The 109,109-nt window shown below is 67.6% G+C and carries 92 protein-coding genes, 1 tRNA gene and 1 pseudogene; 68 read left to right on the forward strand and 26 right to left on the reverse strand.

Annotated features, from left to right (window positions below; all coding sequences use genetic code 11):
• The 4 genes from A6B37_RS24980 to A6B37_RS24995 all read right to left on the reverse strand — a co-directional run.
• Positions 1-2,441: TRAP transporter fused permease subunit (locus tag A6B37_RS24980; RefSeq protein WP_111827282.1), on the reverse strand; the 2,441-nt coding region annotated here is incomplete at its 3' end.
• 131 nt (positions 2,442-2,572) lie between these two features.
• Positions 2,573-3,577, reverse strand: a complete 1,005-nt coding sequence (locus A6B37_RS24985; RefSeq protein WP_111827226.1) for a TAXI family TRAP transporter solute-binding subunit — start codon at positions 3,575-3,577, stop codon at positions 2,573-2,575.
• Positions 3,578-3,705: 128 nt separating this feature from the next.
• Complete coding sequence (locus A6B37_RS24990; protein WP_102771759.1) at positions 3,706-5,043, reverse strand: aspartate aminotransferase family protein; 1,338 nt, start codon at positions 5,041-5,043, stop codon at positions 3,706-3,708.
• A 46-nt stretch (positions 5,044-5,089) separates the two neighbouring features.
• Entirely contained in the window at positions 5,090-6,022 is a 933-nt protein-coding gene (locus A6B37_RS24995) for a MurR/RpiR family transcriptional regulator (protein WP_111827227.1), read from the reverse strand.
• Positions 6,023-6,282: 260 nt separating this feature from the next.
• Here A6B37_RS24995 and A6B37_RS25000 point away from each other — a divergent pair, with 260 nt between their 5' ends.
• The 6 genes from A6B37_RS25000 to A6B37_RS25025 all read left to right on the forward strand — a co-directional run bounded on the left by A6B37_RS25000 (position 6,283) and on the right by A6B37_RS25025 (position 11,136).
• On the forward strand, positions 6,283-6,831 hold the full coding sequence (locus A6B37_RS25000) for a MarR family transcriptional regulator (protein WP_102771757.1): 549 nt from the start codon (positions 6,283-6,285) through the stop codon (positions 6,829-6,831).
• Complete coding sequence (gene ectA, locus A6B37_RS25005) at positions 6,828-7,388, forward strand: diaminobutyrate acetyltransferase (RefSeq protein ID WP_102771756.1); 561 nt, start codon at positions 6,828-6,830, stop codon at positions 7,386-7,388. Before A6B37_RS25000 ends, ectA begins: the two co-directional genes overlap by 4 nt.
• 122 nt (positions 7,389-7,510) lie before the next feature.
• A complete protein-coding gene (gene ectB / locus A6B37_RS25010) occupies positions 7,511-8,818 on the forward strand; it encodes a diaminobutyrate--2-oxoglutarate transaminase (RefSeq protein WP_102771755.1) in 1,308 nt (435 codons plus the stop codon).
• Complete coding sequence (locus tag A6B37_RS25015; RefSeq protein WP_102771754.1) at positions 8,815-9,222, forward strand: ectoine synthase; 408 nt, start codon at positions 8,815-8,817, stop codon at positions 9,220-9,222. Before ectB ends, A6B37_RS25015 begins: the two co-directional genes overlap by 4 nt.
• 15 nt (positions 9,223-9,237) lie before the next feature.
• Positions 9,238-10,164 carry an ectoine hydroxylase gene (gene thpD / locus A6B37_RS25020; RefSeq protein ID WP_102771753.1) on the forward strand — a complete coding sequence of 309 codons (927 nt, stop codon included), beginning with the start codon at positions 9,238-9,240 and terminating at the stop codon, positions 10,162-10,164.
• Positions 10,165-10,266: 102 nt separating this feature from the next.
• A complete protein-coding gene (locus A6B37_RS25025; protein WP_111827228.1) occupies positions 10,267-11,136 on the forward strand; it encodes an MOSC N-terminal beta barrel domain-containing protein in 870 nt (289 codons plus the stop codon).
• 16 nt (positions 11,137-11,152) lie between these two features.
• Here A6B37_RS25025 and sugE read toward each other — a convergent pair whose 3' ends face one another.
• Complete coding sequence (gene sugE / locus A6B37_RS25030; protein ID WP_102771751.1) at positions 11,153-11,470, reverse strand: quaternary ammonium compound efflux SMR transporter SugE; 318 nt, start codon at positions 11,468-11,470, stop codon at positions 11,153-11,155.
• 188 nt (positions 11,471-11,658) lie between these two features.
• Here sugE and panD point away from each other — a divergent pair, with 188 nt between their 5' ends.
• The 14 genes from panD (at position 11,659) to A6B37_RS25100 (ending at position 27,708) form a co-directional block, all read left to right on the forward strand.
• Entirely contained in the window at positions 11,659-12,027 is a 369-nt protein-coding gene (panD, locus tag A6B37_RS25035; RefSeq protein WP_043541431.1) for an aspartate 1-decarboxylase, read from the forward strand.
• Positions 12,028-12,091: 64 nt separating this feature from the next.
• Positions 12,092-13,138: a CDP-6-deoxy-delta-3,4-glucoseen reductase gene (locus A6B37_RS25040; RefSeq protein ID WP_111827229.1), complete on the forward strand. Its 1,047-nt coding sequence runs from the start codon at positions 12,092-12,094 to the stop codon at positions 13,136-13,138.
• 181 nt (positions 13,139-13,319) lie between these two features.
• Positions 13,320-14,576, forward strand: coding sequence for a D-amino acid dehydrogenase (locus A6B37_RS25045; RefSeq protein WP_102771749.1), 1,257 nt, complete (start codon positions 13,320-13,322; stop codon positions 14,574-14,576).
• Between the two features lie 4 nt (positions 14,577-14,580).
• Positions 14,581-15,921, forward strand: a complete 1,341-nt coding sequence (locus tag A6B37_RS25050) for an extracellular solute-binding protein (RefSeq protein ID WP_111827230.1) — start codon at positions 14,581-14,583, stop codon at positions 15,919-15,921.
• A gap of 195 nt (positions 15,922-16,116) precedes the next feature.
• Positions 16,117-16,917 carry a TcpQ domain-containing protein gene (locus A6B37_RS25055; protein ID WP_111827231.1) on the forward strand — a complete coding sequence of 267 codons (801 nt, stop codon included), beginning with the start codon at positions 16,117-16,119 and terminating at the stop codon, positions 16,915-16,917.
• Positions 16,914-18,491: a hypothetical protein gene (locus A6B37_RS25060; RefSeq protein ID WP_111827283.1), complete on the forward strand. Its 1,578-nt coding sequence runs from the start codon at positions 16,914-16,916 to the stop codon at positions 18,489-18,491. The genes A6B37_RS25055 and A6B37_RS25060 overlap by 4 nt, the downstream gene beginning before the upstream one ends.
• Before the next feature lie 2 nt (positions 18,492-18,493).
• Positions 18,494-19,783, forward strand: a complete 1,290-nt coding sequence (locus tag A6B37_RS25065) for a type 4b pilus protein PilO2 (RefSeq protein WP_111827232.1) — start codon at positions 18,494-18,496, stop codon at positions 19,781-19,783.
• Positions 19,770-20,273 carry a hypothetical protein gene (locus tag A6B37_RS26000; protein ID WP_102771745.1) on the forward strand — a complete coding sequence of 168 codons (504 nt, stop codon included), beginning with the start codon at positions 19,770-19,772 and terminating at the stop codon, positions 20,271-20,273. Before A6B37_RS25065 ends, A6B37_RS26000 begins: the two co-directional genes overlap by 14 nt.
• Entirely contained in the window at positions 20,270-21,931 is a 1,662-nt protein-coding gene (locus tag A6B37_RS25075; RefSeq protein ID WP_111827234.1) for an ATPase, T2SS/T4P/T4SS family, read from the forward strand. Before A6B37_RS26000 ends, A6B37_RS25075 begins: the two co-directional genes overlap by 4 nt.
• On the forward strand, positions 21,928-23,049 hold the full coding sequence (locus tag A6B37_RS25080; protein ID WP_111827235.1) for a general secretion pathway protein: 1,122 nt from the start codon (positions 21,928-21,930) through the stop codon (positions 23,047-23,049). The genes A6B37_RS25075 and A6B37_RS25080 overlap by 4 nt, the downstream gene beginning before the upstream one ends.
• 35 nt (positions 23,050-23,084) lie before the next feature.
• A complete protein-coding gene (locus A6B37_RS25085; protein ID WP_102771742.1) occupies positions 23,085-23,702 on the forward strand; it encodes a type 4 pilus major pilin in 618 nt (205 codons plus the stop codon).
• The gene (locus A6B37_RS25090; RefSeq protein ID WP_111827236.1) at positions 23,699-24,745 is read left to right on the forward strand and encodes a prepilin; all 1,047 of its coding nucleotides are present in this window, start codon (positions 23,699-23,701) and stop codon (positions 24,743-24,745) included. Before A6B37_RS25085 ends, A6B37_RS25090 begins: the two co-directional genes overlap by 4 nt.
• 81 nt (positions 24,746-24,826) lie before the next feature.
• Positions 24,827-27,451 carry an alanine--tRNA ligase gene (gene alaS, locus A6B37_RS25095; protein WP_111827237.1) on the forward strand — a complete coding sequence of 875 codons (2,625 nt, stop codon included), beginning with the start codon at positions 24,827-24,829 and terminating at the stop codon, positions 27,449-27,451.
• Entirely contained in the window at positions 27,451-27,708 is a 258-nt protein-coding gene (locus A6B37_RS25100; protein ID WP_102771739.1) for a sulfurtransferase TusA family protein, read from the forward strand. Before alaS ends, A6B37_RS25100 begins: the two co-directional genes overlap by 1 nt.
• A gap of 65 nt (positions 27,709-27,773) precedes the next feature.
• Here A6B37_RS25100 and A6B37_RS25105 read toward each other — a convergent pair whose 3' ends face one another.
• A complete protein-coding gene (locus A6B37_RS25105) occupies positions 27,774-28,355 on the reverse strand; it encodes a hypothetical protein (protein WP_102771738.1) in 582 nt (193 codons plus the stop codon).
• A gap of 427 nt (positions 28,356-28,782) precedes the next feature.
• On the opposite strand from A6B37_RS25105, the gene rpsP reads away from it, so the two are divergent.
• The 3 genes from rpsP (at position 28,783) to trmD (ending at position 30,541) form a co-directional block, all read left to right on the forward strand.
• Positions 28,783-29,043 (forward strand): 30S ribosomal protein S16, encoded by a 261-nt coding sequence (gene rpsP / locus A6B37_RS25110; protein WP_043541446.1) that lies wholly within the window; start codon positions 28,783-28,785, stop codon positions 29,041-29,043.
• Positions 29,044-29,120: 77 nt separating this feature from the next.
• Positions 29,121-29,738, forward strand: coding sequence for a ribosome maturation factor RimM (gene rimM, locus A6B37_RS25115; RefSeq protein WP_111827238.1), 618 nt, complete (start codon positions 29,121-29,123; stop codon positions 29,736-29,738).
• Positions 29,738-30,541: a tRNA (guanosine(37)-N1)-methyltransferase TrmD gene (trmD, locus tag A6B37_RS25120; protein WP_111827239.1), complete on the forward strand. Its 804-nt coding sequence runs from the start codon at positions 29,738-29,740 to the stop codon at positions 30,539-30,541. The genes rimM and trmD overlap by 1 nt, the downstream gene beginning before the upstream one ends.
• Before the next feature lie 66 nt (positions 30,542-30,607).
• Here trmD and A6B37_RS25125 read toward each other — a convergent pair whose 3' ends face one another.
• Positions 30,608-33,514: a valine--tRNA ligase gene (locus tag A6B37_RS25125; RefSeq protein WP_111827240.1), complete on the reverse strand. Its 2,907-nt coding sequence runs from the start codon at positions 33,512-33,514 to the stop codon at positions 30,608-30,610.
• A gap of 321 nt (positions 33,515-33,835) precedes the next feature.
• On the opposite strand from A6B37_RS25125, the gene ndk reads away from it, so the two are divergent.
• The 20 genes from ndk (at position 33,836) to A6B37_RS25225 (ending at position 55,572) form a co-directional block, all read left to right on the forward strand.
• Complete coding sequence (gene ndk, locus A6B37_RS25130) at positions 33,836-34,261, forward strand: nucleoside-diphosphate kinase (RefSeq protein WP_102771734.1); 426 nt, start codon at positions 33,836-33,838, stop codon at positions 34,259-34,261.
• Between the two features lie 41 nt (positions 34,262-34,302).
• Positions 34,303-35,457, forward strand: a complete 1,155-nt coding sequence (gene rlmN / locus A6B37_RS25135; protein WP_102771733.1) for a 23S rRNA (adenine(2503)-C(2))-methyltransferase RlmN — start codon at positions 34,303-34,305, stop codon at positions 35,455-35,457.
• Positions 35,454-35,948, forward strand: a complete 495-nt coding sequence (locus tag A6B37_RS25140; protein ID WP_102771732.1) for a helix-turn-helix domain-containing protein — start codon at positions 35,454-35,456, stop codon at positions 35,946-35,948. Before rlmN ends, A6B37_RS25140 begins: the two co-directional genes overlap by 4 nt.
• A gap of 13 nt (positions 35,949-35,961) precedes the next feature.
• On the forward strand, positions 35,962-37,248 hold the full coding sequence (ispG, locus tag A6B37_RS25145; RefSeq protein WP_111827241.1) for a flavodoxin-dependent (E)-4-hydroxy-3-methylbut-2-enyl-diphosphate synthase: 1,287 nt from the start codon (positions 35,962-35,964) through the stop codon (positions 37,246-37,248).
• Positions 37,249-37,302: 54 nt separating this feature from the next.
• Complete coding sequence (hisS, locus tag A6B37_RS25150) at positions 37,303-38,589, forward strand: histidine--tRNA ligase (protein ID WP_102771882.1); 1,287 nt, start codon at positions 37,303-37,305, stop codon at positions 38,587-38,589.
• 3 nt (positions 38,590-38,592) lie between these two features.
• On the forward strand, positions 38,593-39,231 hold the full coding sequence (locus tag A6B37_RS25155) for a tetratricopeptide repeat protein (RefSeq protein WP_102771730.1): 639 nt from the start codon (positions 38,593-38,595) through the stop codon (positions 39,229-39,231).
• A 5-nt stretch (positions 39,232-39,236) separates the two neighbouring features.
• Positions 39,237-40,394: an outer membrane protein assembly factor BamB gene (bamB, locus tag A6B37_RS25160; protein ID WP_111827242.1), complete on the forward strand. Its 1,158-nt coding sequence runs from the start codon at positions 39,237-39,239 to the stop codon at positions 40,392-40,394.
• Between the two features lie 22 nt (positions 40,395-40,416).
• Positions 40,417-41,769, forward strand: a complete 1,353-nt coding sequence (gene der / locus A6B37_RS25165) for a ribosome biogenesis GTPase Der (protein WP_102771728.1) — start codon at positions 40,417-40,419, stop codon at positions 41,767-41,769.
• Positions 41,770-41,772: 3 nt separating this feature from the next.
• Positions 41,773-42,846 carry a histidinol-phosphate transaminase gene (hisC, locus tag A6B37_RS25170; RefSeq protein WP_111827243.1) on the forward strand — a complete coding sequence of 358 codons (1,074 nt, stop codon included), beginning with the start codon at positions 41,773-41,775 and terminating at the stop codon, positions 42,844-42,846.
• A gap of 164 nt (positions 42,847-43,010) precedes the next feature.
• A complete protein-coding gene (gene hfq, locus A6B37_RS25175; protein WP_006218585.1) occupies positions 43,011-43,247 on the forward strand; it encodes an RNA chaperone Hfq in 237 nt (78 codons plus the stop codon).
• An 84-nt stretch (positions 43,248-43,331) separates the two neighbouring features.
• Positions 43,332-44,438, forward strand: a complete 1,107-nt coding sequence (gene hflX, locus A6B37_RS25180) for a GTPase HflX (RefSeq protein ID WP_102771726.1) — start codon at positions 43,332-43,334, stop codon at positions 44,436-44,438.
• Entirely contained in the window at positions 44,404-45,705 is a 1,302-nt protein-coding gene (hflK, locus tag A6B37_RS25185) for an FtsH protease activity modulator HflK (protein ID WP_111827244.1), read from the forward strand. The genes hflX and hflK overlap by 35 nt, the downstream gene beginning before the upstream one ends.
• Before the next feature lie 18 nt (positions 45,706-45,723).
• Positions 45,724-46,626, forward strand: a complete 903-nt coding sequence (hflC, locus tag A6B37_RS25190) for a protease modulator HflC (RefSeq protein ID WP_102771724.1) — start codon at positions 45,724-45,726, stop codon at positions 46,624-46,626.
• A 260-nt stretch (positions 46,627-46,886) separates the two neighbouring features.
• Positions 46,887-48,044, forward strand: coding sequence for an ATP phosphoribosyltransferase regulatory subunit (locus tag A6B37_RS25195; RefSeq protein ID WP_102771721.1), 1,158 nt, complete (start codon positions 46,887-46,889; stop codon positions 48,042-48,044).
• A gap of 76 nt (positions 48,045-48,120) precedes the next feature.
• The gene (locus tag A6B37_RS25200; protein WP_168202332.1) at positions 48,121-49,416 is read left to right on the forward strand and encodes an adenylosuccinate synthase; all 1,296 of its coding nucleotides are present in this window, start codon (positions 48,121-48,123) and stop codon (positions 49,414-49,416) included.
• A 94-nt stretch (positions 49,417-49,510) separates the two neighbouring features.
• Positions 49,511-50,053, forward strand: a complete 543-nt coding sequence (locus A6B37_RS25205; protein WP_111827245.1) for a phosphoribosyltransferase family protein — start codon at positions 49,511-49,513, stop codon at positions 50,051-50,053.
• A gap of 273 nt (positions 50,054-50,326) precedes the next feature.
• Positions 50,327-50,539 carry a 30S ribosomal protein S21 gene (gene rpsU, locus A6B37_RS25210; protein ID WP_006218592.1) on the forward strand — a complete coding sequence of 71 codons (213 nt, stop codon included), beginning with the start codon at positions 50,327-50,329 and terminating at the stop codon, positions 50,537-50,539.
• A 19-nt stretch (positions 50,540-50,558) separates the two neighbouring features.
• On the forward strand, positions 50,559-52,616 hold the full coding sequence (dnaG, locus tag A6B37_RS25215; protein ID WP_111827246.1) for a DNA primase: 2,058 nt from the start codon (positions 50,559-50,561) through the stop codon (positions 52,614-52,616).
• A gap of 599 nt (positions 52,617-53,215) precedes the next feature.
• Positions 53,216-55,483, forward strand: coding sequence for an RNA polymerase sigma factor RpoD (gene rpoD / locus A6B37_RS25220; RefSeq protein WP_111827247.1), 2,268 nt, complete (start codon positions 53,216-53,218; stop codon positions 55,481-55,483).
• A 10-nt stretch (positions 55,484-55,493) separates the two neighbouring features.
• Positions 55,494-55,572: transfer RNA gene (locus A6B37_RS25225), tRNA-Ile, on the forward strand.
• Positions 55,573-55,635: 63 nt separating this feature from the next.
• Here the strand turns inward: A6B37_RS25225 and A6B37_RS25230 are convergent.
• Positions 55,636-55,962, reverse strand: coding sequence for a helix-turn-helix transcriptional regulator (locus tag A6B37_RS25230; RefSeq protein WP_111827248.1), 327 nt, complete (start codon positions 55,960-55,962; stop codon positions 55,636-55,638).
• Entirely contained in the window at positions 55,946-56,200 is a 255-nt protein-coding gene (locus A6B37_RS25235) for a type II toxin-antitoxin system RelE/ParE family toxin (RefSeq protein WP_111827249.1), read from the reverse strand. Before A6B37_RS25235 ends, A6B37_RS25230 begins: the two co-directional genes overlap by 17 nt.
• A 448-nt stretch (positions 56,201-56,648) precedes the next feature.
• On the opposite strand from A6B37_RS25235, the gene A6B37_RS25240 reads away from it, so the two are divergent.
• Positions 56,649-58,970, forward strand: a complete 2,322-nt coding sequence (locus A6B37_RS25240) for a molybdopterin-dependent oxidoreductase (RefSeq protein ID WP_111827250.1) — start codon at positions 56,649-56,651, stop codon at positions 58,968-58,970.
• Positions 58,971-59,029: 59 nt separating this feature from the next.
• On the opposite strand, the gene A6B37_RS25245 is transcribed toward A6B37_RS25240, so the two are convergent.
• The 4 genes from A6B37_RS25245 to A6B37_RS25260 form a co-directional block, all read right to left on the reverse strand.
• The gene (locus tag A6B37_RS25245) at positions 59,030-60,025 is read right to left on the reverse strand and encodes a tripartite tricarboxylate transporter substrate binding protein (protein WP_111827251.1); all 996 of its coding nucleotides are present in this window, start codon (positions 60,023-60,025) and stop codon (positions 59,030-59,032) included.
• 89 nt (positions 60,026-60,114) lie between these two features.
• Positions 60,115-60,894, reverse strand: coding sequence for an SDR family oxidoreductase (locus A6B37_RS25250; RefSeq protein ID WP_111827252.1), 780 nt, complete (start codon positions 60,892-60,894; stop codon positions 60,115-60,117).
• A gap of 25 nt (positions 60,895-60,919) precedes the next feature.
• Positions 60,920-61,855 (reverse strand): 4-hydroxy-tetrahydrodipicolinate synthase, encoded by a 936-nt coding sequence (locus A6B37_RS25255; RefSeq protein ID WP_111827253.1) that lies wholly within the window; start codon positions 61,853-61,855, stop codon positions 60,920-60,922.
• A gap of 211 nt (positions 61,856-62,066) precedes the next feature.
• Positions 62,067-63,026: a LysR family transcriptional regulator gene (locus tag A6B37_RS25260; protein ID WP_102771710.1), complete on the reverse strand. Its 960-nt coding sequence runs from the start codon at positions 63,024-63,026 to the stop codon at positions 62,067-62,069.
• Positions 63,027-63,158: 132 nt separating this feature from the next.
• Here A6B37_RS25260 and A6B37_RS25265 point away from each other — a divergent pair, with 132 nt between their 5' ends.
• On the forward strand, positions 63,159-63,617 hold the full coding sequence (locus tag A6B37_RS25265) for an Lrp/AsnC family transcriptional regulator (protein ID WP_102771709.1): 459 nt from the start codon (positions 63,159-63,161) through the stop codon (positions 63,615-63,617).
• Between the two features lie 12 nt (positions 63,618-63,629).
• Here the strand turns inward: A6B37_RS25265 and A6B37_RS25270 are convergent, their stop codons facing one another.
• Complete coding sequence (locus A6B37_RS25270; protein WP_111827254.1) at positions 63,630-66,317, reverse strand: LuxR C-terminal-related transcriptional regulator; 2,688 nt, start codon at positions 66,315-66,317, stop codon at positions 63,630-63,632.
• 285 nt (positions 66,318-66,602) lie between these two features.
• Between A6B37_RS25270 and A6B37_RS25275 the strand changes: the two genes are divergently transcribed.
• On the forward strand, positions 66,603-67,712 hold the full coding sequence (locus A6B37_RS25275) for a hypothetical protein (RefSeq protein WP_102771707.1): 1,110 nt from the start codon (positions 66,603-66,605) through the stop codon (positions 67,710-67,712).
• 62 nt (positions 67,713-67,774) lie between these two features.
• Here the strand turns inward: A6B37_RS25275 and A6B37_RS25280 are convergent, their stop codons facing one another.
• A complete protein-coding gene (locus A6B37_RS25280) occupies positions 67,775-69,241 on the reverse strand; it encodes an aldehyde dehydrogenase family protein (protein ID WP_210405821.1) in 1,467 nt (488 codons plus the stop codon).
• A gap of 219 nt (positions 69,242-69,460) precedes the next feature.
• On the opposite strand from A6B37_RS25280, the gene A6B37_RS25285 reads away from it, so the two are divergent.
• Positions 69,461-71,083: a carboxylesterase family protein gene (locus tag A6B37_RS25285; RefSeq protein ID WP_168202333.1), complete on the forward strand. Its 1,623-nt coding sequence runs from the start codon at positions 69,461-69,463 to the stop codon at positions 71,081-71,083.
• An 11-nt stretch (positions 71,084-71,094) separates the two neighbouring features.
• The gene (locus tag A6B37_RS25290) at positions 71,095-71,829 is read left to right on the forward strand and encodes an alpha/beta fold hydrolase (protein WP_102771705.1); all 735 of its coding nucleotides are present in this window, start codon (positions 71,095-71,097) and stop codon (positions 71,827-71,829) included.
• A gap of 9 nt (positions 71,830-71,838) precedes the next feature.
• On the opposite strand, the gene A6B37_RS25295 is transcribed toward A6B37_RS25290, so the two are convergent.
• Positions 71,839-72,525 carry an alpha/beta hydrolase gene (locus tag A6B37_RS25295; RefSeq protein WP_111827257.1) on the reverse strand — a complete coding sequence of 229 codons (687 nt, stop codon included), beginning with the start codon at positions 72,523-72,525 and terminating at the stop codon, positions 71,839-71,841.
• Positions 72,526-72,635: 110 nt separating this feature from the next.
• Positions 72,636-73,502 carry a helix-turn-helix domain-containing protein gene (locus A6B37_RS25300; protein ID WP_168202334.1) on the reverse strand — a complete coding sequence of 289 codons (867 nt, stop codon included), beginning with the start codon at positions 73,500-73,502 and terminating at the stop codon, positions 72,636-72,638.
• 225 nt (positions 73,503-73,727) lie between these two features.
• Here A6B37_RS25300 and A6B37_RS25305 point away from each other — a divergent pair, with 225 nt between their 5' ends.
• The 12 genes and pseudogenes from A6B37_RS25305 to A6B37_RS26260 form a co-directional block, all read left to right on the forward strand.
• On the forward strand, positions 73,728-74,003 hold the full coding sequence (locus A6B37_RS25305; protein WP_146748022.1) for a hypothetical protein: 276 nt from the start codon (positions 73,728-73,730) through the stop codon (positions 74,001-74,003).
• Positions 74,004-74,329: 326 nt separating this feature from the next.
• Positions 74,330-74,632, forward strand: coding sequence for a hypothetical protein (locus A6B37_RS25310; protein WP_146748023.1), 303 nt, complete (start codon positions 74,330-74,332; stop codon positions 74,630-74,632).
• 348 nt (positions 74,633-74,980) lie between these two features.
• Positions 74,981-75,247, forward strand: coding sequence for a hypothetical protein (locus A6B37_RS25315; protein ID WP_111827260.1), 267 nt, complete (start codon positions 74,981-74,983; stop codon positions 75,245-75,247).
• On the forward strand, positions 75,244-76,647 hold the full coding sequence (locus tag A6B37_RS25320; protein WP_111827261.1) for a hypothetical protein: 1,404 nt from the start codon (positions 75,244-75,246) through the stop codon (positions 76,645-76,647). Before A6B37_RS25315 ends, A6B37_RS25320 begins: the two co-directional genes overlap by 4 nt.
• Positions 76,644-77,246 carry a pilus assembly protein gene (locus A6B37_RS25325; protein ID WP_111827262.1) on the forward strand — a complete coding sequence of 201 codons (603 nt, stop codon included), beginning with the start codon at positions 76,644-76,646 and terminating at the stop codon, positions 77,244-77,246. Before A6B37_RS25320 ends, A6B37_RS25325 begins: the two co-directional genes overlap by 4 nt.
• Positions 77,243-77,920, forward strand: coding sequence for a hypothetical protein (locus tag A6B37_RS25330; protein WP_111827263.1), 678 nt, complete (start codon positions 77,243-77,245; stop codon positions 77,918-77,920). The genes A6B37_RS25325 and A6B37_RS25330 overlap by 4 nt, the downstream gene beginning before the upstream one ends.
• Positions 77,917-78,780, forward strand: a complete 864-nt coding sequence (gene cpaB / locus A6B37_RS25335) for a Flp pilus assembly protein CpaB (RefSeq protein WP_111827284.1) — start codon at positions 77,917-77,919, stop codon at positions 78,778-78,780. Before A6B37_RS25330 ends, cpaB begins: the two co-directional genes overlap by 4 nt.
• Entirely contained in the window at positions 78,777-80,120 is a 1,344-nt protein-coding gene (locus tag A6B37_RS25340) for a pilus assembly protein N-terminal domain-containing protein (RefSeq protein ID WP_111827264.1), read from the forward strand. The genes cpaB and A6B37_RS25340 overlap by 4 nt, the downstream gene beginning before the upstream one ends.
• 4 nt (positions 80,121-80,124) lie before the next feature.
• Entirely contained in the window at positions 80,125-81,774 is a 1,650-nt protein-coding gene (locus A6B37_RS25345; protein WP_111827265.1) for an ATPase, T2SS/T4P/T4SS family, read from the forward strand.
• Positions 81,771-82,616, forward strand: coding sequence for a type II secretion system F family protein (locus A6B37_RS25350; RefSeq protein WP_111827266.1), 846 nt, complete (start codon positions 81,771-81,773; stop codon positions 82,614-82,616). Before A6B37_RS25345 ends, A6B37_RS25350 begins: the two co-directional genes overlap by 4 nt.
• A gap of 72 nt (positions 82,617-82,688) precedes the next feature.
• A complete protein-coding gene (locus A6B37_RS25355) occupies positions 82,689-83,501 on the forward strand; it encodes a type II secretion system F family protein (protein WP_348639094.1) in 813 nt (270 codons plus the stop codon).
• Positions 83,498-83,728: pseudogene (locus tag A6B37_RS26260) on the forward strand (DUF192 domain-containing protein); the annotation flags it as partial. The gene A6B37_RS25355 and the pseudogene A6B37_RS26260, both read left to right, overlap by 4 nt.
• Positions 83,729-83,737: 9 nt before the next feature.
• On the opposite strand, the gene A6B37_RS26265 reads toward A6B37_RS26260, so the two are convergent.
• The gene (locus tag A6B37_RS26265) at positions 83,738-84,541 is read right to left on the reverse strand and encodes a BPSS1780 family membrane protein (protein WP_246842574.1); all 804 of its coding nucleotides are present in this window, start codon (positions 84,539-84,541) and stop codon (positions 83,738-83,740) included.
• Between the two features lie 63 nt (positions 84,542-84,604).
• Positions 84,605-85,573: a homoserine kinase gene (locus tag A6B37_RS25375; protein WP_111827270.1), complete on the reverse strand. Its 969-nt coding sequence runs from the start codon at positions 85,571-85,573 to the stop codon at positions 84,605-84,607.
• Between the two features lie 214 nt (positions 85,574-85,787).
• Here A6B37_RS25375 and dusA point away from each other — a divergent pair, with 214 nt between their 5' ends.
• A complete protein-coding gene (dusA, locus tag A6B37_RS25380; RefSeq protein ID WP_246842576.1) occupies positions 85,788-86,768 on the forward strand; it encodes a tRNA dihydrouridine(20/20a) synthase DusA in 981 nt (326 codons plus the stop codon).
• Positions 86,769-86,793: 25 nt separating this feature from the next.
• Here dusA and A6B37_RS25385 read toward each other — a convergent pair whose 3' ends face one another.
• Both A6B37_RS25385 and A6B37_RS25390 read right to left on the reverse strand, forming a co-directional pair.
• Positions 86,794-87,255 (reverse strand): CBS domain-containing protein, encoded by a 462-nt coding sequence (locus tag A6B37_RS25385; protein ID WP_102771690.1) that lies wholly within the window; start codon positions 87,253-87,255, stop codon positions 86,794-86,796.
• Between the two features lie 38 nt (positions 87,256-87,293).
• Positions 87,294-88,607 carry a YihY family inner membrane protein gene (locus A6B37_RS25390; RefSeq protein WP_102771689.1) on the reverse strand — a complete coding sequence of 438 codons (1,314 nt, stop codon included), beginning with the start codon at positions 88,605-88,607 and terminating at the stop codon, positions 87,294-87,296.
• 17 nt (positions 88,608-88,624) lie between these two features.
• On the opposite strand from A6B37_RS25390, the gene A6B37_RS25395 reads away from it, so the two are divergent.
• The 3 genes from A6B37_RS25395 (at position 88,625) to A6B37_RS25405 (ending at position 91,397) form a co-directional block, all read left to right on the forward strand.
• A complete protein-coding gene (locus A6B37_RS25395) occupies positions 88,625-88,996 on the forward strand; it encodes a DUF2069 domain-containing protein (RefSeq protein WP_102771688.1) in 372 nt (123 codons plus the stop codon).
• Positions 88,993-90,480: a protein adenylyltransferase SelO gene (locus A6B37_RS25400; RefSeq protein WP_111827272.1), complete on the forward strand. Its 1,488-nt coding sequence runs from the start codon at positions 88,993-88,995 to the stop codon at positions 90,478-90,480. Before A6B37_RS25395 ends, A6B37_RS25400 begins: the two co-directional genes overlap by 4 nt.
• Positions 90,481-90,677: 197 nt before the next feature.
• On the forward strand, positions 90,678-91,397 hold the full coding sequence (locus A6B37_RS25405; RefSeq protein WP_111827273.1) for a response regulator transcription factor: 720 nt from the start codon (positions 90,678-90,680) through the stop codon (positions 91,395-91,397).
• Here A6B37_RS25405 and A6B37_RS25410 read toward each other — a convergent pair.
• Together A6B37_RS25410 and A6B37_RS25415 are read right to left on the reverse strand one after the other, a co-directional pair.
• Entirely contained in the window at positions 91,379-92,902 is a 1,524-nt protein-coding gene (locus A6B37_RS25410) for a HAMP domain-containing sensor histidine kinase (RefSeq protein WP_246842575.1), read from the reverse strand. The genes A6B37_RS25405 and A6B37_RS25410 overlap by 19 nt on opposite strands.
• Positions 92,899-94,827: an EAL domain-containing protein gene (locus A6B37_RS25415; protein ID WP_111827274.1), complete on the reverse strand. Its 1,929-nt coding sequence runs from the start codon at positions 94,825-94,827 to the stop codon at positions 92,899-92,901. The genes A6B37_RS25410 and A6B37_RS25415 overlap by 4 nt, the downstream gene beginning before the upstream one ends.
• 459 nt (positions 94,828-95,286) lie before the next feature.
• On the opposite strand from A6B37_RS25415, the gene A6B37_RS25420 reads away from it, so the two are divergent.
• Genes A6B37_RS25420 through A6B37_RS25430 form a run of 3 tightly spaced genes read left to right on the forward strand, consistent with a single transcriptional unit; the run spans position 95,287 to position 98,658 of the window.
• Positions 95,287-96,663: a bifunctional diguanylate cyclase/phosphodiesterase gene (locus tag A6B37_RS25420; RefSeq protein ID WP_111827275.1), complete on the forward strand. Its 1,377-nt coding sequence runs from the start codon at positions 95,287-95,289 to the stop codon at positions 96,661-96,663.
• A gap of 36 nt (positions 96,664-96,699) precedes the next feature.
• Positions 96,700-97,767 (forward strand): chorismate synthase, encoded by a 1,068-nt coding sequence (aroC, locus tag A6B37_RS25425; RefSeq protein ID WP_102771683.1) that lies wholly within the window; start codon positions 96,700-96,702, stop codon positions 97,765-97,767.
• 48 nt (positions 97,768-97,815) lie between these two features.
• The gene (locus A6B37_RS25430; protein ID WP_102771682.1) at positions 97,816-98,658 is read left to right on the forward strand and encodes a M48 family metallopeptidase; all 843 of its coding nucleotides are present in this window, start codon (positions 97,816-97,818) and stop codon (positions 98,656-98,658) included.
• Positions 98,659-98,682: 24 nt separating this feature from the next.
• On the opposite strand, the gene A6B37_RS25435 is transcribed toward A6B37_RS25430, so the two are convergent.
• The 3 genes from A6B37_RS25435 to A6B37_RS25445 all read right to left on the reverse strand — a co-directional run bounded on the left by A6B37_RS25435 (position 98,683) and on the right by A6B37_RS25445 (position 108,963).
• Positions 98,683-100,647 (reverse strand): LapD/MoxY N-terminal periplasmic domain-containing protein, encoded by a 1,965-nt coding sequence (locus tag A6B37_RS25435; protein ID WP_111827276.1) that lies wholly within the window; start codon positions 100,645-100,647, stop codon positions 98,683-98,685.
• Between the two features lie 18 nt (positions 100,648-100,665).
• Complete coding sequence (locus A6B37_RS25440; RefSeq protein ID WP_168202335.1) at positions 100,666-101,349, reverse strand: transglutaminase-like cysteine peptidase; 684 nt, start codon at positions 101,347-101,349, stop codon at positions 100,666-100,668.
• A 99-nt stretch (positions 101,350-101,448) separates the two neighbouring features.
• Positions 101,449-108,963: a tandem-95 repeat protein gene (locus A6B37_RS25445; RefSeq protein ID WP_348639095.1), complete on the reverse strand. Its 7,515-nt coding sequence runs from the start codon at positions 108,961-108,963 to the stop codon at positions 101,449-101,451.
• Between A6B37_RS25445 and A6B37_RS26270 the strand changes: the two genes are divergently transcribed.
• The coding region (locus A6B37_RS26270) for a hypothetical protein (protein WP_246842578.1) at positions 108,904-109,109 on the forward strand (206 nt) is incomplete at its 3' end. The two genes, A6B37_RS25445 and A6B37_RS26270, sit on opposite strands and share 60 nt — an antisense overlap.

Raw genomic sequence — 109,109 nt, forward strand, 5'->3', positions numbered from 1 at the left:
CGTTCGGCGCGGCTGCCGAAGCGCAGGCCGCCGATCTGCGTCTGGCCGCCCAGGCTCATCAGCGTCACCCCGGCCTCGGCCAGGCGCTTGCGGCCCGCGTCCTGTGCGCCCGCGTCTTCCAGCGCGGGCAGGGCGACCGCCACGGTCTTGGTCAGCTCGTCGCCCTCCAGGTTGATGCCGCGCAGCACCACGGTCAGGCGGCCGTTGTCCGGCAGCGCCGCGGCGATGGCCTGCATTTCGGCGGCCGGACGGCTTTCGTGGCGCGCGGCGAAATGGTCCATGAACCAATCCGGCCGGAACAGCATGAAGGTCACCAGCAGCAGCAGGCAGACCTCCAGCCGGGTACAGCGCGTGCGGAACCACCCCATGGTGGCCGCGGCGAAGGTCAGCGAGGCCAGGGTGGCGCCGGCCACCACCAGCGCCAGTTCCCAGCCGTAGCTGACGTCGATCAGCAGCAGCATGGGGTTGAACACGAACATGAACGGCAGGATGGCCGTGCGGGCCGCGTAGGTGACGCCCTGTATGCCGGTCTTGATCGGGTCTTCGCCGGAGATCGCGGCGGCCGCGAAAGTGGCCAGGCCCACCGGCGGCGTGATGTCGGCCATGATGCCGTAATAGAACACGAACATGTGCACGGCGATCAGCGGAATCACCAGCCCGTTCTGCGCGCCCAGCTCCACCACCACGGGGGCCATCAGCGTGGCCATCAGGATGTAGTTGGCGGTCGTGGGCATGCCCAGGCCCAGAATCAGGCACACCACCGCCGTGAAGATCAGCATCAGCAGCACGTTGCCCATCGACACCAGTTCGACGAAGGCGGTCATGCGCAGGCCCAGGCCGGTCAGCGTGATCGCGCCGACGATCAGCCCCGCGGTGCCGCAGGCGATGGCGATGCCTATCATGTTGCGCGCGCCTTCCTCCAGGCCGCCTATGGCCTCGCGCCAGCCCAGGCGCCAGGCCGGTCCGGTCGGCTGCTTGCGGAACCAGGCGATCAGCGGACGCTGCGTGACCATCTGGAACAGCATCCCCACGGCCGCCCAGAACGCGGACAGGCCGGCCGAGAATTCCTCCACGCTTAGGCACCACACCAGGATGCCGATGGGGATCAGGAAATACAGCCCGGCGCGCACCGTGGGCCAGGGCTGGGGGCGCACCGGATGGTTGATGTCTATGTCCTGCGGCAGGTCGGGGTGGCGCGCCGCGATGCGCAGCAGCCACAGGTACAGCGCCGCCAGGATGGCCAGCAGCACCCAGGTGGCGGCCGCGCCGGCCACCGCCTGGATGCCGGTGCCGATCCAGTAGACCGCGCCCATCACCACCAGCGTGCCGCTGATGCCCATGCCCCAGCCGGCCAGCTTCTGCAGCGGCGTGCGGGTCGGGCCCGAGGCCATCATGGGCTGGATGCCCAGCTTCAGCGCTTCCAGGTGCACGATGTAGAACAGCGCGATGTACGAGATCGAGGCCGGCAGGATCGCGTGGCGGATGATGTCGGTATAGGGGATGCCCACGTATTCGATCATCAGGAAGGCGGCCGCGCCCATCACCGGCGGCATGATCTGGCCGTTGACCGAAGAGGCGGTCTCGATCGCGCCGGCGCGCACGCCGCCGTAGCCGGCTTTTTTCATCAGCGGAATGGTGAAGATGCCGCCGGTCACCACGTTGGCCACCGAGGACGCCGACACCAGTCCGTTGACCGCGGACGACACCACGGCCACCTTGGCCGGGCCGCCGCGCAGATGGCCCAGCAGCGCGAACGACACCTGCATCATGTAGTTGCCGGCGCCGCACTTGTCCAGCAGCGAGCCCAGCAGCACGAAGATGAAGATGTACGACACCGACACGCCCAGCGCCACGCCGTACACGCCTTCGGTGGTGAGCCACATGTGCGACATCAGGCGTTCCAGCGAGGCGCCGCGGTGCGCCAGCACGTCGGGCAGCCAGGGGCCGGCCAGCGCGTAGGCCACGAACACCAGGCCCAGCACCGTCATGGGCAGGCCCAGCGCGCGCCGCGTCACTTCCAGCAGCAGCGCCAGGCCGATGGCGGCCGTGGCCACGTCCATGGTGGTGGGCTGGCCGGGGCGGCCGGCGAGCTCGTTATAGAAGATGTACAGATAGGCGCCGCAGAAGCCGGCCATCAGCGCCAGCGCCCAGTCGTACCAGGGCATGCGGTCGCGCGCCGAGCGTTTGCTGGCGGGATAGGCGAGGTAGCCCAGGAACATGGCCACGCCCAGATGCAGGGCGCGCGCCTCGGTGTCGTTGAAAATGCCCCAGTTCAGCGCGAACGGCAGCGGCGAGGCATACCAGAGCTGGAAGACGGACCAGATCAGCGCGCCGGCAGCCAGCGTGGCGCCCGCGACGCCGCCGGCATTGCGGCCTCCGCGGTCGGCGTCGGCGACCAGTTGATCCAGGTCCGGGGCCGGCGTGTGCGGCTCTTTTGTCATGTAATTCCCCTACGTTTCAGGACGCGCGCCGGCAAGCAGCGCGCGCGTGGCCCCTGCGCCCGTCGGGGCGTGAGGGCGCCAGCCGGCGGGCCGCGCATGGCGGCTCCGGCTGGCCGGTCGGTCCCGCGGCCTTAGAGCAGGCCCTTTTCCTTGAAGTACTTCTCGGCGCCCGGATGCAGCGGCGCCGACAGCCCGTTCTTCACCATGTCGGCGGCCTTCAGGTTGGCGAAGGCCGGGTGCAGCTTCTTGAAGTCGTCGAAGTTGTCGAACACGGCCTTGACCACGGTGTACACGGTGGCCTCGGGCACGTCGGCCGAGGTGACGAACGTGGCCGTGACGCCGTAGGTTTTGGTCTCTTCGGGGTTGTTGGGATAGAGCCCGGCCGGAATCGTGGCGTGGGCGTAGTAGGGATACTTTTCGACCAGCTTGTCCACCGCGGGGCCGGTCAGCGAAACCAGCTTGGCGCCGCAGCTGGTGGTGGGGTCCTGGATATTGGCCGAGGGGTGGCCGACGCCGTAGAAAAAGCCGTCGATCTTGCCGTCGCACAGCGCCGAGCCGTGTTCGTCGGGGCGCAGTTCGGAGGCCAGCGAGAAGTCCTTCAGCGTCCAGCCCATGGTGGCCAGCAGCTCTTCCATCGAGGCCCGCGTGCCCGACCCGGGATTGCCGACGTTGAAGCGCTTGCCCTTCAGGTCCTCGAAGCGCTTGATGTTGGCTTCCTTGCGCGTGACCACGGTGAACGGCTCGGGATGGATGGAGAACACCGAGCGCAGCTTGGTGTAGGGACCGGCCTGCTTGAATTGGCCCTCGCCCTTGTAGGCGTTGAAGCCGACGTCGGACTGCACCACGCCCAGGTCCAGCTCGCCGGCCTTGATGGTGTTGGCGTTGAAGACCGAGCCGCCGGTCGATTCGACCGAACAGCGGATGCCGTGGGTGGCGCGGTCCTTGTTGACCAGGCGGCAGATGGCGCCGCCGGCGGCGTAATAGACGCCGGTGACGCCGCCGGTGCCGATGCTGACGAACTTCTGCTGGGCGGCGGCGGGCGCCGGCGCCGCCGACAGCAAAGCCGTGGCCAGGCCCGACGCGGCGAGCGTCCAGGCGGTGCGTTGGCCCAAGGTGTGTTTGACGGACGTGGTCATGCAAACTCCTTTTGGGGTTTTTCCCCGTGAGATTGCCGGTCTTTGCCGGCGGTCGGCGTTGCCCGTGAGCCGCGCAACGCCCTGTGCTTATCTACACGTGCCCCTTGCGGGGGCGGACGCAGGCGCGTTCAGCGCGCCTGCGCGATGGCGGCGTCGATGGCGCCGGCCAGGCGTTCGGTCAGCTGGTCGAGTTCGTCGTCGGTGATGATGAAGGGCGGGGCCAGCAGCACGTGGTCGCCGTGGCGGCCGTCGATGGTGCCGCCCATCGGGTAGACCATCAGCCCGCGCGCCATGGCTTCGCGCTTGATGCGCGCATGCAGCGCCAGCGCCGGATCGAAGGTCTGCTTGCTGGCGCGGTCCTGCACCAGTTCGACGCCCATGAAAAGGCCGCGGCCCCGGATGTCGCCGACGTGCGGGTGCGCGCCCAGCGCCTGTTCGAGGCGGGCGCGCAGGCCGGCGCCCTGCGCCTGCACGCGCGCCAGCAGGCCGTCGCGCCGGATGGTTTCCTGCACCGCCAGCGAGGCGGCGCAGGCCACCGCGTGGCCCAGATAGGTGTGGCCGTGCTGGAAAAAGCCGCTGCCCTGCTGCATGGCGTCGACGATGCGCTGCTGCGCCATGACCGCGCCGATGGGCTGGTAGCCGCCGCCCAGGCCCTTGGCGATGGTGATCAGGTCGGGCGTCACGCCTTCCTGCTCCACCGCGTACAGCGTGCCGGTGCGGCCCATGCCGCACATCACCTCGTCGGCGATCAGCAGCACGCCGTGGCGGTCGCATACCTCGCGCACGCGGCGGAAGTAGCCGGGCACGGCCGTCACCGCGCCGGCGGTGGCGCCGACCACGGGCTCGGCCACGAACGCCATCACGCTGCCCGGGCCCAGCCGCTCGAAAGCCTGTTCCAGCTCGGCGGCCAGGCGTTCGCCGTACTGTTCGGCGCTTTCGCCTTCGCGCTGGTCGCGGTAGGCGTAGCAGGGCGAGACGTGCTCCACCTCGATCAGCAGCGGCGCGAATTGCGCGCGGCGCCAGGCGTTGCCGCCCACGGCCAGCGCGCCCAGCGTGTTGCCGTGGTAGCTCTGGCGCCGCGCCACGATGTGGCGGCGCTCGGGCTGGCCGATTTCCACGAAATACTGGCGCGCCATCTTCAGCGCGGCCTCGACCGCCTCCGAGCCGCCCGACACGAAATAGGCGTGCGAGATGCCGGCCGGCGCGTCGGCCACCAGCCGGTCGGCCAGGCGCTCGGCCACTTCGGTGGTGAAGAAGCTGGTGTGCGCATAGGCCAGCGCGTCGATCTGCGCGTGCATGGCGGCCTGGATGTCGGGGTGGTTGTGGCCCAGGCAGGAAACGGCGGCGCCGCCCGATCCGTCGAGATAGGCGTGGCCGGCGCTGTCATAGACCCAGACGCCCTGGCCGCGTACGGCGACCGGCGGCGTCTGGCGCAGGGAACGATGCAGGACATGGGTTTGGTTCATGGGGCGATTCCGCAATACAGGGGTTGAAGGCGCATCCAGCGGGAGGTCAGGCCGGACGGCGGGGCTGGCCGCCGTTCCAGTAGATGTTGTCGTTGAGCAGGCGTTGTTCCACTTCGGTCAGGCGGCTCAGCACCGCGTCGCCGCCGCGCGCGGTCAGGCGCGCGATCAGGTGCTCGGCCAGGCCCAGCAGGCCGGAGGTGGTGTGGAAGAAAGAACCGGGGCCCTGGCGCGCGGGGCGGGCCTGCACGCCGGCGCGGTCGGGCGGGGCGAAGCGCAGCGTATGGCGCGCCTCCACGGCCAGCGGCGACAGCGGGTCGTCGGTCAGCGCGATCAGCGCCACGCCGCGCTGCGCCGTCTGGCGCGCCAGCTGCACGGTGGCGGTGGGATAGGGCGCCTGGGAAATCACGATCAGCGCGTCGCCGGGGCCGAGATTGTCGGCCTGTTCGGCGGGCGCGCCGCCCAGCCCGTCGATCAGCACGCTGTTGCGGCGCACGAGCTGATACGCATAACGCATCTGGAAGGCGATGCCGAAGGCCGAGCGCGTGCCCAGGAAGCCGACCTGGCCGGCTTCCAGCAGCGTCTGCACCGCGGCGTCGAAGGCGGCCGGTGGATTCAGCGCGCACACCGAGCCCACGGCCTGGATCTGGTATTCGGTCAGTACGTCGTGCCCGCCCGGCGCGGGCTCGCCGGCGGCGGCCTGCAAGGCGGCGGCGCGCTCGCGCAGCCCGGGCTGGTTGGCCGCGGCCAGCGCCCGCTGGAAGGGCTGGCGGAACACCTCATAGCTGTCGAACCCCAGCGCGCGCGCCAGCCGCAGCATGGTGGCGGGGGCCACGCCCAGGGCCTGGGCCTGGCGCCGCATCGACCACATGCCCACTTCGGCCGGATGCGCCGCGACCCAGCGCGCCGCCCGTTGCAGCTCGGGCGGCAGGTGCTCCAGTTTTTCCTGGAGGGTGGAGAGCAGATCCGAGGGCAGCGACATGACAGGTAACGAATGGGAAAAAACACATGATAAATCTCTGTTCAATAAAAAAACATATGTTTCTCTAGGGGTTTCCGCCTAGCCCGCCGAGGGACAGCCGGGCTTGCCCCGCCCGGTGCGCAAGTCCCGCAATCCTGCTGCGATCCGCCGCAAATTCGTATTCATTTAATTACATCGTGCCGGGGTATTTTTGTTTGACTCGAATAGATCGTGCGCATATCATTCGTATAGAAATGAATTTTCACCCAACCCCTCTTTCCATGACTGACGCAGCGAAATCCGATCCCTCACAGCAGTACGACCTGCGCATTTTGCGGGCCTTGCGCCGCATCACGCGTTCGATTGCGCTGCATTCGCGCCAGCTTTCCGCCGTCAGTCACATCACTGCGCCGCAGCTCATGTGTCTGCGCACCGTGATCGGCAACGGCCCGATGACGGCCACCGCCATCAGTCGCGAGATGCACGTCAGCCCCAGCACGGTGGTGGGCATTCTCGACCGCCTGGAAGACAAGGGCCTGATCCGCCGCGAACGCGGCCGCGAAGATCGCCGCATCGTGTTCGTCACGGCCACCCAGGCCGGCCGCGAACTGGCGCAGGGCGCGCCTTCGCCGCTGCAGAAACACCTGGCCGACGCGCTCAACGCGTTGCCGGAACTGGAACAGGCCACCATCACGCTGTCCCTGGAGCGCATCGTGGCGCTCATGGAGCAGGATGGCCAGGCCGCCGTCGACACGCATGGCGATGTGTCGTCGCCCATCCTTGAAGTGCCTACGGGCGGGGCACCCCCAGAATCGGGAATCGTCGCATGAAGAAAAACGAACTGGATCACACTACCCTCTCAAGTGCCGTGGCGCCGGCGGTCAGCGAGCAGACTCACACCATGCGTCTGCCCGACCGCAAAGACGGCGCCGCCATCCACCGCCTCATTGCCGAGTGCCCGCCACTCGATCTGAATTCCCTCTATGCGTATCTGCTCCTGGCCGAGCATTTCCGCGACACCTGCGTCCTGGCCGAAAGCTCCGGCGGACGTATCGACGGTTTTATCTCCGCTTACGTGATCCCGACCCGGCCCGACGTCCTGTTCGTCTGGCAGGTCGCGGTGCACACCCGCGCACGCGGCCATCGGTTGGGCCGCGCCATGCTACGCGAGCTCTTGCGGCGCAAGGGTCTCGAGCATGTCCGCTATCTCGAAACCACGGTGGGGCCTGACAACCAGGCATCGCGCCGCAGTTTCGCCGGCCTGGCCGGCGAACTCGGCGCCCACGTCTCCGAACAGCCGTTCTTCGACCGGCAACTGTTCGGCGGCGCGGACCACGACGACGAGATGTTGTTGAGGATAGGTCCGTTCGCCTTGCCGGCGCCCTAGCGGGCGGCGCAAGCCCAGCGGGCTTATCGACTACCGGGATGGTTGGCCGATCCGGGCGCGAATACGCCCCCGGAGGGCGCTGGCCGTCTGTCAACTTATGAGATGAAGGGAGGATTAATCATATGGACTTGAAAATCTTTGACCGGATGGAGTCGGAGGTGCGGGGCTACATCCGGTCGTTCCCCGTGATCTTCAATCAGGCCAGGGGTTCGACGCTGATCGATGAGGAAGGCACCGAGTACATCGACTTCTTCAGTGGCGCCGGCACCCTGAACTACGGCCACAACAATCCTGTTCTCAAGGAAAAGCTGCTGGAGTATGTGCAGTCGGACGGTGTCGTCCACGGCCTGGACATGGCCACCAGCGCGAAGAAGCGTTTCCTGGAGACGGTGGATCGCGTGCTGCTCAAGCCGCGCAACTGGCGCTACACCTTGCAGTTCACCGGTCCCACCGGCACCAACGCGGTCGAGGCCGCGCTGAAGATCGCGCGCCAGGTCAAGGGCCGCTCCAACGTCATCTCGTTCACGCACGGCTTTCACGGCGTGAGCGGCGGCTCGCTGGCGGTCACCGCCAACATGAAGTTCCGTGAAGCCTCCGGCTACGCGCTGGGCAATACCTCGTTCATGCCCTACGACGGATACTTCGGTCCGGACGTGGACACCATGGCCTACCTGGAGCGCATGCTCGAGGACCCCAGCAGCGGCATGGACAAGCCGGCCGCCGTCATCGTGGAAACGGTGCAGGGCGAAGGCGGCGTCAACGTCGCCACGCTGCGCTGGCTGAAGGAACTGGAAAAGCTGTGCCAGCGCCACGACATGCTGCTCATCGTGGACGACATCCAGGTCGGCTGCGGCCGTACCGGCACGTTCTTCAGCTTCGAGGCCGCGGGCATCCGCCCCGACATCATCACCCTGTCGAAGTCGCTGTCCGGCTTCGGCCTGCCGATGTCGCTGGTGCTGATGAAGCCCGAGCTGGACGTCTGGAAACCGGGCGCCCACAGCGGCACCTTCCGCGGCAACAACCTGGCCTTCGTCACCGCGACGCAGGCGCTGGAGACCTACTGGACCAACAGCGCCTTCGCCGCCGAGATCCAGCGCAAGGAACGCCAGGTCCGCGACTGGCTGGAGAACCTGGTGCACAGCTATCCCAACGCCGGCCTGTCGGTGCGCGGCCGCGGCCTGATCCAGGGGCTGGTGTGCAACGCCACGCCCGCGCTGGCCAACCGCATCGCGCAGAACGCCTTCAAGAAGGGCGTCGTGATCGAGACCTCGGGGGCGCAGGACGAAGTGCTCAAGCTGCTGCCCGCGCTCACGATCGAGGAAGAGCTGCTCGGCAAGGGCCTGGAAGTCATCGAGGCCAGCGTCGCCGAAGCGCTCGCCGAAGAAGGGCAGTCCGCCCGCATTCTGAAATTTGGAGGAAAACGTCAATGATCGTACGCAATGTCAAAGATGTGATCGGCACCGCCGACGAAGTCCGCACCGACACCTGGGTCAGCCGCCGCGTGCTGCTGAAGAAGGACGGGATGGGGTTTTCCTTCCATGAAACCACCATCTTCCCGGGCGGGCGCACCCACATTCACTACAAGAACCATCTTGAAGCGGTGTGGTGCATCGAGGGTGACGGCTCCATCGAAACCATTGCCGACGGCAAGAAGTACGACCTTGGCCCCGGCGTGGTCTACGCCCTGAACGAACACGACGAGCACTGGCTGTGCGGCGGCAAGGAGCCGCTGCGCGTCATCTGCGTCTTCAATCCGCCGCTGACCGGCCAGGAAGTGCATGACAAGGAAGGCGTCTACGCACTGCCCGAGGCCGAGGCCCAGGCCGCGGCCTGATACAAGGAGGTTTGCATGATCTCACCTGCACAGGATCCGTACGCCTCGCGTACGGATCGAAGTTCCGCCATCATCGCCCGCCAGGACCCGGTGGTCTACGAGAACGGCCAGTACGCCAACGCCCTCGACGCCGAGCAGATCGGCGCTTACGAGCGCGACGGCTTCCTGCTGCTGGAAAACCTGTTCTCGGACGACGAGGTCCGGGCGCTGTCGTCCGAGGTCGAGCGCATGACGCGCGATCCCTCGATCATCCGCCGCGAAGAGTCCATCACCGAGCCGGGCAGCAACGCGGTGCGCTCCATCTTCATGGTGCACGTGCTCAACCCCGTGCTGGCGCGCCTGATGCGCGATCCGCGGCTGGTCAACGTGGCGCGCCAGATCCTCGGCTCCGAGGTCTACATCCACCAGTCCCGCGCCAACATGAAGCCGGGCTTCAAGGGCAAGGAGTTCTACTGGCACTCCGACTTTGAAACCTGGCACGTCGAAGACGGCATGCCGGCCATGCGCGCGCTGAGCTGCTCGGTGCTGCTGACCGACAACAACGAGTGCAACGGCCCGCTGATGCTGGTGCCCGGCTCGCACCGCCAGTTCATCTCGTGCGTGGGCGAGACGCCCAACGAGCACTACAAGCAGTCGCTGAAGAAACAGGAATACGGCGTGCCGGACCCGGTCAGCCTGCAGCTGCTGGTGGAGCAGGGCGGCATCCGCACCATGACGGCCAAGGCCGGCTCGGTGGTGTTCTTCGACTGCAACACGATGCACGGCTCGAACAGCAACATCTCGCCGTGGCCGCGCGCCAACGTGTTCACCGTCTACAACAGCATGGAGAACACCTTGAATCCGCCCAAGTACGGGCTCACGCCGCGTCCCGAGCACATCGCGACGCGCAAGGCGTTCAAGGCGGTCACTCCGCTGGACACCCTGAAACTGGTCGGCGGCTGAGCCGCCGCCACGCAATAGCCCGGGCCCGTCCCGGGCTATTGTTTTTGGCGCGCCGCTTTTTGCTATTCTGGCGCATTCCGCCACCCAGGAATCCGGTACGCCATGTCCGCCCGCATCCTCAGCCTGCACATCTACCCGCTCAAATCCTGCGCGGGCATCGATCTGAACGAATCCCCCATCGACCGCGCCGGCCTGGCGTGGGACCGCCGCTGGATGCTGATCGGCGCGGACGGCTTCATGACCCAGCGCCAGTGGCCGGCCATGGCCCTGATCCGCCCGGCGCTCACGGCCGGCGCGTTGCGCCTGTCCGCGCCCGGTATGCCGGACCTGGACGTGCCGCTGGACGGTTCGGGCCTGGCGTTCGAGGTGGAACAGGTCGGCGTCTGGAAGGACACGATCGCGGCCCGCCGCGAAAGCGAGGAGGCCGCGCGCTGGTTCTCCGAATTCCTCGATACGCCTTGCCGCCTGTACAAGGTCGACACGGCCGCCAGCCGGCCGGCCAAGCTGGATTGGGTGGGGCGCTGGCTCGAGGCCCATCCCGAACTGGCCGACAGCTTCGCAGGCGATCACTATTTCGGCTTTGCCGACGGCTTTCCGCTGCTGGTGGCCAACCAGGCCTCGCTGGACGACCTCAACGCCCGCCTGCAGGCCAAGGGCGCGGCCGCGGTGCCGATGGACCGCTTCCGGCCCAATATCGTCGTGCAGGGGGAATGGGAGGCCTACGAGGAAGACCATACCGCCATGATCGAGACGGCCGGCGTGAAGATGGCGTTCGTCAAGCCCTGCACGCGCTGCTCCATTCCCGACATCGACCAGCGCACCGCCCAGCGCAACGAAGAGCCGGGCCGCACGCTGTCGGCCTACCGCAATCTGGATCTGGGCGTGGTGTTCGGTCAGAACGCCATCGTCGACGCGCCCGCGGGGGCGCGCCTGAAAGTGGGCGACGGCGTGGAGATCGAACTGGATTTCTGAGCCGCCGCGCCGGGCCTCAGGCCGAGGACAGCTTCAGCCCCACCAGGCCGAGCACGATGAAGATCACGCTGGCGATGCGCATCCAGCTGGTGGATTCGCCGAACAGCACGATGCCGGCCACGAAGGCGCCTATCGTGCCGATGCCCACCCAGACCGCGTAGGCGGTGCCCAGCGGCAGCGTCTTCATGGCCACGGCCAGCAGCCAGAAGCTGATGATCATGCCGCCTACGGTAAGCAGCGACGGCCACAGACGGGTGAACCCGTGGGTGTACTTCAGGCCCACGGCCCAGACGATTTCAAAAAGGCCTGCAAGCACCAGGATGATCCAGGTCATGTACGACTCCGATTGCAGGGGCCGTCCCCGGAAGAAGGGCGCGCCGGCCCTGTGCGGCCGCACGCGGCAGCGGGCCGTCCCGCTGCGGCAAAAATTATAGAATACCGGCTTGCAGCGGCAAAACCGGATGCCGGGCATCACTCTTGCAACACCTCGCGTTCCGGGCGCGAAACCAGGATATTTCCATCATGCAACGCATCATGCTGCGGGCAAAGCTGCACCGCGTCACCGTCACTGAAGCCGACCTTCACTACGAAGGCTCGTGCGGCATCGACGAAGACCTGCTGGACGCTGCCGGCATGCGCGAGTTCGAACGCATCGAACTCTATAACGTCACCAACGGCGAACGCTTCGACACCTACATCATCAAGGCGGCCCGCGGCAGCGGCGCCATCTCGCTGAACGGCGCGGCCGCGCGCCGCGCCCAGGTCGGCGACCTGCTGATCATCTGCACCTACGGCCCGATGTCCGAGGCCGATTCGGCCGTGCACAAGCCGCAGGTCGTGCTGGTGGACGACGCCAACCGCGTCAAGGAAATCCGCAAGTTCCCGGCCTGACGCCGGGCCGCCCGCGGCGCCCGCCCCGAGGGGCGGCGCCGCGCCAACCCTGAACCGTTTCATCATGAGCTTCCAGGTCATCATCCAACCCAGCCAGCATCAATTTCCGGTCGAGCCCGGCCAGACCGTGCTCGACGCCGCCCTGGCCGCGGGCATCGTCCTGCCCTACAGCTGCCGCAACGGCGCCTGCTCCACCTGCAAGGGCCGCGTGGTTTCCGGGGAGTTCGATGCCGGTCAGTATCCGGCGCAGATCCTCTCGCCCGAGGAACTGGCCAACGGCTACACGCTGTTCTGCCAGGCCCGGCCCGCCTCCGATATGGTGGTCGAGTCCACCGAAGTCCGGCTGGCCAGCGACATCCAGATCCGCAAGCTGCCCTCGCGCGTGCAGGCGCTGGAGCGCGTGGCGCCGGACGTCACGGTGATCAGGCTGCAGCTGCCGGCCTCGGAACAGTTCCGCTATTACGCCGGGCAGTACATCGAGGTCATCCTCAAGGACGGCCGCCGCCGCAGCTATTCCATGGCCGGCGCGCCGCACACCGGCAGCCCGCTGGAGCTGCACATCCGCCACATGCCCGGCGGCGTCTTCACCGACCACGTGTTCGGCGCGGGCGAAACCCAGATGAAAGAGCGCGAGATCCTGCGCCTGGAGGGGCCGTTCGGCTCCTTCTTCCTGCGCGAAGACAGCGACAAGCCTGTCGTGCTGCTGGCCAGCGGCACCGGGTTCGCTCCGGTCAAGGCCATCGTCGAGCACATGATCCACGAGAACATCCGCCGCCCGGTGGCGCTGTACTGGGGCGGACGCCGTCCGCGCGACCTGTACATGCACGAGCTGGCGCAATCGTGGGCGGGGCAGCTGCCCGACTTCCGTTACGTGCCGGTGGTCTCCAACGCGCTGCAGGAAGACGAGTGGGGCGGGCGCACCGGCTTTGTCCACGAAGCCGTCATGCACGACATCCCCGACCTGTCGGGCCACCAGGTGTACGCCTGCGGCACGCCGCTGATGGTGGACGCGGCCCGGCGCGAGTTCAGCGCCCAGAACGGACTGCCGCCGGAGGAGTTCTACGCCGACGCCTTCACGTCCGAAGCCGACCTGGCGAAAGCCGCTTCCTGAGTAACAGGGCATTAATGGAAAGGGGCGGAACGCACAGGCCTGGAATGGTTTGTGACTTCCGCCCCTTTTTATTCCGTAGGCGAGGGCAAAACAGCAAGGTAAACTGCCGTGGCAGCAGCTTGCCAGGGATTGCGGACATCGGGTCCGCGGGCCGAGCTGGCACGCAAGGAGCAATGCGGGCATGAAAGTAGCGGTATTGGGTGGCGGCATCATCGGAATCTCCAGCGCCTGGTGGCTGAACCAGGCCGGCCATGATGTCGTGGTCATCGACCGCTGCACCGGGCCCGCCCAGGAAACCAGCCTGGCCAACGGCGCGCAGATCTCGGTCTCGTACGCCGAACCCTGGGCCAATCCGCAGGCGCCGCTCAAGCTGCTCAAATGGATGTTCCAGGACAACGCGCCGCTGCTGTTCCGCCCGCAGCTCGACTGGCGGCAATGGATGTGGGGCCTGGCGTTCCTGCGCGAATGCCTGCCCGGGCGCCTGGCGCCCAATATCCGCGCCATGGTCCGCATGGCCGAATACAGCCGCGCCACGCTGCGCGCCATGCGCGCCGAACTCGGCATCCAGTACGACCACCTCGAACGCGGCATCCTGAATTTCTACCGCGACCAGCACGAATTCGAAAGCTCCCAGCGCGCCGCCGGCCTGATGCGCGACTTCGGCGTGGAGCGCCGCGTCATCTCGGCCGACGAGGTCATCGCCATCGAGCCGGCCCTGGCGCCGCACCGCCAGACCATCGTCGGCGGCGACTACACGCCCGAGGACGAAAGCGGCGACGTGCACCTGTTCACCGTGGCCCTGGCCGAACGCTGCGCGCGCGCCGGCGTCGAGTTCCGCTACAGCACCCGCGCGACGCGCCTGCTGACCACCGGCGGCACCGCCCAGGGCGTCGAGATCATCGGCCCCGACGGCCGCTACGGCACCCTGGCGGCCGACGCCTACGTCGTGGCCATGGGCAGCTTCAGCCCCTCTTTGCTGCGCCCGCTGGGCATCCCCTGCAACGTCTACCCGGCCAAGGGCTATTCGGCCACCTTCCCGGTGATCAAGCCCGAAGCCGCGCCCATGGTCAGCCTGACCGACAGCAGCCACAAAGTCGTTTTCTCGCGCCTGGGCGACCGCCTGCGCATGGCGGGCACCGCCGAACTGTCGGGCTATTCGCGCGGCCTGAACACCGGCCGCTGCGAAGCCATGACGCGGCTGGCGCGCGAACTGTTTCCCGACGCGCTCGATTTCGAGCGCGTCAGCTACTGGTCGGGCCTGCGCCCGTCCACTCCCTCGAACGTGCCCATCATAGGCCGCAGCCGTATCCCCAACCTGTATATCAATACGGGGCACGGTACGCTCGGCTGGACGATGGGCGTTGGCTCGGGCCGGGCTCTGGCCGACCTGCTCAGCGGGCGGCGGCCGGAACCGGAATTCCCTTTTCTTGGTCTGTGAACCTATGAAGAATCTGCAACTGGCGGGCATTGCCCGCGCGATGTTCGCCAACCGGCGCGCATGGGTGTTCGGCGCCGCCATGGCGATGGCCGGAGCGGCAAACGCCGCGGCGGTGGAAATACAGGTCTGGCACACCCTGACCGACGCAAACAAGGCCGAGTTCGAAAAACTCGCCAAGCAATACAACAAAGAGCAGGATGAGGTCCGCGTCACGCTGCGCGGCTTCGCCTCGCCCGCCGCGCTGCAGCAGGAAGCCGTGGCCGCGGTAAAGGCCAAGAAGGGCCCGAACCTGCTGCAGCTGACCGACAACCACTCGCCCGAAGTCGTGGCCGAGCACAAGGCCGTGCTGCCGCTGTACGAACTGCTGGCCAAGTATCCGATCAAGGACCTCAACTGGTTCGTGCCGGCCACCAGCAGCTTCACCCGCGACAGCAAGGGCCGCCTGCTGGCCTTCCCCTGGATGGCCGAAGTGCCGGTGATGTTCTACAACACCGCCGCCTACAAGAAGGCCGGGCTGGACCCCAACAAGCCGGCCCGCACCTGGACCACGCTGCAGGGCGAACTGCTCAAGCTGCGCGACGTGGCCAATTTCGACTGTCCCTATGCCACCAGCGAACAGGTCACGGTCCACCTGGAGAACCTGGCCCCGGTCAACAACCAGCCGTTCACCAGCAACAACAACGGCCTGGGCGCCGTTAGCAAGAAGGCCGCCGCGCCGGCCATGCAGTTCGACACGCTCTACATGCGCCACATCTCGCTGATGGTGAGCTGGAAGCGTTCGCTGCTGTTCGTGGCGCACTCCGGCGACAATGCCAGCGACAAGCTGTTCGCCAAGGGCGAATGCGCGGTGCTGACCTCCAACAGCGGCGCCTTCGGCCAGTTCGTCAACACCAAGTCGCTGTCCTTCGGCGTGGCGCCGCTGCCTTACTACGATCAGGTCACCAAGGACGGCGGCAAGCCGTTCGTGAGCGGCTCGGCGCTGTGGGCGCTCGACGGCCATCCCAAGGCCGAGGAAAAAGCCACCGCCCAGTTCCTGGCCTGGCTGTCCAAGCCCGTGATCGCGGCGCAGTGGCACCAGCGCACCGGCTATCTGCCGCTGACCGAAGCCGCCTTCCGCGCATCCGACGTCTCGTTCTACGAGCGCATCCCCGGCGTGCAGGCGCTGATCGCCTCCATGAGCAGCCAGCCCACCACCAACAGCCGCGGTTTCCGCATGGCCAACTACGAACGCATCGAGCCGGTTTTCAACACCCAGCTCAATGAAGCCTTTGAAGGCAAGGTGCCGCCGGTCGCGGCCCTGAACAACGCCGCCAACCAGGCGCGCAGCATCGCCGCGCAACGCTGACCGCGTTTGCGCGCAGCCAGCCCGGCCAGTCGTACTGGCCGGGTTTTTTTATGCGCCCGCGCGCCGCTTGATCCTTCCGGGACCGGCGCGACCATTCCATCCCTGCGTACATGCCAGTCTGGCGGCGCATGGACCGCTCATCCACCATGCCGTCATGCGCACGCTTCCGATGCGCGCTAACGCTGGCGGACTGGCATGGTTCGATTCTTCCGACTCTTTCTCATCGCGGCGGGCCTGTCCTGCCTGGCGGCCTGCACAAGGCCCGCGCGGGACGCGGCTGTCTCGTCCTGGTTGGCGGCGCGGCCGGCCGAACAAGGCTTTCGCTTTGATTGGCAATTGTCCGGCGACCCGGCGGTGGCGCCCATGCAGGTGTTCGACGACGGCCGCGAAACCTGGCTGCACTTCGCGCCCGGCCAGCCGCTGCCGGCGATCTTCGGCGTCGGTCCCGACGGCGAACGCGCGCTGCCATATTCCCGGCGCGACCCCTATGTAGTGCTGAACGGCGCCTGGACCAGCCTGTCGTTCCGTGGCGGGCGGCTGGCGGCGCGGGCGCAGCGCGCCCAGGCCATGCCCGCGCCGCTCGCGCAGCCCGTCGAAACCGCGCCCGTGAGCGCCGCGCCTGAAGCTGCGCTCGCCAGCGCACAACCCATGGACAAGGCCGGGGCCGGGGCCAAGCCGCAACAGCCGCAGGAGCCGGCCGCACGCTACCGCGCCGGCCCGCCCGACGCCACGCTGCGCGCCGTGCTGGCGCGCTGGGCCGGCAGCGCCGGATGGACCTTCCAGCCGCAGCACTGGGCGGTGGACGTGGACATTCCGCTGTCGGCCACGGCCGAATTCTCGGGCGACTTCAAATCCGCCGTGCGCCAGCTGCTGGGCGCCACCGAACTCGCCGAGAAACCGCTGCAGCCCTGCTTCTACGGCAACAAGGTGCTGCGCGTCGTGCCGCTGGCGCAGTCTTGCACGCGCACGGCGGCGCCGGGCGGGGCCGCGGCATGAGGCGCGCCTGGCCAACGGTTCTGCTGCTGGCGGCGCTGGGCGGCTGCGCGATATCGCAGCGCGCCCTGGACCAGGGGCAGGCGGCCGGCGCGCGCCAGGCCGGCGTCGCCGCCCGCCAGCAGGCATTCGCCCACGGCCTGTCGGACCCGGCGGCGCGCCTGGCCGCGCAGGAGGTCGCCGCGCCGTGGCTGGCCGGCAAGCCCCAGCCCCTGGCGCGCGAAGTATCGCTGCCGCCGGCCCTGCGCGAAAACGTGCGCACCACGCTGATGCTGGCCGACGACGCCGACCTGCCCGCCGTGGCGCAACGCCTGACCGCCGCGACCGGCATCGCGGTGCGGGTGCAGCCCGACGCCTTGCTGCCGCTCGCGCTGTTCCTGCCGCGCCTGGCCGTCAACGGCGCGCTGGCGGTGGCCGCGCCCGCCCGCCTCGAAGTGCGCGCGGGCGGGCAGGCGCTGGCCGACCTGCTCGATGCGCTGGCCGCGCGCTATTCCGTGCACTGGCGCTACGCGCGCAACGCGCTGGAGTTCTATCGCACCGAGAGCCGCGTCTTCGACGTGCGCGCGCTGTCGCTGGCCAGCAAGGTCGACATCCGCCTGGGACGCGCCGGCCGCGCCGAAGGCGAGGGCTTCGCCAGCGCATCCAACACCACGTTGTCGGCCGGCGAGCACGACGCGCTGGCCATCCTGCGCGCCAACATCCTGCCGCTGCTGACCCGCTCGGGCGTGGTGGCCGAGGCCGTGGAGGGCGCCACCACCATCGTCGTCACCGACACGCCCGAAGCGCTGGAGCGCGTCGCCCGCTACCTGGAGCGCGAGAACAAGGCCTTGACGCGCCGGGTCCGCCTGCTGTTCGAGGAAATCACCGTCACCGCCAACGATACGGCGGCCGGCGGCATCGACTGGAATGCCGTCTATGCCGCGGCCGGCGCCAGCTTGCGCCTGGCGCTGCCGGGCGGCGGCGACGGCGCGCTGACGGCAAGCTCGGGCAGGGGGCCGTTCCAGGGATCGCAGGCCATCGTCTCCGCGCTCAGCGCCGTCGGCGCCGTCGTGCGGCACACCAAGGTCCCGGTGCTGACCCTGAACCGCCGGCCCGTCACCCATGCGGTCAGGACCACTTTCTCCTACATAGACCGGGTGCAGAGCACCGCGGTTTCCGGCCCCGCGTCGGGCGGCGGCGCCAGCACGCTGCCGGCCGTCTCCATCAGCCAGAAGGAAGAAACGGTAGGCTCGTTCCTGACGCTGCTGCCCGACATCCAGGAGGACGGCCAGATCCTGCTGTCGCTGGCCTACGACAACGCGGTCGCGCAGCCCCTGAAGACCGTCAGCTTCGGCGAGCGCGGCAACCAGGTCCAGGTGCAGCAGATCACCGTGGACGGCAACGGCACCGTGCAGCAGATCGAACTGCGCCCGGGCCAGCCCATCATCGTGTCCGGCTTCGACCGCAGCCAGGACGAACACGAGCGCCGCCGGCTCGCGCCCGGCGCGCCGCTGCTGGCCGGCGGCCAGGACAGCGCCGCGTCGGCGCGCACCACCACGCTGGTGCTGGTGACGGCCCAGGTCGAAGAGGGCTACTAGGCATGGACGGCAACACGCCCACGCTGCTGCTTGCCTGCCCCGGGTCCGGGCGGACGCTGGCGTTCGGCCTGCGCTGGTTCGCGCTGATTGGCTCCAACACGCCGGCGCTGGCGCGCTCACGCGGACGGCGGCTGCGGGCCAGCCACTACGTCGTGGGCGGCGCGCCCGCCGCCATGGCCGGGTACGGCCGCTTGAAGCCGCCGCGGCAAGGCGGCTGGCGCGCCAGCCGTGCGCCGGTGCACGCCGCCGCGCAGCTTTTCGCCTTGCTGTATCCCGACGGCGGGCACTGCGTGGTGCCGCTGCCCAACGGCGCCCATTGGTTGGTGGCGGCCCAGCGCGGCACCGTGCTGTCGCAGACCGACCGGGTGTACGCGTCGCGGGACGAGGCCTTGCGCGAGCAGCAACAACTGCTGGCGCAGCGTCCCGCCTTGCCTGCGCGCCAGGCCGACGCCGTCTGGGCGGCCCTGCAGCAGGCGGCGGACCCCGCTTCCCGGCTGAACGCGCTGTCCAGCCGCTGGGCCGAACTGCCGCTGGCGCTGCGGCTGTTCCTGGCCTGCGCCGGGCTGGCGGGCGCGGCGCCGCCGCTGTGGAACGCCTTGCAGGCGCAAGGGTCCGCGCTGTTCGCCACCGCGGACGACGCGGCCGAAGACGCAGCGGCTCTGCAAGATCCCGTCCTCGCGCTGCTGCAGACCACGGCGGCCCATCGTCCTTCCGAACTCGCCCGCCTGCTGGCCAGTGTGGGCAGGCTGCCCATCCAGGTCCGGGGCTGGGCGTTGACGCGCGCGCAGTGCCTGGCGCAGCCGCGGCGCTGGGCATGTTCGGCGTCCTACGTCCGCACCCATGCCTACGCCACGAACCAGGCGCTGCATGCGTCGCGGCCGGCCGGCTGGGACCTGTCGTTCCAGCCCATGGAGGCGGCCACGCTGTCCTGGCGGCTGGCGTCCAGGCCGGTATGGCTGGCCGACTTGCCGCTGCCCACCGGCGAGCAGGTCGATACCCAACTGGTCACGGCCTTGCAGCGCCTGCTGCCGGCATTTTCGGCCGTCGTCCTGGCCGCGCCTGCGGCGCTGCCGCTGTCCGCGCCGGCCGCCGCCGCGCCGCCAGGGCGGGCCGTCCGCCATCGGACGCTGGTCTTGCGCGGGCCGTTGCGTTCGCTGGCGCTGCTGCCCGACACGATTTCGACGGCGCGCTGGTCGCGCCTGGCGCTGGAAATCCAGCCGCAGCCGCGTCCCGCGCTGGCCGCCAGCACGCTCGTCGCCGAATTGCACGGAGAACTCTATGAACAGGATTAGGGCGGACCGCAAGCCCGCGCCGCGGCTGCTTTACGGCGTCACGGCGGCAACCGCGCTGGCAATCTCGCTGGCGCCATGCGCGCGCGCCGAGCCGCCGCCGGCCGCCGAACCGCAGGCCTGGCCGGAAGCGGAAACCGTGCGCATGTTGCTGCGCGCGGAAGCCGCGGCCGCGCTGGCGGATTGCAGCGTGCCGGGCCGCTGCCCGGCGGGCGCGGACCAGACGCCGGCGGCCCCTGCGGCCGCGCCCGCCGTCCGGGCCGACGACGACATCCGGGTGCTGGCCATCTACGGCACCGCGCGCCGCCTGCGCGTGGATCTCGACGTCAACGGCGCGGTGCTGCGCTACCAGGCCGGCCGCGGCGCGCCCGTCGCGGGCGCGGCCGTGGCCGGCGCCTATCGCCTGCTGGCCATCGAGGACGCCTGCGTGCGGCTGCGCCGCGACGGCCTCGAACGCACCGCCTGCCTGGACCTGGGCCGGAGCCTGCCATGAAGCCCGTTCCCTTGTTCCCCGCGGGGCCGGCCGATCGCGCGCCGGCGCTGCAGACGCCGGAAGACATCGCCCGCATGACGCCGGCGTTCGTCCGCGCGCTGGGGCGCGAATTCGACCTGGCCGCGCTGTCCGGCCGCTTGTGCCCGGTGCTGCTGGCCAACGGCGAGGTCGCCGTGTTCGCGGTGAAAGACTACCTGCTGGGCGACCAGATCGACGAGATCGAACGCATGGTCCGGGCGCGGGGATACCGGCAGGCGCAGGTGCCGCGCTATCGGCTGCCGGCCCCGCTGCTCCTGATGGTGGCCCGCGGGCAGCTTACGGTGCCCGGCCTGGCCCGGGACGGGGCACAGCAGCAGGCGCGCGTCTCCGCGCTGGCGGCGCTGTTCCTGGACATCGTGCGCTGGGGCGTGGCGCAGGGGGCGAGCGACGTGCACATCAACGTCGACCGGCGCCGCGAGGCCTGCGAGATCCGCTACACCATAGGCGGCGAGTACGTCGCCGCCGGGCGCTATGCCGGCCTGTCGAACGCGACCCTGCTGGAGGTGCTGGCCGTGGCGTGGATGGACGTCAGGGGCGGCAACGGCGCGGTGTTCGACCCCGCGCTGGAACAGCAGGGCCGTATCGCGCTGGACGTGGACGGCACGCCCATCATGCTGCGCTGGGCCTCGCTGGCCACCGACGCCGGGCCGTCGGTCTGCCTGCGCATCCTGCGTCCGGACGCGACCGCCGCCGGCGACCTGCAGGCGCTGGGCTACCTGCAGGACCAGGTGCGGACCCTGGAGCGCGCCCGCGAACGCGAGGGCGGCGCCATCGTGCTGGCCGGCGTGGTCGGCTCCGGCAAGTCCACCACCATCGCCGCGCTGATGCGCGGCATCGCGCCGGCCCGCAAGGTCATCACGCTCGAAGATCCGGTGGAATACCTCATCGGCAACGCGCTGCAGAACACGCTGGGCGGGGCGCTGGACCAGTCCGCGTGGCCGGCGTTCGAGGCCAAGCTCAAGACCGTCAAGCGCTGCGCGATGAACGATCTGCTCATCGGCGAAATCCGCGACCTCGACACCGGCCGGGCCTTCATGGACCTGGCCGGCTCCGGCGCCAGCCTCTACACCACGACCCATGCGGGTAGCGCCGCCATGATTCCCGAACGCCTGGCCTCGGCGGCGATCGGCGTGTCGCGCGATTTCCTGGCCACGCCCGGCATCCTCAAGCTGCTGGTCTACCAGACCCTGCTGCCGCGCCTGTGCGACCGTTGCGCGTTGCCGGCCGACAGCCTGCGGACGGCAGGCGACGCGGCCGGCGCAGACAGCCGGGCCTGGATGGCGCGGATCGCCGCCGCGTTTCAGCTCGACCCCGGCGCGCTGCGCGTGCGCAACGCCGCCGGCTGCGCCGATTGCCGGCGTGCCGATCTGCCCGAACTGAACGGCATCGCGGGCCGCTGCGTCGCCGCCGAAATGATCGAACCGGAGCGCATGGAGGGATTCCTCGAATGCGTGCGCACGCGCGACAACCTCGGCCTGAAACAGGCCACGCGGGGCGCGCAGGCGCTGCACAGCGCCCTGTACCGGGTCAACCTGGGGGAAATCGATCCGCGCGCGCTGCCGCGCCGCTTCGACCTGGACGCGGCCATGCGGCAGGCGGATGCCGGGGAGGGCGCATGAACGCCCAGGCCTGGGGCTGGCCGGCTGTCCGCGCGTGGCTGCTGCGCCTGGACGCCGCGCGCTTTCGCCCGCACCGCGCAGACTACTACGAGTACCTGGCCGACCTGGTCGAGGGCACGCAGGGCCGCAAGAGCCTGCGCGACATCTTCGAAGACGACGCGCGCCGGCATGGCCAGGATTCGGTGCGCGGCCGCTTGTCGGCGTATTGGGCGAGCGCCTACCAGGAGGCCGGCGGCGACCTGGGCGCGGCCTGGTCGGACACGCTGCCGGCCAGCGAATGCCTGCTGCTCGCCTGCGTGCAGGACGAGGGCGGCGATCTGCCGGCCGCATTGCGCGACCTGGCGCGCGCCCTGCGGCTGGCCGCGGACGCGTGGCTGGCGCTGGCGTCCACCGCCGCGGCCGGCGTGGCGGCGGCCGGCGTGGCTTTCGCCATGCTGTGCGCGATTCCGTTTTTCAGCGTGCCGCAGCTGCAGCACGTGTTCCAGACCGTGCCGGCCGAGGACTACCCCGGCCTGACCCGCGCCCTGTTCGCGTTCGCCCAAGGCCTGCGGACCTGGCTGGCGCTGTGGCTGGTGCTGGTGTTCGGGCTGGCGGCGCTGAGCCTGTGGTCGCTGCCGAACCTGACCGGGCCGCTGCGGGCGCGGCTGGACCGCTGGCTGATCTGGCGGCTCTACCGCGATTTCCAGGCCATCCGCTTTCTGTCGCTGCTGGCCGTGCTGATCCGGCAGCACGGCGCCGCCGACACGCGCCTGCGGCGCGCCCTGGCCGTCCAGACGCGCGACGCGCCGCCGTGGCTGCACGCGCATCTGCTGGACATGCTGGGCCGGATAGACGCCGGCCTGGCCGGCGCGGAGATATTCGGCACCGGCCTGCTGGAGGCGGACGTCTGGTGGTATCTGGCCGACATGATCGACGCCCTGGGCATGGAGGCGGGGCTGGCGCGCGCGCGCCGGCGCGTGGAGCAGCGCCTGCTCGCGCGCGTGCGCCGCCAGGCGCAGGCGCTGCGCTGGATGCTGCTGATCTCGTCGGTGGCGGCCGTGCTGGGCATCACGCTGTGGCACTACGGCGCGATCGACGAACTGCGGCAGGCGCTGACCAATTTCTATGCCGGCCGGTAGGGGCGCCGGCGCTTCATCTCATCCAGGAGACCAGCATGCGGCTTTTCCGTGAATTCCCTTCCAGCCCGGTGCGGCAGCGCGGCTTTTCGCTGATGGAGGTGTCCATCGCCACCGCCATCGTGCTGTTGATCGCCATCGTCGGCATTCCGGCCATCGGCGCCTACGTCATCGAGAACAAGGTGCCCAAGGTGGGCCAGGAACTGCAGCGCTTCATCGCCAGCGTGAAGATCAACGGGCTGGGAAGCGGCGTGGCGCCGTATGCGGGCCTGGACACCGGCGCCATGGCCAACGCGTTGCGCGATTCCAGCGTCCTGTCGGTGGAGGGCTCGGGCAGCGGGGCGCGCATCGTGCATGGCCTGGGCGGCAGCGGCCAGGGCGCGAACGGCGTGGTCCGGGTGGCGGCGGTCGCGGCCGGCAGTCCGCAGCCGGGGTCGGCGTTTTCCATCACGCTGACCAACGTCAGCCACGCGGCATGCCCGGCGCTGGCTTCGGTGCTGCAGCGCATGTCCGAAATCATCTCCATCGGCGGCAAGGGCGGCATGCGGGTGGTCAAGGACTCGCTGGCCACGCCCGCCATCCCCTACCGGGCGGCGCAGGCCCAGGCGCAGTGCAGCCCGGGCGACGTCAACACCTTCGTGTTCACCGCCAGATGACGCGGAGCGCGCATTCCGGCGGCAGGCAGCGCGGATTCTCGCTGCCGGGCCTGGCGCTGGCCCTGGCCCTGGGCGCGATGGCGGCGATCTGGGCCTCCAACCGGCAGGTCCAGCGGATCGAGGACGCGGCGGCGCGCGCCACCGGGGTCTGGCTCACCCAGGTCAGGCTGGCGCTGGCGCAGGCGCTGTCGCGCCACTTCGACGCCCTGGTCCAGGGCAAGCCGCCGCGCAGCCCGCAGGGCGCGCCGCTGTTCGCCAGGCCCCTGGCTCCCACGCTGGGCGAACTGCAGGCGGCCGGATTCCTGCCCGCTGGTTTTCCGGCGCGCTCGGCCCTGGGATTCGGCGTGCGCCTGCGCATCGTGCGCAGCCCGGGCTGCCCGAAAGCGCCATGCCGGCTGGACGGGCTGGTCTACAGCGCACGGCCTTTGTTCAAGAAAGGCGCGCAAGCGCCCGATCCGGTCGGCATGGCGGCCGTCATCGAGGCCGCCGGCGGCTATGGCGGCGCGGTATGGCCCGACACCCCGGGACGGCTGCGCGGGGCGGCCTTCAATTTCGCCAACCCGCCGGCTCCCGGCGCGCCGGCCCACGCGCCCGGCACCCTGGCGCTGTGGGCGGGGGAGGGGCCGCAGGCCGCCCAGCCCGACCTGGACCGCTACGTGCGCATCGGCGACACTCGCGACCCCATGCTGCAAGGGCATCTGAGCGTGGCCAATTCGGCCGTGGTCAACGGCTACCTGACCCTGCGGTCGCGGGCCGAAGAAGGGCAGTATTGCGACGTCGCCGTCGGCGCCATGGCCAATTCGGGGCGGGGCGATCTGCTGACCTGCCAATCCAATGTCTGGCGGCCGGCCAGCGGCGGCTTCGGCGGGGCCTACAGCACGAACTACCCGCTGGGCTGCCGCCATTACACGGGCGTGTCCACGGCCAATCCGCGCACCGGCGCCTGCTCCTGCCCGGCGGGCTACCATGGGGTCATCGTGTCCGCGGGCGGCAAATGGACCGAAACGGAGGGCTGGACCACCGGCTACGTCTGCGTGCGCTGACGCCGGGGCCGTCGCCTGGCGCTCATCCTGGCCGCCAACCCTCTATAATCAAAAATTCGCCTAAATCCTGCTTCATCCACGATGAAATCCTCCGAGATTCGCCAGCAGTTCCTGCAATTCTTCAAGTCCAAGGGACACACCATCGTCCCTTCGTCGTCGCTCGTCCCTGGCAACGACCCGACTTTGCTCTTCACCAACTCGGGCATGGTCCAGTTCAAGGACGTCTTCACGGGCAAGGAATCGCGGTCCTATACGCGCGCCACCTCGTCGCAGCGCAGCGTGCGCGCCGGCGGCAAGCACAATGACCTGGAGAACGTGGGCTACACCGCCCGCCACCATACGTTCTTCGAAATGCTGGGCAATTTCAGCTTTGGCGACTACTTCAAGCGCGACGCCATCCAGTACGCCTGGGAACTGCTGACCCAGGTCTACAAGCTGCCGGCCGAGAAGCTCTGGGTCACCGTGTACCAGGAAGACGACGAGGCCTATGACATCTGGGCCAAGGAAGTCGGCGTGCCGGCCGAGCGCATCATCCGCATCGGCGACAACAAGGGCGCGCGCTACGCGTCGGACAACTTCTGGCAGATGGCCGACACCGGCCCCTGCGGCCCGTGCTCGGAAATCTTCTACGACCACGGCCCCGAGATCTGGGGCGGCCCCCCGGGATCGCCCGAGGAAGACGGCGACCGCTACATCGAGATCTGGAACCTGGTGTTCATGCAGTTCGAGCGCGACGCCGCCGGCAACATGCCGCGCCTGCCGCGCCCCTGTGTCGATACCGGCATGGGCCTGGAGCGCATCGCCGCCGTGCTGCAAGGCGTGCATTCCAACTACGAAATCGACCTGTTCCAGCACCTGATCGCCGCCGCCGCGCGCGAAACCGGCGTCAAGAACCTGGAAGACAACTCGCTGAAGGTCATCGCCGACCATATCCGCGCCTGCTCGTTCCTGATCGTCGACGGCGTGATTCCCAGCAACGAAGGCCGCGGCTACGTGCTGCGCCGCATCGTCCGGCGCGCGCTGCGCCACGGTTACAAGCTGGGCCAGACCAAGCCGTTCTTCCACCGCCTGGTGCCGGACCTGGTCGCCGAGATGGGCGAGGCCTATCCCGAACTGGCCGCCACCGCCGAGCGCGTGGCGCAGGTGCTCAAGCAGGAAGAAGAGCGTTTCGGCGAGACCCTGGAACACGGCATGCGCATCCTGGACGCCGCCCTGGCCAACGTGCCCAAGGGCGGCCAGCTGGACGGCACCACGCTGTTCACCCTGTACGACACCTACGGCTTCCCGGTGGACCTGACCGCCGACATCTGCCGCGAGCGCGAAGTCGACGTGGACATGGCCGGCTTCGAAGTCGCCATGGAGCGCCAGCGCGACCAGGCGCGCGCCGCCGGCAAGTTCAAGATGGCCGAAGGCCTGAGCTACGAAGGCGCCGATACGCGCTTCGAAGGCTATGAAAAGCTCGAACTCGACAACGTCAAGGTTACGGCCCTGTACGTCGACGGCACCCAGGTGCAGCAGGTCCAGGCCGGCCAGAACGCGGTCGTGGTGCTGGACGCCACGCCGTTCTACGCCGAGTCCGGCGGCCAGGTGGGCGACACCGGCCTGCTGGAGGCCGACGGCGTGCGTTTCGCCGTCGCCGACACCCTGAAGATCCAGTCCGGCGTGTTCGGCCATCACGGCACGCTGGAGTCGGGCAGCCTGTCGGTAGGCGACACGCTGCTGGCGCGCGTGGACGCGGTGCGCCGCGCCCGCACGGTGCGCAACCACTCCGCCACCCACCTGATGCACAAGGCCCTGCGCCAGGTGCTGGGCGCCCACGTGCAGCAGCGCGGCTCGCTGGTCGACCCGGACAAGACCCGTTTCGACTTCGCCCAGGACGCGCCGCTGACGGCCGAGCAGATCGCCCGCGTCGAAGCCATCGTCAACGCCGAAATCCTCGCCAACCAGCCCACGGTGGCGCAGGTCATGGGCTATGACGAGGCCGTCAAGGGCGGCGCCATGGCGCTGTTCGGCGAAAAATACGGCGACACCGTCCGCGTGCTCGACATCGGCTTCTCGCGCGAACTGTGCGGCGGCACCCATGTCAGCCGCACCGGCGACATCGGCCTGTTCAAGATCATTTCCGAAGGCGGCGTGGCCGCGGGCGTGCGCCGCGTCGAGGCCATCACCGGCGACAACGCGCTGGCCTGGGTCCAGAACCAGAACGCGCTGCTGACGCAGATCTCCGGCATGCTGCGCGCCACCCCGGCCGACCTGCCGGCGCGCATCGCGCAGGTGCAGGACCAGGTCAAGGCGCTGGAAAAGGATCTGGAGCAATCGCGCAGCAAGCTCGCCGCCAGCGCGGGCAACGACCTGGCCTCCAGCGCCGCGGTCGAGGTCAAGGGCGTCAAGGTCCTGGCGGCCAGCATCGCCGACGTGGACCCCAAGGCCCTGCGCGGCATGGTCGACAACCTGAAGGATCGCCTCAAGCCGGCCGTGGTGCTGCTGGCCACGGGCGCGGCCGACGGCAAGATCAGCGTGGTGGGCGGCGTCACCGCCGACCTGACCGGCCGCGTCAAGGCCGGCGACCTGGTCGGCTTCGTGGCGGCGCAGGTCGGCGGCAAGGGCGGCGGCCGCCCCGACATGGCCATGGGCGGCGGCTCCGACATCAACGCCTTGCCCGCGGCCATCGCCAGCGTGCAGAAGTGGGTCGAAGAGCGTCTGTAATGAGCGAGCCCGATACCGGCGCGCAAACGCCATCCTTCGAGCACGAGGTCGACGCCAGCGGCCTGAACTGCCCCTTGCCCATCCTGCGCGCCAAGAAGGCCCTGGCGCAGATGGCCAGCGGCGAGGTGCTGCGCGTCATCACCACGGACCGCAACGCGATCCGCGACTTCCAGGCCTTCGCCCGCCAGACCGGCAATACGCTGGTCGCGCAGCAGGAGGTCGACGGCCGCGGCGTGCATTTCCTGCGCCGCCGCTGAACCGGCCGCCCAAAAAAAACCGGGCCCGCCTTCGCAGCGGTCCCGGTTTTTTTAATGCGCCGACGCTACCTGCGCACGGCGGCGGCGACCGCCTGGGTGATCGTGAAGTCCACCAGATCGCCTTCCTTGAGCTGCTGCAGCCGCTGCTGCAGGGCGGGGTCGCGCACCTGGATCGTGCGCATGCCGCCTTGCGGGCCTTTCAGCGTCACCAGGTTGGCGCTCTTGTTGATGTGCCAGATCTCGGCCGTGATGGTGGTCTGGCGGCCGGCAGCGCCGGCGGGCATGGCGCCCTTGGCGCTGCGGTTGGACGCCGTTTCCGTCACGACTTCGGGCGCACCCGAGCCCGCCGGGCGCACCGCCACCGCCACCGATTCGTAGTAGTCGAGCGTCAGCGTGTCGCCGGGCTTGATCTGCTTGAAGTTGCGGATGTTGGGGCCGGCCTGGATGTTCACCGTATTGCCGTTCTCGCCTTGCAGCGTGATGGTCCGGGTGGCGGGATCGACGGCCGTGACCTTGCCCGTGGCGGTGGTCAGGGCGGCGCCGATCATCTGGGCCGAGGCCGCAAGCGGCATGGCCAGCGCACCGGCCAGCAGGCCAGTCAGGGCCAGGCGCGCGACGGGAGTGAACACGGATTTCTGGTTCTTCATGATGTTGCACCCTTCGAATGGAGGAAGTTGGGGGGAAACGCAGGGACGAGCAAAGGCGAGGGGGCGGGAAGCCCGCCCTCAGGAGAACGGCTGGTCTGGCATGCGGGAATGGCGCCGAATGGCGGCCGGGAGGGGCAAAGCGCGGGATCTTGCGTACGAACACATAAAACCGATCTCCACCGGGTTTTTTGCAAACGCACTGACGTTGAAACGCACTAAGATGGGCGCTGGCCACAGACACAAGCGCGGCCGGGCGGCTACACTTGGGACGGCGGCAGGTTCCGGCCCGTTTTTGTAGAATACATGGATGTGGTGTTTTAGGATACAAATCCCGCCGCTATGCAAGATTCCCGCACTTCCATTTGCCACCTGGCTCGGTTAAGTGCTAGAATTTCCCGTTTTTCACAACTAATTCAAGGGATTACCTATGGTGGTGATTCGCCTGGCCCGCGGTGGGTCCAAGAAGCGTCCGTTTTACAACCTGGTGGCCACCGATTCGCGTAACCGTCGCGATGGCCGTTTCATCGAGCGCGTGGGTTTTTACAACCCCGTGGCCAGCGAAGGCACGGAAAACCTGCGCATCGCGCTGGATCGCGTGCAGCACTGGACCAGCAACGGCGCCCAACTGTCGCCCGCTGTCGAGCGTCTGGTCAAAGACTACTCGGCCAAGGTTTCCGCCGCGGCTTGATTGCCCGCGTCGCCAAACCTTTGCCCGGCGCTCCATTAGCGCTACTGCCATCCAACTACCATTCATAACTGCGATACATGTCTGATGCCGCTAACTCCAACGCGGCGCCGACGGATTTGATCGAGCTGGGCCGCATCAGTGCAGCCTACGGTGTGAAAGGCTGGGTTAAGGTGCAGCCGCATTCGGCCAACGCCGAAGTGCTGCGCTCGGCATCTCAATGGTGGTTGACTCGCCCTGTGCCTGAATTGGCGCGGGGCGCTGTCGCGTCTGCGCCCGTCGCATACAAGGTCGTGCAAGCCCGTTCGCAGGGAGCCACCGTGGTGGCCCAGCTGGCTGGCGTCACCGACCGCGACCAGGCCGAAGCCCTGCGCGGCTGCGCCGTGCGGGCGCCGCGGGGCGCTTTTCCCGCGCCCGAGGAAGACGAATACTACTGGGTCGACCTGATCGGCTGCGCGCTGTATTCCAGCGCCGGCGGCGAGCCCGCGTTGCTGGGCACGGTCGACGAGGTGCTGGACAACGGCGCCCATGCCGTCCTGAAGGTCCTGCGCCAGACGGCCGGGGCCGGCGGGCCCGAACCCGTGCTGGACGCCAAGGGGCGTCCCGCCGAAATGCTCGTTCCGTTCGTGCGCGCGCACATCCAGGCGGTCGATCTGGCGGCACGCCGCATCGACAGCGACTGGCCCGCGGATTTCTGATGCGATTCGACGTCGTTACGCTCTTTCCCGAGATGTTCGGGGTGGTGCGCGACCTCGGCGTCACCGGCCGGGCGCATGCCCAGGGCCGGTGGTCCCTGCACGCCTGGAATCCGCGCGACTTCACGCAGGACGTGCACCGCACCGTGGACGACCGCCCCTATGGCGGCGGCCCGGGCATGGTGATGATGGCCGGCCCGCTGGAGGCCGCCGTCAATGCCGCCCAGCAGGCGCGCGCCGAACAGGGTCTGGGCCCCGCGCCGGTGGCCCTGCTGGCCCCGGTCGGCCGGCGCTACGACCAGGCCGGCGCCGAGGCGCTGGCCGCGGGCGACGGCATCATCCTCATCTGCGGCCGCTACGAGGGCGTCGACCAGCGCTTCATCGACCGCTGCGTCACGCAGGAAATCTCGCTCGGCGACTTCGTGCTGTCCGGCGGCGAAATCGCCGCGCTGGCGGTGATAGACGCCGCCGTGCGGCTGCTGCCCGGCGTGCTCAACGACGGCGATTCGGCGCTGCAGGACTCCTTCAACGACACGCTGTCCGGCCTGCTGGACAGTCCGCATTACACGCGTCCCGAGGTGTACGAAGGGACATCGGTGCCCGCCGAACTGCTCAGCGGCCACCATGCCAATATCGCCCGCTGGCGGCGCGAGCGCTCGCTCGCCCTGACCGCGGCGCGCCGGCCCGAACTTATCGAATCCGCCCGCGCCAAGGGTTGGCTCGACAAGAACGACGAACGTTACCTGGCCCAGCTGGCCGGTACCTGGGACCCCTCGACGGAAAAGCCCGGGCGCCGGCGCAAGTAGGCCCGGTTCCAGGAGTCCAAAAAAATGCCGGCTTTCGCCGGCAATTTTTTTATCGCGGAATTACTGTCAGTCGCCCAGCTTGGCGCGCTGTTCGCGCACCTTCTGCAGGGTTTCGCCGAACTGCGCCAGGCGCGACTTTTCCTGTTCGACCACGGCCGCCGGGGCGCGTTCGACGAAGCTGGCGTTCGACAGCTTGCCGTTGGCCTTGGCCATTTCGCCTTCCAGGCGCGCGATCTCCTTGTCCAGGCGCACGCGCTCGGCGGCCACATCGATCTCGACGTGCAGCATCAGGCGGCTGGTGCCCACGACCTGCACCGGCGCGCCGGCGTCGGGCAGGGCGTCCAGGACCTCGACTTCGCTCAGCTTGGCCAGCGCCGCCAGGTAGGGGGCGTTGCGCTTGAGCGTCGGGGCGTCGCCCTGGGCGCACAGCGGCACCTTCTGGGCCGGCGACAGGTTCATCTCGCCGCGCAGCGCGCGCACCGCCTCGACCTGGGCCTTCAGCTCGGCCACGTCGGCCTCGGCCGCGGTATCGACGGCGTCGGGATTGGCCTGCGGGTAGGGCTGCACGCTGACGCTGGCGGCTTCGCCGGGCTTACGCTTGCCGGCCGCCACCGACACCTTCTGCCACAGCTCTTCGGTGATGAAGGGAATGATGGGGTGGGCCAGGCGCAGCACGCCTTCCAGCACGCGGATCAGGGTGCGGCGCGTGCCCAGCTGCTGGGCCGGGGTGCCGGTCTGGATCTGCACCTTGGCCAGTTCCAGGTACCAGTCGCAGTATTCGTCCCACACGTAGCGGTAGAGCGCGTTGGCGACGTTGTCGAAGCGGTAGTCGGCGAAGCCGCGCGCCACGTCGGCTTCCAGCGTCTGCAGCTGGCTGACGATCCAGCGGTCCACGAAGGACAGTTCGCCGGCGTCGGCGCCCGTCAGGTCGTGGCCTTCGGTGTTCATGAGCACGAAGCGCGTGGCGTTCCAGAGCTTGTTGCAGAAGTTGCGGTAGCCCTCGCAGCGCTTCAGGTCGAAGTTGATGTTGCGGCCCAGCGTGGCGTAGGCGGCCATGGTGAAGCGCAGCGCGTCGGTGCCGAAGGCGGGGATGCCGTCCGGGTACTGGCGGCGCGTGGCTTTCTCGATGGCGCCGGCCTGCTTGGGATTCATCAGCCCGAAGGTGCGCTTGGCCACCAGGCCGTCGAGGTCGATGCCGTCGATCAGGTCGACCGGGTCCAGGGTGTTGCCCTTGGACTTGCTCATCTTCTGGCCGTCGGCGTCGCGGATCAGGCCGTGCACGTAGACGTGCTTGAACGGGATCTGGCCGGTCAGGTGCGTGGTCAGCATGACCATGCGCGCGACCCAGAAGAAGATGATGTCGAAGCCCGTGACCAGCACGCTGGAGGGCAGGTAGCGCTGCAGGTCCGGGGTGTTTTCCGGCCAGCCCAGGGTGGTGAAGGGCACCAGGCCGGACGAGAACCAGGTGTCGAGCACGTCCGGGTCGCGCGTGAGCTCGCCGGTCACGCCGGCGGCGCGGGCCTGCGCGGTGGCTTCGGCCTCGTCGTGCGCCACGAACACCTGGCCGTCTTCCGAGTACCAGGCCGGGATCTGGTGGCCCCACCAGAGCTGGCGCGAGATGCACCAGTCCTGGATGTTGTTGAGCCACTGGTTGTAGATGGTGGTCCAGTTGTCCGGGTAGAACTGGATGCGGCCGTCGGCCACGACTTCCAGCGCGACCTCGGTAATGCTCTTGCCGGGGTTCAGCGTGCCTTCGGGCGCCGGCTTGCTCATGGCCACGAACCACTGGTCGGTCAGCATGGGCTCCAGCACCACGCCGGTGCGGTCGCCCTTGGGCTGCATCATCTTGTGCGGCTCGACCTTGACCAGATAGTTTTCGGCCTCCAGCTGCGCCACCACGGCCTTGCGCGCCTCGTAGCGCTCCAGGCCCTGGAACTGCTTGGGTCCGTTTTCGTTGATGTGGGCGTCCAGCGTGAAGATCACGATCAGCGGCAGGTTGTGCCGCATCGCGCAGGCGTAGTCGTTGAAGTCGTGCGCGCCGGTGATCTTGACGCAGCCCGTGCCGAATTCAGGGTCGACGAAGTCGTCGGCGATGATGGGGATGTTGCGGTCGCACAGCGGCAGTTCGACTTCCTTGCCCACCAGGTGCTTGTAGCGCGGGTCGTCGGGGTGCACGCACAGCGCGCCGTCGGCCAGCATGGTTTCCGGGCGCGTGGTGGCGATGGTCAGGCCGCGCAGCGTGACGCTCTGGCCGTCCTTGTCGACGATGGTCTGCGGGCCGTCGACGAAGGGGTAGAGGATGTGCCACATGTGGCCGTCGGTCTCTTCGGACTGGACTTCCAGGTCGGACACGGCGGTCAGCAGCTTGGGGTCCCAGTTGACCAGGCGCTTGCCGCGGTAGATCAGTCCCTGTTTGTGCAGGCGCACGAAGGTCTCGACCACGCCGCGCGACATGCGCTCGTCCATGGTGAAGTACTCGCGCGGCCAGTCGGCCGAGGCGCCCAGGCGGCGGACCTGCCCGGTGATGGCGTTGCCGGACTGTTCCTTCCATTCCCAGACCTTTTCCACGAATTTCTCGCGACCCAGGTCGTGGCGCGAAACCTTTTGGGCGTCGAGCTGTCTTTCAACCACGATCTGCGTGGCGATGCCGGCGTGGTCGGTGCCGGGGATGAAAACGGTGTCGTTGCCCAGCATGCGGTGGTAGCGGATCAGGCCATCCATGATGGTCTGGTTGAACGCATGGCCCATGTGCAGCGTGCCCGTCACGTTCGGCGGCGGGAACTGGATGACGTAGGGCTGGCTTTCCGTCCCGGTTTTTACGTGCTGGCCCGCCTGGAAATAGCCGCGGCGTTCCCACTCGGCGTACCAGCGGGATTCCAGTTCGGCGGGTTCGAAGCTCTTGGCGAGTTCCTGGGTTTGTTCCGGGACGGCGTTCGCGGGCGTCGCGGCGTTCGGGGGAGCAGCTTGAGTCATTACAGGGTTCCGGCAGACAGGGTCGCCCGGCCTGAGGGGCGGGCAGCAAACCGCTCATTTTAAGATGTAATGCGGTCTTATCAGCGTGTTAGAATACCGGGTTACTGTAAACCTTTTAGAAGTCCCTGAATTCATTGAGGATTCCTTCGGAAACGCGCGATTGAAAACCGCCTATCCGGAGCCCCCGATGCCAATCCGGGGCCGGTCCGACAGGTCGGCAGTGTCGAATCCCTGCCTGTGCGCCAGCAGCGCGATGTGCTTCGCAGCGCCGCGCAGGCAATTGATTAGAAACCAGTCAGAAATCAGCATTCGGAGTTCTTTATGTCCATTCAACGCACTCTCTCGATCATCAAGCCCGACGCCGTCGCCAAGAACGTCATCGGCCAGATCGTCAGCCGCTTCGAGCAAGCCGGCCTGAAGGTCATCGCCGCCCGCCTGGCCCAGCTGTCGCGCGCCGACGCCGAGCGTTTCTACGCCGTGCACAAAGAGCGCCCCTTCTTCAAGGACCTGGTCGACTTCATGGTCTCGGGCCCGGTCTTCGTGCAAGTGCTCGAAGGCGAAGACGCCATCCAGAAGAACCGCGACCTGATGGGCGCCACGGACCCCAAGAAGGCTGCTCCCGGCACCATCCGCGCCGACTTCGCCGACAGCATCGACGCCAACGCCGTGCACGGCTCGGACGCGCCGGAAACGGCCGCTGTCGAAGTCGCCTTCTTCTTCCCCGAAATGAACATCCACAGCCGTTGATTTCGGCTGCGCCGTTCTAGCTTTTGAGTTTTACCCAGGTCATGGAATCCGCCGAACGAATCAATCTGCTGGGGCTGGACGGCTCCGCCCTGTCCGAACTCGTCGGGCAGTGGGGCGGCAAGCCGTTTCGCGCCCGCCAGCTGCAGCGCTGGATGCACCAGCGCGGCGCCGATTCGTTCGACGCCATGACCGACCTGGCCCGCGAGTTCCGGGGCCAGCTCGCCACGCACTGCCGCATCGAGGCCTTGCCCGTCAATACCGAGCAGCGCTCGTCCGACGGCACCCGCAAGTGGCTGTTCGACGTGGGGCAGGGCAACGCCATCGAAACCGTCTTCATCCCCGAGGACGACCGCGGCACGCTGTGCATTTCCAGCCAGGCCGGATGCGTGGTGAATTGCCGTTTCTGCTCGACCGGCCACCAGGGCTTCAACCGCAACCTCAAGACCAGCGAGATCATCGGCCAGCTGTGGTGGGCCAAGCGCGTGCTGGAAGCCGACATCGGCACCGCCCGCCTGGAAAGCGCCCGCGCCACCGAAGACACGCGCGTCATCAGCAACGTGGTCATGATGGGCATGGGCGAACCCCTGCTCAACTACGATCAGGTCGTGCCGGCCCTGCGCCTGATGCTCGACGACAACGCCTACGGGCTGTCGCGCCGCCGCGTCACGGTCTCGACCTCCGGCGTGGTCCCCATGATGGACCGGCTGTCGCAGGACTGCCCCGTGGCCCTGGCGGTGTCGCTGCACGCGCCCAACGACGCGCTGCGCGACGAACTGGTGCCGCTGAACAAGAAGTACCCCCTGAAGGAGCTGCTGGCCGCTTGCGAACGCTACCTGGCGTACGCCCCGCGCGACTTCATCACGTTTGAATACTGCATGCTGGACGGCATCAACGATACCGACCAGCACGCCAGGGAACTGATCCAGATTGCGCGCCAGCTGCGCTGCAAGCTCAATCTGATTCCCTTCAATCCTTTCCCAGAGTCCGGCCTGAAGCGCTCGAACTCGGCGCGCGTGAAGGTGTTCGCCCAGCGCCTGATGGACGCAGGCATCATCACCACCGTGCGCAAGACCCGCGGCGACGACATCGACGCGGCTTGCGGCCAGCTGGCCGGAGAAGTGCGCGACCGCACCCGGATCACCGAGCGCAACGCCGCACAGCGCCAGACCATACCAATAAAACAGGTGCATGCATGACGCAGGATATCGCTTCTGCAGTTCCAGCGACGGCCGCCGACGCCGCCGGCGGCGTGGGCTCGGCTTTGCGCGCGTTGCGCCAGTCCAAGGGCTGGTCGCTCGATGAAGTGTCCAGCCGCATCAAGTTTTCCCCCAAGCAGATCGAGGCCCTCGAAAACGAAGAGTGGGCGATGCTGCCCACCGGCGTTTCGCTGCGCGGCCTGGTGCGCAACTACGCGCGCCTGCTGGGCGCGGATTCGCAGGCCATCGTCGATTCGCTGGACCCCAAGGCCCGCGTCACCGGCCCGGTGAAGCTCAGCCCCGGCTCCCTGCATACGGCGCACGCCATCCCGCAGTCCGGCGGCGACGACGACCGTTCGTCCTCGACCTCATGGGGCTGGCTGTTCGCCATCGTGCTGGTGCTGGCCGCCGGCGTGGCGTACGCGTTCTGGCAAGGCTGGCTGCCGCAGGACTGGCTGCCGGCCGGCTGGTTGCCCAAACCGATCAAGTAACCCGGTTCCATCGATGCAAGATTCTTCTCTGCCTTGCCAGGATGCGCCGCCTCCCTCCGTGGGGGCCGCAGCGCGCCGCGCCACGCGTTCGGTGGCGGTGAAGTGGGGCGATCGCGTCGTCAGGGTGGGCGGCGACGCCCCGGTCGTGGTGCAGTCCATGACCAACACCGACACGGCCGACGCCATCGCCACGGCGATCCAGATCAAGGAGCTGGCCCAGGCCGGCTCCGAGCTCGTGCGGATCACGGTGAACACGCCCGAGGCCGCGCGCGAAGTCGCCGCCATCCGCGAGCAGCTCGACCGCATGGGCGTGGACGTGCCGCTGGTGGGCGACTTCCACTACAACGGCCACAAGCTGCTGACGCAGTTTCCCGAATGCGCGCAGGCCCTGTCCAAGTACCGGATCAACCCGGGCAACATGGGCGGGGGCAAGCGCCGCGACGACAACTTCGCGCAGATGATCGAAGTGGCCTGCCGCCACGACAAGCCGGTGCGCATCGGCGTGAACTGGGGCAGCCTCGACCACGAACTGATGGCGCGCAAGATGGACGAAAACAGCCGCCGCGCGCAGCCCTGGGAAGCCCAGGCGGTGATGCGCGACGCGCTGGTGGTCTCGGCCATCAGCAACGCGCAGCGCGCCGAAGAGCTCGGCCTGCGCCGCGACGCCATCGTCCTGTCCTGCAAGGTCAGCCACGTGCAGGACCTGATCGCCGTCTACCGCGACCTGTCGGCCCGCTGCGACTATCCGCTGCACCTGGGCCTGACCGAGGCCGGCATGGGCAGCAAGGGCATCGTGGCCTCGACCGCCGCGCTGGCCGTGCTGCTGCAGCAGGGCATCGGCGACACCATCCGCATTTCGCTCACGCCGGAACCCGGCGGCGACCGCAGCCGCGAAGCCATCGTGGCCCAGGAAATCCTGCAGACCATGGGCCTGCGCGCCTTCACGCCCATGGTCGTGGCGTGCCCCGGCTGCGGGCGCACCAGCAGCACCTTCTTCCAGGAACTGGCCGACAGCATCCAGGGCTATCTGCGCCGCCAGATGCCGGTCTGGCGCGCCCGGTACCCCGGCGTCGAAAGCATGAACGTCGCGGTGATGGGCTGTGTGGTCAACGGGCCGGGTGAAAGCCGCCATGCCGACATCGGCATTAGCCTGCCGGGCACCGGCGAAGTGCCGGCCGCGCCGGTGTTCGTCGACGGCGAACGCACGGTCACGCTCAAGGGCGACCATATTGCCGAAGAGTTCCAGGCCATCGTTGAAGACTACGTCGCGCGCCGCTACGGCGCGTCCACCTCTCACTAAAGTAAGGGTGTAGCCGCCGGCGCGCTTTCGGGCGCGCGTTGCGGCATGATGAAGATGACTCAAGCTTTCCAGAAAGTCGCCGCCATACGCGGCATGAACGACCTGCTGCCGGGGGCGAGCGCCCGCTGGGAGCAATTCGAGGAAATCGTGCGCGGCTGGCTGCGCAGCTACGGCTACCGCAACGTGCGTACGCCCGTGCTTGAGCATACGCGCCTGTTCGCGCGCGGCATCGGCGAAGTGACCGACATCGTCGAAAAAGAGATGTACACCTTCAACGATGCGCTCAACGGCGAATCGCTGACCATGCGCCCCGAAATGACGGCCGGCATCGTGCGCGCCTCGATCGAGCACAACCTGCTCTACGACCGTCCGCAGCGCGTCTACAGCATCGGCCCCGTGTTCCGCCACGAGCGCCCGCAGCGCGGCCGCTACCGCCAGTTCCACCAGATCGACGTCGAGGCGCTGGGCTACGCCGGCCCGGACGTGGACGCCGAACTCATCGTCATGCTGGCCCGCCTGTGGAAGCTGCTGGGCCTGACCGACGTGCGCCTGGAGCTGAACTCGCTGGGCCAGCCGGCCGAGCGCGCCGCCCACCGCGCCGCGCTGATCGAGCACCTGGAAAAGCACCGCGACATCCTCGACGAAGACGGCCAGCGCCGCATGTACAGCAACCCGCTGCGCGTGCTGGACACCAAGAACCCCGCTATGCAGGCAATGGCCGACAGCGCGCCGCGCCTGTTCGACTTCCTGGGCGAGGAATCGCGCGCCCACTTCGACGGCGTGTGCCGTCTGCTGGCCGACGCCGGCATCGAATACCGCCTCAATCCGCGCCTGGTGCGCGGCCTGGACTACTACAACCTCACCGTGTTCGAGTGGGTCACCGACAGGCTGGGCGCGCAGGGCACGGTCTGCGGCGGCGGCCGCTACGACGGCCTGATCGAACTGCTGGGCGGCAAGCCCGCGCCGGCCGTGGGCTTCGCCATCGGCATGGAGCGCCTGCTGGACCTGTGGGAGCAGAGCGTGCAGATGCCCGCGCCGGCCGAATGCGAGGTCTACATCGTGCACCAGGGCGAAGACGCCCAGCGCCTGGCCGCCCGCGTCGGCGAAGACCTGCGCGACGCCGGCCTGTCGGTCGTGGTGCACGCCGGTCCCGGCAACTTTAAGTCCCAATTCAAACGCGCCGACGCCAGCGGCGCCCGGGTTGCGGTTATTCTTGGCGCCGACGAAGTGGCCGCCCAGGCCGCCAGCGTCAAGTTCCTGCGCGCCGAAGAGCAGGGCGAGAACGCGCAGCAGCGGGTCCCGTTGGCGCAACTGGCCGACGTATTGAACATCAAGGGTTAATGCATGGCATACGATCTGGAAGAACAGGAAAAACTCGACGCGATCAAGGCCTGGTGGGCCCGCTACGGCACGCTGGTCGTCTCGCTGGCCGTGGCGGTGGCGCTGGCCTGGGGCGGCTGGTGGGGCTGGAAGGCCTACCAGGCGCACCGCGCCAACCAGGCCATGGGCTACTTCGAAGCGCTCGAAGACGCGGCCCGGCTGGGCGGCGCCGACTCGGCGGTGCGCATCAAGACGGCCGCCGCGACCCTGCGCGAAGACTATCCGGCCACCGGCTACGCCGCGCGCGGCGCGCTGGTGGCGGCCCAGGCCTTGCAGGCCCTGAAGGACGACGCCGGCGCGCGCCAGCAGCTCGAATGGCTGGCCGCCCAGGGCAAGAACCCGTCCATGCAGGCCGTGGCGCGCCTGCGCCTGGCCGGCATGATGCTGGACCAGAAACAGTACGATGGCGCGCTGGCGCAGCTCAATAATCCGCCGCCGGCCTTCGCCGCCTTGTACGCCGACCGCCGCGGCGATATTCTCGCTGCGCAGGGCAAGCGCGACGAGGCCCGCGCGGCGTGGCAGAGCGCCATCGACGGGCTGGGCGCGGGCAATCCCCTGACCCAGGTCGTGCAACTCAAACTCGATGCCCTGAGCGGAGCGTGACTGTAATGCGTAAATTTGCACCTGGCCGCAAGTGGCGCGGCGCCGTTTTGCTGGCAAGCCTGCTCGCCCTGGGCGGCTGCGGCATGTTTTCCCATGACGACGGCCGCTACGATCCCGCGCCCCTGACCGAATACAAGGCCGGCATGTCCGTGCGCCAGGTCTGGTCCGCCTCGATCGGCAGCGGGTCCGGCCTGGGCTTCGCGCCCACGGTGCTGGGCGACGCCATCTACGCCGCCACGCCGGACGGCTCGGTCGGCAAGTTCGATCTGCAAAGCGGCCGGGTCATCTGGAAGGCCAGCGTCGACGGCAAGCTGTCGGCCGGCGCCGGCAGCGACGGCACCACCACCGCGGTGGCCTCGCCCGACGGCGACGTGATCGCCTTCGACGACACCGGCAAGGTCAAATGGAAGGTCCGCGCCACCAGCGACGTCAGCATCCCGCCGGTGGTGGGTTACGGCATCGTCGTGGTGCGCAGCGGCGACTACCGCATCCAGGCCTTCGACGCCAACAGCGGCGAGCGCGTCTGGAACGTGCAGCGTCCCGGCCCGGCGCTGGCCCTGCGCAGCGTGTCGCAGATGGTCCTGGCCGAAGGCCTGGTCATCACCGGCCTGCCCGGCGGCAAGCTGATGGCCATCGCCTCCAACAGCGGTAACGTGCAATGGGAAGGCACCGTCGCCACGCCGCGCGGCGCCAGCGACCTCGAACGCCTGACCGACGTGGTCGGCGCGCCGCGCATCGCCGGCAACCTGCTTTGCGGCGTGGCCTACCAGGGCCGCGTCGTCTGCTTCGACGTGACCGCCGGCGGCCGTCCCATGTGGGCCAAGGACTTCTCCAGCGTCAGCGGCCTCACGCTGGACGACCGCTTCGCCTACGTGCCGGACCAGAACAGCGTGGTCAACGCCTTCGCGCTGGACAACGGCGGCAACGTCTGGAAGCAGGCCGCCCTGAAGAACCGCCAGCTCACCGCCCCGGCCCTGCTGGGCGGCGCGCTCGCCGTCGGCGACCTGGACGGCTACGTGCATTTCCTGTCGCGCAGCGACGGCAGCCTGATGGCCCGCCTGTCCGTGGGCGGCGGCGCGATCGTATCGCCGCCGCAAACCACCTCCCAAGGCGTGCTGGTCCAGACGGGCAATGGCAACCTCGTCCTGATCGGCGCCAACTAATCCTATAGAAAAGCCTTACACCGTGTCCTTCAAGCCTGTCGTCGCCCTGGTCGGCCGCCCCAATGTGGGCAAGTCGACCCTCTTCAACCGCCTGACGCGATCGCGCGCCGCGCTGGTGGCCGATTATTCCGGCCTCACCCGCGATCGCCACTATGGCGAGGGCAGGGTGGGCGATACCCCCTTCATCGTCATCGATACGGGCGGCTTCGAACCCGTCGCCAAGGACGGCATCCTGCTCGAGATGGCCCGCCAGACGCGCCAGGCCATCGCCGAAGCCGACGTGGTGGTGTTCCTGGTCGACGCCCGCGCCGGCATCAACGCCCATGACCACGAGATCGCGCAGCTGCTGCGCAAATCCGGCCAGCAGCGCGTGCTGCTGGCGGTCAACAAGGCCGAAGGCATGGGCGCCGGCGCCGCCGTCTCCGAATTCCACGAGCTCGGGCTGGGTCAGCCCTATCCGATCTCGGCGGCGCACGGCGACGGCATCGTCGACCTGATCGAGCTGGCCCTGGCCGACCTGGCCGGCCCGCCCGCCGAGGAACCCGCGCAGGAAGAGGGCGAGCACGACCACCGCATCAAGCTGGCCATCGTGGGCCGCCCCAACGTGGGCAAGTCCACGCTCATCAACACCCTGATGGGCGAAGAGCGCGTGATCGCGTTCGACATGCCCGGCACCACCCGCGACGCCATCGAGATCGACTTCGAGCGCGACGGCCGCCGCTACACGCTGATCGACACCGCGGGCCTGCGCAAGCGCGGCAAGGTGTTCGAGGCGGTCGAGAAGTTCTCCGTCATCAAGACGCTGCAGGCCATCGAGGCCAGCAACGTCGTGCTGCTGATGCTCGACGCCCAGACCGAGATCTCCGAGCAGGACGCGCACATCGCCGGCTTCGTGCTGGAGACCGGGCGCGCCGTGGTGGTGGCGATCAACAAATGGGACGGCCTGGACGGCGAGGCCAAGGAGCGCATCGAGCGCGAATTCCAGCGCAAGCTGCGCTTCCTGTCGTTCGCGCGCATGCACACCATTTCGGCGCTGCGCGGGCAGGGCGTCAAGCCGCTGCTGAAGTCCATCAACGCGGCCCACGCCGCGGCCTTCGCCAAGCTGTCCACGCCCAAGCTCACCCGCGAACTGCAGGCCGCCGTCGAGCAGCAGCCGCCGCCCCGCAAGGGCATTTTCCGTCCCAAGATGCGCTATGCGCACCAGGGCGGGCAGAACCCGCCGCTGGTCGTCATCCACGGCAACGCGCTGGACGCCGTGCCGGATTCCTACCGCCGCTACCTCGAAGCGCGTTTCCGCAACGCGTTCGATCTGGCGGGCACGCCGCTGCGCATCGAATTCAAGTCCTCGCACAACCCCTACACGCAGGAAAGCTGATCCATGAGCCGTTTCTGGAGTCCCGTGGTCGGGACGCTCAGTCCGTATGTCCCGGGCGAGCAGCCCAAGCTTCAGAACCTGGTCAAGCTCAATACCAACGAGCACCCCTACGGCCCGTCGCCCAAGGTGCTCGATGCGATCCGCGCGGCCTGCGACGATGCGCTCAAGCTGTATCCGGACCCCTCGTCGGACCGGCTGCGCCAGGCCATCGCCGCGACCGTCGGCGTGCAGCCCGGCCAGGTGTTCGTGGGCAACGGTTCCGACGAAGTGCTGGCGCATGTCTTCCTGGCGCTGCTCAAGCATGACCGTCCGCTGCGCTTTCCCGACATCACCTACAGCTTCTATCCGGTCTACTGCGGCCTGTATGGCATCCAGTACGAAACGGTGCCGCTGACCGCCGACTTCCGCATCGACGTCGAGGACTACCTGCCGGCGCGCAGCGGCCCGGCGGGCGCCATCATCTTCCCCAACCCCAACGCGCCCACCGGCCGCGCGCTGACGGCCGCCGAGGTCGAGCGCATCGTGGCCGGCAACCCCGACGCCGTGGTGGTGGTGGACGAGGCCTATGTGGATTTCGGCGGCGAATCCGTCATTGCGCTGACCTCGCGCTACGACAACCTGCTGGTGGTGCAGACCCTGTCCAAGTCGCGTTCGCTGGCCGGCCTGCGGGTCGGCTTCGCGGTGGGCGGCGCCGCGCTCATCGAAGGGTTGGAGCGGGTAAAAAACAGTTTCAACTCCTATCCGATCGACCGCCTGGCCTCGGCCGGCGCGGTGGCGGCGCTGGAGGATACGGAGTACTTTGAACGCACCCGGCAGGCCGTGATCGAATCGCGGTCGCGCATGACCGCCGGCCTGCAGGCGCTGGGCTTCGAGGTGCTGCCGTCTTCGGCGAATTTCGTGTTCGCCCGGCACCCGTCGCGGGACGCCGCCGGCCTGGCCGCCGCGCTGCGCGAACGCAGCATCATCGTGCGCCATTTCCGCCAGCCGCGCATCGACCAGTTCCTGCGCATCAGCGTGGGCACCGAGGCCGAATGCGGGCTGCTGCTGGGCGCGTTGGCCGAGATTCTGCGGGGTTGAAGAGGCGGCGCCCAGGGCCTTCCAGCCGGAAAACTCTGGTGTCACTTTTTGCATGCCGGCCAAGTAGCACGGGCCGGGAAAACCCTGTAGAGTATGCGTTTCGGCGTACCCCACCAGTACAGAAGTACGCCATCATTCAATAACAAACAAATGGAGCCTGGCCAATGAGCAATAAAGGGCAAACTCTGCAAGATCCGTTCCTGAACACGCTGCGCAAGGACCATGTGCCCGTGTCGATCTACCTGGTGAACGGCATCAAGCTTCAAGGGCAAATCGAATCCTTCGACCAGTACGTTGTGCTGCTGCGCAATACGGTCACGCAAATGGTCTACAAGCACGCCATCTCCACGGTCGTCCCCGCGCGCGCCGTCAACTTTCAGGTGGAAGTCCCTGCTGAGTAATCTCGCTCCAGCTGTACCTTTTTTTGCCCGCCGGACGGTCGACGTCGGCGGGCATTTTCGCTTTGGCTCCAATAGGTTGCATGTATGCGCGCTTTGATCATCAGCGTGGATCTGGGAGATCCGGACTTCACCGCCCATGCCGAGGAATTCGCCATGCTGGCCAAGGGCGCCGGCGCGGAAATCGTCGGCACCCTGACCGCGCGTCGCGACCGGCCCGACGCCAAGTACTTCATCGGTTCGGGCAAGGCCGATGAGGGCGTCGCGATGGCCAAGGCGCTGCTGGCCGATATCGTCCTGTTCGACCAGCCCCTGTCGCCGGCCCAGCAGCGCAACCTGGAGCGCGCCTTCAATCTGCGGGTGGTGGACCGCGTCGCGCTGATCCTGGACATCTTCGCGCTGCGCGCCAAGAGCCACGAAGGCAAGCTGCAGGTCGAACTGGCCCAGCTCCAGCATCTGGCCACGCGCCTGACCCGCATGTGGTCCCACCTGGAGCGCCAGCGCGGCGGCATCGGCATGCGCGGACCGGGCGAATCGCAGCTCGAAATGGACCGGCGCATGATCGGCGCCAAGGTCAAGGTGCTGCGCGAGCGGCTGGACAAGGTCGAGCGCCAGCGCGTGACCCAGCGCCGCGCGCGCGCCCGCGGCGGCGCGCTGTCGGTGTCGCTGGTCGGCTATACCAACGCCGGCAAGTCCACGCTCTTCAATGCGCTGACCCGCGCCGACAGCTACGCGGCCGACCAGCTCTTCGCCACGCTGGACACCACCACGCGCCGGATCTGGATAGAAGGGGCGGGCTCGGTCGTGGTGTCGGACACGGTCGGCTTCATCCGCGACCTGCCGCACGGCCTGATCGCGGCCTTCCGCGCCACCCTGGAGGAAACCGTGCATGCCGACCTGCTGCTGCACGTGGTCGACGCCGCCAGTCCGCAGCGCGACGAGCAGATCTTCGAGGTCAACAAGGTCCTGGCGGAAATCGGCGCCGCGGCCATTCCCACCATTCTCGTATACAACAAGATCGACCGGGCAGGACTGGAACCCCGGGTGGAGCGCGATGCACATGGTACGATTGCGCGAGTATTTGTAAGCGCCACCGAGCGCGCCGGTCTGGACGCGTTGCGCGGGGCAATTGCGGAGATCGGACAGATTGTGGGAAACAATGCCGCGAATTATCAAACTCTTCAATCTGAATGACCCCGGCTGGGGTCGTGGGAACAACAACGGCTCCGAGCCGCCGCCCAAGCGGCCGCAAGGCAATGGAGACGGCCCTCCCGATCTCGACGAGGTCTGGCGCGATTTCAATAATCGCATCGGATCGCTGTTCGGGCGCAAGGGTGGCGGCGGCAACAACCGTCCGGGCAACCGGGGCGGCATGACGCCGCCTTCGCCGCGCGGCGCGCGCATCGGCCTGGGCGTGGTCGCCCTGGTGGCGGCCGGCATCTGGCTGGCCAGCGGCTTCTACATCGTGCAGGAAGGCCAGGTCGCGGTCGTGACCCAGTTCGGCAAATACAAGAGCACGTCGCAAGCCGGCTTCCAGTGGCGCCTGCCGTATCCCATCCAGAGCCACGAGATGGTCAACGTCTCGCAGCTGCGCACCTTCGAAGTCGGTTTCCGCGGCGGCGCGCGCAACAAGGTCCTGCCCGAAGCGCTGATGCTCACGACGGACGAGAACATCGTCGACATGCAGTTCGTCGTCCAGTACCGCCTGCGCGCCGACGGCGCGCCCGACTACCTCTTCATGACCCGCGACCCCGACGAATCGGTGCGCCAGGCCTCGGAAACGGCCATGCGCGAAGTCGTGGGCAAGCAGACCATGGACTTCGTGCTGTACGAAGGCCGCACCACGGTCGCTTCGCAGGTGCAGGCGCTGATGCAGCAGATCCTCGACCGCTACCAGACCGGCGTGCAGGTCAGCACCGTCGCCATCCAGAACGTGCAGCCGCCCGAGCAGGTGCAGGCCGCGTTCGACGACGCCGTCAAGGCGGGCCAGGACCGCGAGCGCCAGATCAACGAAGGCCAGGCCTACGCCAACCAGGTCGTGCCGCTGGCCAGCGGCCAGGCCTCGCGCATGCTGGAGCAGGCCGAGGGCTACAAGGCCAAGGTCGTCGGCGACGCCCAGGGTAATACCTCGCGCTTCACCAGCATCCTCGGCGAATACGAAAAGGCCCCGGCGGTCATGCGCCAGCGCATGTACCTCGACAGCATGCAGGAGATCTTCACCCGCGCCAGCAAGGTCATGGTCGACACCAAGAGCAACAACAACATGCTGTACCTGCCCTTGGACAAGATCATGCATCTGGCGGCCCAGGACGCCAGCAAGTCCGCCGCCGGCAGCGCCGGTTCGTCGGGCTTGTCCAGCCAGCCGGCCCAGCCGCCGCTGCGCGGCAGCGCCGTGCCGCAGGCCCCGTCTTCCGGCAGCAGCACCAGCAACGCGCTGCCCCGCGACCGTACGTCGCGCTAACCCGGAGGAGTCCTGATCATGCAACGTCTCATGCCTGTCCTGGTCGGCCTGCTCATCGTGCTGGCCGCCCTTTCTTCCTGCGTCTTCGTCGTGCGCGAGCGCGACTACGCCCTGGTGTTCTCGCTGGGTGAAGTGCGCAAGACCATCAACGAACCCGGCCTGTACTTCAAGGCCCCGCCGCCGTTCCAGAATGTCGTGACCCTCGACAAGCGCATTCTGACCATCGAAACCAACGAAGCCGAACGCATCCAGACTTCCGAAAAGAAGAACCTGCTGATCGATTCCTACGTCAAGTGGCGCATCCTCGATCCCCGCCAGTACTACGTCTCGACGGGCGGCAATGAACGCGTGGCCCAGGAGCGCCTGCAGGCGCTGATCCGCGACGCGCTCAACGCCTCGGTCAACGTGCGCACGGTGCGCGACGTGGTCTCGACCGAACGCGACAAGATCATGGCCGAGATCCTGACCAACGTGGCCAAGCGCGCCGAACCACTGGGCGTGCAGATCGTCGACGTGCGCCTGCGCCGCATCGAGTTCGCGCCCGAGATCTCGGAATCGGTGTATCGCCGCATGGAGGCCGAGCGTACCCGCGTGGCCAACGAGCTGCGCTCCATCGGCGCCGCCGAAGGCGAGAAGATCCGCGCCGAAGCCGACCGCCAGCGCGAAGTGATCGTGGCCCAGGCCTACGCCAAGGCCCAGGGCATCATGGGCGAGGGCGATGCCGCCGCGGCGTCGATCTACGCGCAGGCCTACGGCAAGAACCCGCAGTTCTACACGTACTACAAGAGCCTGGAAGCCTACCGCGCTTCGTTCTCGAAGCCGGGCGACGTGCTGGTGGTCGACCCCAGCTCCAGCTTCTTCCAGTTCATGAAGGACCCGTCGGGCGCCGCCCTGGCTCCGGTCACCGTGCCGGCCAAGTGATGCGAAACCGCTAGCGCCATCGCTAAAGCCCCTTGGATTCCCAAGGGGCTTTTCGTTTGCGGGCCTGCCGGCATAATGGGGACGGCTTTGCGCGGCCGATCCGCGCCCGGGAAGTTCCGGCTGGCGCTGGCCGCCGAACCATGTACAATACCGCGTAAGCTAGAAAACATTCCGCAGCGGCTGAGCGGGCTTACGCCCCTCAGCCGCTTTTCGTTTGGGCGACGCCCACGCATCACTTGGCGTTATTCAGGTAAACATTCATGGGTAACTGGCTGCTGCCCGAGAGCCTCGCCGATGTCCTTCCGGCCGAGGCCCGGCGCATCGAGGAACTGCGCCGCGAACTTCTCGATCTGTACCGCACGTACGGTTTCGAGCTGGTCGCGCCGCCCCTGGTCGAATACATCGATTCATTGCTGTCCGGCACCGGCAGCGATCTGGACCTGCGCACCTGCAAGCTGGTCGATCAGCTGTCCGGCCGCACCCTGGGCGTGCGCGCCGACATGACCCCGCAGGTCACGCGCATCGACGCGCACTTGCTCAACCGCGCCGGCGTCACCCGCCTGTGCTACTGCGGCAACGTGCTGCATGCCCGTCCGGCCGACCTGCTGGCCAGCCGCGAGCTGCTGCAGATCGGCGCCGAAATCTACGGCCATGCCGGTTTCGAGGCGGACCTCGAAATCATCCAGCTGGTGCTGGAAACCGTCGCGATCGCCGGCGTGCGCAATCCCCGGCTGGACCTCTGCCATCCCGGCGTGCTGCGCGCCATCCTCGAATCAGACCCGGCCCTGGCCGCGCTGTCGCAGGAAGTCATCCTGCTGATGCGCGAAAAAGACGTGCCCGGCCTGGTCGAGCTGTCGGCGCGCGCGCCGGGCCTGCGCCACGAGACGCTGCAGGCCCTGAAGCTGCTGCCCAATCTGTATGGCGGCCCCGAAGTGCTGAAGCAGGCCCGTCGCGAACTGCCCTTGCTGCCCGGCGTGGCCGCCGCGCTGGATGCGCTGCAGGTCGTGGTGGACGCCATGCCCGACGTCGCGTTCGGCGTCGACCTGGCCGACGTGGGCGGCTATGGCTACCATTCCGGCGTGAAGTTCGCGCTCTATGCCGAAGGCTGGCGCGACGCGCTGGTCAGCGGCGGCCGCTACGACGACGTGAGCCGCGCCTTCGGCCGCGCGCGTCCGGCCACGGGCTTCAGCCTCGATTTACGCAAGCTGGCGGCGGGTTTGGCGCCGGCGGAACGGGCGCGTGCGGTACGCGCGCCCTGGGGGCAAGCCCCCGCCCTGACCGAGGCGGTGCGCCGCCTGCGCCGGTCGGGGGAAATCGTCGTTCAGGTATTGCCCGGTCACGAGCAGGATCAGGACGAATTCGTTTGCGATCGCGAGCTGGCGCTGCAGGATGGCGCCTGGACGGTCAGAACGCTGTGACTAACTCCCTCCCGGCAACGGGAGGGCCGCGGGGAGATTTCCGGATTTCCCGAGAAACTCGATATTGATTCGTAACATGAGCAAGAACGTAGTCGTAATCGGCACCCAGTGGGGTGACGAGGGCAAGGGCAAAATCGTCGACTGGCTGGCGGAATCCGTCCAGGGCGTGGTCCGCTTCCAAGGCGGTCACAATGCCGGCCATACGCTGTGGATCAACGGCAAGAAGACGATTCTGCGCCTGATCCCGTCGGGCATCATGCACCCCGGCGTCACCTGCTTCATCGGCAACGGCGTCGTGCTGTCGCCCGAAGCCCTGCTCAAGGAAATCGAAGAGCTTGAAGCCGCCGGCCTGGACGTCCGTTCGCGCCTGCAGATTTCCGAAATCTGCCCGCTGATCCTGCCGTACCACGTTGCCATCGACAAGGCGCGCGAAGCGCGCAAGGGCGAGGGCAAGATCGGCACGACCGGCCGCGGCATCGGCCCCGCCTACGAAGACAAGGTCGCCCGCCGCGCCATCCGCGTGCAGGACCTGTTCAACCCCGAGCTGTTCGACGAGAAGCTCGCCGAAGTGCTGGATTACCACAACTTCGTGCTGACCAAGTACCTGGGCGCCGAGGCGGTTTCCGCCAACGAAGTGCGCGACCAGGCCATGGCGCTGGCGCCGGCCATCGCCCCGATGGTCAAGGACGTCTCCAGCAACCTGTACGCCATGCAGCAGGCCGGCCAGCGCCTGCTGTTCGAAGGCGCGCAGGGCGCGCTGCTGGACGTCGACCACGGCACCTATCCGTTCGTCACCAGCAGCAACTGCATCGCGGGCGCGGCCTCGGCCGGCGCCGGCGTCGGCCCGCAGCAGCTCGACTACGTCCTGGGCATCACCAAGGCCTACACGACTCGCGTCGGTTCGGGTCCGTTCCCCACGGAACTGGTCGACGAGATCGGCACGCGCCTGGCCACCATCGGCAAGGAATTCGGTTCGGTCACGGGCCGTCCGCGCCGCTGCGGCTGGTTCGACGGCGCCGCGCTCAAGCGCTCGGTACGCCTGAACGGCATTTCCGGCCTGTGCATCACCAAGCTGGACGTGCTCGACGGCCTCGAGACCATCCAGCTGGGCGTCGGCTACCGCGTCAACGGCGAATTCCGCGACGTGCTGCCCTATGGCGCGCACGCGGTCGCCCAGGCCCAGCCCGTGCTGGAAGAGCTGCCCGGCTGGAGCGAATCCACCGTCGGCATCACCGAGTACGACAAGCTGCCCCAGGCGGCCCGCCGCTACCTGGAGCGCGTGGCCGAAGTCTGCGGCGTGCCCATCGACCTGGTGTCCACCGGTCCCGACCGCAACGAAACCATTGTGCTGCGTCATCCGCTCAAGGGCTGACAGCGCGTTATTTCGGGTTATTATTCGCAAGGCCGCCGCCGGTCTCACACCGGCGGCGGCCTTTTCGTATTTATTAAGCAGGAGATGCTTGCCTATGAACACGCCGACCAATGATGACAGCCATCTGTGGGTGACGTGGGACCACTACAACCGGCTGATCGAACGCCTGTCCTTGCAGGTGCATCAATCGGGTTGGGAGTTCGACAAGATTCTTTGCCTGGCGCGCGGCGGAGTGCGCGTCGGCGATGTTATGTCCCGTATTTTCGACGTACCGCTGGGCATCCTGGCCACCAGCAGCTACCGCGAAGCCGCCGGCACCAAGCAGGGCGACATGGATATCGCCCAGTTCATCACCATCACGCGCGGCACGCTGTCCGGGCGGGTGTTGCTGGTGGACGACATGGTCGATACCGGCAAGACTTTCACCAAGGTCTACGATCACCTCAAGGCCCAGTTCCCCGACATCACCGAATTGCGCAGCGCCGTGCTGTGGTGGAAGGGGCATTCCCTGGCCACGCCCGACTACTACGTCGACAAGCTCCCCACCAATCCCTGGATCCACCAGCCCTTCGAAGATTACGACAGCCTGCGTCCGCACCAGCTCGAAGCCTGGATCCGGAAGGGTTCGCAAAGTTGAGCGCACCGCCATGCCGGGTGGGGCGTCAGGCTTCGGATCGCCGCTGCCTGTAGTCAAACCAGGCATGACCATGCTAGAATCGCTGGTTATCGCTAAACCGAACTTGGCTTGTTACTCTTTGGGTAGTCTTTGGGTAACGGAAACAGCCAGCGGAAACAGCCAGCAGAAATACTCCTGGTAGCAGGATTTACTGCGGATATGCTGCGGGTTTGCTGGTAAGCAAGCCAGGTTTGTCATCAACTTTTGTTACCCTACAAGCAGGCCAATTACTTTATGCCTATCGTTCGACTGAAGGAAAACGAACCGTTTGAAGCCGCTCTGCGTCGCTTCAAGCGCACCATCGAAAAGACCGGTTTGCTCACCGAGCTGCGTTCGCGCGAGTTCTATGAGAAGCCCACGGCCGAGCGCAAGCGCAAGCACGCCGCCGCCGTGAAGCGCCACTACAAGCGCATCCGTAGCCAACAACTGCCCCCGCGCCTGTATTGATTTTTGATTCCCGAATCTATTGATTCCAGAGTCATTCATCCAGGATTTGCTCGCCCGAGTCGACGTCGTCGACATAGTCGGGCGATACGTGCAGTTGAGAAAGGGTGGGGCCAACTTGCTTGGCCTGTGCCCCTTTCATAACGAAAAAAGCCCGTCGTTCACCGTCAGCCCCACCAAGCAGTTCTATCACTGCTTCGGTTGCGGCGCGCACGGCAGCGCCATCACCTTCCTGATGGAGCACACGGGCGCCAGTTTCCCCGAGGCCGTGCGCACGCTCGCCGGCTCGGTGGGAATGACGGTCCCCGAAGAAAACCGCAGCCCCCGCCAGCAGCAGGAATCCGCGCGCCGCAAGGCCGAGGAATCCCGCCACACGCAGGTGCTCGACGCCGCCCAGGCGCATTACCTCAAGCAGTTGCGGGCCTCGCCCGCGGCGATCCGCTACCTGAAGCAGCGCGGCCTGACCGGCGAAATCGCGGCGCATTTCGGCCTGGGCTGGTCCGGCACGGACCGCCACGGCCTGTCGCATGTGTTTCCCAGCTACGAAGATCCGGTCCTGGTGGAATCGGGCCTGGTCATCGAGTCCGAGGACGGCCGCCGCTACGACCGGTTCCGGGAACGCATCATGTTCCCGATCCGCAACGCGCGCGGCAGCCTGATCGGCTTCGGCGGCCGCATCATCGGCAAGGGCGAGCCCAAGTACCTGAACTCGCCGGAAACCCCGCTGTTCTCGAAGGGCCTGGAGCTCTACGGGCTGTGGGAGGCGCGCCAGGCCATCCGCCAGGAAGGGCAGGTGATCGTGGTCGAGGGCTACATGGACGTCGTCGGCCTGGCGCAGCAGGGCATCGCCAACGCGGTGGCCACGCTGGGCACGGCCACCACGCCGGACCACGTCAAGAAGCTGCTGCGCGCCAGCGACAAGGTGATCTTCAGTTTCGACGGCGACGGCGCCGGGCGGCGCGCCGCCTGGCGTGCGCTGCAGGCCTGCCTGCCGGTGCTGCGCGACGACATCGCGATCCGTTTCCTGTTCCTGCCGTCCGAGCACGACCCCGATTCGTACGTGCGCGAACTGGGTGCCGAAGCCTTCCGCGCCTGCCTGGGAGACGCGGTCGCGCTGTCGCGCTTCCTGCTCGACGAACTCGCCTCGCGCCACAACATGGACGAGGCCGAAGGGCGGGCAAGCTGCCTGCACGAAGCCAAGCCTCTGCTGGCCGCCATCCCGGAATGCGCGCTGCGCGTGCAGATCGAGCGCGAGATGGCCAAGCTGGTGCAGCTCACGCCCGAGGAAATGGCGCAAGTGCTGGCGCAGCAGCCGGCCAAGCCTTTCGCGCCCGGTCCCCGGGCGGCCGAAGGCGCGCAGCCGACCGGCCAGGGGCAGGGCCAGGACGGCGGGCCGCCGGACCCGGGCTACGACTTCGGCGGCCACGATTTCCACGACATTCCTGCCGAAGAGTCCGATTATGCGGACTACGGCCATTTTCCGTCTCCGGACGGAGAATCCGCCGCCGGCGGCGCGCCGGGCGGCCGGCAGCAGTGGCAGGGCAAACGCGACTGGAAAGGCAAGGGCGATTGGAAAGGCAAGAGCGACTGGAAGGGCGGCAAGGGCTGGAAGGGCCGGCGCGACGATGACGTCGGCGGCTTCGAGGGACGCCGCACCATGCCTTCGCTGGCCAAGCGCCTGCTGAGCCTGCTGCTGGCCCACCCCGAACTGGTGGACTCCATGGGTGACCAGCAGCTTGAAGTCATCGACCACGGCCCCCATCTAGGTCTTGTAAGAGACCTGATCATGCTGGCGCAATCCAGCGGCGCCCGCCACGTCGGCGCGCTGCTGGAGGCCGCGGAGCCCGATTCGGACCTGGCCACGGTGCTCAAGGGCCTGCGGGCGGACATCCTTTCCCAGGAAGACCTGCCGGACCCGCAGACCGAATGGGACGACGCGCTGCGCCGCATCGAGTTCGACTCCGCCCGGGCCGAAATGGCCAAGCTGGCGGCCGCCGGTCTGGGGACGGAAGAGGCGCGCAAGCGCTATCTGGAACTTTCCAGCCGCATGACCGTACTGAAGGGTGCCGGCCTACGCTAAATGCGCTAAAATCAAGGGTTTTCCGCCGCCGGGAACGCAGCCGAGGGCTGATGGCGGAAAAGAGGTTGTGACACAGGGAATGTGACACAGGAAATGTGACCCAGAGAATGTTTCATGATTCGGCAGACGGAATCTATTGCGCTTGCCGGAATCTAATCAGTGTAGGGGTTTGACGCAGGGCCGGCATGAAAAGACGGGCACGCGCGTCAAATTCGTTACATAGTTAATTAATATAGCGGTGGATCAGGCAGTTCAGCGGCGGTGAGTTCCGCGTAGCGTTAGTGGTTTGGGTGCTGTGTCTACTCAGCTGCTTGGGGCAAGGGCCCGATAAGCAAGCAACGCCTATTTATAGGCAGACAGTCCCCCCGGCGCCCGGAACCCGCCGATGAATGAGGCCAGGCACGCCAGAGCGCCCCGACGGTATTGCACCGCACGGCGCAAGGCGGGCTCGCAAGAGCTGGCGCTGCGAACAACGCAGCCGCAGGGTTCTCGGCCGATTCACCAGATTTACCCGTAGTGCCGCCGCGCTGGACAGCCGTCCAGGACGGCTAATGCGGTGCAACATGCCCAATCGGGTTGCGACGACCACGGAAGCGACTATGACCAAAACCACCGGCAAATCCTCCTCTGCAATGAATGCGGCCGACACCGAGGCCAAGACGGCCAAGCGTACGGTAAGCATGGCGGCGGAAAAAGCGCCCGCCAAGACGGCGGTGAAGGTCGCCAAACCCGCTGCCAAGACGGCCGCCAAGAAGGCGGCCAAGACTGCTGGCGGCGCCGACAAGCCCGAGAAGGTGACCAAGGCCCGCGCCAAGAAGGCCGAAGACAAGCTGGCCGACCTGGTGAGCAGCGCGCGTCCGGCGCCCAGCGGCCGCCGCCCGGGCCGCCCGGCCAAGAACGCCAACAACGATTCCGACGGTTTCGACGATCCGATGGACGGCGAAGGCGAAGTCCTGCCCGACCTGAAGCCGCCCAAGCGCGGCGGCAAGCGCGGCAAGGCCGATCCCAAGGACCTGATCGCCCGCGGCCCCGTCAGCCCCGAAGAGTACGAAGCCCGCCGCAACCGCCTCAAGCAGCTCATCAAGCTGGGCAAGGACCGCGGCTACCTGACCTATGGCGAAATCAACGATCACCTGCCCGACGACCTGGTCGACGCCGAGGCGATCGACGGCATCATCAGCACCTTCAGCGACATGGGCATCGCGGTCTACGACCAGGCCCCCGACGCCGAAACCCTGCTGATGAGCGAGAACGCGCCGGTCGCGTCCAACGACGATGACGTCGAAGACGAAGCCGAAGCCGCGCTGACCACGGTGGACTCCGATTTCGGCCGCACCACGGACCCGGTCCGCATGTACATGCGTGAAATGGGCTCGGTGGAACTGCTGACCCGCGAAGGCGAAATCGAAATCGCCAAGCGCATCGAAGACGGCCTGAAGCACATGGTCATGGCCATCTCGGCCTGCCCGACCACGATCAACGAGATCCTGGCCCACATCCTGCGCGTGCGCGAAGGCCAGGCCCAGATCGACGAAGTGGTCGACGGCCTGGTCGATCCGGAAGACGGCGAGGAATACGCCGGCGCCGGCGTCACCGCCGACGAAGACGAAAGCGACGACGGTCCGGCCGGCGGCATGTCCAGCAAGCAGCTGGAAGACCTGCGCGTCAAGGCGCTGGCCAAGTTCGACGAGGTCGCCAGGCAGTTCGAGAAAATGCGCCAGTCCTACGAAAAGGACGGCTACAAGTCCGACGTCTACGTGCGCGCCCAGGAGTCCATCCAGAACGAACTGATGGGCATCCGCTTCACCGCCAAGATGGTCGAGAAGCTCGCCGACACGCTGCGCCAGCAAGTCGAGGAAGTGCGCCAGCTCGAGCGCGCGGTCCTGCACACGTGTGTGGACCGTGCCGGCATGCCGCGCACGCACTTCATCAAGGTCTTCCCCGGCAACGAAACCAACTTGCAGTGGGTCGTCGACGAAGTGGCCGCCGGCCATCCGTACGCCGAAACGCTGGAGCGCCAGATTCCGGCCGTGCAGGAACTGCAGCAGAAGCTCATCGACCTGCAGACGCGCGTCGTGCTGCCGCTGAAGGACCTGAAGGACGTCAACAAGCGCATGGCCACCGGCGAAGCCAAGGCCCGCAAGGCCAAGCGCGAAATGACCGAGGCCAACCTGCGCCTGGTGATCTCCATCGCCAAGAAGTACACGAACCGCGGCCTGCAGTTCTTGGACCTGATCCAGGAAGGCAACATCGGCCTGATGAAGGCCGTGGACAAGTTCGAGTACCGCCGCGGCTACAAGTTCTCGACCTACGCGACCTGGTGGATCCGCCAGGCCATCACGCGCTCCATCGCCGACCAGGCGCGCACCATCCGCATCCCGGTCCACATGATCGAAACGATCAACAAGATGAACCGGATCAGCCGCCAGATCCTGCAGGAAACCGGCGCCGAGCCGGATCCCGCGACCCTGGCGCAGAAGATGGACATGCCCGAGGACAAGATCCGCAAGATCCTGAAGATCGCCAAGGAGCCGATCTCCATGGAAACGCCCATCGGCGACGACGACGACTCGCACCTGGGCGATTTCATCGAAGACACCTCCACGCTGGCGCCTTCGGATGCGGCTTTGCACGGTTCGATGCGCGATGTGGTCAAGGAAGTGCTAGACTCTCTCACCCCGCGTGAAGCCAAGGTCCTGCGCATGCGTTTCGGCATCGAAATGAGCACCGACCAGACCCTGGAAGAAGTGGGCAAGCAATTCGACGTCACGCGCGAACGCATCCGCCAAATAGAGGCGAAGGCGCTGCGCAAACTGCGTCACCCCAGCCGGGCCGACAAGCTGAAGAGCTTCCTGGAAGGGCAGTAAACATTTTTTTGGCCCTCTAGCTCATGCCTGGTTAGAGCAGCGGACTCATAATCCGTTGGTGCCGAGTTCGACTCTCGGGGGGGCTACCAAAGAAATCCTGAGAAATCAGGTGCCTACAGCCGCCAGCAATGGCGGCTGTTTCTTTTTCGGCGTCAGAAGTCCAGCTGCGCGGCCTCGATGCGCAGCGCCGCTGCGATTCTTTCGCGGCTGCTCTTGCGCAGCCGGTTGCTGTTCTCCTGCTGGGCATAGGCGGACTGGCTGATGCCCAACCGCCCGGCCATGTCGTCCTGGGTCAGGCCCAGGTGTTCGCGCCAGGCGCGCACCGGCGTGGCGCCCTCCACGGTACGGCAGATCACTTCGTGGGGAATCAGATCCTTTTCCGAGTTGCGAGAGGCCACGTACTCTGCGTACGGAATGACAACGTAGGCGGGCTGTCCGTCAGGGCCGTTGATGATCTGGATGTTAGTAGGTACGTTCATCGCGTTTTCTCACTTCCTGGATTTCGACGATCCTGATTGCCCCGTCCCAATTGAACATCACGCGGTAGTTTCCAACGCGCAGGCGGTAGCCGTACAGATGAGTCGTCAAGGTCCTGACGTTCCGGCACGCCGGCATTGCCTTCAGCGTCTCCACGCCATCTCGAATCGTTGCTTGTTGTTGACGACCCAGCTTGCGCAATTGCCTGGCCGCTTTCAGGGTCCAGTGAATCGAATTCATCGATAAACCATTATAAGAAAAAAATAAGTTTTCTATGGAAATAGAAGTTTTTGGAGGTCGAGAATCCTGCTGCCTGGGATGCGGCCTGTGTCGGACGACACCGGCGTCCCAGTGCCGCCGCAATCTTGGCTAATGGCAGGTGCGTCCACAATTGGGGCTACACGCAACTGCGGGACCCGACATATCGGGCAGCGCGGCTGCCGTCCACGGCGGTTTCAGCGCCGATCACACTCGGCGGCAGCCTGATGCGCCTACCGGTTTGCAATGTAAATTTCGTTCCCGAGTACGGTCTGCCACAGAGAAATTTATTTCTATGTTCCGCCGGCCCGCCTGGCGAATGGGAAAAAAATTCACCGCCCGCCTTGATAGCATGGATGAATAACCGATATCCCCACGCGGCCCGGTTTTCGCGGCTGCGCGGACCCCGGGGCTACAACCTGGTCGAATCATGACTGAACAGATCCGCCGCTATCCCTCGCTCTCCCACTGGGGCGCCTATACCGCGGTCGTCGAAGGCGGCCGCCTGATCGCGTGCGAGCCCTTCGAGCGCGACAGCGCGCCTTCGGGCATTCTGCGGTCCATGCCCGCCATGGTGCATTCGCCGCTGCGCGTGGATCGTCCGGCGGTGCGCAAGGGCTGGCTGCGCGACCGGCACCTGTCCGACGGCGGCGAACGCGGACGCGACGGCTATGTCGAGGTCGGCTGGGACGAGGCGCTGGCGCTGGTGCATTCGGAACTCCAGCGAGTGCGCGCCGAGCACGGCAGCGAGGCGATTTTCGGCGGCTCGTACGGCTGGTCTTCGGCCGGCCGGCTGCATCACGCGCGCACCCAGACGCACCGGTTCCTGAACGCCGGCGGCGGCTGCACCAACCAGGCCGGAAACTACAGCTGGGGCACGGCGCAGTTTCTGCTGCCGCACGTGATAGGCAGCTACACGCCGGTGACCGGCCGCGTGACGGACTGGAACAGCGTGGCCGGGCACACGCGCCTGCTGATCGCCTTCGGCGGCATGCCATTGCGCAATACCCAGATCACCTCGGGCGGGGCGGGGGACCATCCGGCGGGCGGGCAGATCGCGCGGGCCAGGGCGGCGGGCGTGGAGTTCGTGGTCATCAGCCCGACCCGCGGCGACGTGCCGCCCGGTTCGCAGGCGCGCTGGATTCCGATACGGCCCAACACGGATACGGCCTTGATGCTGGCGATGATGCAGGCGCTGATCGCCGACGGCATCCAGGACGAGGCTTTCCTGCAGACCCATTGCGTGGGGTATGCGGCCTTGCGCGATTACCTCATGGGCGAGGCCGACGGCACGCCCAAGACGCCGGAGTGGGCGCAGGCGATCTGCGACGTGCCTGCCGCCACGATCCGCGAACTGGCGCGCCAGGCGCGCCAGACGCGCTCGCTGCTGACCTGCGCATGGTCGCTGCAGCGCGCCCATCATGGCGAGCAGCCGTATTGGGCATGCGTGGCGCTGGCCGCCGCGCTGGGGCATGTGGGGCTGCCGGGCGGCGGCTTCGCCTTCGGCCATGCCTCCATGAACGGGGTGGGCAATCCGCGCATGGAGCTGGCCGGGCCGGCGATGGGTTCGGGGCGCAATCCAACCGGCTCGGCGATACCGGTGGCGCGCTTCACCGACATGCTGCTGCAGCCGGGCCAGGCCTACGAATTCAACGGGCGCGAGAGCGTCTATCCGGATATCAGGATGGTGTACTGGGCGGGCGGCAATCCGTTCCATCACCAGCAGGACCTCAATCGCCTCGAACGGGCATGGCGCCGGCCGCAGACCATCGTGGCGCACGAGATCTGGTGGACGCCGATGGCGCGCCGTTCGGACATCGTGCTGCCGGCCACGACCACGCTGGAGAGAAACGACATCGGCGGCTCGACGCGCGACCGCTACGTGTTCGCCATGCACCAGGCGCTGGCGCCGGTGGGATCGAGCCGCAACGATTTCGATATCTACAGGGAACTGGCCGCGCTGGGCGGATATGAGCAGGCCTTCACCGAAGGCCGCGACGAGATGGCGTGGGTGCGGCACATCTATGAATCCATGGCGCAGGAATGGCGCGACCGCGGCCACGCCGCGCCCGGGTTCGAGGCGTTCTGGCGCCGGAGTTATGCGGAGATTCCCGAGCCTGCCCGGCCCTTCGTGCTGTTCGAGGAATTCCGGCGCGATCCCCAGGCCAATCCGCTGCGCACGCCGTCCGGCCGCATCGAACTGTATTCGGAGAAGATCGCCGGCTTCGGCTATGCGGATTGCCCGCCGCATCCCGCGTGGCTGGCGCCGGCGGAATGGCTGGGCGCTTCCGCGGCCGCCCGCTGGCCGCTGCATCTGCTGACGCCGCAGCCGGCGGGCAAGCTGCATTCGCAGATGGACGGGGGCCGCGCATCGGTGGAGCTCAAGATCCAGGGCCGCGAAGCCCTGCGCATCTCGCCGGCGGACGCCGCCAGCCGGGGCATAGGCCAGCATGACCTGGTCAAGGTCTACAACGAGCGCGGCGCATGTCTGGCGGTCGCGCTCATCGATGCCGATCTCAAGCCCGGCGTGGTGGCCCTGCCCACGGGCGCGTGGTTCGATCCTGCCGGCAAGGAGCTGGAGCTGCACGGCAATCCCAACGTGCTGACGATGGACGCGGGCACGTCGCGGCTGACGCAGGGCAGCAGCGCCCAGTCCGCGCTGGTGGAAGTGGCGCGCTGGCATGAGGCCGCGCCGGCGGTTCGCGCGCTGGCGCTGCCGGCCATCGACAGGCTAGATGGCGGCCGCGCCTGAATGGCCGAAACAACAAGGGCAGCGTTCGCACGCTGCCCTTCGGCCCGCTTGAGCGCGCTTTATTCCGCGGTGATGTGCGCCTGTTCGATGATGGTGCTGTAGCGCGCCGTCTCCGCCTGGATGTACTGCGCGAAGTCCGCGCCGTTGCGGTACGCGCTTTCGAATCCCAGGCCGCTGAGCTGTTCTTTCATGCTGGCCGAGGTCATGACCTTCTGCGTGGCGGCGTCCAGCTTCTTCTGGATCGCGTCCGGCAGTTTGGCCGGCGCCCACAGGCCGTACCAGGAATAGAACTCGAAATTCTTCAGGCCCGCTTCCTGCATGGTCGGCACGTCCGGCAGCAGCGGGCTGCGCTTGGCGCCGGTGACCGCCAGAGCGCGTATCTTGTCGGTCTTGACCATGGGCAGCGAAGACAGCATGGGGTCGATGAGCCCGTGCACCTGGCCGCCGATCAGGTCGGTCAGGGCCGGGCCGCCGCCGCGGTACAGCACGATGGGGATGTCCAGGCTGGACAGGCCGGCCTCATACGCGAACTGCGCGATGGCGAGGTGGCCGGCGGAGCCGAAGCCGGTGGTCGCGAAGCTGTATTTGCCGGGATCGGCCTTCAGGACCTTGACGAATTCCTGCACGGTCCTGGCCGGCACGTTGTTGTTCACGCTGAATATCAAGGCGCCCTGGGCCAGTCCGCTGATGGGGGTGAAATCCTTCACCGCGTCGAAGGCCATCTTCTTCTTGTAGAGCAGCGGATTGATGTTGTGGATCGAGGCGTTCAGGTACAGCGTGTAGCCGTCCGGGGTCGAGCGCGCGACCACGCCCGCGCCCACCATGCCGGACGCGCCGGCGCGGTTGTCGATGATGACCGACTGCTTCAGTTCCTCGCCGAGCTTGACGGCGAACATGCGGGCCAGGCTGTCGACGGAGCCGCCGGGCGGGTGGGGCACCACGATGGTGACCGGCCGGTTGGGATAGGCGGCGTCGGCGTTCGCCTGGGCCTGGGCCTGGGCCTGCGCCGAGCCCAGCAGCGCCAGGCCGCTGACGGCCATCGCAATGCCTTTCATGCAGCTTCGGCGTGTACGGAAAGAGGGTTTACGCATAGCGGTCTCGCTGAAATTGATAAGCACGGAACCCCGGGGCGGGCCAGCGGCGGTCAGTAGGTGCCCGGATAAGCGCCGCCGTCTATGAGGATGTTCTGGCCGCAGATGTAGCCGGACTGGGCGGCGCAGATATACGCGCACAGCGCGCCCATTTCTTCCGGTTCACCGTAGCGTCCGGCCGGGTTGTTCGATCCGCGTTCGGCCCAGAGCTGGTCGAAGGTCTTGCCGCCCGGCTCCAGCATGCCTTCGATGTGATGCCGCTGGGCGTCGGTGGCGAATACGCCGGGCAGCAGATTGTTGATGGTGACGTTGTAGCGCACCGTCTGCCGCGCCAGGCCCGCGACGAAGCCCACCAGGCAGGAGCGCGCGCCGTTGGACAGGCCCAGCTCCAGCTGCGGCGTCTTGACGCTGCGCGAGACGATGTTGACGATGCGGCCGTAGCGCCGTTGCATCATCCCGTCCACCACGCGCCGGATCATGTCGATCGGACCGAGCGCCATGGAATCCAGGGCCTTGCGCCAGTCGTCCTGGGTCCACAGGCGGAAGTCGCCGGGCGGCGCGCCGTCCGCGTTGTTCACCAGGATGTCGGGCGCGGGGCAGGCCGAGAGCGCCGCCTCCCGTCCGGCATCCGTGGTGAGGTCGGCGACCGCGAATCGGACCGGGGTTCCGGTGGCCTGCGCGATCTCGCGCGCCGCCTGGGCCAGCGTGCTTTCCGTGCGCGCGGCGATGGTCACGTTGACGCCTTCGCTGGCCAACTGCTGGGCGCAGGCGCGGCCCATTCCCCTGCTGCCGCCGAAGACTAGCGCGTGGCGGCCTCGAATCCCCAAATCCATTGCTGTGGCTCCTGGTGTCGCCCGGTCAGGCGGCCTTCAGTTCCGGCGAGTTCCAGCCGTACTTTTCGTGCAATCCCAGCTCCTTGACGACGCGCAGGCCCTTGAGCAGCGGCTCGCCTTCCAGGCCGCGCAGCGGCTTGCGCAGTTCGCCGGCCGGCAGGCCGACGGCCTTCATCAGCGACTTGATGGCCACGGGATTGATGGCCGAGTACGAGTAGTGCAGCAGTTGCAGGTTGTCCAGATAGGCCTCGCGGAAGCTGGTGCTGACTTCGGGCTTGGTCCAGGGCCGCGAAATCCTGGCCAGCTCGGCCGGCGCGATGTTGCCGGTCATGTTGGCCGTGCCGTGGCCGCCCAGGCTCATGGTCGGCACGACCAGGCCCAGGTTGGGCGAGTCGCAGCACATCACCGACACGTCGGGCGCGCCGCGCAGCACCTGCGCCACCTGGCCCACACGGGTCGTGGATTCCTTGTGCACGACGTAGTTGGGGTGCTTGAAGATGCGCAGCAGCTGGTCCCAGTGCAGGTCGCTCTTGACGCGCGGCGGGTTGTTGTAGATGCCCAGCGGCAGGTCGGTGGCGTCGGCCACTTCGAGGAAGTAGCTTTCGATGTCCGCTTCCGAGGCGCAGATGTAGGCGGGCGCGGCCAGGATGGCGCCGTCGGCCCCGTTGGCCCGGGCGAAGCGCAGATAGTCCTTGGTCGCCTCGGTGTTGTTGCCGGTGCAGCCGTAGAAGAGCTTCATCTTGCCGGTCTTCATCTTGGCGGTCTCGACGATGATCTCCTGGCGCTCCTGCTGCGACAGCATGGAGACTTCGCCGGTCGAGCCCATGATGAGCACGGCGCTGGTGCCGTTGTCTTCCTGGAACTTCAGCAGTTCGCGAAAGGCGGGGTAGTCGGGGCTGCCGTCCTTGTTGAACGGGGTAATCAGGGCGACGAACGACCCTTCGATCTTCATTTTGCTCATTTCCATATCCTCGGGTGACGGTGTGGCGGTGATGGATCAAGCCGGGCAGGCGGCCTGTGTGTGGGAGGGGGCGACCGCCGGGGATGTAATGAAGTCTATGGGGACGGCTGGTGAAAACTTTTCGATTATTTGCCGCTTCCGGGGGCAAAAAGAGAAAAAAAATCACCGCAGGCGTGTCCAGCTGACGTGGGCCGCGCCGCGGGCCCCGGGGTCAGGCCGCCGCGCGGCGCGCGGCGCGCCTGGGCCGGGGTGTCTTGACGGCGCTCCAGCGGTTCGCGCGTTCTTCGACGGTGGTGGGGAATATTTCCTGGCACAGCTTGTGCAGCGTGCGGACGAAGGGGTTCGACTTCAGGAACATGGCTTCGCCGAAGTAGATCGGAATCCGCGGCGCGTTGGGCAGCGCCACGCAGTTCAGGTGGCTGTCCGACTCGTCTATGCACCAGGTGGGCAGCAGCGCGAAGCCCAGCCCTTCCTCGACGCAGCGTTTCACGCTCATGCTGGTCGAGGTCGATACCGAGATCCGGGGCGGTTCGTTGCCCACCGACAGGTAGTCGAGCGCGATGTTGCGCAAGAGTTGGCCGGGCTCGTAGGTCACCAGCGGGCGGTCCTGCGCCCACTGCGGCACCGCCGTCTCGTCGGCCGGAGCAGGCCAGCCCAAGGGAAACACGAGCGCGGGCTGATAGTCGCAGATCACGCGCTGCGGGATCACGGTGTCGCCGAAATAGCGCTCGCTCAGGCAGACGTCCAGCGAGCCGTTGCGGATCAGCTCCGGCAGCGACACGTCTTTTTCATAGCCGACGATCTCGACGGCGGGGTACTTCTTGCGGAATTTCGCCAGCACCGGCGGCAACAGGTGGAAGAAGATCGCTTGCGGCATGCCGATGCGCACGACCGGGCGCTGCTTGTCGATCAGGCTGCCCAGGCGGGTCAGCATCACGTCGAATTCCGGAGCCAGCAGGCGATAGAGGCTGGTGCCGCGCGCGGTGAGCTTGATGGACTTGGCGCCGCGCCGGGCCACCACCAGCTTCTCGCCCACGCGCTGTTCCAGGCGGCGGATGTGATTGGCCACCGATTGGTAGGTGATGTTGAGCCTGCGCGCCGCCGCCGAGTAGGTGCCTTCCTGCGCCACGAAGAAAAAGGTCTGCGTCAGCGTGATGTCCACCTCTTTCATGGCGCCTCCAGCCGGCCGGACCCGGCGGGTCAAATACAAATTTGCTTGTAGGTTAGAGTCAATGAATTGTATCGCTGCGATCCGGACCGGTCTATAAGATGGACCTTCAAGAGCAGGAAGCAGGTCAAGGCAATGGACAAGAAGGATCGATGCATACTCGCGCTGCTGCAGGCGGATGCGCGCCTGTCGAACAATGAAATCGCCGAGCGGGTGCATCTCTCGCCGACCGCGTGCTGGAAACGCATCCAGCAGCTGCAGCGCTCGGGCCTGATCCGGCGCCAGGTCTGCCTGCTGGACAACCACAAGGTCGGGCTGGGCGTGACGGTGTTCGTGTCGATCAAGACGAACCGCCACGACCTCAACTGGCTGGAAAAATTCGCGCTCGGCGTCAAGGACATGCCCGAGGTGATGGAGTTCTACCGCATGACCGGCGAGACCGACTATCTGCTGAAGGTGGTGGTGCCCGATATCGCCGGGTTCGACCTGGTCTACAAGAAGCTGATCCAGGTGGCGGAGCTGTTCGATGTCAGTTCCAGCTTTGCGATGGAAGAACTCAAATACACCACGGCCTTGCCGCTGGATTATCTCTGAACGCGGTGGCGCTCAGCCGACCAGCCCCAGCGCGCGGGCGGCGTCGATGGCCTGGCGGCGGCCGCGCACGCCCAGCTTGTCGAATATGCGCTGCATGTACCACTTCACTGTGCCTTCGGTGATGCCCAGGCGCAGCCCGACGAAGCGGCCGGTAATGCCCTGGCTCACCAGCGCCAGGATCTCCAGTTCCCGGTTGTTCAGCGGACTGCTGCGCGCCGGGTCCAGCCTTTGCGGAATGTCGATTTCCGCAGGGTCGGCATGGCCGCCCATCTGGCTCAGCAAGACCCGTGTGTAGATCTTGTCCTCGACCGCCAAGGGGCCGTCGGTTTCGTAAAGCCTGAGCAGCAGGGTGCGGGCCGGCGCGCCCTCGTCTATCCAGGTGCGCACGAAGCCGAACCTGGCGCTGAGCCTGACGGCCGGCGCCAGCAGGCGCATCGCCGCGCCGGTATCGCGCGCCAGCCATTTGCCGCGCGCCGCCAGTATCGCGAACAGCACCGCCTGGCGGTGGCATTTGCGCGCCATGCAGTGCTCCATCCAGCGCTGCATGGCCGTGGCCGCGCTGCGGGACTGCCCCGAGGCCAGCGCGATGCGGCCCCACGTCATCGCCATGTTGGCCTCGCGCAGCGTCGCGCCTTCGGCCGGCAGGCGCGGCGCATCCGGCCGCAGGCCCAGGCGCGCGCCGATGTCGCGCGCCTGGTCGATGCCGCCGGCGGCCAGCAGCTGGCGCACGCGCTCGACCTCGAAGGCTTGCGCGATGTGCGGCAGCGCATAGCTGGCGGCGAAGTCCATGCCTTGCTCCAGGATAGCCAGGGCCTGCTCGGCCGAGCCGCTGGCGGCGGCGAGCCGGCTGCGCGTCATGAAATAGGCGACGATGTACTCGATCAGGCCGCCGGGCTGGCCGGCCTCGGGCGTGGCGTCGATCAGCTGCCGCGCCCGGTCGAGCGCGTTGCGCTCGTAATGCACGTGGGCCGTCAGGACGGCGGGCATGGCCAGCACGCCGGCGGGCGCGCCGACCAGGCTGCCGGACTGCGCCGCGGCCTGCGTATAGGCCTGCAGCGCCTCGTCGATCTCGCCGCGGCTTTCGTGGGTGAGGCCGAGTATGCAGTTGTGCCAGACCATCGCGTTGTGCAGTCCGCTGCCCTGGTACAGGTCCAGCGCCTTTCCCGAAGCGGCCGCCAGCCCGGGGTTGTCCATCTGCAGCGCGCGCACGAACATCAGCACGCTGTAGGCCGTGCCGCTGATGAAAGGCTCGGCGCAGGGATAGCGCGCAAGCCACTGCTCGCATAGCCGGGCGGCGTCCACGCTGTCGCCGCAATGGAAAGCCAGCACCATGCGCCGGTGCAGCAGCAGTTCGCCGAAATCGGAGCCGGGGTCGGCGCGGGCCGTCATGTGGGCCTGCGCCAGTTCGAGCAGATGGTGGGCCTGAGCGAAATTCCAGCGCATCGTTTCCATCCAGGCCCGTTCCAGCGCCAGGCGGGGAAACGCGCTCAGCGCGGCCGGCGGCAACGCGCGCGCGGCCGTCTGGAATGCGCTGTGGTTGCCCACATAGGCCAGCGTATTGCTGGTGGCTTCCAGGGTCTGCGCGATGAACGGCATGTCTTCCGTGGCGCGGGCCAGCGCCAGCGCTTCCTCGGCGCAGCCGTGCTCGCGGAACCACAGGCTGGCGCTGCGGCGCAGCGTCGCGCACTCGTCCGGATACTCCACTTCCAGCCGCTGTTGCAGGAATTCCTGGAAGAGGGGGTGGTAGCGGAACCAGCGGTCTTCGCCTTCCAGGCGCGCCAGGAACAGGCCGGCCTGGACCAGCACGTCCAGCATCCGGGCGCTGCGCGCGTGTCCCAGCAGCGCGTCGCAGTTGCGCGCGCACAGCCGGTCCAGGATCGACGTCTTGAGCAGGAATTCGCGCACCTCATCGGGCTGCTCGTCGAGCACGTGATGCAGCAGGTAGCCGCCGATCTCCGGATTGCCGCCGCGGTGGCGTTGCGCCGCGGCGCGGTAATCGCCGGTCTGCGCCAGCGCCGTGCGCGCCAGTTGCAGGCCCATGGCCCAGCCTTCCGTGGCCCGCAGCAGCGCGGCCGCTTGCGCAGGTTCCAGCCGGCATGGTGCGCAGTCGCGGAAATAGGCATCGGCCTCGCCGGCGTCGAAGGCCAGCTCGGCCGCGCCGATGACGGCCAGGCGGTTCTCGGCGCGCAGGCGCCACAGGGGCAGGCGCCGCGCATCGCGCGCCGACAGCACGAAACGCATGGTGGGCGGGGCATAGCGGACCAGCGCCTCCAGGAAATCGGGCAGGGCGCGGGCGGCATGGTGCACGTCGTCCAGAAACAGCGTCAGCGGCGCATCGATGGCGGCCAGCTCGGCGAGCGCGGTGTCCAGGTAAATGCCCGCGTCGGCGCCTGCCAGCCCGAAGAATCGCCGCCCCGCGCCGGGACAGGCCTGGCGCGCAGCCGCCATCAGGTAGCGCAGGAAGTCCACCGGCGCGGCGTCGTGCCGGTCGCAGCTGACCCATCCGATCCGTTCTCCCTGCGCCGCCAGTTGCGCGTATGCCTGGCTCATCAGCGTGGTCTTGCCGTAGCCGGCGGGGGCGCAGATGAGCACGGCGCGCGGGCCGGCGCCAGTCAGCGCGCGGACCAGCCGCGGGCGCGCCAGCCAGGGGCCGGCCTGGGCGGCCGGCGCGAGCTTGGTCGGGATCAGCGTGGGTTGCATGGTGGGCGTCGAAGGGTGCGGATGTAACGGTGCCGGGCTCTCGTACCTTATCCGATACGCCGCGGCGCCTGAACCCCGGCTGGCTTGGGGATAACCCGTTGCCGGCCCGGCACTGATCGAATCGGATAGGCGCGGGCGAGGCCGGCCTATCTGATCCGGGGGGTGTGCCGGCGCGCGCGGGTGCGTAGTCTCGAATCGCCCGGCACGCCGCCTGCGGGCCGGGCCGTGCGGGGCAGCAGGCCGGGAAACGTCCGGCCCGTCATTCATACAAACCGTGAGGCAGACATGAGAAATGGAGCAGTACGCGCGCAAGAGCTGAACAACGCCCGTATCCCGTCGCTGTTCAAAAAGCAGCTGGAGAAATGCAAGGTCAAGGCCGGTGAAACCGTGGTGGTGCTGAGCGACCTCACCGTGCGCGACGACTACATCAATGCGGCCATCGTCGCGTCCGAGGAACTCGGCGCGGACGCTTACGAGATCCGCCTGGGCGCGGTGCCTAGCTGGGTGCGCATGGGGGTGGACATCATCAGCCGATGCAAGGGCGCCATGGACGCCCTGTGCAAGGCCGACGTGATCGTGCTGTTCCACATCCCCATCTGGGCCGAATGGATGCAAAGGGTGGTCAAGGCCGGCGGACGCATCCTGCTGATCCACGATTCGCCGGACGACCTGGAGGAACTGATGGCGCCGGAAGGCCTGAAGGAGGCCGTGCAGTATTCCGACAACATCCTCAAGAAGGCGCGAGAAGGCCACATGACCCGCAAGGACGGAACCGATCTGCGCTGGAAGGGCGGCCAGTACGGCACCATGGCCTTGTGGGGCGCGGCGGACGACAAAGGCCACTGGGACCTGTGGGGCGGCGGCTTCGTGCAGATGTTCCCCAACGACGGCAGCGCCAATGGCCGGGTGATCCTGCAGCCGGGCGACATCATCATCCTGCCGTATTGCCGCTACGTGTCCGATGCGGTCGATATGCAGATCAAGGACGGCATCATCACGTCCATCGATGGGGGGCTGGACGCCAAGCTGATCAAGGATTGGCTGGAAGACAACCAGACCTCGCCGGACGACACCGATCCGTTCGCCGTCTCGCACCTGGGCTGGGGCCTCAATCCGCAGGCGCGCTGGTACTGGAGCGGTCTGTACGGCGACGTGCCCGAGCGCAATCGGGCCAACGCGCGCGTGATCGCGGGCAACTTCCTGTTCTCGACCGGGCCGAACACCCTGGGCGGAGGCACGCGTGAAACCATGGGCCACTGCGATATCCCGATGCGGGACTGCACCCTCACCATCGACGGCAAGCTGATTCTCGATGAGGGCCGTCTCGTCGATCCCAAGATGATCGTCCCGCGCGAAATCCGCAGTCAGGAGCCGGCGCCGTCGCTGCGCAGGTAAGCGGGCACCGCAGGCCAGCGGCGAGCCGTTGGCCTGCTTTCGCGCAACATCGTCGGCGCGTATCACAGATACCAGGGAGCCGGCACCTCCGTCGACAGGGCGACCGTTTTCAGGTGGCTGTACATGTGCAGCGTTTCGCGGCAGACCTCGCGGCCGATGCCGCTGTCCTTATTGCCGCCGAACGGCGCGCCGCTCATCAGGTTGGCGTACTGGTTGATCCAGACCGAGCCCACGTCGAGCGCCTTCGCGGTGCGCAGGGCATGCTTCAGGTTGCTGGTGTAGATGCCGGCGGCCAGGCCGTAGCGCACGTCGTTGGCCTCGTGGATCATGCGGTCGAAGTCGTTCCAGCGGATCACCGACAGGACCGGCCCGAAGATCTCTTCCTGCGCGATGCGCATGTCGTTGGTCGCCTCGAACAGCGTGGGCGCGATGAAATAGCCATGCCCGTGCTCCGGCACCTCCACCCGCCGCCCGCCGGCCAGCAGTCGGGCGCCCTCGCGGCGGCCGACGTCGATGTAGTCCAGCACGCGCTGGCCCTGCTTGGCCGAAACCAGGCAGCCGAGCTGGGTGTCGGCGGCCACGGGCGATCCGACCCGCAGCTGCGAGAATCCCGCGGCCAGCTTGTCGACGAAGGTCCCGTAGATGTCGTCGTGCACGAACAGGCGGGTGCCGGCCAGGCACGACTGTCCGTTGCAGAACGTCGCCGCGAAAGCGGCATTGTCGACCACGGCGTCCAGGTCCTCGATGTCCGGAAACACGATGTTCGGGCTCTTGCCGCCCAGTTCCAGCGACACCGGCACCAGGCGCTGCGCGCCCGCCGTGGCGACCACGCGGCCGATTTCGCTGCTGCCGGTGAAGGCGATCTTGGCGATATGCGGATGCGCGGTCAGCGCCGCGCCGGCTTCCTCGCCGAAGCCCGGCACCACATTGACCACGCCGGGCGGGAAAATATCGGCCAGCTTCTGCGCCAGCACCAGCGTGGACAGCGACGCGTTCTCGTCGGGCTTGAGCACCACCGTGTTGCCGGCGGCCAGGGCGGGCGCCAGCTTGAAGGCCGTCATGATGGCCGGCACGTTCCACGGAATGATCTGGCCGCACACTCCGATGGGCTCGCGCATGGCGATGAAATGCCCGTTCGGCGTGGGGCCGCCGAAGTCTTCCATCGTGACCGCGGCCGCCGCGAAATAGCGGTACTGGCTGATGGCGAACTGGTGATCCATGCGCGTCTCGGCGAGACGGCGGCCGATGTCGCGCGCGTCGATTTCGGCCAGCCTGTCGATGTCGGCGGCGATGGCGTCGGCCAGCCGCAGCAGGCATTGCGCGCGTTCGGCCGCGGGCGTGGCGCGCCAGCCGGGCAGGGCCTCGCGCGCCGCGCGCGCCGCGGCGTCGATCTCGTCGGCGCCGCAGCGCGCGATCTTCGCCAGATGCGCGCCGGTGGCGGGATCGATCGCGTCGAACCAGGCGTCCGAGCGCGCCTGGAAGCTGCCGCCGATCAACGGCAGGTAGCGCTCGTCGAGCTGCATAGTCATGTGAATCTCCGTACTGGATGAAGGGAGGAAATCGCCCGGCCGCGCCGCGACCGGTTGCGGCGGCCAACTTGACATCCGGCCCCGGCCGCGTCACCCCGCCGATTCGATAGGCCGCGTGCCGCCTATCCATCGAGGCAGGTGCCTTGCGCCATGCCGGACGCTACTGTCGACGGCTACAGGGCCGCCGGCGTCCGGCGCCCGCCAGGGCAGGGGAGAACCATGAACACACATGCCGACGGCGCGCGGACCCGCGTGCGGGACACGCCCTCGGGCAGGCTGGCCGGGCGTCGCGCCGGCGGCGTCGACCGTTTCCTGAACATTCCTTATGCCGAGCCGCCCATCGGCGCCGGCCGCTTCCGCTCGCCGCGGCCCGAGCGGCCCTGGGCTGGCGTGCGCGAGGCGGGGCTGGCCGGCGCGGCGCCGCCGCAGACCGTCGCGGGCATCGTCAACTGGATCTATCCGGCGCCCGAGCGCACCGACGAGGATTGCCTGGGCATCAACGTCTGGACGCCCGAAGGGGCCGGCGCCAATGGCGGCGGCCGCAGGCGTCCGGTCCTGCTGTGGCTGTACGGCGGCGCTTTCGTCACCGGCAGCAACGGGCTGCCGCTGGCCGACGGCGCGCGGCTGGCGGCCGAGGGCGACATCGTCGTGGTCGCGCCCAACTACCGGCTCGGCATGCTGGGCTTCGCCGCCCATCCCGCCCTGCGCGATCCGCTGACGGGCGCGCAGGCGAACTGGGGGCTGCAGGACCAGGCCCGCGCGCTCGAATGGGTGCATGCCAACATCGAGGCGTTCGGCGGCGATCCCGACCGCATCACGGTCATGGGCCAGTCGGCGGGCGCCGTCAGCGCCTGCCTGCTGGCGCAGCATCCGGACACGGCCCCGCGCTTCGCCCGGCTCGTGCTGGCCAGCGTGCCGCATATCGCGCCGCCCGACGTGGCCACGGCCGAGGATCTTGCCGTGTACGTGGAAGACCTGGCCGCGCATTTCGGCACGACCGTGCCGGGGCTGCGGCATCTGTCCGCGCGCGACCTGACGCAGGGCGAGGCGGCCTTTTTCGCGGGCTACGAGGTGCGCACGCGCACCGGCCACGGACGCCGCTGGCCCGCGCTGGACGGCAGCGTCGTGGCCGCCTGGCCCGGCGCCCGCGCGCTGGCCGACAAGCCCATGCTCATCGGCAATACGCGTACCGAAAGCAGCTTTACGCTGGACCTGTACGACCCGCTGCAGGACGGCCAGCTGACGCCGCCGCTTCCGGACGGCAAGGCCGCGCTGCATGCCGCCGTGGACCGGCTGCTGCGCCAGCGGTTCGCGGGCGGCGCGCCGCGCATCGACGCGGCGCAGTTGCTGGCCGCCTTCGACCCGCAGGGCCGCGCGGCGCGTTCGCCCGGCGAGGTGCTGATCGCGCTCCAGAGCGACGCCGCGTACCGCTATCCGACCTGGCGCATCGCGCAGGCGGCCGCCGCCGCGGGCAACGGCTCGGTCTACTACTACGAGTTCGCCCAGCCCCTGGCCGCGCCGGCCCGGGGTACGCCGCACAATGCCGACGTGCCGTTCTGGTTCGGCACGCACGGCCATCCGTTCTACCGGCCGAAGCTGGGCGCGGGGGCGCAGGTGGAACGCCTGTCGCTGGCGATGCGGACCATGCTCATCAACTTCGTGCGCGCGGGCGAGCCGTCCGGCGCGGGCCTGCCCGCCTGGCCGGCGCTGCCGCCGGCGCCCGGCCTGGCCGCGCCGCGCATCATGCGCTTCGGCGCGAACGCGGACGGCGAATGCGCCAGCGTCGGCGAGATGCCGGATGTCGAACGCTTCGAGGCGCTGGCGCCGCTGCAGACCTTCTGACTGGAGTCACCATGAACGACAGCTACACCTTCGTGCTGATTCACGGCGCCTGGCACGACGGCGGCCTGTGGGCGCCGGTGGCCGAGCATCTGCGGCTGGCCGGGCACCGCGTGCACACGCCTACCGTCGCCGGACACGGCGCCCATGCCGACAGGCAGGTATCGCACGCCGACGGCGTGCGCTCCATTGTGGACTACCTCCGCCAGCACGAGCTGCGCGACATCGTGCTGGTGGGGCACAGCTTCGGCGGAAGCATCGTCTCCCGCGTCGCCGAAGAAGTGCCGCAGCGCCTGCGCCGGCTGGTCTACTGGAACGCCTTCGTGCTGCGCGACGGCGAGAGCATCGCCGACGTCTCGCCGCCGGCCTACAACCGCATGATGGATGAAATCGCCGCGCGCAGCCCGGACAACACCGTGACGCTGCCGTTCCACGTCTGGCGCGACAGTTTCATCGGCGACGCCGGCCTGGCCGTGGCCCGGCATACCTACGGCCTGCTCAGTCCGGAGCCGTACCGCATGCTGACCGACAAGGTGCCGTTGAAGACCTTCGAGCAGCTGGAGGTGCCCAGGACTTACTTGAACGCGCAGGCCGACGTGGCCATGCCGCCCGGCCGGTACGCCTGGTTTCCGCGTTTCGCCGAGCGGCTTTTCCCGTGCCGGGTGGTGCACATGCCCGGCAGCCACCAGGTCATGTTCTCCGATCCGGCAGGCCTGGCCCGCAAGCTGTGGGAAGCGGGGCGCGACTGAAGCGGCGGGCTATGCCGACGCCGCCCTGTCGATCAGCGCGGCCACGTCCTCGGCTTTCGATGCCAGCGAGGCGTGGCTGGCTTCCAGCGTCACCACTTCGCGGGCGTCCAGCCGGCCGGACATCCAGACCTGGTTCTCGGGCGCGATCATGCGGTCCTGGCTGGACACCTGGTACCAGGACGGCTTGTGCTTCCATGCCGGGTCGGAGACGTTATTGCCGAAGGTCGAGGCCAGCGGCGCCTTCTGGGTCACCGCCATCACCAGCGCCTCGTCGGCGGACAGGTCCTGGCAGAAGCTTTCATGGAATTTGTCGGCGCGCAGCCACAGATAGCCGTCGCTGTCGGGCGCCAGGTTGGGCGCGGCCGCCGGCAGATGCCGCTGCGTGATGCCGCCGGGACTTTCGCCGGCGTCCGGCGCGAAGGCGGCGATATAGACCAGCCCGGCCACGTTCGGCTGGTTGCCCGCCTCGGTGATGACGGCGCCGCCGTAAGAATGGCCCACCAGCAGCACGGGGCCTGTCTGCTGCGCAATCATCTTGCGCGTGCGCTCGGCGTCGTCGGCCAGCGAGGTGAGTGGCATTTCGACCGCGTGCAGATCGCGGTAGCCCTTGCGCGAAAGCGCGAGTACGACCTTGCTCCAGTGGGCCGCGCCGCCCCAGAAACCGTGGACAAGAATGATGGCGGGTTTGTCGTTCATGTTGCTCCTCCGGGATTCCGATAAGCGGTCTGCGGACAAACTGAAGACAGGCGGTTCAGTATCGGGCCAATTCTCTGGTTGCGGCAAGAAAAATGATCGCCGCCGGGGCGCTATCCCGCGCGCAGCCGCTTTCTCGCCTGGGACGGCGTCAAGCCCCACGCCTTGCGGATCGACGCCGACATGTGGCTGTGGTTGGCGAACCCGGCCAGCCGCGCCACTTCGCCCAGGGAGGAGCGGGTGGACTGCATCAGGTTCCTGGCCGCCATCAATCTCATCTGCAGGACATACTGGTGCGGAGGCAGCCCCGTGGTCTGCCTGAATGCCCGGGCGAAATGACTGGGCGAAAGATGGACGAGTTCCGCCATCGATTCCAGGGTCAGGCGTTGCGCGAGATTCGCCTGGATGTAGTCATTGATCATTTTCCATTTTCTCTGCGGCAATCCCCCGGTCGGCCGGCCGGCGCCATCGTGGGCGCGGGACGTGTAGCGGCGCAGCATATGCACCAGATATAGCGTGCAAAGCGCGTCCAGGCACTCTCCATGGCCGAGATCGGTGCTTTGCGCCTCGCGCAGCATGCTGCGCGAAATCTGATTGGCATACTCGTCCACATGTCCGATGCCCGGCGCCGCGAATTCCACGGCGTCATCGAGTTCTTCTTTCCAGGCAAGCGATCGCAGGTGCTCGTCCGGCACGGCGATGAACACGCACTCTTTGTATGCGCCCCACTGAGAGGAATAGTCCGAGCCTTGCGGGATTATCTCCAGGCATCCGGCGCGGGTGAAGCCGAATTCCGCTCGATCGGAATTCAACGCCAGCGCCCGCTGCGGCACCGGTGTCAGGAAATTCATGAAATAGTGGGAACTCGCGGTCGAGCGGTGTTCATTCGGATGAATCGAGGCGTGCACCAATGCGCCCCTGCCCAGCAAGTACGAAGGGCCCCAGGCCTGCGGAAATTCTTCCAGTATGTTTTTGTTCATGTGCAATATCTGAACGACGATAGCGACAGGCGTGAAACTACCGACTTCCGCCCAGTGGCGGACCATGAGCTTAATATGATCCGCAGGCGCGCTCAATCATCCAGCGTGCAAATTAACTCCATGAAACGCGATGCCTCCGGACCGCGATTCATGGCAGTTGGAGGTATCGAAATACAGCATGGGTAAAGCCCCGTCCGCAATGGCTCGGTATTGCGGAACGGGGTAATGCGGCGCGTAGCGTTACTTCTTCGCGGTGCTGGCCGCTTGCGCCTGCTTGGCGTGGTGCTCGGCCTTCTGCTGGTGATGCTGCACCTGCTGATGGTGGTGCGCAGCCTGTTGATGATGATGCGCAGCCTGCTGGCTGTGATGGGCAGCCTGCTGCTGGTGGTGGCTTGCCAATTCATTGTGCGTGGCGGCCGGTTCCTGCGCAAACGCGCTACCGGCGGAGAAAGCTGCGATTACCGCAACGCTTGCAAAAAACTTGCGAACCATTTCAGATGACTCCTATTGACAGAGCAGAATGCTCGATTTTCATACCCTTGAACCGGGCGAATCAATAATACGGTAGGCTCTCGCGGCAATTTGCCCCGCCGTAAGGAGCGCATCGCAATTTCGATCGTTTTCTGCTAACTCGCCAATAAGTGTCAATACTGAAGAATAGCGGGCAATTATTATTTTATGAGTTCATCCGCCAAGCATTCTTCTTTTCCGGCGCACTGTCGAAATCATGCTGTTTGACGGATTCTTGAGCGGCCAGCATTGCGGACACATAGTTGTGTGACAATCGGCCCAGGTTCCAAGGGATACCCTGGATTCCCGACAAGCGCATGCGCAACGGCGCTGTCGCGGGTGAACCGTTCTTATTTTTTCAACGGAAAAAGGGAGAAATCAGAATGATGGCGTTGGCTTCGCGCATTAAATTGCTGCCGGGTTTTCTCGTCGCAGGCTCACTGCTTGCCGGATGCACTGCGCTCGATGAGATGGAAGCCGAAAACTACAGGCGCAAATGCGATTCCCTCGGAATCTCCAGATCCAGCCCGGCGTACGACAACTGCATACTCCAGCAGCAGAAACTCGAAGAAGAAGGCATCCAGCACTCCATGGACCGGCAGTCGCACAGCCACAAATAATCCATTCTGGAAGCAATGCAGCGGGGCGCCTGCCCGGGCGCCCCGTCTGTTTCCGGTCCCGGGGCCGGAAATGGAAGAGCGCCCCAGCTCATGGTGAGTCTGGAGCGCTCCTGCCCGGTTTCGCACGCGATGGGTGTCAGACAACCGGGCAATTCCAATCTACTGCCGCCCGGAGGGTCGGGCAATAGGGAAAACCCTTGAATATTAAAGGGTTACAACATCGTCCGGCGGGCGCTGCCGAGCCGTCAAGCCGCCGGTGACGCTTTTGCCCGCCTCGGCATCCGCGAATTGTCGCCTCCGGTCCGCAAACCGACACTGAAGCCTACTTTCACGTGCCGGAGAACGGATATGTCGGGATATCGAAAGCGTCAATTGGGCCAGGGCATGACCGAATACATCGTGGTCGTGGCCCTGGTCGCCGTGGCGGCGATTGCGGTGTACCAGTATTTCGGCCAGGTCGTGCGCTCGCAGACGGCGGCCATGGCGCGCGAGCTCGCCGGCGAAAACGGCGGCACGGAATCGCGCGCGGCGCGGCAGGCGGCGAAAAAAGCGGCCGCGCAGACCAAGGCGCGTTCCTTGAAGTCCTTTACCGGCAACGCCGCGGACGCCAAATGACCCGGCCCGGCCGCGCGCGTTTGCCTGGCCAGCAAGGCCAGGCCCTGGTGTTGGGGCTGCTGGTGGCGGGGTTGGGCGCGGCAGCTCTCGTGGCCCTGTACAACCTCGGGCAGACCGTGGAGGCGCGGGCCCGGCTCACGCACGCCGCCGACGCCGCGGCATACAGCGGCGCGCTGCAACAGGCGCGCACCCTCAATGCGCTGGCCTACGCCAACCGCACGCAGATCGCCCATCAGGTGGCGATGGCGCATCTGGTCACGCTGGCGGCCTCGGCCCGGTATGCCCGCAAGATGCAGGCGCAGCGCCTGCGCGCCAATCCGCCGGCCGGCCTGATCGCCATGCTGTTCGGCCCCGACCTGGGGCTGGCCTATGGCGCGGCCCGGGCCGTGCCGGGGGCCGAAGAGCGGCTTGCCGACGCATTCGGCCGGCACGACCGCATCGTCCGGCAGGTGCTGGAGGCCGCGGCCGCCACGGCCGTGGCCGAGCTGCCCCGTTCCCGCGAGCGCATCATGCGCAAGGTGCTGTCCGCGAACTTTCCGCAGGCCGCCGCGGCGGATGCCGCGCCGACCCTGTCGCTGCGCCTGCTGTCCGACGGCTGGCCGGGTTATGTCGAACGCCGACTGGCCACGCGCCGGTCCGGCCTGCGGCCGGCGGTCGAACAGGCCGTGGCGCGCTACCGTTTCCTCGACAGCCGCAGCGCCACGCGCCGCAATCCGTGGGTGGTCAGTCCGCGCTGCCCCTTGCATCGGCACGAACTGCGGCGCCGCGGATTTACCTGGCTCAGCCCCGACGGACGCTGGGGCGCCCTCGACACCCAGTCCTACCACGCGCTGCGGTCGAACCGCTGGATCGGCTGCTATTACCGGGAATACGCAATGGGTTGGGCGACGGCGCAGGGCGACAAGAGCCGCGCGCCCGAGGGCCTGGAATACGTGGACGAACCGCCGCCGGATTTTTCCCAACAGGACTTCTGGCGCTGGGTCGAACTCTCCACGTCCTGGAATATCTTCGAGGGCGCGACCAATCCCTTGGCCAACTCATACGCCATGGCCGACGCCCAGCGCTGGGGCGCCACGGGGCTGCCGGCCTACCGCGAAGTCGCCGCCGCCCGCGGCCGCGCGCCGCTGCGTTTCGCGGTGTCGGTCAGGCTGGCGGGCTCCGCCCTGAAAACCACGGACGCGGGCAGCTCGGTCGCCGCGCCCGTGGGCCGGTTCGCCTACGCCGCCTTGGGGCGGGCCGGGGCGGTCTCCGTCACCTCGGCCGCCGAAACCTATTTCGTCCGCCCGCAGGCACGGGCCGACGGGCGCGGCGAACTCGCCACGCTATTCCGGCCGTACTGGCAGGCGCGGCTGTCCGCCGTCACCGCCCAGGAAGCGGCCGGCACAAGGCAGGCGCCATGACGCCGCGCCAGCACCGGCAACACGGCCAGGCCATGATCGAAGCGCTGCTGATGCTGCCGCTGCTGGCCGTCTTGGCATGGGCCGTCACGCGCATCGGTGGGCTGCAATACGCGGCGCAGGAAATGGCCCAGGCCAGCCGCCAGGCCGTCATGGCCGCCGCGCGGGGCCAACCCCTGGCAGGCGTGGATGGCGCCGCGGCGCGCGCGAATCTCTCCGGCGCGGCCGGGCCCCTGGACGGGGTCGCTGCGCCGCGCCTCGCCGGTTTGCAACAGGCCTGGTTCGAGGCCGGCCTGCAATTGCTGAGCGTGCAGGCCCAGGCCGGGCCGCAAGCGCTGCCGGTCTCCCGCCGCACGCATGTGGCAAGCGGCGCCGGCTACGCCTGGGGCGACGCCGACGCGCAGCGCCGCATCGGGCAGGCGCCGCAATCGTGGCGGCGCGCGCAAGCGGCCTCGCTGGTCCAGGCACGGCGGCTGTCCGGCCTCGTCGAGCGCATGGACGGTCCCTGGGGGCGGCCGCGGCTGTCGCTGGACTGGCTCTCCGACTGGGCCGACGTGGTGCCGGCCGATCGGCTCGGCGCGCGCGGGAAGGGCAGGCCATGAACGCGGCGCCCTCGATCGTCCTGCGTCTGGCGCTAGCGGGCGCGCTGGCTTGCGCGGCGGGCATGTGGCCGCCGCCGGCCGCGGGCGCGGGCCCGGCGGCGCTGGAGGCGCTGCGCCTGCCGGCCGGGTCCCGCCGCGAACCGCTGGCCGATGCGATGTGGCTGCATGGCATGCCGGCGCGGGTGCAGGTGTTCGACGCGCCGCTGGGCGTTTCCGATCTGGTCCGTTTCCTGTCGGGCCAACAGCCCGCCCTGGCCGATCTGCGCGTGCTGCCCGGGCAGGCGATCCTGTCCGGGCGCATCGGGCATGAGCAATGGATCGTCCAGATGGAAGGCCTGGGGCCGCGGCGGACCGTGGGCAGCATTTCGGCGGCGGACACGCGCGCAATGGCCGGTCCGCCCAGGCCGCAATGGCTGCCGGCCGGCGGCAGGCTGCGGCTGGACATCGCGGTGCGCGACGGCGGCGTCCTGGTCACCGAGCGCATCTGGCAGTACGGCGAGCCGCCGGCGCGGCTGGCCCGGCGCGTGGCCCAGGGCCTGAAGCGCGCCGGCTGGCGTCCGCTGCCTGCCGCGGGCGCGCCGCAATGGTGGACCAAGGGGGCGGCGCGGCTGCGCATTTCGCTGGCGCCGCTGGCCGCCGGCAGCGGGCTGCTGGCCAGCGGGTGGACGCCATGAAAAGCTGGCTCATCCAGGCGCGGCAGCGGCTGCGCCGCGGCGGCGTGTATGCGCTGGCGCTGGGCGCGGGGCTGGTATCGGCCTGGGCGGTGCGTGAACACGTGCAGCAACGCATCCAGGTGCTGGAGGCCGAAGCGCGCGTGCCCCTGGTCAGCCGGCTGGTCGCGGCCCATGACCTGCAGGCGGGCACGCGGCTCGACGAATCCCATCTGGCCGTGCGCGACATTCCGGAGCAATGGGCGTCAAGCGCCAGCATCGACCCGCTGGACCTCGACGGCATACTCGGCGCCACCTTGCAGTCCGACGTCGCCCGCGGCGAATCGCTGCTGCGCGCCTATCTCAGCTTCGATGCGCCGGCGCCCGCGCTGGCGTCGCGGCTGCGGGCCGGGCAACGCGCCCTGAGCGTGGCTGCCGCGGACCTGGGCGGGCTGGCGCAGATGCTGCGCGCCGGCGATGCGATCGACATCTACGTCAGCTTCACGCACCGGCAGCGCGAGCTGACCGTGCCCGTCCTGCAAGGCATGCGCGTGCTTGCTGTGGGCAGCCAGGGCGAGGACGACGGCGATGGCAGCAGCCCGGGCAACGTCACGCTGGCGGCCAGCCCCGAGGAAGCCATGCGGTTCGTGGCGGCGCGCCAGGCCGGCGCCCTGACGGCCCTGCTGCGCCATCGCGACGACGCGGCCCGGGTGGCCCGCAGCCCGCAAAGCGACCTGGCCGCCCTGATCGGACTCGACCCCGCACCCAAGGCCGCGCCGGGCGTGGCCATCCTCTACGGCGACCGGCTCGACGCGCAGGCCGACGGGTTCCCGCGGGACGCCGCGGCCGGCATCGCAACGGACACGCGGGAGGAGCGGCCATGACGCGCATGCTCGCGGCGCTGGCCGCGCTGGCGATGTGCCTGGCCTGCGCGGCGGCGCACGCGCAAGCCGAAGTGCTGGAGTTGCAGGTGGGGGAAACGCGGGTGCTGTCGCACCCCGGCGTGCGGCGGGTGGCCATCGGCAACGGCCAGGTGGTCGGGGCGGTCGCGGCCGAGGGACGCGAAGTGGTGGTGTTCGCGCGCGCCGAAGGCGTGTCGTCCATGCACGTCTGGACGGGCAGGGGGCAGCCCCGGGCCTACGAACTGCGGGTCGTCGCGGCGGGGGCGCCGCAGTTGCGGGCCGAGGTGCGCGAGCTGCTGGGGCGTATTCCCGGCGCGCGCAGTTCGGAAGTGGGCGGGCGCATCGTGATCGAAGGCGACGACCTCTCCGACGACGACCGCGCGCGCATCGCCGCTCTGGCCGAGCGCTATCCCGCGGTGCTGGACTTCACCGGGCAGGTGGGATGGGACCGCATGGTGCTGCTGGACGTGCAAGTGGTCGAGATCCCCACGTCCAGGCTGAGGGAAATGGGCGTGCGCTGGGCCGGCGTGAGCCAGGGCGGTCTCAACGCCGCCCTGGCGTGGGACGCGGGTTCGCTGGGGCGCATGAGCCGCCCGGGAGAGGCCGTGGTCGCCACCGCCGGCGCGGCCACGGCGGCCGCCGGCTACTTCGGCGTCAATGCGCTGCTGTCGGCCCGCCTGGCCGCCCTGGCGCAAAGCGGCGAGGCCGTCATGCTGGCGCAGCCCCAGCTGCTCGCGCGCAGCGGCGCCAGCGCGACCTTTCTGGCCGGCGGCGAAGTCCCTTACGCATCGACGGATGCGCGCGGCAATTCCACCACGCTGTTCAAGCCGTACGGCGTTTCGCTGCGGATCACGCCGCGCATCGACCGCAACGGCGTGATCCGGTCCCTCATCGAGGTGGAGGCCAGTTCGGTGGACGCCTCGCTCAGCGTGCCGGGCGGGCCCGCGCTGCGCACGCGCCGCGCCTCCACCGAATTCAACGTCCGTTCCGGCAGCACGCTGGTCATCGGCGGCTTTCTGTCGCGCGAACGCGCCAGCGAGGTCAGCGGCCTGCCCGGGCTGCAGGACATTCCCATCCTCGGCGCGCTGTTCGCGTCGCGCCGCTACCAGCTGCGCGAAACAGAGCTGGCGATATTCGTCACGCCCAAAATCATTTCGCAGAACGAGCCGGCCATGGCCGACCGCGTGCGCCGCGGCCGCGATGCGCTCGATGCGGCGTTTCCCGAGCCGCCCCGGCTGGGAACCGCGGCGCCGGCCGCAGCCGCTGGCTGGGACCCCTATACGGGCGCCGGCTCCCAATGGGTGGGGCAGAAGAAGGAGTGACACCATGCTTGCCATAGAACTGACGTTCGAGGATGCGGCCGTGCGCAGGCTGCAGGCGGCCGCGCCGCTGCTCATCGGCCGGGGCGCGCATTGCGGCCTGCGCATCGCGAACTGGCGCGTGGGGCGCCAGCATGCGCGGCTGCTGCGCGAAGACGCGGCCATCGTGCTGGAGGACCTGGGCACGCTGGGCGGCACCATGGTCAATGGCGCGCGGATCGTGCGCCATGCGCCGGTGCTGCCCGGCGACGAGATCCTGATCGGCCCGTGCCGGTTGCGCGTGTCGCTGGCCTCGCCGCCGCAGGCCGCGCCGGCCGCCTGCGCGTCCGAGCCGCCGCGTCGCGCGCAGGCCGACCCCTTGCCCGGGCCGCCGCAGCACCTGCTGCACGAACGCCGGCGTCTGCATGCGGCGCTGCTGGAAGCGCTGGACCTGCGGCGGCGCGACGTGGCGGGCATGAGCGACGCCATGCTGCGCGCCGAGGCCGAGCGGCTGCTCACGCAGATCGTCGCGGATGACCTGGACCTCGCCGCCGGCACGGACCGCGCGGCGCTGTGCCGCGAGGTGCTGGACGAGGCCGTCGGCCTGGGGCCGCTGGAGCCCCTGCTGGCCGCCGGCGATATCACCGAGATCATGGTCAACCGCCACGACGAAATCTACGTGGAGCGCGGCGGCCGGCTGTCGCGCCATCCGGCCGCCTTCACCAGCGAGCAGTCGGTGCGCTGGGCCATCGAGCGGATCGTGACGCCGCTGGGGCGGCGCATCGACGAAAGCTCTCCCATGGTGGATGCGCGCCTGTCCGACGGCTCGCGGGTCCACGCCATCATTCCGCCCGTGGCGATGAAGGGCGCCAGCCTGACCATACGCAAGTTTCCGCGGCAGCGCCCGCGCATGCCCGACCTGATCGCGGCCGGGTCCCTGAGCGACGCGATGGCGCAGTTCCTGGGGCTGTGCGTGCGCACGCGCAAGAACCTGGTTGTCTCCGGCGGCACGGGTTCGGGCAAGACCACCTTGCTCAATATTCTGTCCAACGAGATTCCGCAAGGCGAGCGCATCGTCACCATCGAGGACGCCGCCGAGCTGTGCCTGAACCACGAGCATCTGGTCGCGCTGGAGGCGCGGCCCGCCAACCAGGAAGGGCGCGGGCGCATCGATATCCGCGAACTCGTGCGCAACGCGCTGCGCATGCGGCCGGACCGGATCGTCGTGGGCGAGTGCCGCGGGCCGGAGGCCTTCGATATGCTGACCGCAATGAATACGGGGCACGAGGGCTCGTTGACCACGCTGCACGCCAACTCGGCCCGCGACGCCCTGGGGCGGCTGGAATCCATGATCCTGATGGCCGGGCTCGACCTGCCGCTGTCGGCCGTGCGCGAACACATCGCGGCCAGCGTGGACGTCGTGGTGCAGCAGGCCAGGCTGGCCGACGGGCAGCGGGCGGTGATGTCCATCACCGAAGTGACCGGCATGGAAAGCGGGCGCATACAGTTGCAGGAATTGTTCCGCTACGACCGCCGCCACGGCTTTGCCGGCTGCGGCGCCATGCCCGGCTTTGCGCGCGAATGGAGTGAAAGCGCAGCCGGCTTCGATCCGGGCTGGTTCTCCGACGCGGCGGGCCGCGAGGCCGGCGCATCGGCCTATCCGCAGGTGCTGCCGTGATCTGGCTGGCCGCGGCGGGCGCAATGGTCTGCGCCATCGTGCTGGCCTGGCGCGCGCAGGGCTGGTTCGCGCCCGCGCTGCGGCGCTACCGCGAGGTCTACACCCACGAGGCCGGGCTGAAGCTGAGCGAAGTATTCCTGTTCATCGATCCGGCCCAGCTGTGGGCCGGGGCGATGGTGTGCGCGGCCCTGGCCGCCGCCCTGGTGCTGCCGCTGACGGGCAGCGCCGTCGCGGCCGCGCTGGCCGCGGCGCTGGCTTCGCGCATGCCGCGCGCGCTCATCGACGCGCTGCGGCGCAGGCGGGCGCGCCGCTTCGAGCAGCAATTGCCCATGGCCCTGCTGATGCTGGCCTCGGCGCTGCGGGCCGGGGTCGCGCTGGGCACGGGCCTGCGCCACGTCGTCGAGCAAAGCAGCGCGCCGCTGGCCCAGGAATTCGGACTGATGCTGCGCGAACAGCGCATGGGCGTGCCCTGGGACACGGCCCTGGAAAACCTGCTCGGCCGCATGCCCGCCGAAGCGACTTCGCTGGTGGTGGCGGCCATGCGCATCGCCGCGCAGACGGGGGGCAATCTGGCCGAGGCGCTGGAGAGCATCGCCCATACGCTGCGCGCCAGGCTGCAACTGCAGGCCAAGCTGGTGGCGCTGACCTCGCAGGGCCGGCTGCAGGCCTGGATCGTGGGCGCGCTGCCCATGCTGCTGCTGGCCGTGCTCGACCGCCTGGAACCTGACGTCATGGGCTTGCTGTGGCGCACGCCGATGGGTTGGGCCGTGCTGGCCGTGGTGGCGGTGCTGGAGACCGCCGGCGTGCTGCTGATCCGGCGCATCATCCGCATCGATATCTGAAGGGAGGCCAGGGTGTGGCTATATCTCGGACTATTCACGGCGGGCAGTTGCGCGGCGTGGCTGGCGTGGGCCTTGCTGCAGCCGCTGCTGCGCCAGGGCCTTGCGGCGGTAGCGACGCTGCCCTGGTGGTGGCGGGCGGCCTGGCCGTGGATCTCGGCCACGGCGCCGCTGGCGGGGCGCCTGTGCACCTGGCGCTGGCGCCTGCGCCTGATGCGCGCCATCGACCGGGCCGCGCTGCCGGCCGGCGTAGGCTACGCCCACATGGCCGCGCTGTGCTGGAGCGCGGCGGTGGCCGCGGGAACGACGGTGTTGGCCGGCATGGCCGCCCTGACGCAGGCGGGACCCTGGGCATGGGCCGCCTGGACAGCCGCGGCCGCGCTGGCGGCCGGCGCCGCGCCCTGGCTCTGGCTGCTCGACCTGGGCCGCAAGCGGCGTCGCAGCATCGAACGGGACCTGCCGTTCGTGTTCGACATGATGACCCTGTGCGTGGAGGCCGGATTGAGCGTGCAGGGGGCTTTGCAGCTGGCGGCGCGCAGCGGGCCGCCGGGCGCCTTGCGCGATGCGCTGGCCGACGCCCTGGCGGAGATGCGGGCCGGCGTGTCCCGCAGCGCCGCGATCAAGGCCCTGGCGCAGCGCTGCGACAGCCCGCTGGCGCGCAACTGGGCCGCGGCGGTGGCCCAGGCCGAGGCTTTGGGGATCAGTCTGGGGCCGGTGCTGCGGGCGCAGGCGGCGCAGTGCCGCAGCGACCGCCATCTGCGCGCCGAGCAACTGGCCATGCAGGCGCCGGTGAAAATGCTGCTGCCGCTGATCGCCTGCATTTTTCCGTGCACCTTCATCGTGCTGGCGTTTCCGATCGCGGTCCAGTTGCTGCAGGGCGTGCAATGATCAGGCCCACGCCCTTGCCGCGGGGCCGCCTCAGGTTGCTGAAAGTCACGCGCTGGAGCGCCCGCCTGCGGGGGCTGTTGGGCCGCCGGCCGCCCGGGCCGCGCTGCGGCATCCTGCTGGCGCCCTGCGCGGGCGTGCATACCTTCGGCATGCGCTACGCGATCGACGTGGCGTTCGTGGCGCCGGATGGAAGGGTGCTGCGGGCGCGCCGGGCGCTGGCGCCCTGGCGCGTGGCCTTATGCCTGGGCGCCGTTGCCGTCGTTGAGATGCGCGCCGGCGTTCTCGATGCCGAATACGGAGGTATAGGCGGGGTAGAAGCTGCAATACAGCACGCCGCCGGCGGCGATATTGAAGGGGATCTGCAGCGTGCCCGCAAACTGCGGCGATAGCCCGATGGCCACCAGCAGGCCGGCGCAGAGGTCGATGAACAGGAAGATCAGGACCCAGGTGGCGCCGTACACCAGGAACGGCAGTTTGTTGCGCCAGCAGGCGATGCCCGAGAAGAACAGCGCCTGGACCAGGCGCAGCCCGTGCCAGGCCACCAGCACCGGCGCGTGCCAGAAGAGCGCGGCGATCACGACGTAGACGATGGCGAACAACGACAGCGGCAGGGCCATCGCCGACAGGATGGGCTCCATGCTTTTCTCGACGGAGGCGATGCGCATGCCTTCGACCATCGCATCCGTGAAGGGCAGGAAAATCACCAGGCCGGCCACCATGCACAGCGCGGCATACAGCAATCCCATCAGGAACAGCTTCCTGAAGACCCCTGGTTGTTTCAGCGGCTTGCCCCACATCGAGGGCAGCATGACCCGGTCGGCCTCGACATGCTTGCATGCGGAAAGCGTCATCAGGGTGATGATGGGCATCAGCGCAACGACCAGAATGGGACCGATAGGCGGCGTTGCGGTGGCGAAAACGACCAGGAGACTGATGGCCATGGCCCAGGTGAACATGGCCAGGGGTTGCTTGCGGAACAGGCGGAAGCCGTCTCGAACCCATTGCCAGCCGGATGCCGCGGGGAGGAATGCTGCTTGCATGGCTCTCTAGAAGGGGAATCTCTCAAAAAGGGACGCTATACGTCATTATGGGGGCCATGACCGTTACGGCAATATGGGCAGCCCCGGCCGGTGGCGCGCCTGCAACACTCTTTCGAAGTGCCGCGGATCGTGCGGTTTGAGGGTCTGCGCCGGCCGCGGCAGGAAAAAGTCGTACAGCCGCGATATCCAGAAACGCAGCGCGGCGGCGCGCAACATCAGCGGCCAGGCCTCGCGTTCGGCGTCCGTGAACGGCCGCTCGGCGGCATAGGCGCCCAGCCAGGATGCTACCAATTCGGGGACGAACTCGCCCGTGTCGCGCTCGATGCACCAGTCGTTGACGCTGACCGCCACGTCGAACAGCCAGGTGTCGCAGCCGGCGAAATAGAAATCGATGATGCCGCCCATGAGCGGGTCTTCGAAGGTGCCGGCGAACAGCACGTTGTCGCGGAACAGGTCGCAGTGGGCCGGACCGCCGGGCAGCGACTGCCAGGCGGGCGTTGCGGCGGCGGCCTGCTGGGCGGCAAGCTCGGCCTGCAGCAGATCGGCCTGGGCGGGCTCCAGGAAGGGCAGGACCTTGGGCGCGGTTTCCAGCCACCACGACAGCCCGCGCAGGTTGGGCTGTTGCAGCGGAAAGTCGCGGCCGGCCAGGTGGGCGCGCGCCAGCGTGGCGCCGGCCAGCGCGCAGTGCGCGACGCCGGGCGCCGGCTCGTAGCCGCCGGGCAGGCGCGAAACAATCGCGCAGGGCTTGCCGTGCAGGGTGGTCAGGCGCGTGCCGTCGCGCAGGGTCTGCGGGCGCGGCACCGGGATGCCGCGCTCGGCCAGGTGGTACATCAGTTCGATATAGAACGGAAGCTGGGCCTGCGTCAGCACCTCGAACAGCGTCAGGACGTACTCGCCGCGGCTCGTGTACAGGAAGTAGTTGGTGTTCTCGATGCCCGCCGTGATCCCCCGCAGCGAAATGAACTCGCCCAGGTCGAAATGCGCCAGGAGGCTGCGCGCGTCGTCGTCGGATACGGGAGTGAATACGGCCATTGATATGCGGGAGTCAGGGGTTAACGGAAGGCCAGGACATGCCTGTGCGGCGGCGCAATTTTAGACCACCCGCCGCATCGGCCCGGCCGTGGGCGTCCGGGAGCCGCAAGCCGCTTGCCGGACACAATCCGGCCAAGCACCGTAAAATACCGCATCCCCTTGTTTTGCAGAGTGATTCTTGGACTCCCCCGACTGGCGGCTGTGCGTCGCCCCCATGATCGATGTGACCGACCGCCACTGCCGTTTTTTCCATCGGCTGCTGGCGCCGCGCGCGCGCCTGTACACGGAAATGATCACCACCGGCGCGCTGCTGTACGGCAATGTCGAACGCCACCTGGATTTCGACGAGGCCGAGCATCCCGTGGCCTTGCAACTGGGCGGCAGCGAGCCGGACGCCCTGGCCCAGTCGGCCCGGCTGGGTCGCAAATGGGGCTACGACGAAATCAACCTGAACTGCGGCTGCCCGTCGGAGCGCGTGCAGAAGGGCGCTTTCGGCGCCTGCCTGATGGCTGAGCCGGCGCTGGTGGCCGACTGCATGAAGGCCATGCAGGACGCGGTGGACATTCCCGTCACTGTCAAGCACAGGCTTGGGCTGGATTACGACGAATCCTATGAATTCGTTCGGGATTTCGTCGGCAAGATCTACGACACCGGATGCCGGGTGTTCATCGCCCATGCCCGCAACGCGGTGCTCAAGGGCCTGTCGCCCAAGGACAACCGCGAGATCCCGCCGCTGCGCTACGACGTGGTGCGCCAGCTCAAGCGCGACTTTCCGGATTGCACTTTCGTGCTCAACGGCGGCCTGGCCGACGCCGAGCAATCGGTGCGCGCCGCCGGCGATTTCGATGGGGTCATGCTGGGCCGCGCCGCCTGGCATACGCCACGCGTGCTGTCCGAGATTTCCCTGCAGCTGTGGCCGTCCCTGCGGCTGCCCAGCGATGCGCAGGTGGTCGACGCCATGACCGAATACGCCGCGCGCCAGGTCGCGCGCGGCGTGCCGCTGCGCGTGATGACGCGGCCCATGCTGGGCCTGGTGAACGGGCAATCGGGGGCGCGCCGGTGGCGGCGCATGCTGTCGGACCCGGCCTTGCTGGCGGAAAACCGGCCGGAACTCATATACGAGGCCTGGCGCAGCCAGCGGCATGCGCCGGATATGCGCGGCGCTGCGAGCGTCGCGGCGCCGGCGGGAGCCTGACCGGCGGCGGGCGCCGCCGGCGCAATCAGGACTTGGCCGGTTCGGCGCTTTCGGTGGGCCAGTCGCGGATGTAGGCCTTGAGCATGTTGTTTTCGAACTGCTGGGCCGCCACGATGGCCTGGGCCATGTCGTAGAAAGAAATCACGCCCATCAGGGTGGGGCCGTCCATGACCGGGATGTAGCGCGCGTGCTTTTCCAGCATCAGGCGCTGCACTTCCTCGGCGCTGGTATTGGGCGAGACGCTGACCGGCGCGTCGTCCATGATGGAGCGGATGGTGGTTTCCCCGGCGTTGCCGCCATGCGCGTGCATGTGGCGGATGATCTCGCGGAACGTGAGCATGCCGGTCAGGGTGCCGAACTCCATGATGACGAGCGAGCCGATGTCCTGCTCGCTCATCGTTTGCACGGCCTGGGACACAGGCATGTCGGGCGACGCCGTATAGAGCGTATCGCCCTTGACGCGCAAAATCTCGCTGACCTTCAACATCGGTTCCTCCTGGGCGGACTACGCCCGAATACTGATTACTAATTCTTTTTCGCTTCCAGCTGCAATACCGGCGCGATTCCATTTTCAGTATTTTGCGCTTCTCCGCAGACTTCTTCCAGCGTGGGCGTATTTTGTTCGGAAAACACGGCGGCCGCGACCCGCAGTATTTCCGGGTCGTTGCGCACCCTGGACTGGTTGCGGTCGAGCAGAAAATGGTCCACCACAGGCGCCATCGAGGTCTGGCGGGCGTCGCAGGTCAGCACCCAGTTGTCCTCGGGCGTGCGCGTGGCCAGCCCCATGCCGCTCAGCGTTTCCAGCACTTCGTTGAGCTCGTCCTGGTGCAGCCGCAGCTGCGAGGCCAGCACGCTGGCCGGCAGGCCGCGCTGCTGCGCGCCGACCTGCGCCTTGCGCAGCGCGCGCAGCGCGTCCAGGGCGTCGACGAAGGTGGCGCCGGCATAGCGGTTGATCTTGCGGCGGCCCAGGCGGACCAGCGGCGCGCTGGAGGCCAGCGTGGCGCCCAGCAGCACGGCCAGCCAAGACAGGTAGATCCAGAGCAGGAAGATGGGCAGGGTGGCGAAGGCGCCGTAGATGACGGTGTAGGTCGGAAAGCGCGTCAGGTAGTAGGCGAAGGCCGATTTCATGATTTCCAGCGCGATCGCGGTCACGCAGCCGCCCAGCAGCGCGTCGCGCCACAGGACTTCGCGGTTCGGCACCACCACGAACAGCGCGGCGAATCCCAGCGCGGTCAGGACCAGCGGGATGAAGGAAATGGCCACGCTGACGATTTCCGGCACGTCGCGCACCAGCCCCAGCGACTCGCGCGCCACGAAGGAGGTGGCCCACAGGCTGGCGCCGGCCACCACCGGCCCCAGCGTGATGAGCGCCCAGTAGACCAGCGCGCGCTGGCGCAGCGGACGCTGGCGCGTGACGTGCCAGATGTCGTTGAGCGCCTTGTCGATGGTCATGATCAGCAGCAGCGACGTGATCAGCAGGAACACGCCGCCGATGGCGGTCAGGCGCGAGGCCTGGCGCGCGAACTGGTTCAGGTAGTCCATGATGTTGTCCGAAACGGACGGCGGCATCAGGCTGTTGGTCAGGAAGTCCTCGAGCGCGAGGCGGAATTCCTGGAACACGGGAAACGCGGTGAACAGCGACAGCACCACGGCCAGCATCGGCACGATGGCCAGCACGGTGGTGAAGGTGAGGCTGGAGGTGACCTGGAGCAGTTTTTCTTCGCCGGCGCGTTCAAAGGTGAAGCGGACGATGCGCCAGGCTCTCGCGCCCCATGAAGAGCGCGATGTCGGGGATCTGGGGGCCGCCGGCGCGGCGGCAGGCTCGGCGGGGCGATTCATCAGGCGATAATAGCAGCATGAACCCTGAACTCAACCCCCGCCTGCGCCTGCTCGCCTCGGTTTCGCTGTTTGCCCTGATAGTGCTTTGCGTGACCTGGGAGACCGTGGTGGCGCCGGTGCGGCCCGGAGGGTCCTGGATGCTGCTGAAGGCCTTGCCGCTGGCGTTTCCGCTGCGCGGCATCCTGCGCGGCAATCTCTATACCTACCAATGGGCGTCGATGCTGTCGCTGCTGTACCTGATGGAAGGGGTGGTGCGCGCCATGTCCGACCCGGCCGCGCTGTCGGTGGCGATGGCGTGGGGGGAGATCCTGCTCTCGACGGTTTTCTTCCTGAGCGCCATTTTCTACGTGCGGCCCGCCAAGCGGGCCGCCAGGAGGCAACGCGCATGAGCGCCCATACGCTGGCCGAGCTACGTACGGTCAATTCCTTCGCCGCCTTGCCGCCGGCTTTCTATACGCGTCTTGCGCCGCGCCCGCTGAACCAGCCGCGGCTGCTGCACGCCAATCCCGACGCCGCGCGCCTGATCGGCCTGGACCCGGCGGTGCTGGATACGCCCGAGTTCCTGAGCGTGTTTTCGGGGGCGCAGCCGCTGCCCGGCGGCGATACCCTGGCGGCCGTCTACAGCGGCCACCAGTTCGGCGTCTGGGCCGGCCAGCTGGGCGACGGGCGCGCCCACCTGCTGGGCGAGGTCGAAGGGCCGCAGGGCGCCTGGGAGCTGCAGCTCAAGGGCTCGGGCATGACGCCTTATTCGCGCATGGGCGACGGCCGCGCCGTATTGCGCTCGTCGGTGCGCGAATACCTGGCCAGCGAAGCCATGCACGGCCTGGGCGTGCCCACCACGCGCGCGCTGGCGCTGGTGGTTTCCGACGACCCGGTCATGCGCGAAACCGTCGAGACCGCCGCCATCGTGACGCGCATGTCGCCCAGCTTCGTGCGCTTCGGCTCGTTCGAGCACTGGTCCTCGCGGCGCCAGCCGGAACCGCTCAAGACCCTGGCGGACTACGTCATCGACCGCTATTACCCGCAGTGCCGCGAAATGCCGGGCGGCGCGCCGCGGGACGACGGCGTGGCCGTGCTGAACCTGCTGCGCGAGGTCACGCGGCGCACGGCGCTGCTGATGGCCGACTGGCAGGCGGTCGGGTTCTGCCACGGGGTGATGAACACTGACAATATGTCCATCCTGGGGCTTACGCTGGATTACGGCCCCTACGGTTTCATGGACGGCTTCCGGCTGGGGCATGTCTGTAACCACTCGGATACCGAAGGACGTTATTCCTGGAACCGGCAGCCGTCGGTGGCGCTATGGAACCTGTACCGCCTGGGCGGCAGCCTGCATGCGCTGGTGCCCGACGTCGACGGCCTGCGCGCGGCGCTGGACGAATTCGAGCCGGTGTTCACCCGCGCGTTCCACGAACGGATGGCCGCCAAGCTGGGCCTGGCCGCGTGGCAGGTGGAAGACGAGCCGCTGCTGGACGATCTGCTCAAGCTGATGGACGCCAACCAGGCCGACTTCACCCTGACCTTCCGGCGCCTGGCCGATGCGCTCGCGGGCCAGCGCAGCGCATTCGAAGACCTGTTCATCGACCGCCCGGCCGCGGGCGCCTGGCTGGACCGCCTGCTGGCGCGCCATGCGCAGGACGCGCGCCCGGCGCCCGAGGTGGCGGCCGGCATGAACCGCGTCAATCCGCTGTACGTGCTGCGCAATCACCTGGCCGAGGAGGCGATCCGCGCCGCCAAGACGGGCGACGCCGGCGAAATCGATACGCTGCTCAAACTGTTGCGCAATCCCTACGAGGCGCAGCCCGGTTATGAGCGGTACGCGGGATTGCCGCCCGACTGGGCCGGCAGCATCGAAGTCAGCTGCTCGTCCTGAATATACCGAGCCGCCGTAAACTGATTTTGAAAGGACTTAGGCGAAAATACCTATTTGGAAATGGAATATCGCAGTTTTTTTCACTGCAATCATTCGTTTCCATTGTAAAAGTCGTAAGATTGTCGCCAACGGGACACTCCGGGGGCCAGCGTCCGCGGGGCATTTGTCGATACTCTTCAATATAAAGCACTCTAAATATGGCTGGCGCAGATGGTTTGCTGTGTATCGGTCTGCTTGAGGATGACGCCGATTTCCGGGAGGAACTGGCGTTAGGCTTGGGTGGCTATGGTTTTCGGGTGGCATTCGCCTGTGATAATGCGGCGGCGTTTTATCGCCGGTTGCAGGAGCAGCCGTGCGACATCGTCATACTCGATGCGCACTTGCCGGGCGAAGACGGTTTTTCCGTGGCGACCCGCCTGCGCGCCCTGAGCCCCGTCGGCATCGTCATGCTGACCGGCCGCAGCGCGCTGGAAGACCGGGTGCGCGGCCTGGAAGGCGGCGCCGACGTCTACATGACCAAGCCCGTGGACCTGCTGGAGCTCAGCTCGGTCATACGCAGCCTGGCCCGCCGGATGCGCCTGGCCAAGGCGCCGAATCCCACCACCGCGGAAACCCGCGCCCCGGCCGACAGTTCATGGTCGCTGCAGGACGGCGGCTGGATACTGGTGGCGCCGGACGGCGCTTCCCTGCATCTCAGCGCGCAGGAGCGTACCTTCCTGATCGCGCTGATGGACGCGGCCGGCAGCGCGGTCAGCCGCCAGGTGCTGGCCGAACTGTTCCTGCCCGACAGCCCGGGCGGTTTCGAATTGCGCCGCATCGACGTGCTGGTCAGCCGCCTGCGCGCCAAGGCGCAAAGCGCCGGCCTCAAGCTGCCGGTGCTGTCCGTGCGCGGCCAGGGCTACGTGTTCGCCGCCTGAGCCGGCGGCGGGTTGGACGGCAGCGTCACGACGAAACGCGTGCCCACGCCCACCGTGCTTTGCATGGTCAGCGAGCCGCCCTGGTTCTGGCAGATGCGCCGGGCCAGGTACAGGCCTATCCCCAGGCCTTGCGTTTCCCGATGCGCGGCGCGCCGGAAATGCGGCTCGAAAATCCGCGCCTGTTCCTCTTCCCCGATGCCCGGGCCGCGGTCGGTGACCGCCACCCAGGCCATCGGCACGTCGCCCGCGCGGCTTAGGCCGGTCTCGATGCGCACCGGCTGATTGGCCGGCGAATACTTGATGGCGTTGTGGATCAGGTTGCGCACCACGACGCAGGTCAGCGGCCGGTCGCAATAGACGGGCAGGGGGCTTTCGGCCTCCAGGATCAGCGCATGCGCGGTATCGGGCTGCATCGAGGCGACCACGTCGCGCGCCAGCGCCGCCAGGTCCGCCGACTCGCCTCGGGGCGTCCAGGCCTGCTCGCCGAGCCGGTCCTGGTTCAGCAGCTGGTCCATAAGTTCGGTCATCCGCGAGACCGAACGATGGATGCGCGCAAGGCGGCTGCCGGTGGCGTCGCCGCCGTCGGCGAGAATCATGTCCAGGGATTGGGCGGCCGCGCTGATGGTGGCCAGCGGCGCGCGCAGCTCGTGCGAGATCAGCGCGTTCATCTGGCGTTGCGTATCGAGCGCGCCGGCCAGTTCCGCCAGCCGCAGTTCGCCCTGGGCGAGCTGGTCCGTGCCGGCGGCGGGCGCCGGGCCGGTGGCTGCGGGCGCGGGGGCGGGGGCGGATGCGGCGGCGGCCCGCTCGCCCATGGCGTACAGCAGCAGCGCGCCCGTCACCAGCAGCAGCCGCAGCAGTTCCCAGCCCAGATGCGCGCCGGCGGCGGCGCCGGGCCGCCCGGCGTCGCTGGCCAGCACCCAGGCCGAGACGGCATAGGCCAGCGCCATGGCCAGCATCGCCGCGTTCGCACTGGAGCCCCGCAGCGCGCGCCACAGGAACCAGGCAGCCAGCAGCACGCTGGTAATCGAGCAGGCGCCGGCTATCGTAGTGTGGACGGCGCTATTGCCGGGCCCGTAGGCAAGCACCAGCCTCAATGCGGCCAGGGTGGCCAGTGTGGTGCTGACCCAACGGCAGACCGTCGCCAGCCTGCCGGCGCCGGGCGTCTGCGCCAGCGCCGGCACGGTAAGCGCGAGCAGGGCGGCGTAGGAGCCGGCTTGCAGCGCGCCGGGCGGCAGCAGCGCGGGCGTGGCGCGGTACACGCCCTCGACCAGCATGAACGCCAGGCCGGCGCCGTGCATGGCGTTGCGGGTGGCGGCCCAGGCCAGCGCGCAGGCCGCGGCGCAGGCGATCGCGACGCCGGCGGTCAGGCCCAGGCTGATGTCCGCATAGGCGGCGCTCGGCGCATGGGTTTGCGCGGCCGCGGGAAAGCACAGCGCATACAACAGCAGGCCCAGGATGGCCGGCAGGACGGGCCCGCGGATACGAAGAGGCGATACTGGCGTCAACTAGAAACCCATGGATGTTCGGCCGGGAGGTCGTGCGCTTGGGGCGAGTGTACGCGAGCGCCGCGTATCGCGTGGACGCCCAGCCCTTCCAGGATGTTCTGGGTCGCGATGTCGGGCACGTCCTCCGCATAGACCTGCATGTGCAGCGTGATGGCCGTGGCGACCACGGTGGCGGCCAGGTGGCGGTTGCCGGGGCTGTGCTGCAGGCCGGCGATGAAGCTGCCGCTCAGCTTCACGTAGGACAGCGGAAACTCGTGCAGGCGTTCCATGGCGCCGAAGTGCTGCGGCAGCCGCGCCACGCCGATCCGGCCGCCGGCGTCCGTGGCGATGCGGCAGAGCTCGTGCAGGTCCGCTTCCTGTTCCACCAGCGCGGCCGCGTCGACTTCGAGGATGAGGCGCTGGGCCAGCGCCGGCCGGTCGTCCAGCATGCGTTGCAATCGGGACAGGAACGAGGGCTGGGCGAGCGAGGCCAGCGCCACGGGCACGGACAAGGCGCCCCGGCCGGCATACAGCCAGTCCAGCGCCAGCCGCACGGCCTGCACGTCGCAATCGGCCGACAGCCCGAGCCGGACCGCGGGCGGCATGAAGATGGAGGCCGGCACCGGGTCGGCGTCGGCGGTGTCGTGCAGGGTCAGGCTGGCTTCCTGGTGCAGCAGGGCGCCTGCCAGGTCGTGCAGCGGCTGCACCGTCAGCGAGAAGCGATGCTGCTCCAGCGCCGTGACCAGCGCGTCGTGCCAGCTGTATTCGCCGATGGGCGTGCTGTCGGGCGCGCGGTTGGCCGGCGTGACCTGATCGTCGTCGGCGCTCTCGGCGCACATCAGCGCGTGGTCCAGGCGGGCCAGGGTTTCGCTCATGTTGTCGTCCGGCCCGTAGGCGGCCAGCGCCATGGCCCAGCGGCACCAGCCGTGCTTGTCCATCGGCACGCGCAGCGAGCGCAGTTCGCGCCGCACGCGTTCGGCCAGCAGGCCGGCCTGCGGCGCCGACGAACGCGGCAGCAGCAGGGCGAAATCGGAGCCGCTCAGGCGGGCCAGCAGCGCGGTCTGCTGGCCGAACTCGGCCACCAGCTTGAGCAGCCGGTCCGACGAGGAGCGCAGCCACTGGTCGGCGAAGGCGCGCGACAGGTGGCGGTTGATCTGCGCCAGGTCCCGCTGGCGGAACATCAGGAGATGGCCGCCGGCCTCCGGCGCCTTGTCGGCCAGCGCCAGCCGGAACTGTTCGATGAAATAGCGGCGGTTGTGCAGGCGCGTGATGGGGTCCAGGTAGACCTCGCTCTGCAGCGATTCGATGCGGGCGTTCTGTTCCTGCACGGCGGCGGCCACCAGGCGCTGCGCGTCGGCCAGCGCCCGGTCCGTTTCGGCCGCGGCGGGCGCGCCGTCCGCCGGAGCAGTGGCCTGCGTCTGCATGCGCCGCGCCAGGTTCAGGGCGACCAGTATCCACAGCACGGCGGCGGCCACCACCAGACCGAGGATGCGCACGCCGCTTTGCCAGAGGGTGTCGCGCGCCTGCCGCGAATCGGCCTGGACCGTGACCGTGCCCTGGGCGGCGCCGTCGGCCGTGACGAAGGCGCGCGACACGGCGGGCGCCTCTATGCCCAGCCAGGCGTTGCGCCAGTCGTATTCGCGGCCCGCGGCCTCGTCCGGCCTGGCGCGCCGTTCCAGCGTCGAGCCGTTCTTTTCATCGGTGATGCGTATCAGCGCGTATTGGCCCTGCGCATACAGCTCGTCGGCCAGTGTGGCGCGTTGGCCGGCGTCGCTGACGGAATGCGACAAGACCCAGGCCAGCATGGCCGCGCCTTTTTCACTGCGCTGCGCCAGCTGCGAGTCGAGATACCGATGCGCAGCCGCCACACCCAGCGCCTGGGCGCCGAGCAGGGCCAAACCGATCAGGATGGCGGCGATGAAAAGTACCCGGCGGAAAGTGGGCATGTGGTTGAAGTTTCTCTAGCTGCCCGGCTCCGGCCAGGACGCCTGGATGGGAAACGTGACACGCGTTGCTAGCACATTGACGCAGGTCTTTGTACAGTAATTCTGCATGTCACATACCGTACAGAATATTACTAAATATGCGCCACCACCGGGCAAGCTGTGCAATTATTTCGGTGCTGCGGCCAAACGCCGTCAACTATCGGGCTCTTGCGTATTAATTTTCCGGTGTTGGCTGTCGTAGTACCAGGGAGGATGCATGCCGCGGGCCGGGAGAAGCCGCTCGGGGCCATCTTTCCCGCGGCGCTATATCAAAGTACTGTAGGAATACAAGGAAAAAGAGGTGCGTTGCCTCTGATATGTGGCGTTTTTTTGCGAAACCAATGCATAACTTAAAAAATGTTACAGCCCTTGGGTTCCTTGCCGAACCGCAACGCCAGGGGCATATGGATAGGGGGCTCCGTGCGTGAGAGTTACCTGCTCGCACTGTGCCTGGTGCTGGCAGCCGCCCTTGTGGCGATATGCCTGATCTTTGTACGCAGGGAGCGCGCGCTACGGCGGCGCCTGCGGTTCGATGAACTGACCGGCCTGCTCAGCCAGCAGGAATTGCAGCGGCGCGCGCGCGGCTGGTTCGACGGCGGCCGTTCGTGGCGCGGCGCCTTCTTCCTCGTCGGTTTCGAGCAGTATGCCGAGATCAGCGCCATGTTGCGCGCCGGAGAAGACCAGGCCCTGCTGGCGCAGGTGGCCGGCCGGCTCGGCCTGATCGCGCGCACGCTCGGGGGCGTGGCGGCGCGCACGGGGGCGGCCAGCTTCACGGTCTGCGTGCCCGACGTGGACGAGCAGGGGGCGGCGCAGGTGTCGGCCAAGCTGCTGGACGACCTGAGCGCGCCCCTGGAACTGGGCGGCCGTACCCTGGTGGTGGTATTCCGGGTCGGCGCCGCGCTTTATCCCGAACACGGACGCAGCGTCGAGGAACTGCAACGTTGCGTCCAGGTGGCGATGGTGCCGCTGAAGGCGCGCGGCGGCCCGGGCTGGAGCCTCTTCGATTTCCGCATGCTGGCCCACCAGCGTGACCAGCAGGGCCTGGAAAACGATCTGCGCCTGGCCCTGACCACGCCGGCCATGGAACAGTTCGAGCTGTATTACCAGCCGGTCTGGGACAGCAGCACGGGCGTGGTGCAGGGATGCGAGGCGTTATTGCGCTGGCATCATCCCGTGCTGGGCAGCGTGTCGCCGGCCGTGACCATCGAACTGGCCGAGCGCAGCGGGCTGATCGTGCCGCTGGGGGCCTGGATTCTGGAACGCGCCTGCACCCAGGCGGCGCAATGGCCGGCGGCATGGCGCGTGCACGTGAACCTGTCGGTCAGGCAGATGAACGAAGGCGGCCTGGTGGACCTGGTCTCCAGGGCGCTGGCCGGCGCCCGGCTGGAGCCGCGCAAGCTGGTGCTGGAGATCACGGAATCGCTGTTCATCCTGCACTACGAGCAGCACGTGAAGGTCTTGAACGCGCTGCGCGCCATGGGCGTGGGCATGGCGCTGGACGACTTCGGCTGCGGCTATTCCAGCCTGAACCACCTGCGCTCGCTGCCGATAGACTGGGTCAAGATCGACCGCAGCTTCATTTCCGCGCTGGAGTCGGACGCCGGCAGCCGCGAGGTCGTGTCCGCGCTGTTCGGCCTGTGCCAGGCGATGCACCTGCCGGTGGTGGCCGAAGGCGTCGAAACCGAGGGCCAGCGCGAGATCCTCAAGTCGCTGGGATGCCGGGTCATGCAGGGCTACCTGCTGGGACGGCCCGCGCCGGCCTCGGAAATCCAGGCTTTGGCCTCCGCGGTGTCATAATCGGGGTTGCTTGCAAACCGACTCCGCTGACTCCTTATGCCCGGCAACACCTTAGGTACTCTCTTTACCGTCACCAATTTCGGCGAATCCCACGGCCCCGCCATCGGCTGCGTCGTCGACGGCTGCCCGCCCGGATTGCCCCTGGAGGCCTCCGACATCCAGCTGGAACTGGACCGCCGCCGTCCCGGCACCTCGCGCCACGTCACGCAGCGCCAGGAAGCCGACCAGGTCGAGATTCTGTCGGGCGTGTACGAAGGGGTGACGACGGGCACGCCGATCGGCCTGCTGATCCGCAACACGGACGCGCGCAGCAAAGACTACTCGAACATCGCCGACACCTTCCGGCCCGGCCATGCCGACTACACCTACTGGCGCAAGTTCGGCGTGCGCGATCCGCGCGGCGGCGGACGCTCGTCGGCGCGCCTGACCGCGCCCACCGTGGCCGCGGGCGCCATCGCCAAGAAGTGGCTGGCGCAGCAGTACGGGGTGCAGGTGCGCGGCTACATGAGCCAGCTGGGCCCGATCTCCATTCCTTTCGTGTCCTGGGACGAAGTCCCCAACAATCCGTTCTATGCGCCCAATGCCGGGATCGTGCCCGAGCTCGAAGCCTACATGGACCAGCTGCGCCGCGACGGCGACTCCATCGGCGCGCGCATCGAGGTGGTGGCCGAGAACCTGCCGGCGGGCTGGGGCGAACCCATTTACGACCGCCTGGACGCCGACATCGCGCACGTGATGATGGGCCTGAACGCGGTCAAGGGCGTCTCGATCGGCGCCGGCTTCGACAGCATCGCACAGCGCGGCTCCGAACACGGCGACGAGATCACGCCCGATGGTTTCCTGAGCAACCATGCGGGCGGCGTGCTGGGCGGCATTTCCACCGGCCAGCCGGTGACCGTGTCGCTCGCAATCAAGCCGACCTCCAGCATCCGGGTCGAGCGCAAGTCGGTTAACCGCGCCAACGAGCCGGTCCAGGTGCAGACCCTGGGCCGCCACGATCCTTGCGTCGGCATCCGCGCCACGCCCATCGCCGAGGCGATGCTGGCGCTGGTGCTGATCGACCACGCCCTGCGCCATCGCGCGCAATGCGGCGATCCGGTCTGATACGCTGACGTTCCCCGCAATACGTACTTCGAATACCTGGAGGCCGACATGATCCGGAAACGTTTCCCGCTGCGCCAGGCGGGCGCGGCGCTTGCGCTGGCCGCCCTGGCCGGCTGCACGGGCATGAACACCACCCAGTCCGGCGCCATCGGCGTCAACCGGACCCAGTACATGTCCAGCATGGTGCCTTCGCAGGCGCTGGACCAGGAAGCCAGCCAGCAATATGCCGACATCGTCAAGCAGGCCAAGGCCAAGGGCCAGCTGGACCGCGACGCCCAGCAGCTCGCGCGCGTGCGTGCGATTTCGCAACGGCTGATCGCGCAGACGCCGGTGTTCCGGCCGGACGCCGCAAGCTGGAACTGGGAAGTGCACGTGCTGTCCAGCGACGAAATCAACGCCTGGTGCATGCCGGGCGGCAAGATCGCCGTCTACACCGGCCTGATCTCCAAGATCAAGCCCACGGACGACGAGCTGGCGGCGGTGATGGGCCATGAAATCGCCCACGCGCTGCGCGAACATGCCCGCGAGCGGGTGTCGCAGCAGATGGCGACGAGCCTGGGATTATCGGTGCTGTCCATCGCGACGGGCTCCAGCGTGGCTTCCGACCTGGGCGGCCAGCTTACCAACGTGATGTTCACGCTGCCCAACAGCCGCACCCACGAAACCGAGGCCGACCGCATGGGCGTGGAACTGGCGGCCCGCGCCGGCTTCGACCCGCGGGCCGCCGTGACGCTGTGGCAGAAGATGGGCGCGGCCGACCAGGGCAGCGCCCCGCCCGAGATCCTGTCGACCCACCCGTCGGCAGCCTCGCGCATCGCCGACCTGCAGGCCGCGGCGCAGCAGGTGCTGCCGCTGTACGAACAGTCCAAGGGCAAGGCCGCCGCGCGCTGAGCGCGGCCGGCGCCGCGGGCCGCTTCAGGCCCGGCCCGCGGCGATCCTGACGCCGGGGCCGCGCATGATGCCTATGCCCAGCTCGGCCAGGATGCGCTGCGTTTCGGCGTCGGGTACATCCTCGGCATAGACCGCGATATTCAGCCTGCGCGCCGTTTCCAGCACCGACGCGGTCAGCTGCTGGCTGCCGGGGCTTTGCGACATGCCGCCCACGAAACCGCCGCCCAGCTTCACGTAGGACAAGGGCAGGGTGTGCAACTGCGCCACCGCGCCGAACTGCTGCGCCAGGCGGCGCACGCCGATATGCGCGCCGAACTCCGAGGTCACCCGCGCCAGCGCGGCGATCTGTTCGTGGCATTCCACCAGGCCGTGGGCGTCGATTTCCAGGTACAGCCGGCTCGCCAACGGCCGGTGCTCGGTCAGCATCAGGGCCAGCTGGCGGAAGAATTTCTGGCCGCGCAGCGAGGGCAGGGCGACCCGCACGGCCAGTTCGCCGGGATTGGCGGCCAGCCAGTCCAGGCCCAGGCTTACCGCTTCCAGGTCGCAATCCGCCACCAGGTCCAGCCGCACCGCCGGCGGGATGAACAGCGTCGCCGGGATCGGTTCCTGGTCGGCGGCGGTGCGCAGCATCAGCATGGCCTCCACGCGCACCGGGCTGCCGTCGGTGGCTTTCAGGGTTTCCGGGGCCAGCTCGAAACGATGTTCCTCCAGGGCGCACAGAATCGCGTCCTTCCAGGCGCGTTCGCCGGATTCGGAGGGCGTGTGCATGTCGGTCGCGCCCGCGATCACGACCTGGTCGTTGCCGGCGCTTTCGGCCCGCATCAGCCCGAAATCCAGCCGCGCCAGCACCGGCCCGGCCTGATGGCCGTGGCCGTAGTCGGTGATGGCCTGGGCCCAGCGGCACAGGTGGCCTTCGCCGACCGGGATGCGCGAGGCATGCAGGTCGGCGCGCACCTGTTCGGCGATCATCATCGCCTGCGGCGCCGCGCAGCCGGGCAGCAGCAGCGCGAAATCCGATCCGTTCAGGCGCGCCAGCAGCGGCGTGGCCACGTGCATGCGCCGCAGCGTGCCGCCGATGCGCTCGCAGGTCGTGCGCAGCCACTGGTCGATGAATTCGCGCGGCATGTGGCGGTTCAGGTCGGCCAGGTCGCGCTGGCGGAACACCAGGATATGGCCGCCATCGACGGCGCGTCCGGCCACGGCCTGCGGCATTTCCAGCGCGCGGCGGAATTCGTTGACGAAGTACTTGCGGTTGGGCAGGCCGGTGACCGGGTCCTGGTTCAGTTCGACCTGCAACGATTCGATGCGGGCGTTCTGTTCTTCGACGCTGGCATAGACACGCTCGCGCGTCTGGTTCAGGGCCTGCACCACGCCGGACAGCTCGGGCACGCGCGCCTGCACCTGGCCGGCCGGCGATTCCTGGCCGATGCGGCGCACGTGGTCGCTGATCTCGCGCAGCAGCCGATTCTTGATCCAGCCCACCAGCAGAAAGGCGAACACCGCCCACAGAATGCCCGCGCCCACCACCAGGGCGATCATCTTCAGGCTGCTGCGCCACAGGGCTTCCCAGGCGTAGGCGTCGTTGGCCACCAGCGTGACCTCGCCGATCTGGCGCCAGCCGTCGCTGACCGCATGCGTGGCCGGCTCCGCGTTCAACGGGGCCAGCGCCCGGAACCAGGTCGGCACCGAGGCCGCGGTGGCGGTCGACTGACGTTCGATCAGGACCTTGCCTTCGGGATCGGACAGGCGCACCAGCGAAAAATGGCCGCCGTCATATAGCGCCGACACCAGCAGTTCCTGCACCACGGGATCGTTGTTGGCCGGCTGCGACAGCGACAAGGCCAGCGAGACGGCCGCATCGGTGCTCTGCACCTTCAACTGGCCGGAGAGGTATTCGCGGGCCGAGTTGACGCTTAGCGCCAGCGTGCCCAGCAGGATGACGCCGATTGCGAGAGTGACGCTGAGAAGTAGCTGTCTAAGTATGGACATGGTCTTATTTTCCGTACATCACGGGCGCAAACCTTCCCGTTGCATGCGTTGTAGTAGATCACGCCAGCGGCTGAGGCGGTCAACCGGGGCGGCGGGTTTGCCGTCGACATACACGCCGTCGGCATTGAAACTGAACACCGGCGTCAGATCGCGGCGTTGCGTGGCGGGCAGGATGGTCGAGACTAGGCTGTCCAGCACCAGCGGCACGGCGTTGGGGGTCTCGTAGTAGCCAAGCACCATGTGGGCGATCTGGCTGCTGCTCGCGGGCCCGCCGATGCGCGCCCGCACGTAGATGAAGCGCAGCTTGTTGGCCGGCACGCCCAGCTTGAGCAGCGTGAAGTACTTGCCGATGACGTAGTCTTCACAGTCGCCGGCTCCCTTGCCCAGCGATTCCAGCGGCGTGGCCCAGTAGTCGGTCTGGCGCCAGATGACACTGTCTTCGCCCGAGAGCAGGCTGCGGTTCCAGAAATCGTTGGCCATCGCGAGCGCGTCGCGCGTCTGGGCCGGCGGCGGGCTGCGCAGCAAGGCCAGCCACGAATCCACCGCGCGCGCGCCCTTGGCGCCATAGCGGCTGGCCGACAGGCTTTGCAGCTTGCCTGCGTCGATCTCCAGGGCGGAACTGCCGCTCCAGGTGCAGGCCAGACACAACAAAGCCCATCGACACAATTTCAGCGCGGGGCGGAAACGGGGAGACGACGGCATGCAGCGGATTTTCACATGTTTCCGAACATTTCAGGTGAAATGGACGAAAAAATGTGCCGTTGGCGGCAGAGCCGCCGCGCGTCCCCGCGCCGCATGGATTCAGGTGTGATCGACGATCAGCTTGTCCTTGCGCAACAGGTCGTTGATGATGGCCTGGTTATTCAGGATCTGACCGTTGGCTCCGTGCGTGAGATCGACGTTCTCCAGCACGATCTTCTGGTCGGCGCCCTGGCTGGCGAGCTGGCCCCGGGTATTGATCTCGATGAGCGTGCCGCCGCCGGCGTCGGCCGGATTCTGCCTGAAGCTCAGGTACTGGGTCAGGGTTGCGTCGCTTTCCCCGACCAGCAGATCCTTCAGGTCCAGGACGTCGCCGCCCTCGGCGGGTTTCAGGATCGAGAAGTCCTTGACCGTATCCACGGCAGGCGCGGCGGTGCTGCCCTGGTCGCCCAGTTCCCACTTGAAGGTGTCGCTGCCCGGGCCGCCCACAAGCGTGTCGTCGCCGCGCCCGCCATGCAGCACGTCGTCGCCGACGCCGCCGTACAGGAAGTCGTCGCCAGAGCCGCCGGCCAGCGTATCGTCGCCGGCCGAGCCGTAGCTCACGGCGTCCACGCGTATCGTGATGTCGCTGCTGCGTTGATAGGTGTAGGCGCTGCCGCCGTCGTCGCGGCCCTGGATCGTCATGCTCACTTCCAGGTCGAGCGCCCCGGAAAAGCCCTCGGCCGGTTTCAGCGTCAGCGTGGCCAGGTTCCAGCCCTTGACCTCCACCGAACCCTGGCCTTCCGTGGCAGTGAAACTGTGGCCCTGGCCATCGCTCAGCACGAACCCGGCCAGCAGGTTGCCGATCGCGATGCCGGCGATCCGCTCGCCGCCGGCCAGCGGCAGACTAACGGAATCGGTCTGGATCTGCGACAGCCTGATCGTGGAATTCACCGGGGCTTCGTTATAGCCGTAGACCTTGTAGTGGCCGGCGCCCTCGGTGCCGATCAGGCGGCCCACCTTGAAGCCGGAATCCTCGGCGGCCAATTGTTTCCTGGCGGCCTCGAAACTCGGGAAGAACTTCAGGGCCTTGCCCGGATTGCTGCTGTTTTCCACCCAGACATTGAACATGCCCGGGCCGTTCTGGTTATGCAGGAACATGTCCAGCGTATACAGGCCGCTCTCCGTCGGGGTAAAGGTGAAGGCCTTGACCGTGGCATGGTCGCTGCCCCAGCGCAGGTCCACCACCTGGCCGCCCATGTTGCGGTCGCCCAGCACCACGCGCAGGCTGTCGTCGCCCTGGGCATGCACGGTATAGGTGTCGCCGGCGCGCAGGTAGATCACTCCTTGCGCGTGCACGGCGGTGCCGCCCTGCACATTTCTCCAATCCGAGGCGCCGTCCGCGTTCGGGTCCTTGGCCATCAGATCCTGGACCAGATACTCGCTCGTTTCGGGATGATCTCCCACGAAATAAATGCTTCCATACGTGTGGCCGCGGCCGAAGCCTATCGGATTGCTGGAACGGTATCCATTGCCGTCCGGATCGACGGCCATCAGGCGCTTGATCATGGCTTCCAGCTCGTTGGACGGCGCGCCGTCGCCTTCTTCAGGGCTGCTGTTTTTCAGGCGGTCCAGGATCTCGTTGACCGTCTTGTCCGACTCGGAGAGATCGCGGTCTTTGACTGCCCACACCTTCAGGTTCAGGCCCTCGTTGCTCAACGCCGGCCGCGGCGCATACAGCGGCAGGTCGTCATCATGGACGACGACGCTAGCCGGTCTGGCGTCCGCGCCCACGCCGCCGCGCAGGGCCGGGCTTGCGCTGGCCTCGCCCAGCGACAGGATCAGGTCCTTGTTGCCCTCGACCACGCGATCGTCGGCCAGGGCGGCCGTCACAGTGGCGCTGGACCGGCCTGCTTCGATCGTGACGAAGCGGGGCAGACTGCCGGTATCGCCATCGTTTGCGGCCGCGCCGCTCCAGTTCAGGGCCACCGTGACGGAGTGCCCTTCAGGCACCTTGGCCGCGTTACCGTGCCTGTCGACCAGCGAAACCGTGTAGGAAACCGATCCGTCTGCCTCGCTCACATGGGCCTGGTCGGACTCGACCTTCACCTGCAGAGGGGGCGCGCCGTTATCGTAGCCGTTCAGCTCGATGGTGATATGGCCCTGCTGGCGATCGCCGTCGGCGTCGGTGACGGTGTAGGGGTAAGTCAGCTGCTTGCGTCCGACCTGAAATTCGTTATAGGCCTGGCGGCTCATCTCGAAAACGTAATGGCCGTTGGAGGCGACGATCAGCCGGCCGTATTCATTCAGGATGACCGTCGAGCCGTCGGAGCGCCTGACGCCTTTGTCCCATTGCACGGAGCCCGCGCCATCGCCGCCGTAATGCCAGCCCGGGGTGCCGGCATCGAACAGATTTCCTTCGACCGTGGGCAACGGGTCGGTCGAAGACACGGAGACGAACAACTCGAATGCGTTGCCCTTGTTTTCCTTTGTATTGAACGTAGTCACCGGATTGCCGTTCCTGTCCTTGAATCCCAGGATGTCCAGTACATAGGTCCGGTCGCCGACCTGGAACGTCTGTTGGCGGGTGGCGTTGGATATCCAGACGATATCGTCGACATATCCGCTGCCCCCGCCCGCGTTATTCAGGGTTTCCGCGTGATGCAGCTTGATGGTGTGGCGGATCACCTGCTCGGCCCCATCGATGGTCAGCCGCAAGGCAATATCCAGATCCACCGATGTAAGGTTGCCGGTTCCCTGGTTCACGACGACGGAGTTGCTGTGAGCAAAGGTTCCGATCCGGATGGGCGCGCCCAGCGGATCGATCGAACCGCGTAGCGCTTCGTTATCGAAGAAGGAGTAGCCGGACCGGTAAATGTTGGCCGGCGTACCCCAGGTAATGACGTCTATCCCCGGGTCCGAGTCATTTTGCACCTGGTCCTGGATCGTTCCATTCGTCAGCCTCCAATTGCTGAATCCGGTTTCCAGGCCGCCGATGCCGACATGGCTGACCGGTACGTCCAGGGTGGTGGCACGAACGGGATTGCCGGCCGGCATGTCGTCTTCGATATTGACCGTGATCTTGCCGGTGCTGCTGGCGCCCTGGGTGTCGGTAACCTTGACGCCGACGTCAAACGACAGCACGTCCTCGGCGCCCGGATTCCGGTGGTCCACCGGGGCCTGCAGCGCCACCGCATACTTGCCCTGGTTGTCGACGGTGACGCTGATGACCGTCTTGCCGCCGGCCACACCGGTCAAGGTCTGGCCGTCCTCGGCCAGCGTCCAGGCCACGGGCCTGCCGCCGGAGACCAGAACCCCATCGGCCGGCGCGACCAGCGAGACGCCATAGGCGGCCGCGGCGCCTTGGCCGCTGATCGACAACTGGCCGGTCGCGGTGCGCGCATCGGTGGTATCCGGCGTGCCCTGGTCATCCGCAATGCCGCCGGCCAGGCCTTCCTCGGACACGGATGCGCTTGCATCCTGGACTGCGGGGGGCTGGTAGGCATCCACGATGACGGCGCGGCCGGTGTCTGCGATGCCTTGAGGCAGGTCGGTTCCGCTGCCGGTCTTGCCTCTCAGCTCGGCCTCCAGCACCAGAGTCTCGCGGCCCTCGGAGACGCGGTCGGCCACGGTCTCGACGCTGATCGTGATGCCGCCCTGGACGCCGGCCGGGATGGTGAGGCTGTAGCTGCCGTCGGTATGGGACTTCACGTCGGCGGCGGCGCCGGCGACGGTGGCGGAAATCCTGCCCAGGTCCTTGGCGTCGGCGTCGCCGGCCAGCTTGAAGCTCAGTACGGTATCGGCGTCAACCGCCTTGTCCAGCTTGATCTCGAAGACCGCGCTTTCGCCTTCCTTGATGTCACCCGCGTCGGATACCGTGAGCGTGGGCAGATCTGCGCCCGGGCCTCGGTCGTCGACGATCACGGCGCGACCAGTGCCGGCGATGCCGGCCGGCAGCGTGCCGCTGGAGGTTTCGCCGGTGAGCGTGGCCGTCAGCGTCATCGGTTCGCGTCCCTCGAAGACGGCGTCGTCCACGGTTGGAACCGCGACCACGATGCCGCTCATGGCGCCGGCGGGAAGCGTGAAGCGATAGGCGCCGTCGGCGTTGGCGGTCACCTTGACGGCGACGCCGCCGATGGTGACGACGGGCGTGCCGTGATCTGCCGTTTCGGTCCGGCCATCCAGTTTGAGCGTGATCGTGGTGTCCTTGTCCAGATCGCCCGTATTGCCCAGGCTGATATGGAAGACGGCATCGGCGCCTTCGTTGACTTCTCCGGGGTCGGATACCGTGATGGTAGGCAGGTCCAGCACCGGGGTGACGGTGATGTTGAGGGTCGATCGGACGATGCTGCCTCGGTTATCGGTGACCAGGACGGTGACCTGGTCGGAACCGTTGTAATCGGGAGCGGGAGTGTATGTGTACTCTCCGGTCTGAGAATCGAGGTCGAGCGTGCCGTGTTTTGGAGGCTTGTCGAACCAATAGGTCAGCGTGTCGCCTTCCACATCGGTAGCAACGATCTTGCCCTTCAAGGGTTGGTCTTCGGCAGTCGTGAGATCGTAATCGGATACGACAGGAGAATCGTTGACGGCCGTGATGGTGACGTTGACGGTAGACGGCGTCGTGCCGCCTTGCCCATCGTCGACGAAGACGGTGAACCGGTCGGTGCCGTTGTAGTCGAGAGCCGGAGTGTAGGTGTATTGGCCCGTCTGCGAATCGAGGTCGAGCGTGCCGTGCTCCGGCGGCTGGTTGACCGTATAGCTCAGCGTGTCGCCATCCACATCGGTTGCAATGATCTTTCCCTTGACCGGCGAATCTTCGAAAGTCCGGAGGTCGTGGCCTTTAACGACAGGAACGTCATTGACGGGGGCGATGGTGATGCTGAGGGTCGATCGGACGATGCTGCCTCGGTTATCGGTGACCAGGACGGTGACCTGGTCGGAACCGTTGTAATCGGGGGCGGGAGTGTAGGTGTACTCTCCAGTCTGAGAATCGAGGTCGAGCGTGCCGTGTTTTGGAGGCTTGTCGAACCAATAGCTCAGCGTGTCGCCGTCCACATCGGTTGCAACGATCCTGCCCTTGAAGGGTTGGTCCTCGGCAGTCGTGAGATCGTAATCGGACACGACAGGAGGATCATTGACGGCAGTGACGACGATATTGACGGTCGAGGATGTCTTTCCTCCGTGGTCGTCATCGACGATGACGGTGAACCTGTCAGAACCGTTGTAATCGAGGGCGGGAGTGTAGGTGTACTGGCCCGTCTCCGAATCGATATCGAGCTGGCCGTGCTTCGGAAATTCGATGACCGTATAGCGCAGCGTATCGCCGTCCGCATCGCTTGCAATGATCTTTCCGTTGGCGGGTAGATCTTCGTAAGTCCTGAGGTCATGGCTTTCAACGACAGGAACGTCATTGACGGGGGTGACGGAGATATCGATGGTCGACTTCGTTACGCTGCCTCGGCGATCGTAGACGAAGACGGTGACCTGATCGGAGCCGTTGTAGTCGCGAGCGGGAGTGTAGGTGTACTCGCCCGTCAGATAATCGAGTTTGAACTTGCCATGCTTCGGAGGTTCGTAGAACCGATAGTGCAGCGTGTCGCCGTCCACATCGGTCGCAACGATCTTGCCATTGATGGGCTGATCTTCGAGCGTCGTGAGATCCAGGCTTTCCACGATGGGGGCATGGTTGACGGCGGAGACGGTGACGTTGACGGTCAACGGCGTCTTGCCGCCGTGGTCGTCATCGACGAGAACAGTGAACTGGTCGGCGCCGCTGTAATCGGCATCCGGCGTGTAGATGTACTCGCCCGTCAGCCGATTCAGGTCGAGCTTGCCGTGATTCGGACGTTCGGAAGCCAAATAGCTCAGCGTATCGCCGTCCACATCGCGTGCAATGATTTTTCCCTTGGCCGGCAGACCTTCGTGAGTCCTGAGATCGTGGTTTTCAACAACAGGCGCGTCGTTGACGGGGGTGATGGTGATGTCGGCGGTCGACACCACCAGGCTGCCTCGGCGATCATCGACGAAGACAGTGAAGCGGTCGGAGCCGTTGTAATCAGGCGCGGGAGCGTAGGTGTACTCACCTGTCTGCGAATCGAGGTCGAGCTTGCCGTGCTTCGGAGCCTCCTTGACCGTATAGATCAGCGCGTCGCCATCCGCGTCGGTTGCAACAATTTTTCCTTTGAGGGGCTGATCTTCGAGCGTCGTGAGATCCAGGGTTTCAACGATGGGGGCATGGTTTACGGCGGAGACGGTGACGTTGACGGTCAACGGCGTCTTGCCGCCGTGGTCGTCATCGGCGAGAACAGTGAACTGGTCGGCGCCGCTGTAATCGGCATCCGGCGTGTAGATGTACTCGCCCGTCAGCCGATTCAGGTCGAGCTTGCCGTGATTCGGACGTTCGGTAACCAAGTAGCTAAGCGTATCGCCGTCCACATCGCGTGCAATGATTTTCTCCTTGGCCGGCAGACCTTCGTGAGTCCTGAGATCGTGGCTTTCAACGACAGGCGCGTCGTTGACGGGGGTGATGGTGATGTCGGCGGTCGACACCGCCAGGCCGGCGTGGCCGTCGTTGACGAAGACGGTGAACCGGTCGGCGCCGTTGTAATTGGGCGCGGGAGCGTAGGTGTACTCGCCCGTCTGTGAATCGAGGTCGAGCTTGCCGTGCTTCGGAGGCTCTTTGATCGTATAGAGCAGTGTGTCGCCGTCCACGTCGGTTGCAACAATTCTGCCGTTGAGGGTCTGATCTTCGGCTGTCGTGAGTTCGTAATCGGGAACGACGGGACGATCGTTGATGGTGCCGATGATGATGTTGAAGGTCGACGGCGTCTTGCCGCCGTGGCCATCGTCGACGAGGATGGAGAATCGGTCGGTACCGTAGTAATTGAGGGCGGGCGTATAGGTGTACTCGCCCGTCAGCCGATTCAGGTCGAGCTTGCCGTGCTTAGGAGCGTCGGTAGTCAAGTAGCTCAGCGTATCGCCGTCCACATCGCTTGCAATGATTTTTCCCGTGATGGGCAGGTCTTCGAAAGTTGTGAGCTCGCGTTGTTTGACAACGGGAGCGTCATTGACGGGAGTGATGGTGATGTCGGCGGCCGATACCACCAGGCCGCCTCGGCGATCATCGACGAAGACAGTAAACCGGTCGGAGCCGTTGTAGTCGGGAGCGGGAGTGTAGGTGTACTCGCCCGTCCGCGAATCGAGGTCGAGCTTGCCGTGCTTCGGATCCTCCTTGACCGAATAGATCAGCGTGTCGCCGTCCACGTCGGTTGCAACAATTCTGCCCTTGATGGGTTGATCTTCGGCAGTCGTGAGATCGTAATCGGACACGACAGGACGATCATTGGTGGCGCCGATGATGACATTGACGGTCGACGGCGTTTTGCCGCCGTGGTTATCGTCGACGAAGATGGTGAATTGGTCGGTGCCGTAGTAGTCGAGAGCGGGCGTATAGGTGTACTCGCCCGTCAGCCGATCCAGGTCGAGCGTGCCGTGTTTAGGAGGGGCGTCGATCGTATAGCGCAGCGTATCGCCGTCCACGTCTGTCGCAACGATCTTGCGCTTGACGGGCTGATCTTCGTGAGTCCTGATATCGAGTTGTTTGACAACGGGAGCGTCATTGACGGGAGTGATGGCGATGTTGACGGTCGATGGGGTCTTGCCGCCGTGGTCGTCATCGACGAGGACGGTGAATTGGTCAGAACCGTTGTAGTCGGGACTTGGGGTGTAGGTGTACTCGCCGGTGGCCAGGTCGAGGTCGAGTTTTCCGTTTTTTGGCGGCTCAG

The sequence above is a fragment of the Achromobacter sp. HZ01 genome, from assembly GCF_003267925.1.
GTDB lineage: Bacteria > Pseudomonadota > Gammaproteobacteria > Burkholderiales > Burkholderiaceae_B > Achromobacter > Achromobacter pulmonis_A.

What these genes read in the sequence shown, in the direction of transcription:
- A6B37_RS25040 (WP_111827229.1), top strand. Translation starts at nt 12,092, where the DNA reads ATGAGCTTCCAGGTCATCATCCAACCCAGCCAGCATCAATTTCCGGTC.
- A6B37_RS25090 (WP_111827236.1), top strand. Translation starts at nt 23,699, where the DNA reads ATGACGCGGAGCGCGCATTCCGGCGGCAGGCAGCGCGGATTCTCGCTG.
- A6B37_RS25255 (WP_111827253.1), bottom strand. Translation starts at nt 61,855, where the DNA reads ATGAGCAAAATGAAGATCGAAGGGTCGTTCGTCGCCCTGATTACCCCG.
- aroC (WP_102771683.1), top strand. Translation starts at nt 96,700, where the DNA reads ATGCCCGGCAACACCTTAGGTACTCTCTTTACCGTCACCAATTTCGGC.
- hfq (WP_006218585.1), top strand. Translation starts at nt 43,011, where the DNA reads ATGAGCAATAAAGGGCAAACTCTGCAAGATCCGTTCCTGAACACGCTG.
- A6B37_RS25275 (WP_102771707.1), top strand. Translation starts at nt 66,603, where the DNA reads ATGAGAAATGGAGCAGTACGCGCGCAAGAGCTGAACAACGCCCGTATC.
- A6B37_RS25340 (WP_111827264.1), top strand. Translation starts at nt 78,777, where the DNA reads ATGACGCGCATGCTCGCGGCGCTGGCCGCGCTGGCGATGTGCCTGGCC.
- A6B37_RS25065 (WP_111827232.1), top strand. Translation starts at nt 18,494, where the DNA reads ATGGACGGCAACACGCCCACGCTGCTGCTTGCCTGCCCCGGGTCCGGG.
- ispG (WP_111827241.1), top strand. Translation starts at nt 35,962, where the DNA reads ATGCAAGATTCTTCTCTGCCTTGCCAGGATGCGCCGCCTCCCTCCGTG.
- A6B37_RS25000 (WP_102771757.1), top strand. Translation starts at nt 6,283, where the DNA reads ATGACTGACGCAGCGAAATCCGATCCCTCACAGCAGTACGACCTGCGC.
- hflC (WP_102771724.1), top strand. Translation starts at nt 45,724, where the DNA reads ATGCAACGTCTCATGCCTGTCCTGGTCGGCCTGCTCATCGTGCTGGCC.
- A6B37_RS25085 (WP_102771742.1), top strand. Translation starts at nt 23,085, where the DNA reads ATGCGGCTTTTCCGTGAATTCCCTTCCAGCCCGGTGCGGCAGCGCGGC.
- A6B37_RS25435 (WP_111827276.1), bottom strand. Translation starts at nt 100,647, where the DNA reads ATGTCCATACTTAGACAGCTACTTCTCAGCGTCACTCTCGCAATCGGC.
- ectA (WP_102771756.1), top strand. Translation starts at nt 6,828, where the DNA reads ATGAAGAAAAACGAACTGGATCACACTACCCTCTCAAGTGCCGTGGCG.
- A6B37_RS25080 (WP_111827235.1), top strand. Translation starts at nt 21,928, where the DNA reads ATGAACGCCCAGGCCTGGGGCTGGCCGGCTGTCCGCGCGTGGCTGCTG.
- A6B37_RS25100 (WP_102771739.1), top strand. Translation starts at nt 27,451, where the DNA reads ATGAGCGAGCCCGATACCGGCGCGCAAACGCCATCCTTCGAGCACGAG.
- A6B37_RS24985 (WP_111827226.1), bottom strand. Translation starts at nt 3,577, where the DNA reads ATGACCACGTCCGTCAAACACACCTTGGGCCAACGCACCGCCTGGACG.
- panD (WP_043541431.1), top strand. Translation starts at nt 11,659, where the DNA reads ATGCAACGCATCATGCTGCGGGCAAAGCTGCACCGCGTCACCGTCACT.
- A6B37_RS25075 (WP_111827234.1), top strand. Translation starts at nt 20,270, where the DNA reads ATGAAGCCCGTTCCCTTGTTCCCCGCGGGGCCGGCCGATCGCGCGCCG.
- A6B37_RS25440 (WP_168202335.1), bottom strand. Translation starts at nt 101,349, where the DNA reads ATGCCGTCGTCTCCCCGTTTCCGCCCCGCGCTGAAATTGTGTCGATGG.
- hisS (WP_102771882.1), top strand. Translation starts at nt 37,303, where the DNA reads ATGACTCAAGCTTTCCAGAAAGTCGCCGCCATACGCGGCATGAACGAC.
- A6B37_RS25300 (WP_168202334.1), bottom strand. Translation starts at nt 73,502, where the DNA reads ATGAACAAAAACATACTGGAAGAATTTCCGCAGGCCTGGGGCCCTTCG.
- A6B37_RS25140 (WP_102771732.1), top strand. Translation starts at nt 35,454, where the DNA reads ATGACGCAGGATATCGCTTCTGCAGTTCCAGCGACGGCCGCCGACGCC.
- rpoD (WP_111827247.1), top strand. Translation starts at nt 53,216, where the DNA reads ATGACCAAAACCACCGGCAAATCCTCCTCTGCAATGAATGCGGCCGAC.
- dusA (WP_246842576.1), top strand. Translation starts at nt 85,788, where the DNA reads ATGATCGATGTGACCGACCGCCACTGCCGTTTTTTCCATCGGCTGCTG.
- A6B37_RS25405 (WP_111827273.1), top strand. Translation starts at nt 90,678, where the DNA reads ATGGCTGGCGCAGATGGTTTGCTGTGTATCGGTCTGCTTGAGGATGAC.
- A6B37_RS25270 (WP_111827254.1), bottom strand. Translation starts at nt 66,317, where the DNA reads ATGCAACCCACGCTGATCCCGACCAAGCTCGCGCCGGCCGCCCAGGCC.
- hisC (WP_111827243.1), top strand. Translation starts at nt 41,773, where the DNA reads ATGAGCCGTTTCTGGAGTCCCGTGGTCGGGACGCTCAGTCCGTATGTC.
- rpsU (WP_006218592.1), top strand. Translation starts at nt 50,327, where the DNA reads ATGCCTATCGTTCGACTGAAGGAAAACGAACCGTTTGAAGCCGCTCTG.
- A6B37_RS25060 (WP_111827283.1), top strand. Translation starts at nt 16,914, where the DNA reads ATGAGGCGCGCCTGGCCAACGGTTCTGCTGCTGGCGGCGCTGGGCGGC.
- cpaB (WP_111827284.1), top strand. Translation starts at nt 77,917, where the DNA reads ATGAAAAGCTGGCTCATCCAGGCGCGGCAGCGGCTGCGCCGCGGCGGC.
- ectB (WP_102771755.1), top strand. Translation starts at nt 7,511, where the DNA reads ATGGACTTGAAAATCTTTGACCGGATGGAGTCGGAGGTGCGGGGCTAC.
- A6B37_RS25400 (WP_111827272.1), top strand. Translation starts at nt 88,993, where the DNA reads ATGAGCGCCCATACGCTGGCCGAGCTACGTACGGTCAATTCCTTCGCC.
- sugE (WP_102771751.1), bottom strand. Translation starts at nt 11,470, where the DNA reads ATGACCTGGATCATCCTGGTGCTTGCAGGCCTTTTTGAAATCGTCTGG.
- A6B37_RS25280 (WP_210405821.1), bottom strand. Translation starts at nt 69,241, where the DNA reads ATGACTATGCAGCTCGACGAGCGCTACCTGCCGTTGATCGGCGGCAGC.
- A6B37_RS26000 (WP_102771745.1), top strand. Translation starts at nt 19,770, where the DNA reads ATGAACAGGATTAGGGCGGACCGCAAGCCCGCGCCGCGGCTGCTTTAC.
- A6B37_RS25285 (WP_168202333.1), top strand. Translation starts at nt 69,461, where the DNA reads ATGAACACACATGCCGACGGCGCGCGGACCCGCGTGCGGGACACGCCC.
- A6B37_RS24990 (WP_102771759.1), bottom strand. Translation starts at nt 5,043, where the DNA reads ATGAACCAAACCCATGTCCTGCATCGTTCCCTGCGCCAGACGCCGCCG.
- A6B37_RS25055 (WP_111827231.1), top strand. Translation starts at nt 16,117, where the DNA reads ATGGTTCGATTCTTCCGACTCTTTCTCATCGCGGCGGGCCTGTCCTGC.
- A6B37_RS25235 (WP_111827249.1), bottom strand. Translation starts at nt 56,200, where the DNA reads ATGAATTCGATTCACTGGACCCTGAAAGCGGCCAGGCAATTGCGCAAG.
- A6B37_RS25025 (WP_111827228.1), top strand. Translation starts at nt 10,267, where the DNA reads ATGTCCGCCCGCATCCTCAGCCTGCACATCTACCCGCTCAAATCCTGC.
- A6B37_RS25315 (WP_111827260.1), top strand. Translation starts at nt 74,981, where the DNA reads ATGTCGGGATATCGAAAGCGTCAATTGGGCCAGGGCATGACCGAATAC.
- A6B37_RS25385 (WP_102771690.1), bottom strand. Translation starts at nt 87,255, where the DNA reads ATGTTGAAGGTCAGCGAGATTTTGCGCGTCAAGGGCGATACGCTCTAT.
- bamB (WP_111827242.1), top strand. Translation starts at nt 39,237, where the DNA reads ATGCGTAAATTTGCACCTGGCCGCAAGTGGCGCGGCGCCGTTTTGCTG.
- ndk (WP_102771734.1), top strand. Translation starts at nt 33,836, where the DNA reads ATGTCCATTCAACGCACTCTCTCGATCATCAAGCCCGACGCCGTCGCC.
- A6B37_RS25430 (WP_102771682.1), top strand. Translation starts at nt 97,816, where the DNA reads ATGATCCGGAAACGTTTCCCGCTGCGCCAGGCGGGCGCGGCGCTTGCG.
- alaS (WP_111827237.1), top strand. Translation starts at nt 24,827, where the DNA reads ATGAAATCCTCCGAGATTCGCCAGCAGTTCCTGCAATTCTTCAAGTCC.
- A6B37_RS25050 (WP_111827230.1), top strand. Translation starts at nt 14,581, where the DNA reads ATGAAGAATCTGCAACTGGCGGGCATTGCCCGCGCGATGTTCGCCAAC.
- rimM (WP_111827238.1), top strand. Translation starts at nt 29,121, where the DNA reads ATGTCTGATGCCGCTAACTCCAACGCGGCGCCGACGGATTTGATCGAG.
- A6B37_RS25305 (WP_146748022.1), top strand. Translation starts at nt 73,728, where the DNA reads ATGCGGCGCGTAGCGTTACTTCTTCGCGGTGCTGGCCGCTTGCGCCTG.
- A6B37_RS25045 (WP_102771749.1), top strand. Translation starts at nt 13,320, where the DNA reads ATGAAAGTAGCGGTATTGGGTGGCGGCATCATCGGAATCTCCAGCGCC.
- A6B37_RS25015 (WP_102771754.1), top strand. Translation starts at nt 8,815, where the DNA reads ATGATCGTACGCAATGTCAAAGATGTGATCGGCACCGCCGACGAAGTC.
- A6B37_RS25250 (WP_111827252.1), bottom strand. Translation starts at nt 60,894, where the DNA reads ATGGATTTGGGGATTCGAGGCCGCCACGCGCTAGTCTTCGGCGGCAGC.
- A6B37_RS25195 (WP_102771721.1), top strand. Translation starts at nt 46,887, where the DNA reads ATGGGTAACTGGCTGCTGCCCGAGAGCCTCGCCGATGTCCTTCCGGCC.
- rlmN (WP_102771733.1), top strand. Translation starts at nt 34,303, where the DNA reads ATGGAATCCGCCGAACGAATCAATCTGCTGGGGCTGGACGGCTCCGCC.
- A6B37_RS25240 (WP_111827250.1), top strand. Translation starts at nt 56,649, where the DNA reads ATGACTGAACAGATCCGCCGCTATCCCTCGCTCTCCCACTGGGGCGCC.
- A6B37_RS25345 (WP_111827265.1), top strand. Translation starts at nt 80,125, where the DNA reads ATGCTTGCCATAGAACTGACGTTCGAGGATGCGGCCGTGCGCAGGCTG.
- A6B37_RS25415 (WP_111827274.1), bottom strand. Translation starts at nt 94,827, where the DNA reads ATGCCCACTTTCCGCCGGGTACTTTTCATCGCCGCCATCCTGATCGGT.
- A6B37_RS25245 (WP_111827251.1), bottom strand. Translation starts at nt 60,025, where the DNA reads ATGAAAGGCATTGCGATGGCCGTCAGCGGCCTGGCGCTGCTGGGCTCG.
- A6B37_RS25320 (WP_111827261.1), top strand. Translation starts at nt 75,244, where the DNA reads ATGACCCGGCCCGGCCGCGCGCGTTTGCCTGGCCAGCAAGGCCAGGCC.
- A6B37_RS25205 (WP_111827245.1), top strand. Translation starts at nt 49,511, where the DNA reads ATGAACACGCCGACCAATGATGACAGCCATCTGTGGGTGACGTGGGAC.
- thpD (WP_102771753.1), top strand. Translation starts at nt 9,238, where the DNA reads ATGATCTCACCTGCACAGGATCCGTACGCCTCGCGTACGGATCGAAGT.
- A6B37_RS25295 (WP_111827257.1), bottom strand. Translation starts at nt 72,525, where the DNA reads ATGAACGACAAACCCGCCATCATTCTTGTCCACGGTTTCTGGGGCGGC.
- rpsP (WP_043541446.1), top strand. Translation starts at nt 28,783, where the DNA reads ATGGTGGTGATTCGCCTGGCCCGCGGTGGGTCCAAGAAGCGTCCGTTT.
- A6B37_RS25330 (WP_111827263.1), top strand. Translation starts at nt 77,243, where the DNA reads ATGAACGCGGCGCCCTCGATCGTCCTGCGTCTGGCGCTAGCGGGCGCG.
- A6B37_RS25310 (WP_146748023.1), top strand. Translation starts at nt 74,330, where the DNA reads ATGCGCAACGGCGCTGTCGCGGGTGAACCGTTCTTATTTTTTCAACGG.
- A6B37_RS25390 (WP_102771689.1), bottom strand. Translation starts at nt 88,607, where the DNA reads ATGAATCGCCCCGCCGAGCCTGCCGCCGCGCCGGCGGCCCCCAGATCC.
- A6B37_RS25200 (WP_168202332.1), top strand. Translation starts at nt 48,121, where the DNA reads ATGAGCAAGAACGTAGTCGTAATCGGCACCCAGTGGGGTGACGAGGGC.
- A6B37_RS25230 (WP_111827248.1), bottom strand. Translation starts at nt 55,962, where the DNA reads ATGAACGTACCTACTAACATCCAGATCATCAACGGCCCTGACGGACAG.
- hflX (WP_102771726.1), top strand. Translation starts at nt 43,332, where the DNA reads ATGCGCGCTTTGATCATCAGCGTGGATCTGGGAGATCCGGACTTCACC.
- A6B37_RS25260 (WP_102771710.1), bottom strand. Translation starts at nt 63,026, where the DNA reads ATGAAAGAGGTGGACATCACGCTGACGCAGACCTTTTTCTTCGTGGCG.
- trmD (WP_111827239.1), top strand. Translation starts at nt 29,738, where the DNA reads ATGCGATTCGACGTCGTTACGCTCTTTCCCGAGATGTTCGGGGTGGTG.
- hflK (WP_111827244.1), top strand. Translation starts at nt 44,404, where the DNA reads ATGCCGCGAATTATCAAACTCTTCAATCTGAATGACCCCGGCTGGGGT.
- A6B37_RS26265 (WP_246842574.1), bottom strand. Translation starts at nt 84,541, where the DNA reads ATGCAAGCAGCATTCCTCCCCGCGGCATCCGGCTGGCAATGGGTTCGA.
- A6B37_RS25290 (WP_102771705.1), top strand. Translation starts at nt 71,095, where the DNA reads ATGAACGACAGCTACACCTTCGTGCTGATTCACGGCGCCTGGCACGAC.
- A6B37_RS25125 (WP_111827240.1), bottom strand. Translation starts at nt 33,514, where the DNA reads ATGACTCAAGCTGCTCCCCCGAACGCCGCGACGCCCGCGAACGCCGTC.
- A6B37_RS25325 (WP_111827262.1), top strand. Translation starts at nt 76,644, where the DNA reads ATGACGCCGCGCCAGCACCGGCAACACGGCCAGGCCATGATCGAAGCG.
- A6B37_RS25265 (WP_102771709.1), top strand. Translation starts at nt 63,159, where the DNA reads ATGGACAAGAAGGATCGATGCATACTCGCGCTGCTGCAGGCGGATGCG.
- A6B37_RS25105 (WP_102771738.1), bottom strand. Translation starts at nt 28,355, where the DNA reads ATGAAGAACCAGAAATCCGTGTTCACTCCCGTCGCGCGCCTGGCCCTG.
- A6B37_RS25375 (WP_111827270.1), bottom strand. Translation starts at nt 85,573, where the DNA reads ATGGCCGTATTCACTCCCGTATCCGACGACGACGCGCGCAGCCTCCTG.
- A6B37_RS25155 (WP_102771730.1), top strand. Translation starts at nt 38,593, where the DNA reads ATGGCATACGATCTGGAAGAACAGGAAAAACTCGACGCGATCAAGGCC.
- A6B37_RS25395 (WP_102771688.1), top strand. Translation starts at nt 88,625, where the DNA reads ATGAACCCTGAACTCAACCCCCGCCTGCGCCTGCTCGCCTCGGTTTCG.
- A6B37_RS24995 (WP_111827227.1), bottom strand. Translation starts at nt 6,022, where the DNA reads ATGTCGCTGCCCTCGGATCTGCTCTCCACCCTCCAGGAAAAACTGGAG.